At 41.8% G+C, this 115,343-nt stretch carries 89 protein-coding genes (1 of these 89 running past the window's edge); 38 read left to right on the top strand and 51 right to left on the bottom strand.

Annotation, left to right across the window (positions count from 1 at the left end):
- Both P2W73_RS15630 and P2W73_RS15625 read right to left on the bottom strand, forming a co-directional pair.
- Positions 1 to 2,250 carry the 5' portion of a SusC/RagA family TonB-linked outer membrane protein gene (locus P2W73_RS15630; protein WP_276503007.1) on the bottom strand. The gene continues 1,122 nt to the left of window position 1, outside the view, so only the first 2,250 of its 3,372 coding nucleotides appear in the window; the start codon lies at positions 2,248 to 2,250; its stop codon lies off the left edge, out of view.
- Positions 2,251 to 2,609: 359 nt separating this feature from the next.
- Positions 2,610 to 4,937 (bottom strand): efflux RND transporter permease subunit, encoded by a 2,328-nt coding sequence (locus P2W73_RS15625; RefSeq protein ID WP_276503006.1) that lies wholly within the window; start codon positions 4,935 to 4,937, stop codon positions 2,610 to 2,612.
- A gap of 153 nt (positions 4,938 to 5,090) precedes the next feature.
- On the opposite strand from P2W73_RS15625, the gene porZ reads away from it, so the two are divergent.
- Together porZ and recO are read left to right on the top strand one after the other, a co-directional pair.
- Positions 5,091 to 7,394 carry a type IX secretion system anionic LPS delivery protein PorZ gene (gene porZ / locus P2W73_RS15620; RefSeq protein WP_276503005.1) on the top strand — a complete coding sequence of 768 codons (2,304 nt, stop codon included), beginning with the start codon at positions 5,091 to 5,093 and terminating at the stop codon, positions 7,392 to 7,394.
- A 2-nt stretch (positions 7,395 to 7,396) separates the two neighbouring features.
- Positions 7,397 to 8,143 (top strand): DNA repair protein RecO, encoded by a 747-nt coding sequence (gene recO / locus P2W73_RS15615; protein ID WP_276503004.1) that lies wholly within the window; start codon positions 7,397 to 7,399, stop codon positions 8,141 to 8,143.
- A gap of 11 nt (positions 8,144 to 8,154) precedes the next feature.
- Here recO and P2W73_RS15610 read toward each other — a convergent pair whose 3' ends face one another.
- A complete protein-coding gene (locus P2W73_RS15610) occupies positions 8,155 to 9,321 on the bottom strand; it encodes an amidohydrolase family protein (protein ID WP_276503003.1) in 1,167 nt (388 codons plus the stop codon).
- A gap of 88 nt (positions 9,322 to 9,409) precedes the next feature.
- Here P2W73_RS15610 and prfA point away from each other — a divergent pair, with 88 nt between their 5' ends.
- Complete coding sequence (prfA, locus tag P2W73_RS15605; RefSeq protein WP_276503002.1) at positions 9,410 to 10,477, top strand: peptide chain release factor 1; 1,068 nt, start codon at positions 9,410 to 9,412, stop codon at positions 10,475 to 10,477.
- 64 nt (positions 10,478 to 10,541) lie between these two features.
- On the top strand, positions 10,542 to 11,177 hold the full coding sequence (locus P2W73_RS15600; protein WP_276503001.1) for a hypothetical protein: 636 nt from the start codon (positions 10,542 to 10,544) through the stop codon (positions 11,175 to 11,177).
- 411 nt (positions 11,178 to 11,588) lie between these two features.
- On the opposite strand, the gene P2W73_RS15595 is transcribed toward P2W73_RS15600, so the two are convergent.
- From P2W73_RS15595 to gcvH, 4 genes are all read right to left on the bottom strand, one after another.
- Complete coding sequence (locus P2W73_RS15595) at positions 11,589 to 11,975, bottom strand: VanZ family protein (RefSeq protein ID WP_276503000.1); 387 nt, start codon at positions 11,973 to 11,975, stop codon at positions 11,589 to 11,591.
- A gap of 165 nt (positions 11,976 to 12,140) precedes the next feature.
- Positions 12,141 to 12,923: an anti-sigma factor gene (locus P2W73_RS15590; RefSeq protein WP_276502999.1), complete on the bottom strand. Its 783-nt coding sequence runs from the start codon at positions 12,921 to 12,923 to the stop codon at positions 12,141 to 12,143.
- 1 nt (position 12,924) lies between these two features.
- On the bottom strand, positions 12,925 to 13,470 hold the full coding sequence (locus tag P2W73_RS15585; protein WP_276502998.1) for an RNA polymerase sigma factor: 546 nt from the start codon (positions 13,468 to 13,470) through the stop codon (positions 12,925 to 12,927).
- Positions 13,471 to 13,546: 76 nt separating this feature from the next.
- Positions 13,547 to 13,924, bottom strand: coding sequence for a glycine cleavage system protein GcvH (gene gcvH, locus P2W73_RS15580; RefSeq protein WP_276502997.1), 378 nt, complete (start codon positions 13,922 to 13,924; stop codon positions 13,547 to 13,549).
- 187 nt (positions 13,925 to 14,111) lie between these two features.
- Here gcvH and P2W73_RS15575 point away from each other — a divergent pair, with 187 nt between their 5' ends.
- Complete coding sequence (locus tag P2W73_RS15575; RefSeq protein WP_276502996.1) at positions 14,112 to 16,571, top strand: TonB-dependent receptor; 2,460 nt, start codon at positions 14,112 to 14,114, stop codon at positions 16,569 to 16,571.
- A 186-nt stretch (positions 16,572 to 16,757) separates the two neighbouring features.
- Here P2W73_RS15575 and P2W73_RS15570 read toward each other — a convergent pair whose 3' ends face one another.
- Both P2W73_RS15570 and P2W73_RS15565 read right to left on the bottom strand, forming a co-directional pair.
- On the bottom strand, positions 16,758 to 17,465 hold the full coding sequence (locus tag P2W73_RS15570) for a peptidylprolyl isomerase (protein WP_276502995.1): 708 nt from the start codon (positions 17,463 to 17,465) through the stop codon (positions 16,758 to 16,760).
- 52 nt (positions 17,466 to 17,517) lie between these two features.
- On the bottom strand, positions 17,518 to 17,862 hold the full coding sequence (locus P2W73_RS15565; RefSeq protein ID WP_276502994.1) for a PHD finger domain-containing protein: 345 nt from the start codon (positions 17,860 to 17,862) through the stop codon (positions 17,518 to 17,520).
- Positions 17,863 to 17,951: 89 nt separating this feature from the next.
- On the opposite strand from P2W73_RS15565, the gene serS reads away from it, so the two are divergent.
- The 4 genes from serS to P2W73_RS15545 all read left to right on the top strand — a co-directional run bounded on the left by serS (position 17,952) and on the right by P2W73_RS15545 (position 23,068).
- On the top strand, positions 17,952 to 19,223 hold the full coding sequence (serS, locus tag P2W73_RS15560; protein WP_276502993.1) for a serine--tRNA ligase: 1,272 nt from the start codon (positions 17,952 to 17,954) through the stop codon (positions 19,221 to 19,223).
- Between the two features lie 132 nt (positions 19,224 to 19,355).
- Positions 19,356 to 19,976: a hypothetical protein gene (locus P2W73_RS15555; RefSeq protein ID WP_276502992.1), complete on the top strand. Its 621-nt coding sequence runs from the start codon at positions 19,356 to 19,358 to the stop codon at positions 19,974 to 19,976.
- Positions 19,977 to 20,208: 232 nt separating this feature from the next.
- On the top strand, positions 20,209 to 21,690 hold the full coding sequence (locus P2W73_RS15550; protein WP_276502991.1) for a DUF1800 domain-containing protein: 1,482 nt from the start codon (positions 20,209 to 20,211) through the stop codon (positions 21,688 to 21,690).
- Between the two features lie 235 nt (positions 21,691 to 21,925).
- On the top strand, positions 21,926 to 23,068 hold the full coding sequence (locus tag P2W73_RS15545) for a DUF1501 domain-containing protein (RefSeq protein ID WP_276502990.1): 1,143 nt from the start codon (positions 21,926 to 21,928) through the stop codon (positions 23,066 to 23,068).
- Between the two features lie 141 nt (positions 23,069 to 23,209).
- On the opposite strand, the gene P2W73_RS15540 is transcribed toward P2W73_RS15545, so the two are convergent.
- Complete coding sequence (locus P2W73_RS15540; RefSeq protein ID WP_276502989.1) at positions 23,210 to 25,285, bottom strand: OPT family oligopeptide transporter; 2,076 nt, start codon at positions 25,283 to 25,285, stop codon at positions 23,210 to 23,212.
- 187 nt (positions 25,286 to 25,472) lie between these two features.
- Here P2W73_RS15540 and P2W73_RS15535 point away from each other — a divergent pair, with 187 nt between their 5' ends.
- On the top strand, positions 25,473 to 26,276 hold the full coding sequence (locus P2W73_RS15535) for a TIGR00266 family protein (RefSeq protein WP_276502988.1): 804 nt from the start codon (positions 25,473 to 25,475) through the stop codon (positions 26,274 to 26,276).
- Between the two features lie 59 nt (positions 26,277 to 26,335).
- Here the strand turns inward: P2W73_RS15535 and P2W73_RS15530 are convergent, their stop codons facing one another.
- A complete protein-coding gene (locus tag P2W73_RS15530) occupies positions 26,336 to 26,779 on the bottom strand; it encodes a nucleotidyltransferase (RefSeq protein ID WP_276502987.1) in 444 nt (147 codons plus the stop codon).
- Between the two features lie 212 nt (positions 26,780 to 26,991).
- Positions 26,992 to 29,844, bottom strand: a complete 2,853-nt coding sequence (locus tag P2W73_RS15525; RefSeq protein WP_276502986.1) for a M16 family metallopeptidase — start codon at positions 29,842 to 29,844, stop codon at positions 26,992 to 26,994.
- Between the two features lie 218 nt (positions 29,845 to 30,062).
- On the opposite strand from P2W73_RS15525, the gene P2W73_RS15520 reads away from it, so the two are divergent.
- Complete coding sequence (locus P2W73_RS15520; protein ID WP_276502985.1) at positions 30,063 to 31,907, top strand: 2-oxoacid:acceptor oxidoreductase subunit alpha; 1,845 nt, start codon at positions 30,063 to 30,065, stop codon at positions 31,905 to 31,907.
- Positions 31,908 to 31,960: 53 nt separating this feature from the next.
- Here P2W73_RS15520 and P2W73_RS15515 read toward each other — a convergent pair whose 3' ends face one another.
- From P2W73_RS15515 to P2W73_RS15500, 4 genes are read right to left on the bottom strand one after another with little or no spacing between them, the layout of a single operon-like run.
- Positions 31,961 to 32,656, bottom strand: coding sequence for a LytR/AlgR family response regulator transcription factor (locus P2W73_RS15515; RefSeq protein ID WP_276502984.1), 696 nt, complete (start codon positions 32,654 to 32,656; stop codon positions 31,961 to 31,963).
- Positions 32,649 to 33,929, bottom strand: a complete 1,281-nt coding sequence (locus P2W73_RS15510) for a sensor histidine kinase (protein ID WP_276502983.1) — start codon at positions 33,927 to 33,929, stop codon at positions 32,649 to 32,651. Before P2W73_RS15510 ends, P2W73_RS15515 begins: the two co-directional genes overlap by 8 nt.
- Positions 33,904 to 34,230, bottom strand: coding sequence for a DUF4907 domain-containing protein (locus tag P2W73_RS15505; RefSeq protein WP_276502982.1), 327 nt, complete (start codon positions 34,228 to 34,230; stop codon positions 33,904 to 33,906). Before P2W73_RS15505 ends, P2W73_RS15510 begins: the two co-directional genes overlap by 26 nt.
- Before the next feature lie 31 nt (positions 34,231 to 34,261).
- A complete protein-coding gene (locus P2W73_RS15500) occupies positions 34,262 to 35,281 on the bottom strand; it encodes a Kelch repeat-containing protein (protein ID WP_276502981.1) in 1,020 nt (339 codons plus the stop codon).
- A 312-nt stretch (positions 35,282 to 35,593) separates the two neighbouring features.
- Between P2W73_RS15500 and P2W73_RS15495 the strand changes: the two genes are divergently transcribed.
- The 4 genes from P2W73_RS15495 to P2W73_RS15480 all read left to right on the top strand — a co-directional run bounded on the left by P2W73_RS15495 (position 35,594) and on the right by P2W73_RS15480 (position 39,469).
- The gene (locus tag P2W73_RS15495) at positions 35,594 to 36,886 is read left to right on the top strand and encodes a DUF4270 family protein (RefSeq protein WP_276502980.1); all 1,293 of its coding nucleotides are present in this window, start codon (positions 35,594 to 35,596) and stop codon (positions 36,884 to 36,886) included.
- A 3-nt stretch (positions 36,887 to 36,889) separates the two neighbouring features.
- The gene (gene bamG, locus P2W73_RS15490; protein WP_500691738.1) at positions 36,890 to 38,149 is read left to right on the top strand and encodes a BamG family beta-barrel-assembly machinery protein; all 1,260 of its coding nucleotides are present in this window, start codon (positions 36,890 to 36,892) and stop codon (positions 38,147 to 38,149) included.
- 21 nt (positions 38,150 to 38,170) lie between these two features.
- Entirely contained in the window at positions 38,171 to 38,938 is a 768-nt protein-coding gene (locus P2W73_RS15485) for a hypothetical protein (RefSeq protein ID WP_276502978.1), read from the top strand.
- A gap of 105 nt (positions 38,939 to 39,043) precedes the next feature.
- On the top strand, positions 39,044 to 39,469 hold the full coding sequence (locus P2W73_RS15480) for a RidA family protein (protein WP_276502977.1): 426 nt from the start codon (positions 39,044 to 39,046) through the stop codon (positions 39,467 to 39,469).
- A gap of 216 nt (positions 39,470 to 39,685) precedes the next feature.
- On the opposite strand, the gene nth is transcribed toward P2W73_RS15480, so the two are convergent.
- From nth to P2W73_RS15440, 8 genes are all read right to left on the bottom strand, one after another.
- Complete coding sequence (gene nth / locus P2W73_RS15475) at positions 39,686 to 40,492, bottom strand: endonuclease III (protein WP_276503073.1); 807 nt, start codon at positions 40,490 to 40,492, stop codon at positions 39,686 to 39,688.
- Positions 40,493 to 40,534: 42 nt separating this feature from the next.
- The gene (locus P2W73_RS15470) at positions 40,535 to 40,765 is read right to left on the bottom strand and encodes a hypothetical protein (RefSeq protein ID WP_276502976.1); all 231 of its coding nucleotides are present in this window, start codon (positions 40,763 to 40,765) and stop codon (positions 40,535 to 40,537) included.
- An 88-nt stretch (positions 40,766 to 40,853) separates the two neighbouring features.
- Positions 40,854 to 41,168 carry an FtsB family cell division protein gene (locus P2W73_RS15465; RefSeq protein ID WP_276502975.1) on the bottom strand — a complete coding sequence of 105 codons (315 nt, stop codon included), beginning with the start codon at positions 41,166 to 41,168 and terminating at the stop codon, positions 40,854 to 40,856.
- An 86-nt stretch (positions 41,169 to 41,254) separates the two neighbouring features.
- Positions 41,255 to 42,544 (bottom strand): phosphopyruvate hydratase, encoded by a 1,290-nt coding sequence (eno, locus tag P2W73_RS15460; protein WP_276502974.1) that lies wholly within the window; start codon positions 42,542 to 42,544, stop codon positions 41,255 to 41,257.
- 120 nt (positions 42,545 to 42,664) lie between these two features.
- On the bottom strand, positions 42,665 to 44,200 hold the full coding sequence (locus P2W73_RS15455; RefSeq protein WP_276502973.1) for a DUF4874 domain-containing protein: 1,536 nt from the start codon (positions 44,198 to 44,200) through the stop codon (positions 42,665 to 42,667).
- 163 nt (positions 44,201 to 44,363) lie between these two features.
- The gene (gldA, locus tag P2W73_RS15450; RefSeq protein ID WP_276502972.1) at positions 44,364 to 45,284 is read right to left on the bottom strand and encodes a gliding motility-associated ABC transporter ATP-binding subunit GldA; all 921 of its coding nucleotides are present in this window, start codon (positions 45,282 to 45,284) and stop codon (positions 44,364 to 44,366) included.
- A 77-nt stretch (positions 45,285 to 45,361) separates the two neighbouring features.
- Positions 45,362 to 46,465 carry a glycoside hydrolase family 130 protein gene (locus P2W73_RS15445; protein ID WP_276502971.1) on the bottom strand — a complete coding sequence of 368 codons (1,104 nt, stop codon included), beginning with the start codon at positions 46,463 to 46,465 and terminating at the stop codon, positions 45,362 to 45,364.
- 65 nt (positions 46,466 to 46,530) lie between these two features.
- The gene (locus tag P2W73_RS15440) at positions 46,531 to 47,166 is read right to left on the bottom strand and encodes a carbonic anhydrase (RefSeq protein WP_276502970.1); all 636 of its coding nucleotides are present in this window, start codon (positions 47,164 to 47,166) and stop codon (positions 46,531 to 46,533) included.
- Positions 47,167 to 47,483: 317 nt separating this feature from the next.
- Between P2W73_RS15440 and P2W73_RS15435 the strand changes: the two genes are divergently transcribed.
- From P2W73_RS15435 to P2W73_RS15415, 5 genes are all read left to right on the top strand, one after another.
- Positions 47,484 to 47,810: a hypothetical protein gene (locus tag P2W73_RS15435; protein ID WP_276502969.1), complete on the top strand. Its 327-nt coding sequence runs from the start codon at positions 47,484 to 47,486 to the stop codon at positions 47,808 to 47,810.
- Positions 47,811 to 47,933: 123 nt separating this feature from the next.
- Positions 47,934 to 48,620, top strand: a complete 687-nt coding sequence (locus P2W73_RS15430) for a carbonic anhydrase (protein WP_276502968.1) — start codon at positions 47,934 to 47,936, stop codon at positions 48,618 to 48,620.
- Positions 48,607 to 50,214 carry a SulP family inorganic anion transporter gene (locus P2W73_RS15425; RefSeq protein WP_276502967.1) on the top strand — a complete coding sequence of 536 codons (1,608 nt, stop codon included), beginning with the start codon at positions 48,607 to 48,609 and terminating at the stop codon, positions 50,212 to 50,214. The genes P2W73_RS15430 and P2W73_RS15425 overlap by 14 nt, the downstream gene beginning before the upstream one ends.
- A gap of 14 nt (positions 50,215 to 50,228) precedes the next feature.
- Positions 50,229 to 52,823 (top strand): YbcC family protein, encoded by a 2,595-nt coding sequence (locus P2W73_RS15420; RefSeq protein ID WP_276502966.1) that lies wholly within the window; start codon positions 50,229 to 50,231, stop codon positions 52,821 to 52,823.
- Between the two features lie 77 nt (positions 52,824 to 52,900).
- On the top strand, positions 52,901 to 54,760 hold the full coding sequence (locus P2W73_RS15415) for a proton-conducting transporter transmembrane domain-containing protein (RefSeq protein ID WP_276502965.1): 1,860 nt from the start codon (positions 52,901 to 52,903) through the stop codon (positions 54,758 to 54,760).
- A gap of 20 nt (positions 54,761 to 54,780) precedes the next feature.
- Here the strand turns inward: P2W73_RS15415 and P2W73_RS15410 are convergent, their stop codons facing one another.
- Positions 54,781 to 55,026 carry a DUF6814 family protein gene (locus P2W73_RS15410; RefSeq protein ID WP_276502964.1) on the bottom strand — a complete coding sequence of 82 codons (246 nt, stop codon included), beginning with the start codon at positions 55,024 to 55,026 and terminating at the stop codon, positions 54,781 to 54,783.
- A gap of 86 nt (positions 55,027 to 55,112) precedes the next feature.
- Positions 55,113 to 56,642, bottom strand: a complete 1,530-nt coding sequence (locus P2W73_RS15405; protein WP_276502963.1) for an MFS transporter — start codon at positions 56,640 to 56,642, stop codon at positions 55,113 to 55,115.
- A gap of 138 nt (positions 56,643 to 56,780) precedes the next feature.
- Between P2W73_RS15405 and acs the strand changes: the two genes are divergently transcribed.
- Both acs and P2W73_RS15395 read left to right on the top strand, forming a co-directional pair.
- A complete protein-coding gene (acs, locus tag P2W73_RS15400; protein WP_276502962.1) occupies positions 56,781 to 58,730 on the top strand; it encodes an acetate--CoA ligase in 1,950 nt (649 codons plus the stop codon).
- 493 nt (positions 58,731 to 59,223) lie between these two features.
- Positions 59,224 to 60,480, top strand: coding sequence for a C1 family peptidase (locus P2W73_RS15395; protein ID WP_276502961.1), 1,257 nt, complete (start codon positions 59,224 to 59,226; stop codon positions 60,478 to 60,480).
- Positions 60,481 to 60,580: 100 nt separating this feature from the next.
- Here P2W73_RS15395 and P2W73_RS15390 read toward each other — a convergent pair whose 3' ends face one another.
- From P2W73_RS15390 to P2W73_RS15360, 7 genes are all read right to left on the bottom strand, one after another.
- Positions 60,581 to 64,531 (bottom strand): PKD-like domain-containing protein, encoded by a 3,951-nt coding sequence (locus tag P2W73_RS15390; protein ID WP_276502960.1) that lies wholly within the window; start codon positions 64,529 to 64,531, stop codon positions 60,581 to 60,583.
- Positions 64,532 to 64,762: 231 nt separating this feature from the next.
- Complete coding sequence (locus tag P2W73_RS15385) at positions 64,763 to 67,369, bottom strand: hypothetical protein (protein WP_276502959.1); 2,607 nt, start codon at positions 67,367 to 67,369, stop codon at positions 64,763 to 64,765.
- A gap of 636 nt (positions 67,370 to 68,005) precedes the next feature.
- The gene (locus P2W73_RS15380; RefSeq protein WP_276502958.1) at positions 68,006 to 68,572 is read right to left on the bottom strand and encodes a L,D-transpeptidase family protein; all 567 of its coding nucleotides are present in this window, start codon (positions 68,570 to 68,572) and stop codon (positions 68,006 to 68,008) included.
- A 324-nt stretch (positions 68,573 to 68,896) separates the two neighbouring features.
- On the bottom strand, positions 68,897 to 69,733 hold the full coding sequence (locus tag P2W73_RS15375; protein ID WP_276502957.1) for an outer membrane beta-barrel protein: 837 nt from the start codon (positions 69,731 to 69,733) through the stop codon (positions 68,897 to 68,899).
- 27 nt (positions 69,734 to 69,760) lie between these two features.
- The gene (locus tag P2W73_RS15370) at positions 69,761 to 70,894 is read right to left on the bottom strand and encodes an anti-sigma factor family protein (RefSeq protein WP_276502956.1); all 1,134 of its coding nucleotides are present in this window, start codon (positions 70,892 to 70,894) and stop codon (positions 69,761 to 69,763) included.
- 73 nt (positions 70,895 to 70,967) lie between these two features.
- The gene (locus P2W73_RS15365) at positions 70,968 to 71,453 is read right to left on the bottom strand and encodes an RNA polymerase sigma factor (protein WP_276502955.1); all 486 of its coding nucleotides are present in this window, start codon (positions 71,451 to 71,453) and stop codon (positions 70,968 to 70,970) included.
- A 111-nt stretch (positions 71,454 to 71,564) separates the two neighbouring features.
- Positions 71,565 to 71,762 carry a hypothetical protein gene (locus P2W73_RS15360; protein ID WP_276502954.1) on the bottom strand — a complete coding sequence of 66 codons (198 nt, stop codon included), beginning with the start codon at positions 71,760 to 71,762 and terminating at the stop codon, positions 71,565 to 71,567.
- 388 nt (positions 71,763 to 72,150) lie between these two features.
- Here P2W73_RS15360 and kbl point away from each other — a divergent pair, with 388 nt between their 5' ends.
- Positions 72,151 to 73,338, top strand: a complete 1,188-nt coding sequence (kbl, locus tag P2W73_RS15355) for a glycine C-acetyltransferase (RefSeq protein WP_276502953.1) — start codon at positions 72,151 to 72,153, stop codon at positions 73,336 to 73,338.
- Positions 73,339 to 73,392: 54 nt separating this feature from the next.
- On the opposite strand, the gene P2W73_RS15350 is transcribed toward kbl, so the two are convergent.
- The gene (locus tag P2W73_RS15350) at positions 73,393 to 74,694 is read right to left on the bottom strand and encodes a Gfo/Idh/MocA family protein (protein WP_276502952.1); all 1,302 of its coding nucleotides are present in this window, start codon (positions 74,692 to 74,694) and stop codon (positions 73,393 to 73,395) included.
- A 185-nt stretch (positions 74,695 to 74,879) separates the two neighbouring features.
- On the bottom strand, positions 74,880 to 75,476 hold the full coding sequence (locus P2W73_RS15345; RefSeq protein ID WP_276502951.1) for a hypothetical protein: 597 nt from the start codon (positions 75,474 to 75,476) through the stop codon (positions 74,880 to 74,882).
- A 211-nt stretch (positions 75,477 to 75,687) separates the two neighbouring features.
- Here P2W73_RS15345 and P2W73_RS15340 point away from each other — a divergent pair, with 211 nt between their 5' ends.
- From P2W73_RS15340 to P2W73_RS15315, 6 genes are all read left to right on the top strand, one after another.
- The gene (locus P2W73_RS15340; protein WP_276502950.1) at positions 75,688 to 75,816 is read left to right on the top strand and encodes a hypothetical protein; all 129 of its coding nucleotides are present in this window, start codon (positions 75,688 to 75,690) and stop codon (positions 75,814 to 75,816) included.
- 116 nt (positions 75,817 to 75,932) lie between these two features.
- Positions 75,933 to 76,748 carry a class D beta-lactamase gene (gene blaOXA, locus P2W73_RS15335; protein WP_276502949.1) on the top strand — a complete coding sequence of 272 codons (816 nt, stop codon included), beginning with the start codon at positions 75,933 to 75,935 and terminating at the stop codon, positions 76,746 to 76,748.
- 134 nt (positions 76,749 to 76,882) lie between these two features.
- A complete protein-coding gene (locus P2W73_RS15330) occupies positions 76,883 to 77,887 on the top strand; it encodes a VWA domain-containing protein (protein ID WP_276502948.1) in 1,005 nt (334 codons plus the stop codon).
- Positions 77,884 to 78,522 carry a tetratricopeptide repeat protein gene (locus P2W73_RS15325; protein WP_276502947.1) on the top strand — a complete coding sequence of 213 codons (639 nt, stop codon included), beginning with the start codon at positions 77,884 to 77,886 and terminating at the stop codon, positions 78,520 to 78,522. The genes P2W73_RS15330 and P2W73_RS15325 overlap by 4 nt, the downstream gene beginning before the upstream one ends.
- Before the next feature lie 96 nt (positions 78,523 to 78,618).
- Positions 78,619 to 80,724, top strand: coding sequence for a (E)-4-hydroxy-3-methylbut-2-enyl-diphosphate synthase (gene ispG, locus P2W73_RS15320; protein WP_276502946.1), 2,106 nt, complete (start codon positions 78,619 to 78,621; stop codon positions 80,722 to 80,724).
- Positions 80,725 to 80,797: 73 nt separating this feature from the next.
- Complete coding sequence (locus P2W73_RS15315; RefSeq protein ID WP_276502945.1) at positions 80,798 to 81,472, top strand: lysoplasmalogenase; 675 nt, start codon at positions 80,798 to 80,800, stop codon at positions 81,470 to 81,472.
- A gap of 14 nt (positions 81,473 to 81,486) precedes the next feature.
- Here P2W73_RS15315 and P2W73_RS15310 read toward each other — a convergent pair whose 3' ends face one another.
- The 4 genes from P2W73_RS15310 to P2W73_RS15295 form a co-directional block, all read right to left on the bottom strand.
- Complete coding sequence (locus P2W73_RS15310) at positions 81,487 to 81,744, bottom strand: hypothetical protein (protein WP_276502944.1); 258 nt, start codon at positions 81,742 to 81,744, stop codon at positions 81,487 to 81,489.
- Positions 81,745 to 81,755: 11 nt separating this feature from the next.
- Positions 81,756 to 82,058, bottom strand: a complete 303-nt coding sequence (locus P2W73_RS15305; protein ID WP_276502943.1) for a DUF1360 domain-containing protein — start codon at positions 82,056 to 82,058, stop codon at positions 81,756 to 81,758.
- A 4-nt stretch (positions 82,059 to 82,062) separates the two neighbouring features.
- Positions 82,063 to 84,363: a hypothetical protein gene (locus P2W73_RS15300; protein ID WP_276502942.1), complete on the bottom strand. Its 2,301-nt coding sequence runs from the start codon at positions 84,361 to 84,363 to the stop codon at positions 82,063 to 82,065.
- Between the two features lie 142 nt (positions 84,364 to 84,505).
- Entirely contained in the window at positions 84,506 to 85,825 is a 1,320-nt protein-coding gene (locus tag P2W73_RS15295; protein ID WP_276502941.1) for a hypothetical protein, read from the bottom strand.
- 367 nt (positions 85,826 to 86,192) lie between these two features.
- On the opposite strand from P2W73_RS15295, the gene nadB reads away from it, so the two are divergent.
- Both nadB and P2W73_RS15285 read left to right on the top strand, forming a co-directional pair.
- On the top strand, positions 86,193 to 87,794 hold the full coding sequence (nadB, locus tag P2W73_RS15290; RefSeq protein WP_276502940.1) for an L-aspartate oxidase: 1,602 nt from the start codon (positions 86,193 to 86,195) through the stop codon (positions 87,792 to 87,794).
- Positions 87,795 to 87,944: 150 nt separating this feature from the next.
- Positions 87,945 to 88,829 (top strand): lysophospholipid acyltransferase family protein, encoded by an 885-nt coding sequence (locus P2W73_RS15285; RefSeq protein ID WP_276502939.1) that lies wholly within the window; start codon positions 87,945 to 87,947, stop codon positions 88,827 to 88,829.
- A gap of 47 nt (positions 88,830 to 88,876) precedes the next feature.
- Here the strand turns inward: P2W73_RS15285 and P2W73_RS15280 are convergent, their stop codons facing one another.
- From P2W73_RS15280 to P2W73_RS15265, 4 genes are all read right to left on the bottom strand, one after another.
- Positions 88,877 to 90,286 carry an MBL fold metallo-hydrolase gene (locus tag P2W73_RS15280; protein WP_276502938.1) on the bottom strand — a complete coding sequence of 470 codons (1,410 nt, stop codon included), beginning with the start codon at positions 90,284 to 90,286 and terminating at the stop codon, positions 88,877 to 88,879.
- An 85-nt stretch (positions 90,287 to 90,371) separates the two neighbouring features.
- Positions 90,372 to 90,710 (bottom strand): ArsR/SmtB family transcription factor, encoded by a 339-nt coding sequence (locus P2W73_RS15275; RefSeq protein WP_276502937.1) that lies wholly within the window; start codon positions 90,708 to 90,710, stop codon positions 90,372 to 90,374.
- A 102-nt stretch (positions 90,711 to 90,812) separates the two neighbouring features.
- A complete protein-coding gene (gene tsaB, locus P2W73_RS15270; RefSeq protein WP_276502936.1) occupies positions 90,813 to 91,475 on the bottom strand; it encodes a tRNA (adenosine(37)-N6)-threonylcarbamoyltransferase complex dimerization subunit type 1 TsaB in 663 nt (220 codons plus the stop codon).
- Positions 91,476 to 91,477: 2 nt separating this feature from the next.
- Positions 91,478 to 92,104, bottom strand: coding sequence for a 3-hydroxyacyl-CoA dehydrogenase family protein (locus P2W73_RS15265; protein WP_276502935.1), 627 nt, complete (start codon positions 92,102 to 92,104; stop codon positions 91,478 to 91,480).
- Between the two features lie 65 nt (positions 92,105 to 92,169).
- On the opposite strand from P2W73_RS15265, the gene P2W73_RS15260 reads away from it, so the two are divergent.
- Both P2W73_RS15260 and P2W73_RS15255 read left to right on the top strand, forming a co-directional pair.
- Positions 92,170 to 92,553, top strand: a complete 384-nt coding sequence (locus P2W73_RS15260) for a RidA family protein (protein ID WP_276502934.1) — start codon at positions 92,170 to 92,172, stop codon at positions 92,551 to 92,553.
- A gap of 30 nt (positions 92,554 to 92,583) precedes the next feature.
- Positions 92,584 to 93,678 (top strand): metallophosphoesterase, encoded by a 1,095-nt coding sequence (locus P2W73_RS15255; RefSeq protein ID WP_276502933.1) that lies wholly within the window; start codon positions 92,584 to 92,586, stop codon positions 93,676 to 93,678.
- Between the two features lie 37 nt (positions 93,679 to 93,715).
- Here the strand turns inward: P2W73_RS15255 and P2W73_RS15250 are convergent, their stop codons facing one another.
- The 4 genes from P2W73_RS15250 to P2W73_RS15235 all read right to left on the bottom strand — a co-directional run bounded on the left by P2W73_RS15250 (position 93,716) and on the right by P2W73_RS15235 (position 99,027).
- Entirely contained in the window at positions 93,716 to 95,677 is a 1,962-nt protein-coding gene (locus P2W73_RS15250; RefSeq protein WP_276502932.1) for a M1 family metallopeptidase, read from the bottom strand.
- A gap of 260 nt (positions 95,678 to 95,937) precedes the next feature.
- Entirely contained in the window at positions 95,938 to 96,684 is a 747-nt protein-coding gene (locus tag P2W73_RS15245; RefSeq protein ID WP_276502931.1) for a nucleotidyltransferase family protein, read from the bottom strand.
- Position 96,685: 1 nt separating this feature from the next.
- Positions 96,686 to 97,507: a hypothetical protein gene (locus P2W73_RS15240; RefSeq protein WP_276502930.1), complete on the bottom strand. Its 822-nt coding sequence runs from the start codon at positions 97,505 to 97,507 to the stop codon at positions 96,686 to 96,688.
- A complete protein-coding gene (locus tag P2W73_RS15235; RefSeq protein WP_276502929.1) occupies positions 97,507 to 99,027 on the bottom strand; it encodes a RapZ C-terminal domain-containing protein in 1,521 nt (506 codons plus the stop codon). The genes P2W73_RS15240 and P2W73_RS15235 overlap by 1 nt, the downstream gene beginning before the upstream one ends.
- 193 nt (positions 99,028 to 99,220) lie before the next feature.
- Between P2W73_RS15235 and P2W73_RS15230 the strand changes: the two genes are divergently transcribed.
- The 3 genes from P2W73_RS15230 (at position 99,221) to P2W73_RS15220 (ending at position 107,626) form a co-directional block, all read left to right on the top strand.
- Entirely contained in the window at positions 99,221 to 102,634 is a 3,414-nt protein-coding gene (locus P2W73_RS15230) for a methylmalonyl-CoA mutase family protein (protein ID WP_276502928.1), read from the top strand.
- Between the two features lie 247 nt (positions 102,635 to 102,881).
- Positions 102,882 to 106,154: a SusC/RagA family TonB-linked outer membrane protein gene (locus P2W73_RS15225; protein ID WP_276502927.1), complete on the top strand. Its 3,273-nt coding sequence runs from the start codon at positions 102,882 to 102,884 to the stop codon at positions 106,152 to 106,154.
- A 38-nt stretch (positions 106,155 to 106,192) separates the two neighbouring features.
- Positions 106,193 to 107,626: a SusD/RagB family nutrient-binding outer membrane lipoprotein gene (locus tag P2W73_RS15220; RefSeq protein WP_276502926.1), complete on the top strand. Its 1,434-nt coding sequence runs from the start codon at positions 106,193 to 106,195 to the stop codon at positions 107,624 to 107,626.
- 185 nt (positions 107,627 to 107,811) lie between these two features.
- Here P2W73_RS15220 and P2W73_RS15215 read toward each other — a convergent pair whose 3' ends face one another.
- Positions 107,812 to 108,666 (bottom strand): outer membrane beta-barrel protein, encoded by an 855-nt coding sequence (locus tag P2W73_RS15215; protein WP_276502925.1) that lies wholly within the window; start codon positions 108,664 to 108,666, stop codon positions 107,812 to 107,814.
- Between the two features lie 161 nt (positions 108,667 to 108,827).
- Here P2W73_RS15215 and P2W73_RS15210 point away from each other — a divergent pair, with 161 nt between their 5' ends.
- Both P2W73_RS15210 and P2W73_RS15205 read left to right on the top strand, forming a co-directional pair.
- A complete protein-coding gene (locus tag P2W73_RS15210; RefSeq protein WP_276502924.1) occupies positions 108,828 to 110,111 on the top strand; it encodes an NfeD family protein in 1,284 nt (427 codons plus the stop codon).
- Positions 110,112 to 110,121: 10 nt separating this feature from the next.
- Positions 110,122 to 110,886 carry a slipin family protein gene (locus P2W73_RS15205; protein ID WP_276502923.1) on the top strand — a complete coding sequence of 255 codons (765 nt, stop codon included), beginning with the start codon at positions 110,122 to 110,124 and terminating at the stop codon, positions 110,884 to 110,886.
- An 18-nt stretch (positions 110,887 to 110,904) separates the two neighbouring features.
- On the opposite strand, the gene P2W73_RS15200 is transcribed toward P2W73_RS15205, so the two are convergent.
- The 3 genes from P2W73_RS15200 to P2W73_RS15190 form a co-directional block, all read right to left on the bottom strand.
- A complete protein-coding gene (locus P2W73_RS15200) occupies positions 110,905 to 112,059 on the bottom strand; it encodes a right-handed parallel beta-helix repeat-containing protein (protein ID WP_276502922.1) in 1,155 nt (384 codons plus the stop codon).
- A 380-nt stretch (positions 112,060 to 112,439) separates the two neighbouring features.
- Positions 112,440 to 114,884, bottom strand: coding sequence for an outer membrane beta-barrel protein (locus P2W73_RS15195; protein WP_276502921.1), 2,445 nt, complete (start codon positions 114,882 to 114,884; stop codon positions 112,440 to 112,442).
- A 271-nt stretch (positions 114,885 to 115,155) separates the two neighbouring features.
- Positions 115,156 to 115,343, bottom strand: a 188-nt coding sequence (locus P2W73_RS15190; protein WP_276502920.1) for a hypothetical protein, incomplete at its 5' end; no start/stop codon positions are given.

The raw sequence follows: 115,343 nt of genomic DNA, 5'->3' as shown, positions 1-115,343 counted from the left end.
GCCAAGGCTGGCAGTGATACCATAGCTGGCCCGCAGTTTCATATAGTCAATGAAGTCGATGTCTTCCATAAACGCTTCCTGCTCCAAATTCCATGAGCCACCAAAACTCCAGGTTGGTAACCATCTCGCACTTGGCGAAGAACCCAACAGGTTGGAGCCATCATAACGCACCGTCCCATAAAAATTATATTTCTTATCCAGGGTATATTGCGCATTTAGATAAAAGGCAGCGAAGCGATCATAATATTTCGTCATGCCATAGTAAGGGAAGTTGGCTTCGATTGTTTGCTTGAGTATCCGGTAGTCAATAAACGGAATACCTCCGTTGTCATATTGATAGCCGTAGCCGGTGCTGCTAAAATTTTGCCTGTCTGCATATTTTACCTGCTGACCTACCAACACGTTTATATCATGCCTGTCGGCAATTGTGTTGGAATAGTTAAGACTATTGCGTACATCAAAGTTCAACAACTGATCTTCCGTCCGGTTATAGAACCCGCCATAAGGCAATACCACCACTCTTGGGTCATCGGGATGATCGGGGTCGCTATATAAAAATTTATTATTCCGGTTCATCGTCGCATTTTCATTAGCCCGGTATGCATTGGCCATGTTGGCGTTTTCGGTTATCTGGTGCTCTCTTGATGACTTAACATAGCGCAATGCTCCAATAAATTCATAGCGCAAGTTTTTGGTGATCTTATATCCCAACTCGCCTTGTAATTTCAGGTCAATAATATTCAGGTCGATATAATTATTGTCCAGTTCATTGATAATATTGAACGGGGCGAAATTTCTTCTGAAATATTCTAAATTCCCATTCTGATCATACGCCGTAAGAGCCCGGTTTGTATTCAGGGCATAACTAAATGGATTGATATCGAACTCCCGGTCAAACTGTCCCGATACGGGGTTGCTTGTCCGGTTCAATGTGCCTGGAGCCCGTTGCTGACGCACTGAGCCAACCGTTAAAAAGCCGGCGCTTAATCGATCATTGAAATTATAGTTATTTCGGAAGTTGAGTGTGTATCGTTTTACATTATCCGCAATAGTCCAGCCATTGTCGTGATAAAAACTGGTTGAAAAAAAGGATTGTGATTTTTCTGTACCTGCTGAAATACTTAAAGAATGTTCCTGCGTAAGTGAATTGCGGAAAAGAAGATCAAACCAATCGGTGTTGGCCCTGGCATAGCGAAGTAAAAATTCCTTTCTTGCCTCGGGTGTATTTTCTAAAGGAAAGTTTCCATTGGCATCAGCATTCAGGCTGTTTAGCATCTGACCGTACACTCCATAATTGGCCCGGCTTAAAATGTCAGAATTTAGATATCCTTTTCTTTCCAATTCACCCAACACAGACATCTGCTGTGCCGAATTCATGATATTATATTCTGGATAGCGGGGTTTCAGTTGGGTACTGAAGTTGCCTGTATAAGAAATAGCAAGTTTGCCCGAACGGCCTTTTTTGGTTGTAATCACAACCACGCCATTCATGGCCCTGGCACCGTATAAGGCCGTCGCTGCCGCATCTTTCAAAATGTCGAAGGTCTCAATATCATTCGCATTAATGCCGGCTACTGACGATCCCAGTAACGTAGTAGGGTCGCCACTTGATAATTGGTCATTTGAAATGTTGATGATGTCCTCAAGTACCACTCCATCTACCACCCACAACGGTTTGTTATCTCCATTAATAGAAGTGGCGCCGCGAACCCGGACTTTAGGCGCACTTCCGAACGTGCTGGATACATTCTGAACAGATACCCCGGCAGCCCGGCCTTCGAGCATGCGGCTTACATCCACCAACCCATCAATTTTTATATCCTGGGCTTTCAACGTGATGGCGGCACCTGTGAATTTCTTTTTATCGATTCGCTGGAAGCCAGTTACGATCACATCCTGCATACTGGTCACATCTACTTTCATGACGAGGTTCAGTGAAGTTTGCCCGGTGGTAAGTTGTATCTCCTGCGTCTCCAAACCTACATTGCTCACCACGATTGTTGAACGGGACGGAACACCATTTAATGTGAAGTCGCCGGCGGAATTGGTGCTTGTTCCATTGGTGGTGTTTTTTACTGTTACGGACACACCCTGCAATGGGACTCCCAAGGTATCAGTTATTTTGCCCCTTAATGTACCGCCTTGTGCAATTGCTGAAGACTCAAAAAGAAGTAGGAAGGTTATAAAACTAAGAAAGCAGATAGTTTTGACGGATTTAACATTGGATCGTCCCAACGCTTTTATACTCATATTTTAATTTTAAATAGGTTTTCAGATCATATGTTTAAAAATAACCAACTAAAATAGGAAGTACAGATTGCTATAAAACTACAAAGAGTTTATCAAAAACATTGAAATCCAACAGACGTTGATTAATATCTCTTTACTTTTTCATGACAGTTCAAAACTCACCAGGATATATTCCTGTAAATGTTTATTTGTTCTGTAAGATTCTTAAGAAAGGGAATATAACTGCCAAATGCTGGTTTATGGCCATTGCCGTAACCTAAAAATGAGAGTATTTACAGGCAAAACGCTGCATGAGGGCGGCCTTTTTGCTTGGATAGGAAAGCCCCTAACCGGTCCCATTTATGAAATAGCGGTAATAGCTATTTTCTTTTTTTGTTCTTTATTAAATTAATAAGAAGCGCAGGTAATAATACGAGGTTGGTGAACGTAGCTGTTACCAATGTTAATGAAGTAAGCCATCCCAATGCCTGCGTTCCGCCAAAACCACTAAAACTAAAAATAATGAACCCGGCTATTAATACAAGCGAAGTATAAATAATACTGATGCCTGTACTATGAATGGTTTCAATAACCGTGTCTTTTACATCAAACTGTTGGTGCGGAAGTTCCTGTTTATAGTTTACGAGGAAACGAATGGTGATATCAATAGCAATTCCTAACGCAACACTAAAAACAAGCACGGTGGATGGTTTCAGCGGAATACCGGCCCATCCCATCACTCCCGCTGTAATGATCAATGGAATAATATTAGGAATAAGCGAACACAACAAAATCCGAACCGACTTAAACAGGTAAAGCATGCAAAGAGCGATCAGCAGGAATGCCCAGAAAACACTTTCCTTTAGTCCATTGATGATAAAACTGCTGCCTTCTAAAAAGGTGATGCTTGTACCTGTTAATTGTACAGTATATTTTTCTTTAGGAAATAACTGGTCCACTTTTTTATTGACGCTGTCCAGGATTTCGGGAAGATGAGCACTACCCACGTCGGCCATTGAAATGCTGATACGGGCCTCTTGTCTCGCAGTATCCATGAAAGTGGACACCAGCTTTGAAAAAGAATTTTTTGCAGTGCCGGTATCACTTTTAAAGCTAAGATATTGTGCCAATGCCGGAAGGTCATATTCAGCAGGCATGGAATAATTGGCGCTGTCGCCCTCAAAAAAAGCCTGTTTGGCAAATTTCAACCCCTCAGCGATACTCAATGGCCTTGCAATTTCAGGCATTGTAGCAAGATATTGGGATAAGGAGTCGATCTTGAGCAGGTTAGTTAAATTTCTGCTGACACCATATTTCTTTTTGGTATCAACTAATATCTCCAAAGGCATCACTCCCTTAAAATTCTTTTCAAAAAATTTGAGGTCTGTATAGATCTTATCTGTTTTTGGAAGATCATCGACAATATAACCAACACTTTTTAGTCGGAAAATACCAGCTATTGAGAATGCGATAATGATTAACGTGACTATATATATCAGCTTGCGGTGATTCAAGCTCCACCGTTCCAACCGGTCAAGCCAGCGATTAAGCCTTGGATTATGCAGGTACTTGGTATGTCTTGACTTTGGAGCAGGTAAATAACTTAAAGTAACAGGGATCAGGACAAGGGAGATGAAAAACAAAGCCATGATGTTTATCCCCGCTACCACTCCGAACTCCTGTAATATTTCACTTCTGGTCAGGGCAAATACCGCAAAGCCGATAGCCGCTGCCAGGTTACAAAACAGTGTTACGATCCCCATCCGGCTTACCATTGTGATCAGTGCCTCTTTACGATCGCCGGTATCATTATAAGCCGTGTGGTATTTATTAAGAAAATAAATGCAGTTGGGAATACCAATTACAACAATTAGCGGCGGAATGAGAGCTGTGAGTAGTGTGATCTTGTAACCACAGAGATGAATGGTTGCCATACTCCATACCACTCCGATTATCACAACTCCCAATGACAGCAGCATCGCACTGAACGAACGGAAGAATAACAAAAGAATTAATGCCGATAAAACAACACTGGCAAACAAAAACCATTTCATTTCGTCGGCAATGCGGGTAGCTATTTCTGTGCGGATCAACGGGAGGCCGCTCAAATAAACTTCCTGGTTATTATTTTTTCCAAAGCTTTCCGCCAAATTGCGGATAGCAGCTACAACACCGTTCCTTTTTTTGGAATTCATGATCACTTTATCAATACTTACTCCCATCATCCAAGCATTTGTCTGTGGATTGTATAAAAGGTGCTGATAAAAAGGAAGGCTTCGAAAGACGGCAGCGCTGCTATCAATCTCTGGCTGACTGAGTGTTTTTTCAGGAAAAATATTTACAGCATTTAGCTTCTCAGTTTCCGGCTGTTTTACCAGGTTAACAGCGGACGGAACAGAAATAACGTCTATTACGCCGCTTACTTTTTTCAGTTGGCGATGCAGGTTAGCATAATCATTAAATATTTTTTCCTTAAAGAGATCAGGAGTTTGGATACCAATCACGAGCAGGTTGCCATCCTGCCCATATTTTTGTTTAAAGGCCTGGTATGTTTTGTTGGCTGGATGGTTAACGGGAATAGCACGGCTGAATTCATAACTCAGTTCCACCTTCGATGCCCAATAGCCCATCAACGCTGTTGCCGCTATAAGAATAAGTAAAAGAGGGAAACGATAAGCAAGGATGAATTGACCGGTTTTTCGCCACATAGTATTGATATTTTACCAGCCTGATTAAAAAATAGAGGATATAGGTGGATGCTGGTAAGGCTGCAAAGAAACATAAAAATGTCTCATCTTGGCTTTATTCCCTGACATTAAGCTATAAAAATGGTATTCACCTGTTTGCAATATTTTTGACGGGTGAGAACTCTACTACTTATAACCCTTTTAGTTTCATCTTTTTCATTGGAAGCGCAACAACCGCTCACCGCTATTGGCCTGTGGAGAGATCATTTGCCGTACCGGAGTGTCATCGACATCACCACTGACGGCGAGAATATTATTACCGCAACTCCCTATAGTTTATTTGTTATTCAAAAAAGGGAAAATGCAATAGAACGCTTTAGCCGAACCACAGGACTGAATGAAACAGGAATTAGTGCAATTAGCTACGACGCCCGGAATGAAAAACTGGTAATAGCCTATAATACCAGTAATATCGATATTCTGTACCGGAATGATGTCATTAACATACCTGATATCAAAAGGGATAATATTGTCGGGGATAAAACGATTTATAACGTCTATTCAAAGGAGAAGAATTACTACCTGTCAACAGGCTTGGGTATTATCGTTATTGATGGCGAAAAATATGAGATACAAGACACCTGGCTTATTGGTAATACAGGAAGCCAGTTAAAGGTCAATGCTATTACCAGTGATGCAAATTTCTTTTACGCTGCTACACGGGAAGGATTAAAAAGAGCTCCATTAGCAGGCAATAACCTTGCAGATCATAACAACTGGATTTTGTTGCACCATACCAACGGTTTAACTACTGGCGCATTTCAAAATGTCTTTATAATCGACAACAAGGTAATAGCGGAAAAAAATGACTCCCTCTTTATATCCCCTGATGGAAACACCTGGAGCTTTTTTTACACCGATGACTGGAATATTACAAACTCTTTTGCTTCTGAAAATAAGATCACTCTTTGCCAGCGAAAAATAAATGGTGACACCAGGGTCGTAGTTCTAAACAGTACCGGGTCAATACTCACTACCCTCCAGCAACCAGCGGGATCTTCCAACCCAGCGAAAGCGCTATTCTTAAATGATGAATTATGGGTAGCTGACCAGCTAAAAGGACTTTTGCAATTCCGGGGAACGTCGTTGGAAGAACAATACCAGCCCAACTCGCCCGACTCAATTGCAACCGGTGAGATGGTTGTTTATAATAACACATTGTATGCAGCCGCGGGTAGTGTTACAACAAATTGGACCAATGAGAACAATCAAAATGGTATTTACCAATTAAAGGAAGGGAAATGGACAAATTTAAATGGCTCACACTTTTTGCAAATGGATTCGTTGCGGGATTTCATCAGCGTTGCGGTGGATCCAAAGGATGAAACTATTTGGGCAGGTTCTTTTGGTGATGGGTTGTTACATGCAGCACCAGGTTCTGTATTTGAAATTTTTAAGGAAAATTATTTAGGTCCATTTATCAATGACCCGAAAAGTTACCGGGTGTCGGGTTTAGCTTTTGATCGGGAAAATAATTTATGGATTTCCAATTACGGCGCCTCCCAGCCTTTGTTGCTGAAAAAGACGGATGGCAGTTTAATTCGGTTTTCCATTCCCTTTTCGATCACCGAAAATTCATTGACACAAATTGTAATTGACGATAATAATTATAAATGGATCGTAATTGCAAAAGGTGGCGGCTTGCTGTGCCTCGATCACGGATCGTCGATTGAAAATAGCGGCGATGACAGATGGAAGAAATTCAGCACTGGAACAGGCGGCGGCAATTTGCCCGGCGATATGGTTTTTTGCGCAGCTAAAGATAAAAATGGTTTTCTCTGGTTCGGCACCAACAATGGCATTGGCGTTGTTCAATGTACGCAGGATGTTTTTGGTGGCCAGGGTTGTGATGCGATATGGCCCGTGGTACAGCAGGGAAATTTTGCCGGTTATTTGTTTAAGGGCGAAGAAGTGCGAAGCATCGCAGTGGATGGAGCCAATAGAAAATGGGTGGCAACCGAAAAAGGAGTTTGGCTCATCAGTGCAACAGGCGAACAAGTCATTTATCAATTTACAGAAGAGAATAGTTTATTATTGAGTAACGATGTGAAACGAGTTGCGATCGACGGAAAAACGGGAGAAGTTTTCTTTGCGACAGCAAAGGGCATTTGTTCGTTCAGAAGTACCGCAACCGAAGGAAGTGAAAAAAATGAAGAAGTAACGGTGTTTCCAAATCCTGTCCCTCCGGCGTATTCAGGTAGCATTGGTATAAAAGGATTAGTAAATAATGCCATCGTAAAAATCACAGAACTTGATGGCCGGTTAGTATATCAAACAAGAGCACAGGGTGGCCAGGCCGTTTGGAATGGACGTGATTACAGGGGAAGAAAAATCTCTACAGGTGTTTATCTTGTGTTAGTCAGCAACGATGAGAGAACAGAAAAGAAGGTAGCAAAAATTGTTTTTATAAATAAATAATCGTGTCGGATAAGCTGCATCATACAAATGGTATTGTGCTTCGTACGGTGAAGTATGGCGAAACCAGTGTGATCGTTTCCATATTTACCGAATTGTTTGGAGTGCAATCATACCTGGTGAATGGCGTTAGAGTGTCTTCAAAGAAAGGAAGTGGAAGAGCCAATCTTTTTCAACCATCGGCCATCCTGGACATGATTGTCTACCATAATGAACTGAAGCAACTGCAACGGATCAAAGAATTTAAATGGGCGCATATCTATCAGCACATTTTATCGGATGTGCGAAAGAACGCCGTTGCCTTATACATGATTGAACTTCTCACGAAATGCCTTAAACAGCCTGAAAGCAACCCGGATCTTTTCCATTTTGCAGAAGATGCGTTCTTACACCTGGATGAAGCCAACAATACCGTAACGGCAAACCTCCCGTTGTTTTTTACATTGCACCTGCCGGTTTTCTTTGGCTTCCGGGTTAATGATAACTATTCTGCTTCACATCAATGGCTGGATCTGCAGGAAGGAGAATTTGTTGATCAGCAACCAACGCACCCGCATTTTTTGGATGATAAACAGGCATATGTTACTTCGCAACTATTGAAGGTGCAACAGCCGGGTGAATTAAATGATATAAAACTTAATCATGATTTCAGGCGAAATCTTTTATATCGTTATGAAGTGTTTTATGCGTTGCACCTGCAGGATTTTGGGACTTTGAAAACGTTGCCTGTTCTGAGAGAGATTCTGGGTTGATATTTCAAAGACTACAGCAGCCTTTTTGATTCAGTTATCTTTGAATCACACAAAACTAAGCCTGGTTTTTTCCCTTTTTCAAAGCTGCCCAATACCCTATCCATTTGTAATGCCTTTGCGCCGTTTATGGTAGCCCACTTCAACAGCAGTTCTACGGATATAGAAGGAAAATGCTGAAGTATGGTTTGCATTTCAGCAGCGATACTTAACTGGTGATTTGATGCTAGACTGTCTGTTCCCAGCACCATTGAAGCTTCGTTTCTAATAAATGATTCAATGTTTGGTAATTGTCGGGTGATATACCAATTTGCATTTGGACAAAGACAAAAATAAAGTTGACCGATGACAGGTAAGCTTTTTGCAAAGGCAAGGTCGTTTTCATCCGTGTGAACATTGTGTACGAGAATTACCTGCTGATTCGGTAAAAATTTTGACAAATAAGTTTGCAGGCTGGTTTTTCCCGGAGGATTAAAAAAGGAAATATCAGTGTTCAACATTTCATACAAGCTCAGAAAGTCACCTTTTTTCCGCAGGAAGAATTCGTTTTCAGCTGTCGTCTCCTGGTTGTGAATAGTCATCAATTGATTACCGGGAAAACGAATGATCCTTTTCCATAATTCCTCCGATACCGAATAAGGAGCATGCGGAACGATCGAATTAGAACCAACAGGCAGTGCATATTTTTCAGCGTAGGAAGTAAAAATGTCAACTGCTCTTTTGAAACGCAGATCGGCCATTTCAGGTACAAAACCACTTGCTTCAATAAAATTGTGATACAAAAGCCTTCCCTTTTGTTTTTGTGGCAGGGTGAACTTGTTATTGCAGATATCGCCGACAGCCACGATGCCATTGGCCAGCATTTCATCTTCAGCCGCCGCAATAGCCTCGTAAATTTCAGCATCTGTTGAATGCCGGTCCTTCATCACCTGCGACACAAATTTTACCAGGCCCGTGCCCTGGGAAATTTGACCTTTCATGTGGCTCAGCTCCAGGTGACAATGACAATTCACAAAGCCCGGTGTCAGGATACCCGTAAAATGTTCAATATCGTCGCCAGCTTCACCTAACGGAAGAATGTTTTCTATAACACCTTCGGTTGTAGTGATTAGCACTAATTTTTCATCTGACAATTTGTAGCCGTCAAATAATTGCGTAGCCGAAAATTTTCTGAAACCCATATTGTAAAAGTCGAATAAAATTAGGCAGAAAGCCGTTAGCTGATTTACTGCGTCAAAATGCTAAATTTGCCGCCCACAAACCATAATTATGTTAGATAAGCTTGAAGCGATAAAGGGTAGATTTGACCAGTTGGGCATTGCGTTGACCAATCCGGAAATAGTGGGCAATAATAAACGTTTTGCTGAAACAAGCAAGGAATATCGAAGCCTGGAGAAAATTGTGGTTGCATATAACGATTACAGAAAAATACTGGAGGATATTGATTTTAACCGCGAGGCGTTGAATGGTGGTGACGAGGAATTAAGAGAGTTGGCAAAAGAAGAAGCTCCGGAGCTGGAAGAAAGAAAGGAGAAAGCGGAAGCTTTTATTCGTCAATTACTGATTCCGAAAGATCCCCAGGACGAAAAGAATGCCATCCTCGAAATAAGAGCAGGAACAGGTGGTGACGAGGCTAGCCTCTTTGCCGGTGATTTGCTTCGCATGTATATCCGTTATTGTGAAAGACGAGGCTACAAGACGGCGATCTTAAGCGAAAGCGAAGGAACTGTCGGCGGTTACAAAGAGGTACAGCTGGAAGTAACAGGCGATGAAGTATATGGCACCTTGAAATTTGAAAGTGGTGTGCACCGGGTGCAGCGGGTACCCGATACGGAAACTAGCGGACGTGTGCATACTTCTGCTGCAACGGTTGCGGTAATGCCAGAAGCCGAGGAAGTGGATTTTGAACTAAATCCCGCGGACGTAAAAATGGAGACTGCCCGAAGTGGCGGAGCTGGTGGTCAGAATGTAAACAAGGTAGAAACAAAAGTGATGCTTACCCATATCCCAACAGGTACGGTGGTGGTTTGCCAAACAGAACGTTCACAGCTAGGTAATAGGGAAAAAGCTATGCAGATGATGCGAACCAAATTGTACGAAGAGCAGGTAAGAAAACAAGAGGAAGAAATTTCAAGACACCGAAAAAGCCTGGTGAGTACAGGCGACCGGAGTGCAAAGATCAGAACCTATAATTTTCCCCAGGGTCGGGTTACCGATCACCGTATTGGTCTCACCGTTTATAATTTGGACGATGTTTTAAATGGCAATATCCAGGAGTTTATTGATGCATTACAGTTTGCGGAAAACTCTGAGAAAATGGCCAACCAAAACAATTAAATAATTTTTCCCCGGAGCATCTTGTTTAGAAATTGAAGTAACTTTCTATCTAAACCATACTACGATGCTTGAACAGATTTCAGAACTCGTAAAACAATTTGGCCGGGAAGCAGTTGTCAATAATCCCGATGTTCCAAATGAAGAGAATAATGCAGTTTTAGCGGAAGCAACAAAGACAATAACCAACGGCATGCAAAATATGTTGGCTGGCGGCGGTTTACAGGACATCATTTCAATGTTTACAGGCGGCAGGGGCGGCAGCCAGCCATCTTCCCAGAGTGGTATTGCAGGATTACTAAAAAATCCCATGGTGGCGATGATGATAGGACACCTGATCAGTAAGTTGGTGAGTAAGTTCAATATGAGCCCGTCGCAAGCCAGCAAGATTTCAAATAATCTTATTCCAAATGTGTTAAATGGTTTAATTACACGAACCAACAGTAATAACCCTGCTGACGACTCTTTTGACTTCAACGATCTTATCGGCTCTCTTACTGGTGGAAATACCCCTACTGCAGAATCAGGTGGTGGGTTTAATTTCCAGGGGTTGTTGGAACAATTAACGAAAGGCAGTGGCAATGGAGGCTTTAATTTACAGGATATTGTTAACCAGGTGACCCGTGGCGCCCAGCAAAACCAGGAGCAGCAGGCAAGAAGCGGAGGAGGCTTCGCCGATCTGATTAAGGGTTTTTTCAGCTAATGTTTTATACTTACTTCATCGTAGTTCTTCTATCGATCATAATAATTTTTAAATGAAGTACAAGTTTTTCATTTCACCTGGCGTCATATTGTGTAATTGGTCTGATTTCTGCGTTCCGTATAGAGACCAGGAAGTTTAGTTATAATAGTTCTTTAACAAACAACTCGTCATTCCAGGCGTTATTAGAATAGTAGGGTCACCCTGAGAGGAAAAAACTCCACAGTTGAGGCTTTGAAATGGAAGATATGTGGTGAATTTCGGTCGATGTAGCTTTTAGAATTTCGTTAACAGCATCGATCCGCAGAATGGCAGTAAATTTGTACTATAGATAATAAGTTATTGCAAATATAAAAGCAGACAATTTTCTCATAAGCAGTTAGTTTTGGTTGCGACCCCTGTTTCTACAGGGGTCTATTTTTTTGCATATCTTCTAAAGCTAAATATTCCGCCGAAGGCCGATCCGATTCCGTCAGCCACGATATCTCCTGCATCAAATGAACGATTGGGTACCCAGAATTTTTGCACAAACTCCATGACGATTCCATAGAGAAGACAGAGCGCAGCTGCCACAATGAAATATGCGTACAGCTTGCGGCTTGTTTCTTTCTTTTTTTTATATATCCCCCAGCATAATAGAAAAGTTATTAACCCAAACATGGCAACATGCACCCACTTATCAAACCAAATTTTGTCGAGCCAGTTTTCTTTCGGAAAAGCAGAACCGGGAAGTGTAAGTAAAACTGTAGAAACCACCAGCCAACCAACAGCAGGAAGAAAAAAACGAACTTGATTTTTCAAGGGCAAAAATTTGCTGCAATAATAGAAGTATTTTTTATTCTGGTAAACAAAAAAGAAGAGACCTTAAAAGATCTCTTCTTAACCAACTATAGAATCCAAAATCACTCATGGCAATTATGGTTCCCGTATCAAATACGACAAAATAAGAATTGCGGATTGAAGGAATCAAAGGTTTCCCATCACGTACATCGAACCTTGCGGTGTGGGGTTGCCACCTTTCTTCTCCAGTGTAATGGCGAAAGCCTGTGCGCCGGCTACGTTCTTCATCCGGAGTAAAAGTTTCCTTTCGCCAATGAAAGAGTCATTGTCTATCATTCCAACGTCGATTGGTTTGCCATCGAGTAAGGCCCACAGTTGGTACTGTTTATCACTTGCCGGTTTTGGCAGATTATTTACCACCAGGTACACATCTTTGGAAGTAGTATCCCAATATACCGTTGCGAATGAAGCTGGAGAAGCTTCCATACCTTTCATAGCAGCCATTTTTACATTGGGATTAAGGCTGATCATGGCAATTTCATCTTCCAATTCACCCAGTCGAATGGCGGTGCTGTCATAATCTTTTACAACCTCATCATAACTTGCCTGGAGTTTTTTGTTGCGATTGTATTGAGAAATATTCCAGAACAAGCTACCGGCGAGTAAAATAGCGCAGGCCGCTGCAGCATATTTAAGCCAGTTAGTTTTTGTTGCTGAAGGCATCGCTATAACTTTTGCTTCATCTCTATACAGCGCAGCATCCATCACCCGCTGTTTCATGCCGGCGGGTGGTGTCACTGCATTTTGCATAGCCTGTTGTTCAAGTACAAGTTCAAATTCATTGCGGGCCCGGAGCACTTCAGGATATTGCCGGCACATGCTTTCAAACTCGGCCTGCTCCTCTGCAGAAGCGAGTCCCAGCACAAAGCTTTCAACAATGCCACTTGATATGTATTCCTGTACGTTCACTTTATTTGATCATTGTTCTTAAATGAATTAAAGCACTTCGAATTCTTGTTTTGACGGTCCCCAATGGAATATTGAGAATTTTTGCTATTTCTTCGTGAGTGTAGCCCTGGAAATAGGAAAGGTCGATGAGTACCCTCGATTCTTCTTTTAACTTACCCAACACCTTTTTTAATCCCACATCATCCACTTGTGTAAAAGTGGCGTTTCCAATATTGGTTGTATCTACGTTTTCAGAAATCGGGTAGTTTTTTAAGGAATCCTTATATCCCTTGGATCGCATCTTATCAATAGCGGCATTCCTCGCCACGTTCATCATCCACGTAAATAATCTTCCTTTGGCCGGATCATATGATTCTATCTTCCGCCAGATATTGACAAAAGTTTCCTGCAAAACATCCCTGGCCGTTTCCGGGTCAGTAATAATTGCACTTATCACACCGAACAAAGCTCCTGAATAATTATCGTAGAGATAACCAAACGAGTCATTATTGCGCTGTTGAAGCAAAGCAACAAGCTCCTGTTCCCCATATGTGATCTTAGAATTCAAATAGTTGGTTAGCTATAAGGAATTGATCTGCATGCTTAACATGCATAAAATATACGTTCAAAACAGGTTCCCGGTTTTAACCTACAATGGCTTCGTACCCTTTGGCATCCAGTAAACCCTCTACATCAGCAGGGTTGTCTACGGTCATTTTGATCATCCAGCCTTCACCATAAGGGTCATTGTTTACCAATTCAGGTGCATTTGCCAAAGCAGGGTTTAGTTCATTGATTGTTCCGCTAACAGGGAGAAAAAGATCTGAGACGGTTTTTACAGCTTCTACAGTTCCAAAAACTGCCCCGGTCGCCAGCGCCTTACCTACAGTTTCTACTTCTACATATACAATGTCGCCCAGTTCACGTTGCGCAAAATCTGTAATTCCAATCGTTGCAATGTTGCCCTCAAGGCTGATCCATTCGTGGTCTTTTGTATACCGAAGATTATCAGGATAACTCATAATGAATGATTTAGACCGCAAATATGAGTAAAACCGGTTATAAAATCTCCGGGTCGATATTTTTTTTCGCAATTCACCGAAAAATTGACACCGTTCATGCCAGTTTTTACACCATTGGTCGGCAATGACTTTACAGTTCTATGACACGCAGGTATCTTTGGCGACCCTTATCTAAAAAGGAACAATTATGAGAAAACTAGTTACATTTTTTTTAGTTGCCGTTATTCTGAATTCGGCAGTTTTTGCACAAACAATTTCAGGTATAGTAAAAGATCAGGATGGAAAAGCAGTAGATAAAACCACTGTTTCCCTGCTCAAAATAAAGGACTCTTCGGTTGTAAAATTATCAGTTACCGATAACCAGGGAAAGTTTAGTATCCGGACAGATACTGCTGGTCAATACCTTATTAGTACTTCACACATTGCTTATGCGCCGGTTTATTCCAGGCCAATTGAAGTATCCGGTTCCGGTGATGTATCGGTGGGAGAACTAAGTATGATTAAAAAGGAAGGCTCTTTGCAGGGAGTTACTGTTACTTCTCAAAAACCAATGATAGAAGTAAGAGCAGATAAAATGATCGTGAATGTAGAAGGAACAATGAATGCAGTTGGCAATGACGCTCTTGAATTATTGCGTAAGTCACCAGGAGTAACAGTTGATAAAGATGATAACATAAGCCTTGCCGGTAAGAATGGCGTACAGGTTTATATTGATGGCAAGCCAAGTCCATTGAGCGGAACTGACCTTGCTAGCTATTTGAAAAGTATGCAGTCTGCCCAGATCGAATCCATAGAGATTATTTCCAATCCTTCGGCGAAATATGAAGCAGCGGGTAATGCAGGTATTATCAATATAAGGTTAAAGAAAAATAAAGCGTTTGGAACAAACGGGTCTGTTAATCTTGGTTATGTACAGGGACATTATGCTAAGTATAACGGGGGCGTAAACCTCAATCACCGCAATGGGAAAATAAATGTATTTGGTAACTACAACTATAATAAAGGCGACTACCTGATGAAAATCAATTTGCGGAAAGAGCAATTTGATACATTGTTTGCTCAAAGCAATAGAATGGTTTTTAAAAATAATACGCATGGCTTCAAGGCGGGAGTTGATTATTTTATGGATAAGAAAAATACATTGGGCGCTGTAGTAAGCGGCAACCTTGCTGATAATGATTTTAATACGTCGGGTCCGATGAATTTTATCTATATGCCGACAGGTGAGCTTGATCGTATTTTGAAAGCTACAAATCACAATGATATGAAGCGGGACAATGTGAATACGAATATCAACTTCAAGCATACAGAAGCCAATGGAAAAGATCTGAACATTGATGCTGACTATGGATTCTTCAAAATACGATCAATCCAGTATCAACCAAACCATTATTTTGAAGAAGATGGCGTGACCCCGATTAGTCATACAATTTCTGATATTATTGCACCCACCAATATTGATTTATACTCTTTAAAAGTCGATTATGAGCAAAATTTTAAAGGTGGTAAACTGGGTATTGGTGGAAAAATTGGCGTTGTTAATACAGATAATACTTTTGACCGTAGGGATGAAAAGTCTGCTTCTGATGATGTGATCATAAACAATCTGTTTGACTACAAAGAAAATATCAATGCCCTGTATGTTAACTATAACAAACAATTGAAGGGCCTGATGATTCAATTTGGAGTGAGGGCTGAAAACACGCATTCAAAGGGAATATCGTCAGGATTTGAAACGCAAAATGGTAACACCAAAAATTTGGATTCTACTTTTAAAAGAGATTATACAGACTTTTTCCCAAGTGCGTCATTATCATTCAATAAAAATCCAATGAATCAATGGACAGTATCTTATAGCCGCAGGATAGATCGTCCGGCTTACCAGGATCTTAATCCATTTGAATTTAAGCTCAATGAATATACTTACATGAAAGGGAATACCGAGCTGAGACCACAGTACACCAATAGCATTGGATTGACAAATATCTTTAAGTATAAACTGACCACTGTACTTAACTACAGTCATGTGCAAGACGTTTTTGCCCAGCTACCGGATACAATTAATAAAACACAAGGATTTTTGATGAAGAAAAACCTGGCTACACAGGATGTAATGAGCCTGAACATCAGTTATCCTTTCCAATACAAATGGTATAGTTTTTTTGCTACAGCGAACTCTTCTTACTCCATTTACAAAGCCGATTTTGGCGGTGGTGACAGAAAAGTAAACCAGAAGGTATTTGCATTGACCTATTTTATGCAAAATAGTTTTGATCTTGGTAAGGGATGGAAAGGCGAAATAAGCGGATTGTATATCTCACCATCGGTATGGCAGGGAGTTATTAAATCTGAAGCGATGGGCTATATTGATTTAGGTTTTCAAAAAACGGTGTTCAAAGGTAAAGGAACGGTAAGAGGCGTACTAAGCGATGTTTTCAAAACGATGAAATGGGGCGGCAGTACCAATTTTGCAGGAGTAAACAGCAGGTTTAATGGTCATGGTGAAATGCAGCAGGTAAAATTAAACTTTAGTTATCGCTTTGGAAGTAATACGGTAAAAGCAGCACGCCAGCGCAATACGGGTATTGAAGATGAAAGCAAGAGAGCCAATAGTAGTGGTGGTACCGGAACGCCGGCTGGACAATAAACAAAGAAGTCAGTTAAATAATAAAAAAGCGGCGATCTTACAGGAACGCCGCTTTTTTAATGCTCAAAATCAAACTTAATTTTCAGTGTTCCCTGAACCACTTCAATCCCTGTTTAATTGAATATTGAAAATTGACCCCGATAGCTATCGGGAGAACATTAAACATTTTTAAAGCTACATTGGAGGTTACTTTTTCTTTCGCTTAACCAGGCTTGCCTTTACAATCATCACATTTTCCAATGGTCTGTCACGGTCAGCACCTTTACTGGTGGGAACGGCTGCGATTTTATCGATCACATCCAGGCCATCGACAACCTCACCAAATACCGTATACCCCTGGTCGAGATGCGGTGTACCGCCAACGGTTTTATATGCTTCTCTTTGATCGGCCGGAATTTTTCTTCCGTTCCGGCGATATGTTTCCAAAGTATCAAGAGCCCCATCGGTAAATTTTTTTCCCTGCGTAATATAAAACTGGCTGCCATTACTGGCTTTTTCCGGATTTACATTATCACCTTGCCGGGCGGCGGCTATCACGCCTTTCTTATGAAATAACCCGGGCCTGAATTCGGCGGGAACGGTAAAGCTGGGACCGCCTTCGCCTAAAGGTTTTCCCGCAGGAGCATTCTTGCTGTCCGGATCACCACCCTGTATCATAAAGTTGTTGATCACCCGGTGAAACAATGAGCTGTCGTAGTAATGTTGTTTTACCAGTTTCAAAAAATTGTCACGATGTAAAGGCGTGGAATCAGAAAGCCGGATCAACATATCGCCCATGCTGGTTTGCAGCAGCACATCTTTTTTACGGTCTTTCTTTTTTAAAATGATTTCCTTTTGAGCAACGCTGATCTGCGCCATGAATGCGCCAATCAACAGAACAATTCCCTTTTTCATTTGCCAAACTATTGTTTAATGGATTTCATCAAATGTTTCATTGCCAAGTAAACTACAATCCATTTTCTTCAAAATACAACAACACATGGTCTTTCAAAAAATTTTCCTGTTCAAAAGGATTCATCTCGGGCATGGGTTTTAGCTGCCTGAAATGCGGCCATCCCTCTTCGTCAGTCCGCTCGAGTTCATAGTACCCGCTTGGCATCAATAAAGTGCAAACCGCTACATGCATCAGGTCCTGCTTTTGTTCCTTGGTTATTTTTTCTTTGATGATGCCGGTTTCCTGCATGCCAATCAGGAAAAGAATGGTTTCCAGGTCGGGCTTTTTACCAAACCGCTCAACCAGTTTCGCCTCCAGGGCCCACCATCTGGTTTGTAAATCATCTTGTATTTGCATAATCGCAAAGATAGTCACGGATTAAAAGCGTTTTGATTGATTTCCCGGATGCGTCAACGGCTGCTATCTTTGCAAAAATTTTTTACAAGATGTTGCAGTTACAGGTACTTCGTCAAAATCCCGATTGGGTAAAGGAAAGATTGGCTATAAAACATTTTAAAGACTTAACGCTGGTGGATGAAATCATCGTCCTGGATGATCAGCGCAAAAAGTCACAACTGGAATTTGATAACACTCAATCAAAAATAAATGCAACATCTAAAGAGATCGGCCAATTGATGGCGAAAGGCCAGAAAGAAGAGGCTGAAGCAAAAAAGGCGGAAGTGGCATCGCTAAAATTGTTGTTGCAGCCCATCACTGACAAACTTGCTCAAGCTGAAAAGCAGTTGCAGGACACCCTTGTAACATTGCCAAATTTGCCTTCGGAAAAAGTGCCGCCGGGTAAAACACCTGAGGATAATGTGGTGGTGAGAGAGGGCGGAAACAAACCGCAACTTGCTGCTGGTTCGGCACCGCATTGGGATCTGATTAAAAAATATGATATCGTTGACTTTGAAACCGGCGCTAAAATTACCGGCAGCGGTTTCCCCTTGTATAAAGGCAAAGGAGCGAAACTGCAGCGGGCATTGATTCAATATTTTTTAGATTATAATACAGCTGCAGGATATACAGAGTACTTACCTCCCTTTATGGTAAATGAGGCTTCAGCCTATGGCACTGGTCAATTGCCGGATAAGGAAGGGCAGATGTATTATATGCAGGAAGATAATTTTTATCTCATACCCACTTCCGAAGTACCGGTCACGAATATTTACCGCGATGAGATTTTGAAAGAGGCCGATCTTCCAATCAGGATGACAGCTTACTCACCCTGCTTCAGAAGAGAAGCGGGAAGTTTTGGTAAAGATGTTCGCGGTTTAAATCGTGTTCACCAGTTTGAAAAAGTGGAAATCGTTCAACTGACGCAACCCGGCAAAAGTTATGAGGTGCATGAAGAAATGGTAACGCATATTGAAAAATTGTTACAGACACTGGAGTTACCGTACCGGATTTTAAACTTATGCGGTGGTGATATGAGTTTTACTTCAGCGCTTACTTACGATTTTGAAGTATACAGTGCCGCACAGGAGAGGTGGTTGGAAGTAAGTTCTGTTTCAAACTTCGAAGCATACCAGACCAACCGGATGAAGATCCGTTTTAAAGATGCCAATGGAAAAACACAATTAGCGCATTCATTAAATGGAAGTTCACTAGCATTACCAAGGATAATGGCCTGTTTGTTGGAAAATAACCAGTCAGCAGATGGAATAAAACTTCCCACAGTATTACATAGCTATTTTGGCAGCGGGATGATTTCATAATGCTGCACGGGTTCCGGAATTTTTATTTTGTTTAGGATAATTGTTCGTTAAACGAAGCAATACGTATAATCGCTTCGTTTTTTGTTTTATTACTTGCGTTGAAAATATTTTTTAAACAAAAAAATCACCGGAATGAAAAAACAAATTTTACTTTTTAGTATTGCGGCCCTATCTGTTGTTATCGGAAAGGCTCAAATTGACAAGAATGATATTTTGTTGGGCGGCACTTTTGGTTATGGTACTTATGATTATTCAGGTAATATCAAAAGTGCTAATTCTAATGCCAATCTCAGCCCGCGGATAGGTTATGCAATTGGTAAAAATTCGGTACTTAGCGCCAGACTTGGGTATAGCCATGGTAAATCGGAGGATGCCAATGGGAATGAGGATTATAAAAGCATCGGTTTTAGCACTGGGTTATCCTGGGAAAAATTTTTTCCAATAAAAGAAAAGTTAGGCTGGTATACCGATTTAAGTGGAACGTTTAGTAACGGAACTACGAGACAGGAATACACTCCCGGTAATAATTACAAGCGTAAGTCAACAGGTTATTCTGCAGGAGTTAGTCCCGGTATTTATTTTATACCAACGTCCGGGTTATTATTGAGCGCAAATGCAGGAGGAGTCAGTTATTGGTATTCTAAATCCAGGTCCGGTGGTCAACCAGCAGATAAAATTTCTAATTTTAATATCAACCTTCTAAACTCTTTTAATTTTGGAATTGATTTTATTATCAATAGAAAGAAAGGTTAGTACTCATTCTTTTCGGGTTAACGATAAGGGAAAAGAAACTTAGATAAATAAAAATGCTTTCAAATAAAAAAGCTACGGTTACATTCAAACCGCAGCTTTTTATTCAATGAATGTGCAATGCAGCCTGCCTGACCGTTTTTAATTCAAAAAATAATTAGCCTGTTTTGTCGTTAAAAGCGGGGTACTATTAAACCTTTAAGGATAAACATAGTCGTAAAACAAATCATGATTCATGCCGCTGAGTAACCAGTTAAAGAACCAGCATCTTTTATGGCGGGCCGGCTTCGGTCCCGCAGCGGAACAACTCGGTGACCTTTCTCAATACACTCCTGAACAATTTTATAAGGCCCTCGTAAAAGCATCTGCTCAAAAGCCCGACTATATTAATGTGGCTGACAATTACCTGCAGGGATTGATGATGGGAATAGACCAGGTTGGACGGGTTCAGCAAAAAGAATTGACAGCGGAAGAAAAAAAGCTACGGCAGCAAAAAAGCAGGGAGGGTGTTCGCAACCTGAATTTATATTGGCTAAATCAAATGGTAAACAGCCGTGCCCAATTGCGGGAGAAAATGGCTTTCTTCTGGCATGGACATTTTGCCTGTCGCAACCTGAATGTTTTTTACCAACAGGATTTACTGGATATTATCCGCAGAAATGCAACCGGCAATTTCGGCACTCTATTAAAAGAAGTTTCCCGTTCAGCGGCCATGCTCAACTTCTTAAACAATCAACAAAACAGGAAAGGGCATCCCAACGAAAACTTTGCCCGTGAAGTGATGGAGCTGTTTACACTGGGCAGGGGCAATTATACCGAGCAGGATGTCAAAGAAGCAGCACGGGCATTCACCGGTTGGTCGGCTAATCTTAAAGGCGAATTTATTTTCCGCAAGGGTCAGCATGATTATGCTGATAAGACTGTTTTAGGACAGTCTGGTAATCTTGATGGCGATGATGTACTGGACATTTTACTCGAACAAAAACAAACGGCCCATTTTATCGCAAAAAAATTCTACCAGTTTTTTGTCAATGACCAGCCGGATGTACAAAAGATAGAATGGCTTGCAGAAAGATTCTATAAGAGTAAGTATGACATCAGCAAATTGATGGAGGATGTTTTCACCAGCGATTGGTTCTATGAGGAAAAAAATATCGGGAACCGGATCAAAGCCCCTGTAGAATTATTAGCAGGTATGCAACGAATGTTACCTATGTCGATCGCAAACCAGGAATCGATAATTGTGTTGCAACGGTTGTTGGGGCAGGTATTATTTTACCCACCCAATGTGGCAGGCTGGCCGGGTGGAAAATCATGGATCGACAGCAGCACCCTGATGATGAGAATGCGAATTCCGCAACTCATCAATGATGAAGATGAAATGAATGTAACACCAAAGGATGATGATGACCAAATGATGGGAAGACCCATGGCTGACCAAGCCGGAGATGCAGTAATGAAAACAAAGGCGGTAAAAAAATATGGCAAGTCGCTAAAGCCGATCGAGGCCAATACTGACTGGAAATTGTACCTGGCTCATTTTGAAAAAACACAACGGGATAAACTGATTAATGGAATGGCAGCAGTTTTATTGCAAACAAAAACAGCAGTGGATGCTAGCATCCTGAAGCAATATTCAGATGAGTCCGACAGGAATAGTTTTATCCGTTCAGTGACGATACAGATCATGAGTACACCGGAGTATCAGTTGTGTTAACCCCCTGTCCCCCTAAAGGGGGAACTTAGGTTGAAGATATTTTATCTATTACAGGGATCATGTAGAAAAATGGGTGATTGAATTCAGTTCTTGGTAAATGTTTAAATGAAAAGTTCGCTTACTGCTCTCAGGGCTGTGAGTGGAGGCCTCCTTTTAGGGAGGTTTGGAGGGTTTTTTTATGCAAATCAAACGAAAAGAATTTATCCAAATCGGTTCACTGGCAACAGCCTCACTGATGCTTCCAAAATTTTTGAAAGCATTTGAAGGACCGGCCATAGTACCAGCGGGCAACAAAGTAATAGTAGTGTTGCAATTAAGCGGCGGCAATGATGGTTTGAATACGGTGATACCGGTTCGAAATGATTTGTATTATAAGGCAAGACCGGGCTTGGGTATTAATAAACAAAAAGCGTTGTCTATTACTGATGAGGTGGGGATACATCCCGCCTTGAATGCATTCAAAGACTTATACGATGACGGAAGCCTGGGCATCATCAACAGCGTAGGTTATCCTAATCCTGATCGTTCGCATTTCAGGAGTATGGATATTTGGCAAACTGCCAGCCAAAGTACAGAGTATTGGAACTCGGGTTGGATCGGTCGTTATCTTGATGCACAATGCAATGGCTGCGATAAGCCCACACAGGCTATAGAAATCGATGATGTGTTGAGCCTTTCGATGAAGGGCAATACAATGAACGGTATAGCGGTAAAAGATCCCAAACGCTTATACGGAACAGCCAATGAAAAATTTTTCCGTGATGTGAGCCGGAGCCGCCAGCAGGAATCAGGTGAACAGTCAGTAGACTATCTGTACAAGACAATGGCGCAAACACTTTCATCTGCTGATTATATTTTTAAACAAAGCAGATTGCATCCAACTGCGGCAGATTATCCAAAGACTCAATTAGGTAATAGTCTTAAAACAATTGCATCGCTCATTTTCTCTGACATTAATACTAAGGTATATTATGTTTCGCTGGGTAGTTTTGATACACATATTAACCAGGGAGCGCAGCAGCAGCGTTTATTTACAGAAATGAATGAGGCTGTAAAAGCATTTGTAAAAGATCTGAAAGCAAATAATCGTTTCAACGATGTATTGCTGTTTAGCTTTTCAGAATTTGGAAGAAGAGTTTCGCAAAATGCAAGTGGCGGAACTGACCATGGCACTGCCAATAACATGTTTTTGGTTAGCGGCGGATTAAAGCAAAAAGGCTTGATCAACGGCATGCCTGATCTCAGTGATTTGCAGGATGGTGATCTGAAATATAAAATTGATTTTAAAAATGTGTATGCTACCGTGCTGAATAAATGGTTAAGTGCAGACGATAAAAAAATACTCGGGCAGCAATATGAGCACCTGGGCTTTATTTAAAATGATTTGTTAACAGCAAAAAATAGCTGTTGAAATAAAGTACTATTGATACCAGTTGGTTTAGTGCATTATTTTAATCCGTACCCGTCAACAAAAAGTCCTGCTTCCTGCAGGACTTTTACATATCTATTGGATAGATCGTTAGATCGATTTATTTTTCCCAATCGCAATCCGGTACAATGCTATACCCATTAAAGCAAAGAAAGCAACGCCCAGCCACTTGTAACCTTCACCTCCCAAAGCAGATTGTAATCCATGCTCAGCACTCAGTTTGGCCAGTCCTGCACTTACTTTATCGCTTGCAAAAAGAAATGCAACGAGAACACCTGCTAATGCGCCGCCGGCGACGAGTCCCGTTGCAAATAGATTTCCTTTACCAAGGTCTTCTTCTTCGGGTGCAACATGAATATTTCTCTTTTTATTTCTCCATTCAATAATGCCACGGATAGCGCCGCCGATAAAGATGGGCAATGTAGTAGATAAAGGAAGATAGATTCCAATGGCAAAACTCAATGCTTTGATACCACAAAGTTCTACTACAATTGCAATAAATACACCCACCAATACAAATTGCCAGTCAAGATTGAAAGATAAAATGCCTTTGATCAGTGTAGCCATTAACGTGCCCTGCGGTGCGGGAAATTTATCCGTGCCTATTGCATGCTGAATTCCTTGTGCCGCCATTTCAGCAGTGGGCTGATCCAATATTTTAATAGTAGCGCCAATAGCCAGTGATGAAACAATAGCACCAACAAACAAAGAGATCTGCTGGTATTTGGGTGTGGCGCCAACAAGATACCCGGTTTTTAAATCCTGTGATGTAGCGCCTGCATTCGCAGCCGCAATACAGATCATACTACCTACCACTAGTGCCATCGGTTCATAAATATGACCCGTCCATTTTACCATGATAAAGATGAGACAGGTTCCCATCAAGGTGGCAATGGTCATACCACTAATTGGACTGTTAGATGAACCGATCAAACCTACTATACGGGAGGCAACGGTAACAAAGAAAGCTCCAAAGATGATGACCAATAAGCCCAATAATAATTTGCTGCCGATGTTTGTGCCGGGAATAAGTGTGTTTGGCAATAGTGCAATAACGAGTAATAAAATAAGGCTGCCTATCCCCACTACTTTTATCGAAAGATCTCTTTCTGTTCTTGGAACGTTCGCTTCAGCGGTTACTCCGGCCGCGTCACTCTTTAATGAACCAATACTGCCTTTAAAAGAGGATATAATGGTAGGAATTGTTTTGACCAGGGTGATGAAACCGCCTGCTGCTACAGCGCCGGCGCCAATCTGTCTTATGTAAGCACGATATATTGCCTGTGACCAATCACCAAAACTTTGTGTGGCAGGATCCCATCCTCCGGGCCCGCCGGCTGTATTAACATCTTTCAGATAACCCAGTTTTGCTAATTGAGCAGCTATGATACTTCCATTATCATTTAACAGGCTTGCCAATAACGGTGTAAATACAAACCAGCTTAATACACCGCCAGCCACTAATACTCCTGCGATCTTTGGCCCGATTATATAACCCACACCCATATATTCAGGAGTGATCTCACCACTTACTCTTGCAGATGGAAATACTTTATTGGTTTGTTTGGTAAAAAATGCGGGAACCTCAGCTATTACATGAAATATCTTTTGCAATACCGCATATACAAAAGCAAATCCCAGACCCATAAAAGCTGTTTTGGCGAACTCGCCTCCCTTTTCACCGGCTTTTAATACAGAGGCGCAGGCTGTTCCTTCCGGGTAAGGCAGAGTTCCATGCTCCTTTACGATCAATGAACGTCGAAGCGGTATCATCATTAATGTACCGAGTATACCTCCAAAGATGGCAAGTATGAGTATGGTGAAATAATTAAAGAAGCTGGCGCTTCCCGGTTCACTTAAAAATAAAAAGCCGGGTAAGGTGAATACAACACCGGCAGCAATACTTTCACCGGCAGATCCTGTTGTTTGGATGATGTTGTTTTCGAGAATAGTGGTTTTTAAAAATCTTCTTCCCAAGGTTATAGCCAATACAGCGATAGGTATGGAAGCGGAAACTGTCAAACCCGCTTTTAATGCGAGATATACTGTTGACGCACCGAAAATAATTCCAAAAGCTGCACCCGTCAGGATTGACTTAATCGTTAGTTCGGCCATTTGCGTTTCAGGTGATACAAACGGCTTGAATTGGTTGGTTTGTTCGGCCATAAATTGGTTTTATTACAGGAAGATAAGGAAAAACTTATGACCGTTAGCTTTCCTGGCTCGCAGCTCAAAGCTCATGGCTCGCAGCTTTTTTACCTACCGGTCCAAAGGGTTCGTTTACCGTTTTTATATAATTGGTAATACTTGTACGGATATTGCTTCATTAACTTTGGCGAAAATTATTTTTATTATGAACGGCAGAACACGGATAAACCATGAGATCGACTACAAAATTCATGGTGAAGAATTACAATTTGTAGAAATTGAATTGGATCCTAATGAAACAGCCATAGCGGAAAGTGGCGCTATGATGATGATGGAGGAGGGTATTCAGATGCAAACCATTTTTGGTGACGGATCAGCTCAACAACCTACCGGTTTTTTTGGTAAACTGATGAGTGCCGGCAAACGGATACTCACCGGTGAAAGTTTATTCATGACTGCATTCACCAATATCGGCCAGGGAAAAAGAAAAGTAAGCTTTGGCGCTCCTTATACCGGGAAGATCATTGCCATGGACCTGCAAGAACTAGGTGGAACGATCATTGCTCAAAAAGATGCTTTTCTCTGCGCAGCCAAAGGTGTTAGTGTGGGCATCCATTTTCAACGCAGGTTGGGTACCGGCATATTCGGTGGTGAAGGTTTTATCATGGAAAAACTGGAAGGTGATGGCTTCGCATTTATGCATGCGGGTGGATATGTGATCGAAAAGGAATTGAAACATGGTGAAGTTTTAAAAGTAGATACAGGTTGTGTAGTGGCGTATACACCCGGAATTGACTTTGATATTGAATTTGTGCGGGGTGTAAAAAACCTGGTGTTTGGTGGCGAAGGATTATTTTTCGCCAGGTTAACAGGCCCCGGAAAAGTATGGATACAATCATTGCCGATTAGCCGATTGGCAAGCCGCATCATGGCTTATGGTACCTATAACCGTAAAGAAGAAGGTAGTATATTGGGAGGATTGGGTAATATACTGGATGGCCGAGAATAGAAAAATAACCAGGGAGCTAATACCTTATGGTGTTGGCTCCTAAACAAAAACCGGTTGGATTATTCTTTTTGCAGATTTTCAATATCTCCCAAATCCTGGTAACGGCCGCTTGCTTTTTTATTTTTGATTAAATCTTCGTAACTAATAAAGTTAATAAGCAGGCCGTCGATCTCTGTTGTTTTTCGATTGGGATAGCATTCGTTAAAAGTCACACCGTCAATCGAAGTAAGCAGATCAATGCGTAATGGCGGATAGCCTAATTGGATAATAATCCCTTCAGTGCAGAGATCTTTTTCACTAATACCGAGCGCACCGAAACCAAATGTGTTTATGGCCTGTACAATTCTGGATGCATTTTCTTTCTCTGGTAGCAGCCAAATATCAAGATCACCAGTATAACGGGGGTGCCCATGAAAGCCGACGGCATAACCACCTACGATCATATACAAAACCTCATTTTTGTTTAATAATTCGACAAACTCTCTGAAGTCCGGGCTGAACATTTTTGTATTTGAATTTGATATATTGCTGACGAAGGATTTCGATAGCTGCTAATCTTTCATTCACTGGTTTTGATAACCAATATTCCAGGTTGGAATTTTTATCCTTTAATTTTTTTTTGATTACCACTTTGTCCATCGAATAAATTTACAACAATAAAAAGAAACGCCACCCGGGAAAGAGTGGCGTTTTTCAATCAAAGCAAAACTTATCACTAGAATGCTTTCTTTTCTGCTGGTTTTCCGTCTGCATCTAACTCGATAATCTCATAGCCGAGTTTTTGTAAGCCGGGTACTATTTTAGCTTTATCACCCACTACCAGGATATTCATTTTATCGGTATTGATCCATTTTTTTGCCAATGCATCAATTTCCGCTTTGGTTATAGTTTTTACAATATTATTTTGCTGATCTACATAATCAGCTGGCAGGTTATTGTCTAAGATATTACCGATAAAACCTGCTTTTTGGAATCCGGTTTCATAGCGCAACGCATCCCGCTGGCCGATAGCACTTTTCATAAAACTTAATTCCTGTTCAGTGATTCCTTTTTCCGCATAATCCTTCAGTTCCCGGATAATTTCAATAGCGGCGCTATCAGTAGCATTGCCCCTGATGCCTGAACTGAATCCATAGTCGCCGGTTTGTTTGCCGCCGTTAAAACTGCTTCTGGCTCCATAGGTCCAGCCTTTGTCTTCACGCAGGTTCATATTTAAACGACTATTGAAAGCTCCACCCAAAGCATAATTCATTAAACCAGACTTGTAATATTCACCAGTGGCATCGTATTTAAGACCTGTAACATAACCAACACGAAATTCAGTCTGTGCCGATTTCGGCACATCCACCAAAAAGATCTTTGTTTTTTCAACAACAGGAGCTGCTGCAATCGTTGGGATGGCCACTTTCTTATTGGGTAGATTATTCAGGAATGAAAGTTTAGGCAAAATTTCATCCTCTTTGATGTCGCCAACGATCACCACTTCTGCATCCTGCGATGTCATATAGTTGTCGTAATAAGACTGAATATCGGCAATGGTAAAGGATTTCACAGTTTCTTCATCGCCATCACCTGAAATACCCAGGATATGGTTGGCGCCATAATTCAATTTTGCAAAAACATTGTCTGCCACTGCGGCGGGTTGCGTTTTCTGCTGTTTGAAACTTTCCAGGTTTTGTTTTTTAATCCGGTCAAAAGCTGATTGGGTGAACTTTGGATTAAATATTCTTTCTTCCAACAGTTTCAATGTTGCATCCAGGTTTTTCTTTTGCGACTGTACCTGGAAGGTAATATCATCGTTACCGCTAAATACATTGATCGAGCTACCCAACTTTTGGAGTTCCTTGCTCATTTCTTCAGCCGTATAATTTTTGGTATCATCATTCATCATATCAGTGAAGAATGATGCCTGTCCTGCTTTTGAAAGATCATTGGCATTCAGCAAATGTCCTCCTGGTATTTTAACTGATAAGGTAACGGTTGGTAACTCTGAATTTTCAGATCCAATGAACTTGATTCCATTTTCCCAATCCTTTCTCCAGAATGCGGGCACTTTTACAACCGGGTTAGGGCCATTGGGTGGCATCACGGCTCGGTCAAAATTATCTTTGGCTTTTACATATTTTAATCCTGCATAGCCATAATCAGGAGCGGTATAATTACTGTTATCAATTTTAAAATTGTTTTCACCCACGATCATTTTTTCTTGGCTTTTTGGTAATATGCTTACCACTACCGGATGTTTGTGTTTGATGTATTTGTTATAAACACGCATTACATCCTCTTTGGTAACAGCGAGGTATGTTTTCAATTGTTCGCCGATCATATTTGGATTGCCGGTATAAGTTTGAAAGGCGGCCAACTGCGATACCTTACCAGCTACACTTTGCAATCCATTTATTAATTGCGATTCATAACCACCTTTAAATTTTGCAATATCATCATCGGTTACGCCTCTAGCTTCAAAACTATCCAGTGCATTATCCAATTGGTAATACATGTTTGAAAGCGGTTTACCGGGATAAGGAATTACCTGGAAAGCAAAAAAGCCCGACAGCTCGAACAATACGCTAAAACATCCGGCCTGTAGCGCCTGTTGTTTTTTTGTCAGCTGCTGGTACATAAACGAGTTATTTCCCTGCCCCAATATTTGGGCAAGGCAAGCTAGTGCTGCACGGTCAGGATGATATTCAGGCACGGTTGGATAAGCCTTCACCAGCATCGGCAGGCGGGCATAATTGTCTACGTAAGAAACAAAGCGATGTTTGTCCAGCGTAGGAACCATGGCCGGCATTTTCTCCACCTTTGGCCCGGCAGGAATGGGCCCGAAATATTTTTCAACCAGTTTTATTACCTGCTCTGAGGTTACGTCGCCACCGACGGTAATAGTTGCATTGTTGGGGCCATACCAGCGTAAAAAGAAATTTTTCAGATCATCTACATTCACCCGGTTCAGGTCCTCTACATAGCCAATGGTTAGCCAGGAGTAAGGATGTCCGTAGGGGTAAAGGTTTTTTGATATTTCTTCAAAAAGCAAACCGTAAGGAACATTGTCAACCCTTTCACCTCTTTCATTTTTTACAGTTTCCCGCTGGTTCTCAAATTTTTTTTGCGTTACCGCATCCAGCAAAAAGCCCATACGATCGGCCTCCAGCCACAACATTTTTTCCAGTTGGTTGGAGGGAACCGTTTGAAAATAGTTAGTACGGTCCGTATTCGTAGAGCCATTTAAACTTCCTCCCGATTCAGTCACGATTTTGAAATGCTGATCATCGCCAACGTGGTCACTGCCCTGGAACATCATGTGCTCAAAAAAGTGTGCAAAGCCGGATTTTCCTATCTCTTCACGGGCAGAACCAACATGGTACGTCACGTCAACATGAGCCACCGGGTCGCTATGGTCTTCGTGAATGATAAGAGTAAGACCGTTTGGCAAAACATATTTCTCATAGGGAATTACCAGCTCATCTCCTTTGCGGGTGACCTTTTCCACCAGTTTTGCCTGGGCATTTACCACAACTGTTGTAAATAGTGCCAATGCCTGTAGCAGTAATAGTTTTTGTTTCATCTGTAGATTTTTTGTTTTTAAATTAGCCAGATGCGATTCGTCCCGACTGTAAACGTGGGGACTCATTTCATGCGTTGTTAATTAGTTTTTGATTAAGAGAATTAGCAAAATAGTGCAATTGGGCTTTCAAACCGCACCATTTATCAATTTTAAAGTCTACCAATTTAGGTGGTTAAACAAGCATAAACTACCCTAATTTTGCAAAACAATTTTTTACAATGATTCGCAAACAAGAAGTATTACAGGATGTAGTTATAAAGTTTGCCGGTGATAGTGGCGATGGGATGCAATTAACAGGTACTCAATTCACTAATAATACGGCCCTGTTAGGTATTGATTTGTCTACCTTCCCGGATTTCCCGGCCGAGATCAGGGCACCGCAGGGCACTTTGCCCGGCGTGAGTGGTTACCAGCTTCGGTTTTCCAGTGACAGGGTCTTTACTCCCGGCGATGCTTGTGATGTGCTGGTGGCTATGAATGCGGCTGCTCTAAAAGCAAATCTTACGGCTTTGAAAAAGGGGGGAAAGATTATTGTCAATACCGACGGCTTTGATTCAAAAAATCTCCGCCTCGCTAATTATCCCGAGGGTGAAAACCCGCTGGAAAACGGCAGCCTTGATAGCTACGAAGTGATCAAAATGGATGTCACCAAAATGACCCGTGAAGCGCTGAAGGATTTTACCATGGGTATGAAGGAAAAGGACCGGGCCAAAAATATGTTCGTACTCGGATTTCTTTACTGGATGTATGACCGGGATATGGACAATACCACCAGCTTCCTGAAAGAGAAGTTTGGTAAAAAGGCGGATATCCTGGAGAGTAACCTCCGGGTGTTGCAGGCTGGCTATAATTTCGGCGATACCACCGAAACATTTACTACCACTTATAAAGTTGAGAAAGCTAAGATGGAACCTGGTTCCTATCGATCCATCATGGGTAACCAGGCGCTGGCTTACGGTCTTATTGCCGCTTCACAGGTAAGTGGATTACCGATGTTTTTGGGCTCTTATCCCATTACCCCGGCCTCAGATATATTACATGAGCTGGCAAGACATAAGAATTTCGGCGTACGTACTTTCCAGGCAGAGGATGAAATTGCGGCGATTACCAGCGCTATCGGCGCAGCTTACGGGGGGGCGTTAGGAGTAACTACTACTTCCGGTCCTGGTATGGCATTGAAAGCGGAAGCAATGGGACTAGCCGTAATGCTTGAAATTCCCCTGCTGATCGTGGATGTGCAACGCGGCGGGCCATCCACCGGTTTGCCCACTAAAACTGAGCAGAGTGATCTGCTGCAGGCTTACTATGGAAGAAATGGAGAATGCCCGATGCCGGTTATCGCTTCGGCTACTCCTGCAGATTGTTTTGATGCCGTATATGAGGCAGTTCGCATTTCTGTACAACACATGACCCCTGTTATCTTTTTAAGTGATGGTTATATTGCCAACGGTGCCGAGCCGTGGAAATTTCCAACTACGGATCAATTGCCTCCCATTCATGTCAAATTCAAAACGGAATTAGGACACGGCGAGGAAAAGCTGCAACCCTATTTGCGGGATGAAAAGCTGGCCCGTCCATGGGCTGTGCCCGGAACACCGGGTTTAGAACACCGGATTGGTGGTTTGGAAAAACAAAACATCACCGGTAACATCAGCTATGATCCCGAGAATCACCAGCTGATGGTGAAAATAAGACAGGAGAAAGTTGATAAGATCGCGGAATATATTCCCGAACAAAAAATAGATAGCGGCGCTGATAAAGGGAAAGTGCTGGTTTTGGGATGGGGTTCTACATTTGGTGCTATTAAATCGGCTGTCGCTGAATTGCAATCAAAGGGTCATGCTGTAAGCCATGCGCATCTCAGGTACTTAAGACCTTTTCCAAAAAACCTGGGTGAAATCTTACACAACTTCGATACTATCCTGGTTCCCGAGATCAACAACGGACAACTGATCAAAATTATCCGCGACGTTTATTTTGTAGATGCCAAAGGATATCACAAGATCATGGGTGTGCCGATCACGAAGACGGAGTTGGTGGAAGAGATAAAGAAGTATTTATAAAAATAAATTGGAATGAAATTTTCGAAATCCATCAGTATATACTGGTGGATTTTTTAATGCTGCTCAATCAACGAAAAAAAGCTATCCCTGTAGTTATCACTAACCGGCAACGAGTTATTGTTAATCGTCACCGATTTCCTGGATGCTGTATTTATTTTTCGCAGTGATACCATATACGAACGATGAATGCGGATAAATTGTTTTTTATCCAGCAGGTCTTCAAAATATTTCAGGTTGTGTAAGATGAGCAAAGGATTATTTGAACTGATCAGGTGCACTTTGGTATAATCCTTATATCCTTCGAGGTATAAAATATCATCGTAAAAGATCTTGTGTAACTTATGTGATACATTGATAAAGAAAAACTCTTTGGCTTTATCTTTTTGATTTTTTATTTCGATGAACTCTTTTACCCTGTTGCAGGCAGTAATAAATTTTTCAAACGAAATAGGTTTTACCAGGTAATCCATTGCTTTCAACTCAAAGCCGTCAATGGCATATTCACTGTAAGCCGTTGTAAAGATCACTTCAGGTTTATTCACCAATGACCGGTAGAAGTCTATGCCCGATATATCCGGCATCTTGATATCCAGAAAAAGCAAATCAATTTTTTGGGATTCTAACACGGATAGAGCTTGCAAGGGTTCTTCAAATTTGCCTGCCAGTTTCAGGTAAGGTGTTTTATTGACAAAGTCTTCCAGCAATTGCAGGGCCAGTGGTTCATCATCAATGATCAGGCAGTTAAGCATTGGTTAAATCAATTTTTAGATTAACGATGTGCAGGCTTTCGTTACAAAAAATATCGAGCTGGTGACCGGGATATAGTAGTTCAAGTCTTCTCCTTACATTCTTTAAGCCAAGGCCACCGGTTTCAAAGCTATCTTTTTCCAAAATGGGATTGACTACTGATAACGTTAATGTTTTTTCAAAAATCACGATGCTGATGTCGATACAGGATGCAAGCGAATAACTGATGCCATGTTTAAACGCATTTTCGATAAACGTGATCAGTAAAAGTGGGGCTATCTTTTTTCCCTGCATATTGCCGGTAACGGAATAATTGATCTTTATCTTTTGGGAAAGGCGAAGACGCTGCAGGTCGATATAGTTATTGATATATTGAATGTCTTTGGATAGTTCTACCTGGTTATCACCGGAATCGTATAATACATAGCGAAGAAGCTCCGATAATTTTAAAATAGAATGTTCCGTATTGACCGATCGTGAATGAGCCTGCGAATAAATACTGTTTAGGGTATTAAATAAAAAATGCGGGTTGATCTGCGACTTTAGAAAATTTACTTCCGCATTCAGGTTGGCGTTTTCCAAAGCCTTCTTTTCATTTTGATTACGGATAAAAGAATAGCTGAGCCGGATGAAACCGCCGATCAGTAATAGCAGGGTGAACGAACTGATAGCATTGTTTAACGTCATTAACCAGGCGCCTCTCGGTATACCAAATAAAAATGGTTCAGGAAAAGGCGGTCGTCCATCTGTTCGGATGAGTGAATCCGTGGAAGACGCTGGTCCTTCAAAGGAAGTGACAAAACCTGCTGAATCTCTTATTACATGCACACCCAAGCCTTGAACGCTGTTATTTACAACGAATGCTGAACCTCCTTTTTCAGCATTTATTGCACCGGCTCGCACCATTTGCATAAAAGGTCTTCCTTCGCCACGGAAGTAAAATAACCGCAGGTTAACATGCAATGAAAAATATAGCATGAAAGCAAGGAAGATCAAAGAAAAATAGATAGCATATTTTTTCTTCTCAAAAAAACGGGGAATAAGCCAATAGTAGTTCAAATAAAATAAGATAACCAGTACGGCTTTATCAATCAATTCCCGGGTGATAAAACCATTGTTGATACGAACAGGGTATAATAAAACCGGTAGTAAGAACAGCAGGCACCAGCCAGCGGCATGAATCAAAACGGTCAGTAAAATATGCGCTTTGTTTTTTGTTTTTTGAAATCCAAAAAGCGTATGCAGAAAGTTATTTGGCTGTTCCCGGCTGATCATGCTGCGTCTTGTTTAAAGAAAGTATCGGCTCAAGCTCAAATGTAGTAACTGTGGGAAGTTGACCTCCTTTCATTTTGTTAATTATTAGCCGGGCGGTCTGTTCTGCCTGTATTTTGGTTTGAAACCCTGTCTGACCCTGTAAAGCGGGGATCAGCTCCTGGTGAATAAACAGTTCGTCATTCACCAGGATATCATATCCCCAGCCATGGGTACCTTCAAACACGGTTGCGCTGATATGGTTTTTCTTTTTGTTGGTCGATTGGTTGATTGTGACTACAAAAATGATTACAGCAAGCAACATTGATATACCTATGATAAGAGTATTGTGCCTGTTAGTCATTATCAACCTGTTCATCATTAGGTAAGAGCTCATACATATTGTCCATCATCAATGATCCGCTTCGGCCTGTCAATACAAACCCTCTGTTACTTAACATAAAAGCTACCGCACCTGTTCTTCCTGTTCCTTCAAATTGTGTTTTTTCTGACCAGCTGTCATTGGCCGGATCATACTGCCAGGTATACGAAGTGATAGAGCTATTTTCCCCGGACGTGATATATATGTAATTACCCATAGCAAAAGCAACTCCATTTTGACGGGCTATTGTGCCGTAATCATCATCATAGGTTTCATCCGAGTAGTTATAGATCTTCTTTTTTTCTGTCCACTCATTTGCTGCCGGATCATACATCCATAGATCTTTTAATATTTCGCCATTATTATTGCCGGCGCAGATATATCCTTTATCATTTGCGACAAAAGCTATAGCCGCCGAACGTTTTGATCCGCCCACGCTTGCTTTTTGTGTCCATTGATCAGACGCAGGATCATACTCCCACATATCTTTCAGGTAGTTGCCGTCATAGCCGCAGGCGATGTATCCCTTAGCACCAATAGCAAAGCCTACTGCATCATACCGGCCATTGCCTGCAAAGTTTGCTTTCTGTGTCCATTGATTAGTGGCCGGGTCATATTCCCAAAAATCATTCAGTTTGGTTACCCCATCATAACCGGTACCTACATAAGCCTTGGTCCCGACAGTGAAAGCAACAGCCGAATTTCTTGCTGCGCCGGGCAGGTCAGCTTTCTGTATCCAATAGCGGCGTGAAAGGTTGTATTCCCACAGGTCTTTAAAACGATCCGTATTTGTTGAGCCGGTACTGACATATGCATTGTCGCCGATAGTAAAACTTACTGCCTCGCTGCGTGCATTGCCTTCAAAATCATCGTAACGTTTCCAGTTGCCTACCAGTTCTTCGTCTTCATCTGTTGATTTACTACAACTCTGCGAAATAATGGCAGATGATAAAATAAGCAGTCCCCCGATCCAATATGCCTTTGTTTTAGTCATAAAAAAATTTTCATAAAAGTATTGGCGGATGAATGCAACACTATCTTAAAATAGATGAACAGACCAAACATATAGATGAATCCGGACTTGCAAACTATTATGAAGATTTTGACCATACCTGTTTATTTCCAGGCCTTCTAAGGGAAACGTTTTAGACTTGTCGGTGAAGTCATCGGATTGGCAGATTTAAAGTGATCATTGATATAGTATAACAAATCATGCGCAGAGTGGCTGAATAAATTGCAGCCAATTGCACTAAATAAATTTATTATGCATGATTTGATAAAGAGATTTAAAATCACACTACCCGCAATGCTTATTCTTTTTTTGTATGCCTGCGAAAGAAAGGATATTGCTTTTGGGACTATTCCGGAGAATAATTACACCAGTCTTGTTTTTACCGATACGATCAATGTCAATATCTCAACTGTTCTCACGGACTCATTTGCGACCAGTGGTGATTCTGTTTTTCTGATGGGCCGCTATAAAGATCCTTACCTGGGTGCTGTTAATGCACGTTCTTTTTTTCAAATGACTATTCCTTCGTCCCTACCTGAAATACCTGCTACTGCAAAGTTTGATTCGCTCAGCCTTATAGTCAGGCTTAATCATTATTACTATGGTGATACCAGCAAGACTCAAACAATACATGTTAATGAATTGGCGAATGCCATAAGTTATAGTTACAATAATAAGCTCTATAATACCAGTGATGTTGCCGTAAAGCCATCACTCCTTGGATCAAGAACATTAAAGATCAGCCCCAATGCGTTTGATTCGATTGTCATTCGCCTGGATGATAACAAGGGCTTGGAATTGTTTTCAAAACTGCGGCAATCGGCTGCTGATATTACCACCGAAAATGATTTCCTGAATTATTTCCGCGGCATTTCGATAGCAATAGATAATAATGACACCAGTGCCGTATATGGTTTGGCCGGGTCGGCAGGCAGCGTGGTGATGCGGGTTCATTATCATAACACAATCCCTTATCCCGAGAATCAGTACACCGATTTTACATCACTGGCAAATGATTATGCGTTTAATCAAATTCTTGCTACCCGCCAGGGCACCGGTCTTGTATCCGGTACAACTGGGACAACTGAAATTGCTTCTGATAAAACAAATGGACTTTCTTTTGCTCAACCCGGAACCGGTTTGTTGTTAAAGATGACTTTTCCAACCTTGAGCTCTGTACTGAACAATGAAAACATTGTAAAGCTGCTGAAAGCGGAATTACTGATACGGCCAACCTATCTTTCATTTGATAAGAATAAATACAAGTTGCCTTCACAACTTTACCTGGCGCAAACGGATGCTACTAATAGCGCCGGGAACACTATCATGGATTCGACTGGTTATTCAATTCAGTATGCCAATCCTGTTACAGATGATATCTATGGAGAAAACAATTACTACCGTTTTAATGTAACCAGTTATATCAATGAATTGCTGTATACAACCGGCAGCAGCAACAGGGGTGTTTTTGTAATAAACAATTCAGCCACTTCCTTAGTGAATGTAGACAGGCTGATAGTTAACAATTTTTCAAAGGCGAGTCAACAATCGCAGTTGTTATTATCATTTATGATCATCAATCAGTAAATCATGCGCCACGCTACAACATGTTTTTCTTTTCTTTTCTGCCTTGTTATAATTATATCGGAAAAATCATTTTCGCAGAATATGAATAGTCCTTATTCAATCTATGGGATTGGCGATATTGACACAAAGGCTTACAATCGTACCAGTGGTATGGGGAGTGCCGGTTTGGCTCTGCGATCTTCTTATTTTATGATTGATAACAATCCTGCTGCTATTGCCGGTCTTACCCGTAGCTTTTATATCGTGGATGCGTCCGTGACGGGTAAATCCATTATGTACAAAGGCGATCCCATCGATGCGACAAATAGTAACAACAAGGATTTTTGGATAAAGCGATTGTCATTGGGTATAAAGCTGAATAATTATTGGGCGAGTAGTGTCGGCTTTGGGCAATACAGTAACGTCAATTATAAACTCTATGGAACGCAAACAGTAGAAGGTTCTACTGCCAAATATCCAGCTTCCTGGGAAGGTGATGGCGGCTTAAATGAATACTACTGGACTAATGCTGTATCACTGGGCAAACATTGGTCATTCGGAATAAAATCTTCTATTATCGCCGGCGCTATTAATCAAACAGAAACAGTGGCGGATGAGAACCTAAGCTCCGCTATTTCTACAAAAGTGCAGGACTATTATGGGAAACCGCGATTCCAGTTTGGTACTATTTACTCTGCCCCGATTACTAAAAAGCTTGAGCTTTCTGTTGGTGGAAAGTATATTCCCAAAACTAAAATGACTTCAGAACGTTACCTGACGGTTACACAGGATAATACAACTCTACTGGAAAATGAGTCATTGAAATATAGCAAGTTTAGCCTGCCCGAAACATACGGAGTAGGTTTGGCGATAATGCATAATCAAAAAACAACGTTTGCGGCTGACTATGTCTATGAAGACTGGTCATCCTTAAAGATCAGGGAACAGGGCTGGCAAATGATCAGTAATAACCGGCTTTCCGCTGGTGTTGAATTTTCGCGGCAAGCGAGGGTAAAGAATATGCTAATGGAAAAAAGATTTTTCCAGTTAGGTGGTTTTTACAACAGTTCCTATTTGCAGGTAAGAAATCAACCGGTTCAAGAATTTGGCGTTACAGCAGGCATGGGCGGTATTATCGGCAATGGTCTTTTATATACGCTTGCATTGGAAGCTGGCAGGCGGGGTACGACACAACAAAAACTTATCAAGGAAAATTATGTGCAGCTAACGTTTAGTTTTTCCTACAGGGATTTCCTGGCGAGTAAGGGAAGAAAATATGATTGAGCTATTTTAAAACCACCGCTGATGTTGAGTTGTCAAAAAATAAAATGGTTAGGCTTGCTGATGACCATGGCTATCGTACAGGAAACACTTGCACAGGAAAAAGACGCAATGAGAAGCCATTCTTTTACAACAGGTATCTCTTCTCTGCTTGTCGGCGATGATTACCTTGGCGTGTATGAAAGGAAACTAAAGGTTGCAGGAATAGGATATCGTTTCCAGGTCCTTTCTCCATACAGAAAAAAAGCAATCAATGTTAATTGGAATAAGGGTACATCCCGGGGAATCGGCCTTTCTGAATTTGAGATTAGTTATTCGGACGCTTTTTCCATCGTCAAAAACAAAAAAAGTTTTTTCAATAGTTATGTGGGCTATTCAGTTGGTACCAATCCTGTTTTTTTGAAAACAAATACAAGAGAAACAGCAAGATATAGTTGGGCCGCTTCAACGTCATTGTCTCTCTACAATACCACGACTTATACATGGAAAAATAATAGCCTTTACCTGGAACTGTTCCTGCCGGTTATCGGGTTTGCCTCAAGACCGGTTCGAAATAACGTATACAAGGAAAGTATAAATGGTATTTTATACGATAGTTATAGCAACATTTCTTTTACTTCATGGCATAACCTGCGGGCAGTGACCGCTTCGTTGAAATATGCAAAACAGTTGAGCAAGAGCTGGGGCGTATCGGTTGCGTACAGTTACAACTATAAGCAGATGAAAAAAAGTTATGACTTTTTGGAAAAGGGAAGCGGTATACAGGCAGCCATTTCCTGGCATTTAAGATAAAAGAGTTTTGGGGTTTCGTGGTTTATGTTCATCCGTCCGCCGCAGGCGGATGGATTTTTTATTGCAGTACGGAGTAAAGAATTAATTTCAAGGAAAAGCTATTCTATGTATAAGATAACTTGCCTGTTTATGGTGATCTTTTTGGCAACTCAATCAGGTGCGCAAACCATTCAGAAACAAAAATGGCATTGGCGGAATGACCAGGATACATCGGCAGGCTACGCACAGGTAGTGAAAGTGGATAATGTCTTGTATATCTCCGGAACAGTGTCGAGGGATATCACGCCGGAAGGCATCACCAATGTGTACAAAGCGCTGGAAAGATCATTGCAACAATTTGGCGCTACATTTCAAAACGTGGTGAAGGAAAACTTATACACCACCGATATTGAAGCGATGAAGAAATACAATGATGCCCGAAAGGTTTTTTATAAAGGTGATTTTCCTGCCGCCACCTGGGTGCAGATCAGCCGGTTATTTATGGCTGATGCCAAACTGGAAGTAGAATTGATTGCGCATTTGCCGAAATGATTTTTAGCAGAGCTAAATTTTTTTGCCATAGCCAGTTGAGAACATACAATTTAATAAATCAAATGAACTCATAAGACAGAAAATAGAAATGAAAGCTGACGTTAAGGTTTGGTTGGAGGGTTTTCAGAAAGTGAAAAGATTTGGCTTGCGGTTATTAGCTGGGATAAATTAAGTTAGGCTAGCGGCTAATTATAAATTTTATCGAACTAAATAGGATTACAAATTCACTTCCCGCTGAAAATAATTACAAGCCTGCTGCAAGCCACATTCCCTGCATTTCGGATTTCGGGCAATGCAGATATAACGTCCATGGAGGATGAGCCAATGATGAGCTTTATGTATTAACTCTTCGGGAATATTTTTCACCAATTCTTTTTCTACTGCTAAGGGAGTGGTAGCCGTTTGTGGTACCAATCCTATCCGTTTGCTTACCCTGTTTACATGTGTATCCACGGCCATATTGGGTTGCTGATCCACTACCGATGTGATTACATTAGCTGTCTTTCTCCCAACCCCCGGTAATTGCACCAGTTCATCGACAGTCATCGGAATCTTTCCCGCATATTTTTCCTCTACCATCTTCGCCATCCCAATCAGGTGTTTGGTTTTGTTGTTGGGATAGGAGATGCTTTTGATCAAAGGAAAAAGTTCATCAAAGTTTGTTTGGCTTAATGTCTTAACATCCGGATATTTTTCAAAAATAGCAGGAGTGGTCAGATTCACTCTTTTGTCGGTGCATTGCGCAGAAAGAATAACAGCCACCAGCAACTGGTAGGGATTGTCATAGATCAGCTCTGTTTCAGCCTCAGGAACGTTTTTCTCAAAGTAATCGATTAAGAAATCGTAACGCTGTTTTCTTGTCATGGGAAGCAAAGCTAAGCTAAGAGGTAAAAGGGAAAAAGAGCTTAACGAGATAAACCTTGAAATAAGCTGTCTCCCCAAACGTGAAGAGCTCCATCCCTGCAGGCACTCCTCTTTCACCTCTTTCACTCCTTTGAGCTCATAGATAAAAAAAGCATCCACCAATTGGCAGATGCTAAATTTTTAAATCAGAACCGGAAAGGTTTACACCATTTCCTTTGATTTCTCACGGGCGTAGTTCAGGATGTTTAAAATCACTTCGGTGCGTGGGGATTGTTGGATTTGGTCAAGCCTTAGCATGGAGGTTTTTAATACATTGAATTTTTCCCGTAGTGTCCAGTCCAACCTGAGTGCATGCGCAATGGCTGCAGTCTGTTGGGGAGTGCTTTCTTTGTATAAATACATTAAAAGATCCTCCGGGGTAAATTTTGTCATTCGCAAACCATTAATGTCCTTAAATGTGAGATCCAGAAAAATTGTCCAGTTTTAATAACGAAGAATTAACGGCGTTATTGCCTTAAAACTACTTATTATCCCCGGCAGGTGCATCAGGAATGATAAACAGGTCTTCATTATCCCGTTTCATAAGGTATTTTTCCCTCGCATATTTTTCCAGGGTGCCGGGATTTGACTTAAGTTGCTCTAACTCTTTACGTTCGGTAGCGATACGGTCAGTGTAATATTGCTTGCTTTCCTGCAGGTCTTTCAACTGCCTGTTCCGGGCGGATTGAGTGAAAACATCGTTTTTATCAAAAAAAAGCATGATAGCGGCAAATACACCCAAGGCGATAATGTATTTGTTTTTGAGCCAGGCGGGAATATGGGTTAGTAGTTTCATATGTCAGTTGTTGGTAAACAGATGACAGTTGACAGGTCTAAACCAAAGTTAGGTGAAACTGTCATCTGTCATCTGCCCCCTGTCATCTATTTTCCAAACTTTATCTTTCCCTTTGGATAAAATGCACTGCTGCCTAATTGTTCTTCGATACGGATCAGCTGGTTGTATTTGGCGATCCGGTCAGTCCGGGAAGCAGAACCTGTTTTGATTTGGCCGCAATTCAATGCAACAGCCAAATCAGCGATAGTAGTATCTTCTGTTTCACCACTTCTATGGCTCATGATGGTATTGTATCCGTTATGTTGCGCTAATGTCACGGCATTGATAGTTTCAGTGATAGTGCCAATCTGGTTTACTTTCACCAGCAAGCCATTGGCAATGCTCTTGTCAATACCCGTCTGCAGGCGGGTAACATTGGTTACAAAAAGATCATCACCTACCAGCTGGCATTTACTGCCTACCGCTTGTGTCAGAGCAGCCCAGCCATTCCAATCGTCTTCGGCCATTCCATCTTCAATGGATACAATAGGGTATTGTTTCACCCAACCTTCCCAGAATTTCACCAACTGGTCACTGCTCAGCTGTTTGCCATCGCTTTTATGGAAAACATATTTTTTCTTTTTGGCATCCCACAGTTCACTGTTTGCAGCATCCATTGCAACCACGATCTGTGAACCTGCTTTATAACCGGAAGCCTGGATAGCCTGCATTACGGTGTCGATAGCTTCTTCATTGCTTTGAATATTGGGTGCAAAACCACCTTCGTCGCCAACATTGGTACTAAAGCCTTTTTTCTTCAACACTGATTTAAGGGCATGGAAAATTTCAACTCCCCAGCGAAGACCTTCGCTAAAGCTGGGAGCCCCAATCGGCATAATCATGAATTCCTGGAAATCTATTTTGTTATCCGCATGAGCGCCGCCATTCAGGATGTTCATCATGGGGATGGGAAGCGTTTTGGCATTGGTACCACCGATATAACGATATAGTGGTAAAGAAGCTTCTTCAGCCGCCGCTTTGGCAACCGCCATACTTACTGCCAATAATGCATTTGCGCCAAGTTTTCCTTTATTGTCTGTTCCATCCAACTCTATCATTATTTCATCGATGCCCGTTTGATCAGCCACATCATAACCCAGCAATGCCGGGGCAATCACGGTGTTTACATTCTTTACGGCTTTCAAAACGCCTTTGCCGAGGTATTTTTTCTTGTCATCATCTCTCAATTCCACTGCTTCATGGATACCTGTACTTGCACCACTTGGTACAGCCGCACGGCCAACGGCGCCTTCATCGGTGATAACATCTACTTCCACGGTGGGGTTACCCCTGGAATCTAAAATTTGCCTGGCAAAAATCTCGGAAATGTAACTCATAGCTTTGATTGGTTTTTTAATACGATAAATAAATGACGTTGGCAAGCGGTTGCAAATGTAATCAACTTTAGTATTGTGAGAATGCCGGAGTTTTTTGTACTAACAGTTATCAGCTAAAAGTTAATTGACCTGGAAACTTCCAATGATATTGATGAGATATTTATTTCCGGCGTCCTGCCACCATTCGATATTCCCATTTGCCAGGTAGATGGCATATCTGGCATCATATTTTAATTCAGGTGAGCTATCAGGCATCCAGATTCCAACCCGGTATTTGCCCGGGTTAAATGAACTGTCGAAATAAATTGCCTGGTTGATCGTGTGGTTATTATTCCCGGAGACATGTGCCGGCATCCATGTTGTTGGGTCCGCTTTGGTTAAAACTTCCTTGATATTATCTTGTTCATCCACCAATACAAAATAAACAGGACGGCTGTTAATAAGCGGGGCGAAGCCAAAGTTTTTTAACTGTATGGAGAAATTGGCGGAATCTCCCCAGTTGACAAAAGAAGGCATCGCAGCCTCTGTAGCCTGGAACCGATAACCGAGATGATCCCTGATATAATCATATGCACTTCTGTTTACCTCTTGTCCTTGTTGATTTAAAAAATAGTCATCCGATACGGTAATCCTTTGCTGCCTGAATTCACGTATGGAATAAAACCGATTTTTCCAGGCAGCGATATTCGTTGCATAATTATGGACTACACTGAAGCTGCTGTGGGCATGTGTTTGCATTCGTTTGATCGCCTGTAGTCCACCGCTGTTGCCCAATGCAATCATGTTAAATGCAAGCGGGTCATTTCCATCGTATGGCATTTCGCCATCTACAATGGAAGAAATGGCTTCTTTTTCTACCAACTTATAGTCGTCATCGCCATAGCGATAATCCCACCGGGCATATGGCCCCTGGTCCAATACGAAATAGGCGTTTTGAAAACCGATACGATTGTATTCCTCGGGGGTTAGCGGGTAATAAATGACAGGGCTGCTATTGCTTAAACGGATGTAGCCGGCAGCATTTGTTTTGTAGATTGTTTCCCGCACTTGTATTTTCCTGGTCTTGGGAAAAGCGGACATCATGTCACGTATTACCAGTTTTTTATTCAACTCTTCTTTGTCAAGCCCTGAATGATGCCACTCACCCCACAATCCTAAAAAGCCCGCCTGGAAAGCAAAGATCATCGGTTCATTTTTTTGCAGAAACTTTTTTAACTGGATAAGATGTGTTTGAATGTCACTGTAGGTTTCATATTTGATATTATCATTATAGCGGTAGGCAAAAATAAGAATGACCTTATACCCTGATTTTTTTAGCTGGTCAAAAATTGACTGCATATTATTGAGTGCGTTGTCAGGAATCTTTTTGCCTAGATAATCCGTGAGATAAAAATAAAGTTGGGTGAGCTTTGTTTTTTCATTGTAGGTCTTTTCATGGGTTTCAAGGATAACGGACATATTGTTTCTGTGATAAAGGCCATTGTATGGATTTATGAGGGTGCTGGCCTGCATCATATGTTCCAGTCTCAGTCCTCTTTCGGGATTAGCCAATGGCTGACTGGCGTTCGCATCGTCGGCACGAATGCCCCGGTAATAAATAGTTTGTGTCTGACAGGTATTACAAAAAGCGAAGGAAGAAAAAGCATTTGCTGACATCCTGGTTTGAGTGTCAGGCTGCAAAGGCTGCTCAATTTCTTTTTTGCACGAGAAAAAAAACAGCAAGCAGATCAAGATGGATGCTACCCTGGTGATGGTGGTTGTGCCTTAAATGGTGGTTGCCTTAATACCACAACTAATTTAGGCAAAAAAGAATACGAAGTCAACTCAAATTGCCGGCATTTGTCAACGACCTGAAAATTTCTTCCAGGCTTTGATTTTCACTTTGCAGGGAAACGATGTTGAGATTGTTCGCAAGTGCCAATTCAAGTATCTGCTTGCGAACCACTTCAGGGTTTTGTGTGTGCAATTTGTAGTGTGATGACTGAACTTGCTCTACTCCGCTTACCTCAGCTAATTGGGCAAGTAGTTCTTTGTCGACCGGCTCCTTGAATTGAACGGCGACAATGTGAGTTTCTTTATTTCCTGCCTGCAAATGGCTAAGTTTATCGTCAGCTACCAATTCTCCCCGGTTGATGATGATGACCCGGTCGCAAATGGCTTCCACTTCCTGCAGGATATGCGAGGAGAATAAAACCGTTTTATTCAAGCCCTGTTGTTTGATCACTTCCCGTATTTCAATGATCTGGTTAGGGTCGAGGCCGCTGGTGGGCTCGTCCAGTATCAATACTTCGGGTTGATGAATAAGTGCCGCTGCCAAACCTACTCTTTGTTTATAGCCCTTGGAAAGCTGGCCAATTTTCTTTTTTCTTTCAACTGTTAAACCCACTGTTTTGATCGCCTCATCTATGGCAGTTTGTTTATCCTTCACGCCGTGCAGCGCTGCTATAAAGCCTAAATACTCCTTCACATACATATCATAGTAAAGAGCATTTAACTCCGGTAAATAACCAATCTTCTTTTTTATTTCTAATGGATTTTCCGCAACATTTATCCCGCATACATAGGCTTCACCACCGGTTTGTTGCAGGTAGCCGGTGATGATCTTCATAGTTGTTGATTTGCCTGCACCATTAGGGCCAAGGAAGCCAACGATTTCACCATTATTTACTTTAAATGAAATATTATTGACAGCCTTCTGTTCGCCGTAAACTTTAAGAAGATTTCTTACTTCAATTGACATGGGCAGCTTTGCAACTTGTTGATTTGCGAATTTAGATCATTTCGTTCCATTCTTGCAATTAGACCGATCATCAGCTTTTACTTTACTGCAGCAGCAATTTTTGAATCAGCAGTGCCATAGTATAAAAACCATTGGCTTTTATAATTCACCAATCCTTCTGCAAAGCATACCTGGTTGACCTGGCCGCTTATTTCATAGGGTTTATCGGGTTTCATAAAATAGGTTTGCATCCGGTGAATTACTTTAGACGGATCATTTTTATCTAATAAAATTTGTGCTACGGTATAAGTTCCTTCATCCAGAGATGTGTCACCTTTTGCAGGTACATTCCGGCTGTTATAAATAAGTAATACGCCGTTATCGGTTAGCATGGCGGCGGGTCCTGGTTCTACCAAATCACTGTCAAACATTCCCTTTCTTGGACCAAAGACACTTAGAAGTTTTCCTTCATTACTTTCTACAGGCGTCCAGTTGATAAGGTCATCTGATGAGGCGAGGAAGATATCCGTATCTCCCCAATACATCCAATACTTACCATTAATCCTGGTAGCTATAGCCTTTCCATTTTTGTATTCACAAATAATAGAACCCGACTTGCTCCATGCATTTACATATTTTTCATTAAAAGCTTTTTGAAATACATGACCATGCTTTGCCCAGCGATATAAATCAGTTGAAGTGGCTACCAGCAATCTGGCCTTATCTCCGTCATAGGCGGTATAGGTTAAATAATAGATGCCCTTTTTATCTTCCACAATGCGGGGATCTTCGCATCCACCTTCCCATTCCCATTTTTTCAATGAATCATTATCGGGGAAAAAAACCGGGACAGGGTGTTTGGTAAAATGTAATCCATCAAGGCTCCAGGCCAGGCCTATTCTTGAAGTGCCCGCAAACTTTCCAATTTTGTCTTCAGCCCGATACAATAGAAAAACTGTATCATGCCTTACAACCGCAGCGGGATTGAACACATCTTTTTCCTCCCACTTAACTATTGTGTTCCTTATGGGACAACGAAATGCTGAAGCTGAGTCGGGGAACAGGATGGGGTTTGTTTCAGTTGATTTTACAAAAGGACCGATTGTCCAGTCATCAAGTTTTCCGTCCTGTTTTTTGGACGAAGGGGTATTGTTACAGCCTGCAACTAATATAGTCGCAATAAGCATAGCAAGTAATCGCATAGAAGGCAGTTATTTTTAAAGATAAAAAAAGCCGTCACAGGACAGCTTTTTTATTTATTAAGATTTTAAAGATCGGTAAACTCATACAGCGGATCAATCGGCGACCCGGCTTTCATTTCAAGCACCGGTTTAATGAGCCCATCCTTTAATCCATACACCCAGCCATGCAGATCAGGGCGTTGTTCATTCTTCCATGCCTTTTGAATAATGGATGTTTTTGCCAGGCGCTGTGTCTGCTCCATTACGTTCAATTCTGTCAGCCGGTCAGCCCTTTGTTCATCATCTTTGATAGCGTCCAGTTCTTCCCGGTTATGCCGGTATACATCTTTAATAGTACGGAGCCACATGTTCAGCACCTGTTTATAATCTTTATTGTCCATAGCAGCTTTGATGCCACCACAGCCATAGTGACCACAAACGATCACATGCTTTACTTTAAGATGCACTACCGCATATTCCAAAACACTTAAAAGATTTACATCGGTATGAATGACCAGGTTGGCAATATTGCGATGAACAAATATTTCACCCGGATCGGTGCCGGTGATTTCATTGGCCGGAACACGGCTGTCGCTACAGCCTATCCAAAGAAACTCTGGCGTCTGAATATGAGCAAGCCGGTCAAAAAAGCCCGGATCCTGTGCAAGTTTTCCTGCCGCCCATAATTTATTTTCATGTAATAAAACCTCGTATGATTTCATAATGATTAAGTCAATTGCCAAATTTAGTTTTAATTTAAAGATTACTGGTTCTAATATCAGTGAACAGAAAAGGTTGAAATAATTTCCATGCCAGCCAACAATTGTGTTGCTCTGCTGTTACAGTTAATCTATCTGGTATCGTATTTGTTTTACAGGATAAATGCCATGAATAATAATTGAACAAGTGTTAGTGTTGGTTAAGGGTTGTTAATAATAATATTACAAGGCTTATCCATTAATGGTTTGGTTCAAAACTGGTAATTGACTATTTTGCAGTGCTTCTGATGAGTGTAAAAAAGACATATAATGCTTTGCAAATGGCTTCGGCCGTTTTTATGATCCTGGCATTGCTATGGCTCACTATCAGTGCTCCCTTTGTATATGCGGGTCAGCAGGAAATAGCTAAGCAGTCGAAAGTGACAGCTACCACGGCAGATGATGACAATTCTGCCAACCCTTTTGGCAATAATACCGAGGAAAAATCTCCTGGTAACGGCAGCTCTTTTTCTGAAGAATACCTGCATGATCATCATCACGCCGAACATTTCTTTTCTATTATTTCACGCTATCATAAATGTGAGAATGCAGATACCTATCATGCATTCCATGGCGAATTATTAGTACCTCCACCCAACGCAGCATAATCTGCAAGACTGCATTTTGTAACGTTTGGCTGTATTCAGCCAGAATTTTCTGATGTAATAATTTTTTTCTACTGTCATAGTGTTGCCAGCTGCAATAGCTATTTACTTAAACATATATATATTATGAGAAAGCATTCTAAAGAATACTTAGAGAATCTTACGCCCTATAAGGGATATGAATTACTTGTTGAAGGCAATAAGCGCTTTATAAATAATCTGCAGACGGATCATGATCACCTTGAGATGATCAATGAAACACGGGAAGGTCAATATCCCTTCGCAGTCATTTTAAGTTGCATGGATTCCCGTACTTCCACCGAGCTCATTTTTGACCAGGGGCTTGGGGACATCTTTAGCATCAGGGTTGCCGGCAATATCGTTAACAATGATATACTGGCGAGTATTGAATACGCAATTAAATATGTGGGCTCAAAAGTGTTGATGGTGCTGGGCCACACCGAATGTGGCGCCATCAAGAGTGCCAAACAGGGAGTAGAAGATGGACATATTACCGCCTTGCTAAACCGCATTCAGCCTTCGATCAGCAAAGCTTTATTACAGGATAGCAGCAACCATCTGTTTAACGATGAGGTTGCCTACGCAAATGTGGAGAACAGCCTCGAAGAAATACTGAACAGGAGTGATATAGTGAAAGAAATGTTTAAAAAAGGCGAGATCGGTATTGTGGGCGGCATTTATAATGTTGAAAATGGAAGCGTAGATTTTTTTAAAAACCTTACCAAAAAAGAAAACGGAAATAAAAAATCTGCTAACAATCTAAAAACTGTAATTACAAATGAAGTTCAATAGTTCTATGCTTAAATCAGACCTGCCATCAGGGCTGGTTGTTTTCCTGGTTGCCCTTCCGCTTTGTTTAGGTATCGCACTTGCCAGTGGTGCTCCGCTTTTTAGCGGTATTATTTCTGGTATCGTTGGAGGTATTGTCATCGGGACATTAAGCAATTCCTCATTGAGTGTAAGCGGCCCTGCTGCCGGCTTGGCTGCACTCGTATTGGGGGCCATAAGCACTATCGGCAATTTTCAGTTGTTTTTATGTGCGGTGTTTATAGCCGGCATCTTTCAGATCATTTTGGGAGCAGCCAAACTGGGTGGTATTGCAAACTATATTCCCAGCAGTGTAATCAAAGGTATGCTCACCAGTATCGGTATTTTGATCATTGCAAAACAAATTCCTCATGCCTTTGGCTATGATAAAGATGAAAAGGGTAATATGACTGAACTGTTACCCTATGGTAGCGAGGATATGCATGAACTGCTGCAACCGCTTCATCACATCGAAATTGGTGTAACCATTTTATGCGTGGTATCGATCCTCATCATGTTACTATGGGAGCGGCCTTTCATTAAAAAAAGACTGCCCTTTATTCCCGGTGCATTGGTCGCTGTGATCGCAGCCTTACTTATTAATACAATATGGGTTCAAACCGGCAGCGCATTGGCTGCAGAAAACGAACATCTTGTTCAGATACCGGTTGCTGGTAATGCCAGTGAGTTTTTTAGTTTTTTTACACTGCCTGATTTTAATGGCTTTTTGGATGGCCGGGTAATTATGTATGGTGTTTTTATAGCCATTATTGCTTCATTGGAAACGCTGTTAAGTATTGAGGCAATCGATAACATAGATCCTGAAAGACGGGTGACCAATACCAATAAGGAATTGTTTGCCCAGGGAGTGGGTAATGCAGTAGCGGGGCTTATTGGCGGATTGCCCGTGACAAGTGTAATCGTGCGAAGCAGCGCCAATGTAAATGCAGGAGCTAAATCAAAGTTGTCCGCGATTATTCACGGCATCCTGTTGCTTTTTTGTATTATCGCCATTCCTTTTTTGCTCAATAAAATTCCACTGTCTGCACTCGCAGCTGTTTTATTGCTGACCGGGTATAAACTTGCTAAACCATCTTTCTTCAGGTTGATGTTCGAGAATGGGAAATACCAGTTTATACCATTTATTGTAACCGTTATCATAATACTGGCTATAGATCTGTTTAATATTTATCCGGCTTTAAGCGGCAAAGGTTTAATAGTTGGTGTTTTTGCCGGCATCATTGCGGCAACAGGAGCTATACTTCACGGTAACCTGAAGAATTCTTATTTCTTCCACGAGGAAAAACACACAGAAGGAGAAACGATTAATATCCGTTTGTCAGAAGAAGTATCCTTTTTGAATAAGGCGGCGATCCGCGAAACGCTCGATCATATGCCGGCTCAGTCTTCGGTAAGAATTGATGCTTCCAATACCCAATATATCGATTTTGACGTGCTTGAATTGATCAAAGAGTTCAGGGATATCAAAGCACCGTTGAAAAATATAAAACTTCAGTTGGTCGGCTTTAAAGATGCTTATCAAATTGAAAACGAGCTGCATGTTCAATCTGCTCACTAATCAATAAAAAAAGCATGACAACAAACCATTTTGATGAAAACCATGTGCTGCATAAATTAAAGCATTTTCTGCCTTCACAGCAGGCACTAAAGGATTTTATTCATCATAATTCATTGCATGTTTTTCAGCACATGAAGTTTTATGACGCTATTTTTAAAGCGTCTAAAATTTTTGGATTCCAGGTGCATCTGCAGTTGGGTGAATACCGGGAGCTTTATAAGACGGGCAGGATACGGCAGGACGTGTTGCAGATGGTAGTCGCCAACAAAAAAGAAAATGTTGCGGAGTGGAAAACCAAACTACTCCACCAGCAGTATGACACTATTAATCAGCCGCGGATCGGACAACTGAGAAAACTTTGGAAAAGCGTTTATCATATCGACCTCGATAATAAAGTACATCCGCTTTTGTTTCGTATCCTTTGCGCTTTTTTGGACCAGGGTATCGCAGTGGAAAATTTCCCGGTAAGCAACAAAAGTTTTACTGATAGCATAAGAGAACTGGAGAAAAATAGCTCGGTCAGCTTTTTTAAGACCCGGTCTGTTAAGCAGAAATTTTTATCCGGTGATTATTCAATTACCGGGTTATTGCAAACCATCGTGGATGACGAAGCTTACTTTGAGCAATATCTTTTTGACCAGCAGTTTGCACATCATGGCTGGAGTGGTTTTGTGAGTGCAGTAGAAGATAATCCTCAAACATTATTGGACAGGAAAATTATTACGCTAAGGGAGCTGGTTGAGTTTGAATTATTGCTGGAACTGGATGCATTGAACGCACATTTCAAAAATAATTGGGAACGACTGATTATTCACATAGATGCTCCTCCAATGGATCTGTTGGCAGATATAGAAAAAACTGAATTGGCCCAAGTGATCGAACTATGGCAAGATGCATTTGAATGGAGCTACTACGATTCGGTATTGAAGGGTATTCAACTGGCCTCCCCAAACCCCGTCAACGGAAAGGCTTTAGAACCGGCAATTGTAAAAGACTTTTCGGTGTCAAATGGCCATATGGTTCCCCCTTTAGGGGGCGGAGGGGGTTTCCAGGCTATCTTTTGTATAGATGAAAGAGAATGTTCTTTACGACGACATATAGAAGCTGTTGACAAAAACTGTGAAACATTCGGAGCTCCCGGCTTTTTTGGTGTTGAATTTTATTTTCAGCAAGAGGGGAGTAAGTTTTATGATAAACTTTGCCCTGCACCGGTAACCCCAAAGTATTTGATCAAAGAATTTGAAGCGAAAACAGCACGAAAAGGAGAAGCCCTGTATACGAAACATACACACGGATTTTTGACAGGCTTTGCACTTAGTATAAGCCTTGGCTTTTGGGCTTTTATAAAAACGGTGCTCAGTCTTTTTAAACCTACAATGAGCCCGGCTATTTCAAATGCTTATGGGCACATGGATCGTCAGTCAGTGCTTACCATTGAAAATAAAAATGCCGATGATATAGAAAATGGATTACAGGTAGGTTATACAATAGATGAAATGGTGACAAGAGCAGAAGGATTTTTGAAAAGTATAGGCCTGGTCAAAAATTTTGCTCCCATCATTTATATCGTCGCACATGGCAGCAGTAGTGCCAATAATCCACATCACGGCGCCCATGACTGTGGCGCCTGTAGCGGCAGACCCGGCGCTGCCAATGCAAGAGTGCAGGCTTTTATTTTAAATCATCAAAAAGTCAGGGAGATCCTGCAGACGAAAGGCATTATAATTCCTGGAACGACACAGTTTATAGGCAGCATGCATGATACTGCGGCGGACGTGATAGGGTATTACGATGAACAACCGCTGACTGAAGAAAATCTAAAGAGGCATTTTATCAATAAACAAAATTTTGAAACAGCATTGAACTTAAATGCCAAAGAAAGAAGCCGGAGATTTGCCTCTATTGACACCCGGCAAAGATTAGAACATGTTCGCAAAGCCATCCATAACCGCAGTGTTTCTTTATTTGAACCGCGGCCGGAATTAGGTCATGGAACAAATACACTGGCTATCATCGGCAGGAGACAGACTACAAAGGGATTGTTCCTGGATCGCCGAGCTTTTCTAAATAGTTATGACTATACAACTGACCCGGATGGGGCGATACTTACAGGTGTAATGAGACCCATTGGTTTGGTATGCGGCGGCATTAATCTTGAATATTATTTTTCAAGAGTTGATAATATAAAAATGGGTGCCGGTACTAAACTACCTCACAATGTCATGGGCCTGTTTGGTGTTGCCAACAGCAGTGATGGTGATTTGCGCCCCGGCCTTCCCTGGCAAATGATCGAAGTGCATGACCCCGTCAGGTTGCTGGTAATTGTTGAACATAGACCCGAAATTGTTTTGAAAGCCATTCAATCTTCCCCTGAAGTATTTGAGTGGTATAAAAACGAGTGGGTGCATATCGTGTCGTTTCACCCGGAAGAAAAACAGTTTTATTATTTCCGTAATGGTTCGTTTTTAAAGTATGAACCGATTACTGATGCAGCAGAAATCAAAACGATCAGGAACATGGAAGAATTTATAGAGAAGGCTAAAGAAATGGAAACAAATCATATTGTACATGCTACGGAGGAAAATCTTCCGGTATACCTGTTGGATTGACTGTTAAATAAAAGAAATTATTCTTCGGACTGATTATTACTTGCCATAAAAATTAAATAGTGAATCAATTCAATCAAATGCTGCTTCAACTCATAAGCCTTTTTGTATTTATTCCCCTGGTAGCTTTTTTAGCGTCCTTGTTTTGGCAAAACAAACAGGAAAAACCTATTGCCCTGATCGTACAATTTACCAAGGCTTTTTATATGGTTGCGGCAGTTGTATACTGTGCATTGTGGATAATTAACGGCGGAACCCCCTTCAGCCAATACTTCGCTACGCTTTATAAAACTGATCATTTTGTTTTTGCGATCCAGTTCTATTACGATCATATCACTGCGGTTTACAGTATTGTCGGCGCCATTTTATTTTTCCTGGTATCTACCTTTAGCCGTTACTATATGCACCGGGATGAAGGATATAAACGCTTCTTCAATACCATCCTTTTTTTTGCCTTAGGTTATAACCTGATCATTTTTTCAGGCAATTTCGAAACCTTATTTATTGGCTGGGAAATCATCGGTCTTTCTTCATTCCTGTTAATCGCCTTTTATCGTAATCGTTATTTGCCGGTAAAAAATGCTTTTAAAACAATTTCCAACTATCGAATAAGTGACCTGGCGTTGATCCTTGCTATGTGGATGATGCATCATCTCACTCACCAGAATATCATATTTACCCGGCTAAACGAAGCAAGGGAGATCGCATTACAGCAGGATCATGGCGGGATGGCCTTATTTATTGCAATCATGATAGCGCTGGCAGCCATTATTAAATCCGCTCAATTTCCATTTACCTCCTGGCTTCCCCGTGCAATGGAAGGTCCAACTTCTTCTTCAGCCATTTTTTACGGTTCATTAAGTGTTCATATCGGTGTGTTTATCTTACTCCGAACCTGGCCCTTCTGGCAGGATATGACGGCAATTAAAATAATTATCATCGCGGTTGGTGCAGTGACAGGAATAATTGCAACATTGATAGCCAGGGTGCAGCCAACTGTGAAAACCCAGATTGCTTATTCATCGGCTGCTCAAATCGGTATCATATTTATTGAAGTGGCACTGGGTTTTCATATTCTCGCTTTAATCCATTTTGCAGGAAATGCTTTTTTACGAACCTATCAGTTATTGGTTTCACCATCAGTTTTAAATTACCTGGTGCATCATCAATATTTTCATTATCATCCGCAAAAGCAACAACCGGTGCAGGGTGCAAGGGCCGGATTATACATGCTCGGGATTAAAGAATGGAACCTTGATACTATGCTGTACAAGTATTTGTGGAATCCATTTAAATGGATAGGCAAGCAATTCCAGTTTTTGAACTCTAAAATTTTCCTGGTCGCAGTTGGTTTAATCGCATTGACTGCGATGATTGGCCCGATCTATAACCCAAAATTCTTCGTGTCGCAAAGGACAGGTATTGCTGTTACTTTTCTATCTATTTCTTTAGCGATTATTCTTTTTGCATTTTCCCACCGTGGCTCAGCCCTGGTGACCTGGCAATATTTATTGCTGGCCCATATTTTTATTATTGCCGGCGTAGTCATCAACACAGATCATGTTAACACTATTGAAATTATTTTTTATGCAAGTGGAGTAGTAATTGCGTTTGTACTAGGTTATTATTGTTTGCAAAAAATTAAGGCAATTGACGGCGATATCACTCTCAATAATTATCATGGTTATGTTTACGAGGAAAAAACCATTGCATTTTTATTCCTGCTGGCAGCCATTGGCATGCTGGGCTTTCCTATTACAGCGGCCTTTATCGGGATTGATGTATTGTTTACTTATGTCGAACACACTCAGGGTTTTCTCATAACGCTGCTGGCTTTGTGTCTTATTTTTATAGAATTGGCTGCCATCCGGATTTTCCTGCGGATCTTTTTGGGCCAGCATAAAAAGCTCAATCATCCGGTTGCTTTCAGATCATCCTGACAATTTGCAGTGTTATCATCTCACAATTCACCCGAATCTTCAGGCAGGTGATCATATTCTCCTTTGAAGGCGTACCAGCCAAAAATCATCAGACCGATAGCAATAGGCGTGAAGATGGCAATGATGATGATCCAGATAACAGGATTGTTGATGTCCTTTTTGCCGGCAGGATCGATGTTACTGATAGCACCACTTATTAAAAAGTAGATGACTATCGGTCCCAGCAATAGCCAGACAATACCTAAATATTTTTTTATTGTATTCATGAGTCTTCGGGTTTATAATGTTTTTCAAATAAGTCAGGGCTGTGCTTAGATGGTCCCGACATTTCGTCGGGATGGGGAGGAGGCCCTTAATCTGTCACGTCCTTGTCAATCTTATTTCGCAGGTACATAAGGCCAATGATAAAGCATAGGGCGGCGATCCCAATCGGGTACCACAGCCCAACCAACGGATCTTTTGGATGGGTTGTTGTTAATAACAGGCCGATAAAGGGAACTAATCCGCCAAACACACCATTGCCGATATGATAAGGAAGTGACATGGATGTGTAACGGATTCTTGTAGGAAACAGTTCAACCAGGAAAGCAGCGATCGGGCCGTAGACCATGGTGACATACAGTATCAGTAGAAAAACAAGCCCGACGAACTTCCAGTAGGTTGAAGTCGCAAGCTGTTTGTCTTTGTATTCTTTTTTAGTAGAACCAATGATTTTATCGGCTTCCGCAGACAATGTATCTTTCTTTATTTCAGTAAAACGGCTTCCATCCGACAGAGAAAATGTTGTCGTAGTAATCCATAGAGAGTCTGCACTTTCTTTGATGCCTTCTGTCTTTATAAGCGGAACCGCAATAGCAGATTTTTCAAGATTATTTTTTTCAATACTTGCTTCCTCAAGAAAAGTATTGAATATCGGCCTGTACGTTAAAATCCCCAGCAACATTCCCGCCAGCATAATCCACTTCCTTCCAATCTTATCACTTAACCAACCAAAGAATAAAAAGAAAGGTGTAGCAAAAGCAATAGCCCAAAGCATAATTGTACGGCTTTGTTCAAACTCTATCTTGCAAACATTTTCCAAAAAACTTTGCACATAAAACTGGCCGGTGTACCAGATCACACCCTGCCCCATCACCGCGCCAAACAATGCCAGCAATACCATTTTAAAGTTGGCTTTGTGACTGAAGCTTTCTTTTAATGGATTGGAGGAAGTCTTGCCTTCTGATTTTAGTTTGGAAAACAAAGGAGACTCCGACATTTTTAATCGTATATACACTGATACCGCAACCAACAAGATCGATATCCAGAATGGATAACGCCAGCCACCCCACTGCGCATTGAATTGCCCATCAGTCATATTTAGTTTCACCAACATGATCACACCGAGTGCAACAAATAAGCCCAGTGTTGCCGTTGTTTGAATCCAGCTGGTATAATAGCCTCTTTTATCGGCAGGGGAATGTTCGGCCACATAAGTAGCGGCGCCACCATACTCACCGCCGAGTGCAAGTCCCTGTACAAGTCTTAATAGCAGAACTAGTAAAGGTGCAGCAATGCCAATAGAAGAATAGGAGGGCACAAGGCCAATCAAAAAAGTAGAGCCACCCATCAGAACAAGTGTTAGCAAAAAAGTGTACTTGCGGCCAATCAGATCACCTAATCTTCCAAACACCAAAGCTCCAAACGGCCGAACAATGAAACCTGCTGCAAAAATGGCGAGTGTGCTTAACAGGGCCGCAGTAGCATTGCCTTCCGGAAAAAATTGAGTGGAGATAGTTTTGGCCAGCATGCCAAAAATGTAGAAGTCGTACCATTCGATCATGGTGCCAACTGACGAAGCTGAAATAACTTTTACAATTCCATTCGGTGCATTGTTTTTCATCTGGCAATTTTCATTTTGAATACAAATATTTATTGCGATCCTTTTATTTCAAGGGTTTAAAATACGAATTGATATTTATCAGCGAAATAAAAAAAATTGTCTTCGTACATTTAAGGCCCCAAAAAAAGCAGATTGTTTATGTCATATCCTTACCAGATAAAATCGTACGATGAATACAAAGCAGCCTATAAAAAAAGCGTTGACGAGCCGGAGGCATTCTGGGCTGATATAGCCGGGCATTTTCAATGGAGGAAAAAATGGGATAAAGTACTCAACTGGAATTTTAAAGAACCAAAAATAGAATGGTTTGCCGGTGGTAAATTAAATATCACAGAAAACTGTATAGACCGCCATCTCGAAACATTAAAGGATAAGCCAGCTATCATTTGGGAGCCCAATAATCCCGAAGAACGAACAAGAGTTGTTACATATGAACGTTTGCACAAAAGGGTTTGCCAGTTTGCCCAGGTGCTAAAAAATAATGGGGTAAAAAAAGGTGACCGGGTTTGTATTTATATGGGTATGGTGCCGGAGCTGGCTTACGCCGTATTAGCCTGTGCCCGTATCGGCGCTATTCACAGTGTGATCTTTGGCGGATTTTCAGCGCAAAGCATTGCTGACAGGCTGGAAGATGCCAAGGCTGAGTTTATCGTAACCTGTGATGGTGCTTACCGGGGCGGCAAAGATATTCCGTTAAAGAGTGTGATAGATGATGCACTGATCGGCAACAAGCTGGTGAAAAGAGTAATTGTTTATACCCGCACCAGGACTCCGGTGAGTATGATCAAAGGACGTGATGTATGGTGGGAAGATGAAATGGAATATGCCGAATCGCAGGTAGAGAAGGATGGCGTCGTATCGTTTCCCGCAGAAGAAATGGATGCCGAAGATCCCTTATTTATATTATATACTTCTGGAAGTACGGGTAAGCCAAAAGGCGTTGTGCATACAATTGGCGGTTATATGGTTTGGACGAATTATACATTCGTCAATGTATTTCAATACCAGCCTGGCCAAATACATTTTTGCACCGCCGATATCGGTTGGATAACGGGGCACAGTTATATCGTGTATGGTCCATTAAGTGCAGGCGCCACCTCCCTGATGTTTGAAGGCATACCAACCTGGCCCGATGCCGGCAGGTTCTGGGATATAGTAGATAAATACAAGGTGAATATTTTATATACGGCCCCGACAGCTATCCGCAGTTTGATGGGCTTTGGCCTGGAGCCGCTGAAAGGAAAAGACCTTTCATCATTGAAAGTGCTGGGCACCGTGGGTGAACCTATCAATGAAGAGGCCTGGCACTGGTACGATGAACATATCGGGAAAAAGAAATGTCCGATTGTAGATACCTGGTGGCAAACCGAAACAGGTGGTGCATTAATCAGTAATATGGCGGGAGTTACACCGGCCAAGCCATCGTGGGCCACTTTGCCAATGCCGGGTGTACAACCACTGTTGGTAGACGAAAATGGGAACGAAGCGGCCCCGAATCCCTCCGAAGGTGGGGCTTTAGTAACCTCTGGTAATTTATGTATTAAAGCGCCGTGGCCAGGCATTTTAAGAACTACCTGGGGCGATCATGATCGTTGCCGTACTAATTATTTTGCTACTTATGAAGATTTGTATTTCACCGGTGACGGTGCGTTGAAAAATGAGGAAGGTTTTTATCGTATCACCGGCAGGGTCGATGATGTATTAAATGTAAGCGGTCACCGGATCGGAACCGCCGAAGTAGAAAATGCTATAAACATGCATGCCGGTGTTGTTGAAAGTGCAGTAGTAGGTTATCCCCATGACATAAAAGGGCAAGGCATTTACGCCTATGTAATTTTCGGTGCTACAAAACACGGGGACCAGGAGCTGACGAGAAGGGATATTTTGCAAACTGTTTCCCGCATCATCGGGCCCATTGCCAAACCGGATAAGATCCAGTTTGTAAGTGGTCTGCCCAAAACAAGAAGTGGAAAGATCATGCGACGCATCCTGCGAAAGATCGCCGAAGGAGAAACTTCCAATTTGGGAGACACTACTACTTTGCTTGATCCTGCAGTGGTCGATGAAATAAAGAATGGAAAACTTTAATGTAAAACCGGCTGCTACAAAATAATAAAGCAGCCGGATATGCTGCTTTAAAAGGTTTTTCCAATATGGTCTGAATATTTTCCACTCACAAAACCAAAAACCATACCTTTTAGATTATCTCCACTCAAAAAAAATATTTTGGGGAAAAGTTCGCAATAGTTCTTAATAAGTAACGTAAAATTACTAAGTGTTATTTCGACATTTATTTTGATGCTTTCGAAGTCATATTGCTATACATGATGATTTCTTTCCTCAGATCAATGTTTTTGGGCCTGTCTGGTACGTTTGTTGTTTAAATAGGCATTGGCATTATTGTTAATATGGTGATGATTTTGGGAAGGAGGAGGTAATGTTGATTCAATACCCTGATGAAAACAGTCCTATCTTTTTTATTCCCACACACTATCAATGGCTTTTTGTAGACGCACCGGTTTAGCCTTATAGCTGACCGGGGATCCAATATTTTATTTTTTAATCTGTAAATGAAAAACCCATGAAAACACCAATCGCACGACTATGGCTATTTGTGTGTGCTGTAGCGATTTTGTTTGCTGCTTGTCAGAAAGAAGTCTCCCATAACACAGAAAGCACTGAGGTAGGACAATCTCGGCTACGTACCTCCGGAGTTGTTCCCGATGATCCCGGCGCCATTGCCAAAGTTCCCATGATAGTATCTGAGGAGTTTTACAATTCAATGAATGATGTAATAGGCGCAAGAGGTGGCACAACAACAACATCAAAGAAAGACAGCGATCGTGATGGAATTCCGGACGCAAGTGATGGCTGTCCCAACCAAAAGGAGACGGTCAACGGATACCAGGATACAGATGGTTGCCCGGACACCCCGCCAACTACTGCCACTGATTCAGATGGTGATGGAATTGCCGATGCCAATGATGCCTGTCCCACACAAGCAGAAACGGTCAATGGGTACCAGGATACAGATGGTTGTCCGGATACAGTGCCCGATACAGATGGTGATGGCATTATCGATACACAAGATCTTTGTCCTTCTGAAGCGGAGACGGTCAATGGGTTCGAAGATACGGATGGATGTCCCGATACACCACCAGTTGTTGTACCACCAACGCCACTCCCCTCAAGTTTTCAGCTAGTAATGCCTCCGGTAGGAAATCAGGGTGGAGAGTTTTCATGCGTAGCATTTGCTGCCGGATATGCGGCGAGGTCTGCTGAATACTATTACCAGACCAACGCTTCAAGTTATGATTACGTAAGCAACATTTTTAGTCCTGAGTTTTTATATAACCAAACAAAGATTGGAGATTGTGGATCAGGAGCATCAACCATAAGAACACTTGAATTCCTAAAAAACACAGGTGTTTCCACCTGGCAGTCTATGCCTTACAGTAATACAAATGGTTGCTCACTTTTGCCGACCAGTTCGCAATTAAATGAGGCCGCTAATTATAAGATTATTTCTTATTCATCAGTGTATAAAAGTGATATAACAGCTATAAAAAATCTGCTGGTCCAAAACCACCCGCTTATAATAAGTGTTGTTCTTGATCAAAGTTTTCCGATGGCAGGACCAGGATTTATTTGGAAATCTTTTTCCGGATCAGGCGGTTTAGGCCATTCTTTGACAATTTGTGGCTATGATGATGCAAAGCATGCGTATAAAGTGATGAACTCCTGGGGAACATCATGGGGAGATGCCGGGTATTCATGGATTGATTATGATTTCTTGCCCCAAACGGGAGATGTCGCAGCGTATGTGATCAATCCATAGTTTTTTAAAATAAACTGTAACAGATACAGAAGATTTGTTCTGAAAAAATAAAATAGGCGCTTTTATGCGCCTATTTTATTTGCGAGTCAATTATAAAAAACTATTTCACTCCGATCAATTTTCCAGTCACTTTTTGATCGCCTACTTTGAAAACATAAATCATCGTGCCGCTGCTTCCTTTTGAAACAGAATATTCACGGTAAAGTGGTCTGCCTGCCTGGATATAGCCCTGGTAAACAACGCCTATCTTTTGGCCCAATACATTGTACAATTCAAGCGAACCATAACCGGATACTCCTGATACAAGATCAAATCTCACCTTATCAGTATAAGGATTAGGAACTGCTTTCACTTTTGTTGGAGATTCCAGAACGATCTTATAAGTTTCCAGCGTTTTCGTTGATGGATTGGTTACAGTTTTTTCTGTAATGCCGGCCACATTGGCACTGTTGGTAGGCGTTCTTGTTAAAACTGCTTCATTGTCTGTACAACTATTCGTATTGTTGCTGCCTTCGCATTCAGAAGTAGCTGTGCAACCTGCTAAGCTGGTAGTTACAGTGACAATAAAACCATCACCAGCTATAAGACCGGTAAAATGAACATTGGGGTTTTGAATAGTTGGTGTTTGATTCTGTCCGGAAAAATCTTCATCATTACCTGGCTGATCGATGCTGTAAGTATATCCAAGCGTTGGAGAAGTTACATCAACCGTAAAGGTTTTGTCATTACAGCCCGGAGGATTATAAACTGTCGCAATGGTTGGAATCGGATCTACGGTTACAGTTTTACTGCAAGAGTTGATACATCCGTTCCTGGAGATATTGTCGGTTACAGTATAAGAGCCGGAAGCTCCTGCTGTCACTTCGATAGAAGCGCCTGTCAGATCAGCACTGGTAATGGTTCCATCGCCGGTGATTGACCAGCTATGGGTTACCGTACCGCCTGCAGGGTCAACGGTTGAAGTATAGACATTACCTGTAGAACCACCGCAAACAGGATCTGGTCCTTCGATGCTGCAAGTTGGAACAGGATTTACTGTCACAGTTTTACTGCAAGAGTTGATACATCCATTCCTGCTGATATTGTCAGTTACAGTATAAGAGCCGGATGCACCTGCTGTTACTTCGATAGAAGCCCCTGTAAGATCAGCGCTGGTAATAGTTCCATCGCCGGTGATTGACCAGCTATGGGTTACCGTACCGCCTGCAGGGTCAACGGTTGAAGTATAGACATTGCCTGTTGAGCCACCGCATACCGGATCAGGACCCTCGATGCTGCAGGTTGGAACTGGATTGACGGTTACAGTTTTACTGCAAGAGTTGGTACATCCATTCCTGCTGATATTGTCGGTTACAGTATAAGAGCCGGAAGCCCCTGCTGTTACTTCGATAGAAGCCCCTGTAAGATCAGCGCTGGTAATAGTTCCATCGCCGGTGATTGACCAGCTATGGGTTACCGTACCGCCTGCAGGGTCAACAGTTGAAGTATAGACATTGCCTGTTGAGCCACCGCAAACAGGATCTGGTCCTTCGATGCTGCAAGTTGGAACAGGATTTACTGTCACAGTCTTACTGCAAGAGTTGGTACATCCATTCCTGCTGATATTGTCAGTTACCGTATAAGAGCCGGATGCACCTGCTGTTACTTCGATAGAAGCCCCTGTTAGATCAGCACTGGTAATAGTTCCATCGCCGGTGATTGACCAGCTATGAGTTACCGTACCGCCTGCAGGGTCAACAGTTGAAGTATAGACATTGCCTATTGAGCCACCGCATACCGGATCAGGACCCTCGATGCTGCAGGTTGGAACTGGATTGACGGTTACAGTTTTACTGCAAGAGCTGGTACATCCATTCCTGCTGATATTGTCGGTTACAGTATAAGAGCCGGAGGTACCTGCTGTTACTTCGATAGAAGCCCCTGTTAGATCAGCGCTGGTAATAGTTCCATCGCCGGTGATTGACCAGCTATGAGTTACCGTACCGCCCGCAGGGTCAACGGTTGAAGTATAGGTATTGCCTGTTGAGCCACCGCAAACAGGATCAGGTCCTTCGATGCTGCAACTTGGAATTGGGTTTACCGTTACCGGGTAATGGCAATTGGCGAAGTCATATACGGTTCCGTTTGCTGCTCTAATTTTCAGAATGACAGTAAAGTCTCCTGTTCCTGCATCAACGGTGATAGAAGAAACGCCTTCATTAGCTCCGTCAATAGTAGCGCCATTGGCTGGGTCAAGCGACCATACATAGGTTAAGAAATCACCTGGGCTGGGCAGACCTGCAGAATAAACGAGATCCTGGGAATTAGCGCAAACCGGTGTTGGTCCACTGACACCTGGGCAGCTAGCGCCACCTGTCACATCGATATAGACCCTGGCAGTAGCCACGCAACTGTTGGCAGTTGAAGTTGCTGTTACTTCAAAAATATAAAGACCAGTCACAAAGCCACCACCACCAGCGGCAGTAGGAGTAAAGGTGACGCTGGCACCGCTTGTAGAGCTGAGGTTTGAATTGGTGGCATTATTTCCGGATACAGCCGCCCATGTGAAGCTGCTGAACAGCGAATTATCCTGTGTACCATTCAAAGTACCTTCGGCGGTCAAAGCAGCTGAAGGATTTGCCTGGTTTGAATTGAGTGTAGCCGGAGCCTGGGCTGTTGTTACATTGCCATCTACTTTGGCTACTACCGATGCTTCATCTATAACGGTAGCGGTTGCTTGTTCACAAGTAGTAGTGCCACTGCCCGTTGTTACGCAAGCACCAATCTTAAAGCTGCCGGCTGTAAAGTTGGTTCCCGAAGGAGTAATTGAAACACTGGCATTTCCATCAACATCGGCTGTAACGGAATAATTATTACCGGCACAACTACCGACTGCCGTAACATTATTGGGTAGTTTGGCGCCAGCCGTATTGCTGAGGAAATAGAATTTAACCGCTGCACCCGCTGCATCTGTGCTGGAATAGGTAACAGTAAAGCTGGTAGCAGTGTTGGTACAACCTGATGAACCTGGAGTAAGTCCGCAGGTAGGAGCTGGGATCTGAATAGCATTAGACATGATCTGGTTATCCTGGCTACCGAGTGAAACGCCGGGTTCAGGCGCATTATCACTTGGGTCATTTACATCATCCAGTCTTTCCAGTGTAACGTGGTAAGGTCCGCCACTGATGCTCCCTGCACCCTGGCCGGAGCCATAACCACATGTTCCATTTCCGGCAGCAAGGCGGGTGGCAAAACGGATCATCACCATATCGGAAGAAGAAGTCCATTCAAGAAGATATTCTGCCAGGTCTTTACCACTACCCTGGTAGGCAATAAAGGATACTGTAACATTGCTGATGGCTGCATTACCCCTTATTTCCAGTGTTCTGTCTCCATACCTGATAACGCCTCCTGTATTAGGTTTGATATAGCTTTCAAAGCAAGCTATATTGGCGTCAACATTCGGAGCGCCAAGCGTTGGTTTTCCGGGATTGCCGATTACATCAGGAAAAGATGCTGTTTGAACAAAATCGTTAACACCATCGGTCAGCGCATTACAGGCAGCAGTTCCCGCTGCACTAAATGCCGGATCACATTTTTGGTTAAACAGGTTGATCAGTTCATTGACAGTACCATTGCCGATATCTTCAGCGGTTTTAAAAGCCTGGTCCCAGGAGATGGGGAAATCATAAGCATGCTTTTTATCTTTTTCGGCCAAAACCCGGAATCGTAAAGAGTGCTTATTGGGATTAGTGTTAGCGGCATTGGCTAGAATACCGGTGAGTACAATTCTTTGCGGCACCCCGATGCCTTCAAAATAATCGGTATGCGTAGCGTTCAAAATACCATTGACCCAGTCAATGACATAGGTTCCTGCTCCGCCCCTGTCATTTTGTGCCTGGTGAAAATCAACTGTAGTATACCCCTGCGAAAAAGTTTGTAATGAAAAAAATAGAAATGGTATCAACAAAAGTGCTGAGACACGTTTAATAAAACCCGGAAAACCGGACTTCGATTTCCCCGGAATTATACTGCAATTTTCTGGTTGCTTGTGGGTGAAAATAGATCTCATATTTTATTGTTTTAAAAAGTACAAGTAGCTAATACAGTTCCTCTCGATTGGATTTTGGAATAGAATCAAAGGATATTTAGTCTAACTAAAGGGGTGTTGAAAAATTCGAAAGGGTGAGAACAGGTTCTTGTAGAAAAAATGATAATAGGTACTACCGATAGCACCTATTATCATTTTATTTTTTTGAAATGTGAGTGCTCCTGCATTTCAAAAAGGGATCATGCTTTCAACCTATTTTATTCCAATCAATCTTCCGGTCACTTTTTGATCACCCACCTTGAAAACATAAATCATCGTACTGCTACTTCCCTTGGAAACAGAATATTCACGGTATAATGGTCTGCCTGCCTGGATGTAGCCCTGGTAAACAACTCCTATCTTTTGACCCAACAGATTGTACAGTTCAAGTGTGCCATAGCCCGATACCCCGGAGACGAGATCAAATCTTATCTTATCGGTGTAAGGATTAGGAACAGCTTTCACTTTTGTTGGCGATTCCAGAACGATCTTATAAGTTTCCAGCGTTTTCGTTGATGGATTGATTACAGTTTTTTCTGTAATGCCGGCCACATTGGTACTATTGGTAGGCGTTCTGGTAAGTGTTTCATTAGCTGTACAACTATTGGTGTTGGTGCTGCCTTCGCATTCTGAAGTAGCAGTGCAACCTGCCTGGTCGGTAGTTACAGTGACAATAAAACCATCACCAGCAATAAGTCCTGTAAAATGAACATCAGGATTTTGAGCAGTTGGTATTTGATCCTGGGAAGAAAAATCTTCATCATTACCTGGCTGGTCGATGCTGTAAGTATATCCAAGAGTTGGAGAAGTTACATCAACCGTAAAGGTTTTATCATTACAACCAGGAGGATTATAAACTGTCGCAATGGTTGGAATGTCTATTACATCTACCGGGTAATGGCAATTGGCGAAGTCATATACGGTTCCGTTTGCTGCTCTAATTTTCAGAATGACAGTAAAGTCTCCTGTTCCTGCATCAACGGTGATAGAAGAAACGCCTTCGGTGCTACCGATAATAGAAGCGCCGTTGGCCGGATCAAGTGACCATACATAGGTTAAGAAATCACCGGGGCTGGCAAGTCCGGCTGTATATACGAGGCCTGTGGAGTTTGCACAAACCGGTGTCGGTCCACTGACACCTGGGCAGCTAGCGCCACCTGTCACATCGATATAGACCCTGGCAGTAGCCACGCAACTGTTGGCAGTTGAAGTTGCTGTTACTTCAAAAATATAAAGACCAGTCACAAAGCCACCACCACCAGCGGCAGTAGGAGTAAAGGTGACGCTGGCACCGCTTGTAGAGCTGAGGTTTGAATTGGTGGCATTATTTCCGGATACAGCCGCCCATGTGAAGCTGCTGAACAGCGAATTATCCTGTGTACCATTCAAAGTACCTTCGGCGGTCAAAGCAGCTGAAGGATTTGCCTGGTTTGAATTGAGTGTAGCCGGAGCCTGGGCTGTTGTTACATTGCCATCTACTTTGGCTACTACCGATGCTTCATCTATAACGGTAGCGGTTGCTTGTTCACAAGTAGTAGTGCCACTGCCCGTTGTTACGCAAGCACCAATCTTAAAGCTGCCGGCTGTAAAGTTGGTTCCCGAAGGAGTAATTGAAACACTGGCATTTCCGTCAGCATCAGCTGTAACGGAATAATTATTACCGGCACAACTACCGACCGCCGTAACATTATTGGGTAGTTTGGCGCCAGCCGTATTGCTGAGGAAATAGAATTTAACCGCTGCACCCGCTGCATCTGTGCTGGAATAGGTAACAGTAAAGCTGGTAGCAGTGTTGGTACAACCTGATGAACCTGGAGTAAGTCCGCAGGTAGGAGCTGGGATCTGAATAGCATTAGACATGATCTGGTTATCCTGGCTACCGAGTGAAACGCCGGGTTCAGGCGCATTATCACTTGGGTCATTTACATCATCCAGTCTTTCCAGTGTAACGTGGTAAGGTCCGCCACTGATGCTCCCTGCACCCTGGCCGGAGCCATAACCACATGTTCCATTTCCGGCAGCAAGGCGGGTGGCAAAACGGATCATCACCATATCGGAAGAAGAAGTCCATTCAAGAAGATATTCTGCCAGGTCTTTACCACTACCCTGGTAGGCAATAAAGGATACTGTAACATTGCTGATGGCTGCATTACCCCTTATTTCCAGTGTTCTGTCTCCATACCTGATAACGCCTCCTGTATTAGGTTTGATATAGCTTTCAAAGCAAGCTATATTGGCGTCAACATTCGGAGCGCCAAGCGTTGGTTTTCCGGGATTGCCGATTACATCAGGAAAAGATGCTGTTTGAACAAAATCGTTAACACCATCGGTCAGCGCATTACAGGCAGCAGTTCCCGCTGCACTAAATGCCGGATCACATTTTTGGTTAAACAGGTTGATCAGTTCATTGACAGTACCATTGCCGATATCTTCAGCGGTTTTAAAAGCCTGGTCCCAGGAGATGGGAAAATCATAAGCATGCTTTTTATCTTTTTCGGCCAAAACCCGGAATCGTAAAGAGTGCTTATTGGGATTAGTGTTGGCGGCATTGGCTAGAATACCGGTGAGTACAATTCTTTGCGGCACCCCGATGCCTTCAAAATAATCGGTATGCGTAGCGTTCAGGATACCATTGACCCAGTCAATGACATAGGTTCCTGCTCCGCCCCTGTCATTTTGTGCCTGGTGAAAATCAACTGTAGTATACCCCTGGGAAAAAGTTTGTAATGAAAAAATAAACAAAAAAGGAAGCAGTAGAATTTTTAGATTAAGTAAGCATTTTGAAACGGTATTTATTCGGTGTTTAATTGTGCACGTCATAAAAACAAGGTTTAGAAGTGAAAGAAATTGTTTCTATCCTTGTTTCTCAGAGGATGTAGTAATGATGGATTTTCATTCAGGGTATTGATGTTGTAGCAGGGATTCAAAAAAAGCTATAATCCTGGCGGGTTAGTGAAGTAGAATTTGTTAATAGCTGTGAATGTTATTAAGGATTATGAATGGCTTTGGATAAATTATTTTGCTGGCAAGCAATTAAGAAAATAGGGAGTAGCTAAGGAGGAGAGTGGTCTAATAGTAACACTTCCGTATGGAAGTATTCCCTTGACCTGACACAGCAAGGCCTGCAGTATAGTGTTAGCATATATGGCAAGTTTCCCCGTTATACAGGCACGTTTCGCCACGCCTGTAAATGATTTTGAAAACACGTCATCATAGATACCAATATCATTGGTACAATCAGAACTTGAAAACCGATTCAAAAACTCGGGCAGAAAATTTAGATAAAGTGCGGGTTGCAGGGCTTAGAAGAGTCGGACAGTAAACGTTCCCTTTGTTAAAACAAAACTAAGGGTTTTTTATTATGACTAACAAATTAAATTGAGACAATTTTTTTATATTCTGCAGATTTTCTTTCGGGGAGAATATTTCGATCATTTTGCCGGATCAATCAACTGTTTATTTGCGGATAACAACCTTTGTTCCAATAGGTGTATAGGCATATATTTCCAGTACATCATCTTTTTTCATGGAAATGCACCCCATGGTCCAGTTTTTATATTTGTCGATGACAAAATCTTCATGGGGCCAGGTGCCGTGAATGCCGATGGAGCCGCCAATAGAAGCATTAGCCGGAATTTCCCCTCTTCTTTTACGGGCATTGAATTTTTCCCAGCTTTCCCTGGTTGGATAATCGATGGCCAGAAACCGGTACCACTTCTCGTGCACCCTTTTACTTACGATCTTAAAACTGCCTTCCGGAGTTTTGTTGTCGCCTTCCATTTTTTTATCATCGAGACTATTGTTGCCAAATACGACAGGGTAAGTAGCATACCAACCTTTTTCATCATAGACGCTCAATTCATAATCCGACTTGTCAATCAGAATTGAAATAGTACCCACCGGACCAGCGCCGGCTGACCGCTTATTTAATTTTTTTGAAACAATATTTTTTGATGAAGGAGAATTGAATAGCAACAGGCCGCTTCCTAATAATACGGAACTGAATAAAAGAATACTTTTCATAGTCTATCCTTTACCGTCTCTTATCAAACGGCGGTACAGATTTATTTATTTTTCGATGTGGATTTCTTTAACGAATACTTTACACCGAACGCTTAAAGTTAACTATAGCGTTTGGTGTAATAGCAACTAAGCTACCAGCCCGCGCCTCACATCCTGTGAACTGATAGCAAGTTGGTATTACAAGGATACGCAATTAGCAAAAATGATGCAAAGAAAAATCCCGCTGAAAATTTTCAGCGGGATGTGTATAAATAAAGAATGCAGTTGTGAAAAATGATCGTTGATTTTATTAACGTTCAGCGACTCTTACGTGGTAATTTTTCTTTACCAGTTGCTAAAGCGGAAACCAACGTTATAAGGGGTGAGGTCAACTCCTTTTTCAAACATGCTTTTAAAAGCATAAGAACCATATAATTTAACGGGTCCCAGGGCTATTTCACCAACATAAGAAAGCTTCCATTTGCGCAGGTCGAAATCGCTTTTTGTTTTATCAACATCACCGTCTTTCTTAATTTTTTGGCGTGCACTGTATAACCAACCGGCACTTACACCAGCACTGATGCCAAAGTTTTGCCGCTTTTGAGGAGTAAAGTTGAAGTTCAGCATCAGGGGTACTGTAAGATAATCTGCCGCTAACTTGTTTTTAGAAACATCGGTATGGCCCAGGTCTATCCTTGGGAGGGTTTCATTAAACCGGATGTTTTTATTTTCAAAATGATAGTTATTTAATTCTATTCCCAATCCATATTTTAAGTTTACAATATGTTTGATCATATTGATCCGCTGCATAAACACCCAGATGTTTACATTTCTTGATTTACCGGCCCTTGCTTTCAGATCTTCTTCACCAATACCTGGTGCAACGAAGCCGGAAGTAACGGCAAAAGTGTAGTTCGTGTTGTCCACATAGTTAGAAAAGCCGATATCAAAGATCCACCAGTTGGTACTGATGTTGGCTGGCTTGTCATTGTTACGGCGGTTATTAATGCGGAATATTTTATTACGATTCTTCGTGCTGTCATAAGTGCCTCCTGCCTCACGAATGATCACCATGCCGCCAATTTTAATTGTATCAGGAGCTTGTTTGGGTAATGTATCTGTCTGCGCAAAGCCGGTCATAATAGTACACAATGCGATGCAAAGGGTAAAAAACCTTTTCATATAAATCTGTTTTTAAAAAAAGTGAAATTATAATTTAATTGCCAGCCCGCCTACCAGTAAGCGATCTTCATCTGTCGCCTTGATATTGGTGGTTTTTTCAAACGTCCGGGTGACTTTCCGGAAAAATCCGCGGAGTTTGTTTTTCTTGCCTGGCTGCTCATCATCAATCGGATCCAACGATTCTTTTGACGATGCCGCTATTACATTGTCTAACGGACGTGAGCTATTAGGAGTTACAATGTATGGTTGATTTGTTTCTTTAGGATTTGTTAACGATTCTTTGACGGGAATTTCAACCTGTGCAATAGAGTTTTGATTCAGCTCTTTGTTTACATTCGGATTATAAACAGGTTGTGGCAGAGCATTTGTTTTTTTCTTCTCTTCCTTTGTCTTTGTCACCACTGCATCATTTTGCTTTATTTCAACGGGCAATTGTTGTTTCGTTTTTTCTTTTCTTTCAATCTTTTCTTCTTTTATCACAACAGCATTGTTACCAGCGTCAGTATTTTCTTTGATGGGATCAGTATTGGCAAGCTCGTTATTTTCGTTTGCCTGCTTTTTTTCAGTTGCTGGTTGCTCAATCACATTGGCAGGAACATTTTCTTTCACTCCAGGTTTGATCCCTGTGATACTGGTTTCTTTGTTCCCTTTTTTATTAAATACTATAAGTGCTGTTGAACTTACTAATAATAAGGCAGCAGCTACAGCAATGCGTCTCCAATGAATGGCAACAACTCTTACTTTCTCTTCTTTTCGGTATAATGATTCTTTATCGGGGAAAATGATTGTTTCAGGTTGCAGTTTTGTTTTTTGCAAATTCTCCAATTGCAATTGGATGGCCGGATGAGCTGCAATAAACTCTTCAACAGCTATTTTTTGAGCAGGGGTCAACTCATTGTCTATATAAAGGACTAACCATTCTTCGTAGTTGGAATCATTTATGATACTGGCAGCACCGGATGTACGCATCAGTTCTTCTTTGTTAGAAAAAACAATCGACGTGTCCGGTATCAACTGGCTTTGGCGCAGCAGATCCAGTTCTGTTTTCAGGTCGGGATTATCTTGTACAAAAAGTTCTACCTCCCTGCGATCTTCACTGCTCAACTCATTATCCAGGTAGAGGACAAAATACTCTTCGTAATTATGACGGGTAATTTTCATGATGTTTGATGTCCGATGTCTGACGCCTGGGAAAGGATTGATATCCTTCTGACTTCAGGCCTCTGACCTCTGTTTAAATCACATTTTCAATTTTTACCAAATATTCCTTCAATTGCACCCTGGCCCTGTGCAGGTACACTTTTACCTGGCTTTCACTAAGGCCCGTTATCTGTCCTATTTCATCATAACTATATCCTTCGTAGTCTTTTAATAAAACCAATGACCGCTGTGTTTCGCTCAACCGGTTCAGCGCTTCTTCCAATACTTTTTTCAGGTTATTAGCTGGCCTGTCCTGCACCTTCGAGCCTTCGGTAAACTCCTCTTTCAGTTGAATCCTTTTCACTTTCCGGATATGGTCGATCATTTGGTGATAAGCCACCGTAAAGAGATAGGATTTTGACCGTTGTACATCTACTTCTTCGCGGTTGCGCCACATTTTTTCAAAAGCGGTTTGTACCACATCCCTTGCATCTTCTTCATGGCGAAGGTTTTTCACAATGAAGCGATACACATTGTCTGCGTAAGTAGTAACACATTCGTTATATTCCCTTTCAGTCATAAACAGCCTGTAACCGGTTAGCTCAAAATTACTATATGAGCCCGGATTCTTAATTTATACGGTTAACAATAGAAAAAGTTACAATCGGGAGAAAAATTTACCCTTCCAGGCTTATAATGTGGAGAAAAACTGTTGTGAAAGGTTTTCCCAGATCATTTTGTCGCTGGTTGTCTTCTTTTTGCAGCAGTCATTCATTGACTCATTGGAAGAATCGTCCTTAGAAACCGGCGTGGAAGATTGGAATACCAGGAAAATACCCAAAATGGCAAGCATAGTCAGCAGGAATTGTATGGTTGGTTTCAATCTCATGTTGGGTGGTTTCTAACATTTGACGGCACAAACCGCCAAAATGTTACAGTAAAGGTAAAACCTTGTAAAAGTCATAAAAGACAATAATTGACGGGAAGCGGAATTTTGCCAATGAAATGCGGAAAATGGGGGGTGAAATACCCGGACCGGATAGTGAAAATTGAAAATATCCGCCTTATCTATCCGGAGAACTGTAAACAGAAATGCTCAATATCCAATCCTGAGCTTATCGAAGGATCAATGCTCAATATTCAACTGGGGAAGGTATAGCCAACTGGGGCGGGCAATAATGAGTTAGCATGGCTTTCTCCTCTTTAGGGGATGGGGGCAAACGGTTGTTCATATTGAGCTGAAAACTTTACGTAGGTTTGCGGCTCAAATTTCAACTATGAATCAAAAGTTCGCCCAACGCATAGCTAAAGAAACAGAGGAAATAAAAGCGGCCGGTCTTTATAAAACGGAACGGATAATTACCAGCCCGCAGGGGGCCGAGATAAAAGTGGGAGGTAAGACGGTTTTGAATTTTTGCGCCAATAATTATTTGGGCCTTTCTTCTCATCCAAAAGTGATTGCCGCTGCTCATGCTGCCATCGATTCGCATGGTTATGGAATGAGCAGCGTCCGTTTTATCTGCGGTACGCAGGATATACACAAAGAACTGGAAGAAAAAATTTCCGAATTCCTGGGCACAGAAGATACGATCTTATATGCGGCGGCTTTTGATGCCAACGGAGGCGTATTTGAACCGCTGTTCAATGAGGAGGATGCCATCATTTCGGATGCGCTGAACCATGCATCTATTATTGACGGTGTTCGCCTGTGCAAAGCGCAACGCTTCCGTTATGAGCACAACAATATGGATGACCTGGAAGCAAAACTGAAAGAATCTTCAACATGCCGTAGCCGCATTATCGTAACAGATGGTTCGTTCAGTATGGATGGCACCATTGCGCAGCTGGATAAGATTGTGGAACTCGCCGAAAAGTATGATGCTATCATTATGATCGATGAGTGTCACTCCTCCGGTTTTCTTGGAAAAACAGGACGGGGAACTCATGAGTATCGTGGTGTGATGGGTAAGATCGATATCATTACCGGTACACTGGGCAAGGCGTTGGGTGGTGCTTCAGGAGGTTTTACCTCGGGTAAAAAAGAAGTGATCGATATGCTTCGTCAGAAATCGAGGCCTTATTTATTCAGTAACACGCTGGCCCCTTCTATTGTGGGTGCATCAATCGCTGTGCTGGATATGCTTACGGAAACGACTGAGTTACGGGACAAACTGGAATACAACACGAAATATTTCCGTACCAAAATGACGGAAGCGGGATTTGATATTAAACCCGGTGATCACCCCATCGTTCCGATTATGCTATACGATGCAGTGCTGGCGCAAAATTTTGCTGCCAAGTTGCTTGAAGAAGGAATCTATGTGATTGGATTCTTTTTCCCGGTTGTTGCCAAAGGCCAGGCAAGGATCAGGGTGCAGTTAAGCGCTGCACATGAGCAAAAACATCTGGATAAAGCGATTGCTGCGTTTACCAAAATTGGAAAAGAATTGGGAGTGCTAAAGTAAATGCATTCACGTTTGATAAAACGAAGCGGACCGATAAGTCCGCTTCGTTTTTTTTTACACTTTCGGTATCTTATATCCATTATGATACTCTGCCGCTAAAAATTTATTCGCATCATTGTCGGTAAACTTATTCTTTCCCGCATTCCAATAAATCTTCTTGCCTGTTTTGTAAGCAATATTGCCCATTTGGCAAACGGTGGCAACATGGCTGCCTGCCTGGATCGGCGCTTTCAGATCATCTAATTTTCGTGATTGGATGACGTCGAGGAAATTTTTAGTGTGCAATAGCAGACCATCGTCTGATTTTTTCTGTAATGGCACAGCTTCCATTTTTTGATCCTCCGGAATTACTTCCCAGCCGTTGCGATCTACGACCAATGTTCCGTTATTGCCGATGAACGCAACACCATGATTTCTTCCATAAGGTCCTCCATCGATACCGGTAGCATGCTCCCACTGCAAATTGAAACCTTCAAATTCAAAGACGGTAGTCAAGGTATCGGGTGTTTCGGAAGCATCATCAGGATAAGCAAATTTTCCCCCTGCCGCAATAATAGCTTTTGGTGTCGAGGCTTTCATGCCCAACAAGGCATAGTCGATCATATGCACGCCCCAGTCAGTCATCAATCCGCCGGCATAGTCCCAGAACCAGCGAAAATTAAAATGAAAGCGGTTTTCATTAAAAGGCCTTTTTTGTGCGGGGCCCAGCCATTTTTCATAATCTACACCAGGGGGCGGGGCGCCATCGGGTTTAACCGTTACCGGCTTCATCCATCCCTGGTAAGCCCAGGCTTTTACCAGGCGCACATTGCCCAATTTACCCGAGTGAACAAATGCCATCGCATCGGCATAATGTTTATTGCTGCGCTGCCATTGACCCACCTGCACCACCCGATTGTATTTTTTTTGAGCCGCTGCCATAACGCTGCACTCCACGATGGAGTTGCCGACAGGTTTTTCAACATATACATCTTTACCTGCCGCACAGGCTTCAATCATCATATTGCAATGCCAGTGATCAGGTGTACCGATGATGATGGCATCGATATCTTTATTCTCCAGCAATTTCCTGTAATCATTTTCTGCTTTTACCTTACTATTTTTTTGAGCGAATTCGCCAACCCTTTTGTCCAATACATTTTTATCAACATCACACAAGGCGACACATTCCGCACGGGGATCTTTTAATAGGCTCATCAAATCTGCCCAACCCATGCCATTAATGCCGATAGCTCCGATTCGGACCTTATCAGCTGTACTAACTCTGCTGCCCAATAAATCATAAGGTAAGATACTGGCAATACCCAAACCTGCTAGATAAGTAGAGGAGGAATGAATAAACTCTCTGCGTTTCATATAGCTAGTTGTTGTTTGCTTAAAAATAAACAATATCAAAACGGAAAAATCAACCAAAGACAGATGGTTAAAATAGTATTATTAAATGCAGAAAACCATGTATTCAAATTGACTGGCATAAACTGCCGTCAAAACAAAAGCACCCCTATTCACAGGAGTGCTTTTCCTCCATTCAGATTATGAATTTATTTCAAACTTAATTCGCCAGCTATTTTTTTCAGCAGGTCTACATCCATGTTTTGCCCTTCAAGTGTTACCAGTAAGCGGTCGCCGGACAGGTAAGTAAGTGTAGCACGGTTATTTCTTTTATTGAGATGCTCTATCGCTTTTCCGCCTTTGAAGTCAACGGATTTGGTGTATTCATCATCACTTTCTGACTCAAAGTTCATCATACCCAGGTACTGCATGCTATAAATACCGGCGCCTGCCTGCCCGGCGCAATCAAAAATTTTCAATTCAAGATCGGTTGAGTCGTTGATTTTATAGTCAGCCTCGGCAAAAGCTGCACCCATGGCACTATTGGCGGAAAATTTTGAACGTTTAGCGCCGGCTAATTCCTCCGGCAGCATAGCTTTCATCTGGTCGAGTGTATAAGGCGATAATTTTTGTAATTCTTCTGCTTTCTTTTGAAAGGCATCAGCGGTTTTTGACAGCTCATTGGTATTAATCGTAGCCGTTGTTTTCCCATCTTCGCTGGTGACTGTGACACCCGGTTTTTTATTGTTATTACAAGCCAGCAGAAAGGTTAGTGCGAACCCGATAAAGAGAGGTAAATGTTTCATGATTAAAGGTTTTGGTTTTTGAGTCTATAAATGTAGAGAAAATCGGGGTTCACGGTCGCCAGGAAATTTTTGGCTGGTTCAGAAACAAATCATTTCTATTTTCCGTTAAATAGGAAAGAAATAGTATTTTTAGTATCTCCACGATGAAGCAACTCTACCGAAAATTAATTTGATTTCTCATTATTGTTTTCTCTATTCTTAAAACGTTGGTATGAAGAGGGTGCTTCTTTTTATTGTAGTTGTTGCATTATCCATTTTTCTGCTGGCATCTTGTGCTGCGGCCAAAAGGGATTGCCATGGCGTAAAGCATTATAAACATAAAGGCGGCTTTTATATCTGATCATCCCGTCGGGTATGGCTATATGCGAATAAATATAATTCCAACTTTCACATTTTAGCATTTGCTGCTTGTCACCCCATTCATTGCGCCTAACTTTGCCAAAATTTTTTTTACCGATGAAAATTGTTGGGTATTGCTTTTTGATTGCTATAGTTATCGGGGCCTGCTCTCCTAATAATGTAAAAGTGGATGACAGCCTTGGAAAATATTTCGATGAAAATAAAGCGACAGGTTGTTTTGCCCTGATGGATAACGGCACAGGTAAATTCACTGTATATAATTTATCCCGCTATCGTGATAGCAGCTACCTGCCTGCTTCAACGTTTAAGATCGTCAATTCGTTGATTGGATTGCAAACAGGTGTGATCACTAATGATAGCATGGTGATAAAATGGGATGGAATTAAAAGACCGTTTGATACCTGGAATAAGGATCTTACCATGTATGAAGCGTTTCGGGTTTCAGCCGTTCCCTACTACCAGGAAGTTGCACGTAGGATAGGAAAGGACACTATGCAGCGTTGGCTTGATACGTTAAGTTATGGTACCAAAAAGATCACTTCAGCTATTGATACTTTCTGGCTTGACAATTCGTTGAAGATAACACCGGACGAAGAGCTTGGCCTGGTGAAAAGATTGTATTTTGATCAATTGCCTTTTTTTAAAACCTACCAGGAAACCGTAAAACGGGCGATGTTATTTGAAAACAACGCTAATTACCGGCTGGCCTATAAAACAGGCTGGGCATTTTGGAATGAAAAAACAAAAAAACACCTGGGTTGGATAGTCGGTTGGGTCGAAGAGAATAAACATCCTTATTTTTTTGTATTGAATGTAGAATCACCGGATCCCAATTTCGATATGCCCAACGTGAGAATGAAAATGCTGAAAGATATTTTAAAACAGCTGGGATTCCTGGAAGGGAAAATGTAGACAGGCACAACAGGCACAACGTAAAACCGCCCGTTCTTTTCCGTTTCAAATCAGGCAAAAATGCATTTTGTTTGGTGTGATCTTTGTTTACCTTGAGCTGCAAACTTTTAAATTACCATTATACATTTCACCCTTTGGGATTTCAATTTTTTCATAAAGAGTTTATCTGGCTTTTTGCAGGTGTTATTTTATTCCTGTTGCTTTTTATTTTCTTAGTAAGATGGAAAAAGAAGGTGCAAAAAAGGATAGGGGATGCAATGCTGGTCAAAGTGTTGATGGGAAGTTATTCTCCGGGGCTCTTCGCATTAAAATTTGGAATGATCAGTATTGCATTTGCAGCGGGGGTAATTATGGCCATGGATTTGCGCAAGCCCGGTGGCCCGGAAGGCATGAACCGTAAAGGTATTGATGTAGTAATTGCATTGGATGTAAGCAAAAGCATGCTGGCGACAGACCTTGCGCCCAACAGGCTGGAAAGAGCAAAGCAACTCATCGGCAAACTAATGAACACGATGCCGAATGACCGCATTGGCCTTGTATTGTTTGCCGGTAAGGCTTATTTGCAAATGCCATTAACAACGGACCATGGGGCTGCCCGGATGTTTGTTTCATCTGCTTCGCCGGAGGCCGTGCCACAACAGGGAACAGTGATCAGCGAGGCCATACGCCGAAGCAGTTTCGCTTTTAATACAAACGAAAGAAGATTCAAGGCCGTAATATTAATTTCGGATGGTGAAGACCATGACCCCGAAGCATTAAAAACAGCCCAGGAATATGCTAAACAGGGAATGATGATCAATACGGTGGGCGTTGGTTCTCCGGACGGTTCCTATATTCCTGACCCTGTGACTGGAGAAAACAAGGTTGATCCCGCCACAGGTGCTACCGTTATCTCCAAATTGAATGAAACAGAGTTAAAGCAGATTGCTGAAGCCACTAACGGTATTTATATCCGACTGCAGGAAAGCGATGAAGCAGTTCGGTTATTACACCAGCAGTTGTCGGAAATAGAAACAAAGGCTTTTACGGATGTATCCCTGATCAATTTTAAAGCATATTATTGGTTATTTGCAGCAGCCATGTTGTTATTGCTGCTAGGTGAGTATTTTATTCCTGAAATAAAGAAAGTGAAGGCATGAAGAGCTTTTGGACGATAACGGCGCTATGTATAATTTCTGCAACAAATCTGCAGGCACAGGAAAGCACGGCACAGGAACAGGAAATTGAAAGAGAAATTCAAAAAGCCAACGAGTTATATAAACAGCAACAATACCAACAGGCTGAAACGGCATATAATGAAGTACTGAAAAAAGATCCTGATAATAGTACTGCCAAATATAACCGGGCATTGGCTTTGCAAAAACAGGGCAAATCAGGGGAGGCAATTAAGGTATTTAACGATGTTGCTTTCAAGACCGATGACCACCAGTTGAAGTCAAAAGCTTATTATAACAAAGGAGCCATTCTTTCCGGTCAGCAAAACCTGGAAGAAAGCATTGAGGCCTATAAAAATGCTTTGCGCCAAAACCCGGATGATAAAGAAGCAAGAGAAAATTTGCAAAAGGCATTATTAGAACTTAAAAAGAAGACCCCCAAAAAAAACGATAAACAAAACAAGCAACAGCAAAAACAACAACAGAAGCCCCAGCCAAGAATGAACCAGAAAGAGGCTGAGCAAAGGCTTAAATTGCTGGAGCAAAAAGAAAGAGAAGTCCAGGAAAGATTACAGAAGGAAAAATCAAAATCCGGAGGTGGTCAGCCAAAGGATTGGTAATAATCCGGATAATCACATCACAATTGCCGGTGTCAGCCTTCCCTACAAGGCAGTTTGCTTAACTTTGCTTGATTTTCTTCAATCAGCAAATTTTCTATGCAATTATATTGTAATTCTTTAACTGAATATAAACGACTTGCGACCAAAGAGGTAAAAATCGGCGATCTGTTGCTGGGCAATCCCGATGGTTATCGGGGTCATCCTATCCGCATTCAAACGATGACCACAACTGATACAATGGATACGATGGCAACGGTGGAACAGTCTATCCGTTGCATTGAGGCCGGAGCCGAACTGGTGCGTATTACGGCGCCATCTAAAAAGGAAGCAGAGAATTTGCTGAACATAAAAAATGAATTGCGAAAAAGAGGTTATACCACTCCGTTGGTAGCTGATATCCATTTTACACCCAATGCTGCAGAAATTGCGGCACGAATCGTAGAGAAGGTGAGAGTGAACCCGGGTAATTATGTTGATAAGAAAAAATTTGAGCTGATCGAATATAGCGATGCCGACTATGCGGAAGAGATAGATCGTATCCGCGACAGGTTTACTCCATTGATAAAAATTTGTAAAGAGTATGGAACGGCTATGCGGATCGGTACCAATCATGGTTCGCTGAGTGACCGCATCATGAGCCGCTATGGTGATACGCCAATGGGTATGGTGGAAAGCGCCATGGAATTTTTGCGGATAGCAAGGGCGGAAACTTATCACAACATTGTATTGAGCATGAAAGCCAGCAATCCCCAGGTAATGGTGCAAGCTTATCGTTTGCTGGTGAAAACAATGTTTGATGAATTCGGCGAATGTTATCCATTGCATTTGGGTGTAACCGAAGCCGGCGATGGAGAAGATGGCAGGGTGAAAAGTGCCATTGGCATTGGTACACTGCTCGAGGACGGACTGGGCGATACGATCAGGGTTTCATTGACAGAAGATCCCGAACTGGAGATCCCGGTTTGCAGGGATTTGGTGAAGAGATATGAAACCGGAAGCCGGAACTCTGTTCCGGCAAAGGAGCCAGCGGTAAAGGACCTCGCTATGATTCCGCCAATTAACGAGAACTCCGTTACTGCAATTGACCGGAACGGAGTTCCAGATTCCAGGCTTCCCTATGATCCATTTCACTATCAACGAAGAGAAACATTTCAAATTGATAACATTGGTGGTAAGCATGTGCCGGTTGTTATTGCCGATATGAGTAAGATACCGGCAATCACTCCTTCACACTTGCAAAGTGTGGGCTACACGTATGACGAAGCCACCGATAAATGGAATATTAGTGACTCCGCAGCGGATTATATTTTTACGGGCAAGGCTGAACTAAACTTTGCTTTACCCGGTATGTTGAAGGTCATTACATGGCCGGGTCACTGGGATAGCGCTGCTGATAAGACAAAATATTTTCCCATTTATGAAGCAAAAGGATACCTGGAAGCGGAAACAAAAAGTGACACCTTAAATTTTGTGATGCTGGATTGTTTTAGTGAAGCCACTCCTTTAAATGGGTTTACTTATTTGGATGAACTCGCCAACGATAAAACGGTGGTATTATGCCTGAGCAGCAAACATCCGCATATCATACCCGCCGTTCGTCGCATGTTGACCGAGCTGATGGAAAGAAAAATTAATAACCCTGTCGTGTTGATAACAGATAGCAACTGGCAAACTGCAGATGAACACCTGATTCATTTTGCTACAGAAACAGGGGCTTTGTTGCTGGATGGTTTTGGGGATGGGATTTGTTTGGGCATGGCAGCGAAAAGCTATGAGCATTTAGCTGTGAGCTTCGGCGAGGTAAATTCATCGGGAAGAAATTATCTTAGCAATCAAACTATCGAACAGTTTGTCAATAACACCGCTTTTAGCATATTACAGGCTACGAGAACAAGGATTTCCAAAACGGAATATATTTCCTGTCCCAGTTGTGGCCGCACATTATTTGACCTGCAGGAGACGACCGCTAAAATCCGTTCAAGGACAAATCATCTCAAAGGTGTAAAAATTGCCATCATGGGTTGTATTGTTAATGGCCCGGGAGAAATGGCCGATGCTGATTTTGGCTATGTGGGCAGCGGTCCCGGCAAGATTACTTTGTACAAAGGCAAAGAAGTAATGAAGCGAAATGTCAACAGCGAAGTAGCAGTAGAAGAGCTCATCAACCTGTTGAAAGAACATGATGCCTGGGTAGCGCCATAACACCATTCAAATAAAATTTATTTTAGCGGCAAATAATCCTGAACATTATTTACAGCCGGCCAGGCATGCCATCATGAAAAAAAAATACCGGATCATAGTTTTTGCCTTCATTCTGCTCGGCGATCTTATAGCAGTACAACTAAACTATAAAATTGCCGAGTGGGTTTTTAAGCCACTAATTGTAATCTGGCTATTGGCTTATTTCATATTGCAAACCCGTCATGTAAAAAGTGATTTAAAAAAATGGGTCATCATCGCACTGTTATTCTCCTGGCTGGGTGATGTGTTGCTGATGTTAACAGGCGATAACTCCATTTTTTTCTTATTGGGTCTTTCAGCTTTCCTGCTGGCGCATATCTTTTATATATTATTTTTTCATTTTGTCCGCATAAGAGAGAATGTAAAAAGCAGGTGGTATTTGTTGTTGATGGTTGTCATCTATTACACTTTCCTGGTTTCCATTTTATCGCCCTGGTTGGGAACGATGAAGTTGCCCGTCAGGATATATGGCATAGTGATCAGCTTTATGTTTATGTTGGCGATGCATATGCTATTTATAAAAAACAAAAGGGCAGGATTGCGGATGATGATCGGGGCCTTGCTGTTTGTAATTTCAGACTCGGTGCTGGCCATCAATAAATTTTATCAATCTGTCCCTGAAGCGGCAATTATAATCATGCTCACATACGGAATGGCTCAATTTTTTATTATTGAAGGAGCTAATCGTTATATCCGGCAGGATGAATGATCATCTAAACAGGCTTATTCTTTGCCTTTTACTTTTTTGAGCACAGGTACGGCCATCATAGCTGATGCGTCCCGGTAATCAATCAACTGTATGTCTCCATGATGATGGAAACGGTATTTTTTTCCGGTTATATAACCGGTAACAGATAAAGCAGTTTCGCCGGTATACTCGAAACTCACATCCGGCCATAGTTGTGATCGAACTCTTTCATCATTTACAGCTCCGATTAACGATTGTGTAAATTCATTTCTTTTATTGCCACAATTGCACATAGTTGTATTTTTTAATCTTCTTTGTAATCAGGTTTATTTGATTGTAAATGGGATGTTGTTAATTGTTCCAGCAAACATGCGCCACCTGACAATGCCCACCAATACAAAATTTTTTCCCACCAGTTGTTTCCAAGCCAAATACCAAATGGCAAAGCTATCCAGACGCTCAAACAATAAAAGCAGTCGAGCAGGTTTCCGAAGAAACCTGCTCCGGCTGCTTTGCGGATATGATAGATCATATTCCAGGGACCGTCTTCCTTAGAAAATAAATGCGTTAACCGCCAGGTGGCCAGTATTGATAAAACAAAAAACAAGGTTTTATTTTTTGATTATATAAAATGCTGCTGAAGCCAGGTAAAGTCCTTCAATACCGGAATTATACCCATTCGTTGATCTTCTTGATGCTTCTAAGTGAACACTGAATACACCAAATTCTTCTGTCGATTTCAGCCAACCGCCTTCTGTGCTGTCGGGTTGCAATTCCACATTTACAAAACCGGTGGTTGCAAAATCAGCAATGGTGCCGGTATTACCAGGGCAGTCGTTGCCATCGGTATTATTAGCGTTTACGCCATTTACCAATATTCCTGATATATTGGGATTTTCAGGTAATGCCGGGCTCAGAATATCTAACTTAATAGCCGAAGGACATTTACTGAATGTCAGCTTATAATGATTGACAAATCCATACGGATCATTTGCTTTGAATAGAATCCGCAAAGCTGTGTTTAATTCTGATGCAGCCATTTTATACAGGCCACAAGGTATTTTTTCAATCGGGCTTACAAAATCAACAGCGCCTAATCCAAAATCAAGCGTTTTATTGCTGATGAATAACGCAATAAGATCTGTGGCGCCTGGCACTAATTTGCCATTGCTATCCCATCCGTCCACACGAAAATAAATTTTACCCGGTAAATGTGAGTTGCTGGCATTATCCCAATCATAAATATTTGTGTTGAGTTGCATATAGCGATCCAGGTGGCTGGCTTCCCAGTCAACACCATCCACATTTACTTCTGCCTGTATGTTGATATAGGCGGGCACCGTTACTTTAGGATTGCCATTTCCATTAATATGCAGTGGTGTTAAGAAGGGGCCTACCTGGTCACCATTATAATTAGGCAAATTCCGTTTTGAAAATTTTGGATGCAGATAAGTTTGGTTTACAAATTCCCAATTGGATGTACCAGCCCTCCTGTACCTTATTGTGTAATTGCGAATGATGGGGTCTGATTTTTTCCGGAGAATATTAAACATACAGCCAAACATATCAATGGTACCTCCCCAACAGGCGCAATCAATATTGAATAATGCCTGGGTATTATGCACCGTGACTTTTCCGTCGGCACGAAGATGATTGTTGTACCCGTTTCTGTCTAAGCTGGCAGGTAATGTGCTTGCCGTTGTATTTTGATTGCCACCTACAAAAACATTACCAAGACTACCGACCAAATTGCCATTGAAACAAATGGAAGATGAAGGAAGCTTGCTGTCGGGTAAGCAAAGATCAACTCGTTTCAGCGAAGGGATATTGAAATAAGGCGCACTTTCAAACAGCGTAGTAAAGAAGGGAGCCAGTTGGTTTACTTTTACGATCACATCAGGTAATATCTGGAAAGCTTCTGTTTCGCCGCTTGCAATATCTTCAGTTACTTCATCAGCCAGTTCAGAAAGGCTCTGACGAAAGCGGAAAATATAATTTCCAAACATATCGGTAATAGAACTACCCAATACAGTCCGGTTGCCTGTACCTGTATAAGGACCACCCGCCAGCTCGGCTGCTGTTCGATCATATTCTTCAAAGTTTAAAGTGATGTTGGCAGCAGGTCCGGTAGTACATACAAACTTCAATGAATCTTTGATAGCTCCCAATGCCACCTTATCATATGCAAAACGATTGGCCATAGAGGCTGCAGCTCCGCCAACAACGGCTGTTCTTGAAAAACTAAGGCGTGAAGTATTAGTTTCGGCTTTTACTTTTTTTGGAGCAGTCTTTTGATCAGTGTCTGTGCTATCTGTTCTGCGAAATACATTAGCCAATTTTGGCGGTAACTGCGCTTCATCCTGCAGGTTTATCATCAACGGTGTAAAATAGGGAGGAGGGTCAGGTGGTATTGGAACAACCGGAACTCTTTCAGGATATAATTTTTCAATCACTTCGCGGAGCTTCGGATATTTCAATGCTTCTAATAATCCTTTGTAAGTATCCACCACCACCCATCGCCTGATGCAGGGATTGATAATGCAGCCTGAATAGCGGGTAACATTTCCATAGATTAAAAAATCACTTTCACTGAATACAGTACTGCAGGTAAGAATGAGATCGTTGAAATCCGCATCGGCTCCCGCATCGTTTGATTCAATATCGAAACTTACATTGTTGCCGATTTTAACCGGGAATTTGATACGGGTATCCGATAGTTGAAAACCACTTCCATCATCATTTTGTATGGCAATAGTCCATTGGTCGCCAATAACACTGACAGCAGGAGTTGCAGTGACTCCGTTATAAGTGCCATTGCCTGCAACAGCTCCAGCAATGATGAATCGCTGGGGAAAAGCAGCAGATTTTGATTTTACGGCAACTGTCCAGTTGCCTTGCATTGTAATTAACATAGCTGACAAGGTTTAATGGCTGAACATTTCTGCATTAGCAGCGTAGTTCAGCGGGTTAAAGAAAAATAAGGGCACGGATAAGGAATACTCTGGAAAAATTTGAAATTGAAAAAATGTGATCGCCGATTATTCAGAACGTTTCTTAATCACTGATCACCGGCGCAGGCGGACAGCATCTGTACTCCTGTGATTTTTCCAGTAGTTCTATTTGTTTGCGGAGCAGATCATTTTCCAATTGCATTCTTTCTTTCAGCTGTGGTTCACATACATCACAATCATCCAGACATCCTTTTACAATAATGCCGGGTGTGGGTAATGAAAATTCTGATTCAAATTCAATGGCCTGTTTTGTTTCTTTGGTTACATTACCGGCTTTATCAATCAGGTTTTTGGCCATGAGTTGCTCATCTACTTCTTTCAGCGCCTGGCTGCGGGTTTCACCTTCTATCGGTATTCCAAAATTTTGGGCAGATGTAAAAACGGGCTTTGTTAATAACGGGGACGGGGCTGCAGCGAAAGATGCGAATTCAACATTGGCGCTTCGTGCACTGACGCCGGCAGCAGTCGCCATTTCAGCTGCTCTTTTAATTGTTACTGTGGCCGGAATATCCTGCGGTACTAATGCGATGGGGACCTTTCTTGCCCCCGGTTGTAATACACCACCAACAGGTGCATTATCATCCAATACCCTTCTTTCAATAGCAACGAGTTCAAATTTTATTTTTTGTTTTTTATTCAGCCGGTAAAAAATATAAGTTACCGCATGGCATTTGTTATAATTGGTGAACTCTCTTGATGATGCTTCAAAGTGATCCTCCGATTCACCTTCGATATGCGTACGGCTGCTCACTTCGCCAATGGAAACGGAGTGGGCTTTACGGGTAGCGCTTACTGCCTGTGATGCGGAACTTTGTACATGCGACTTCTGCTGGTTGAGGTAATCCGCTACGGAATGATTGTTATGATTTCCACTGGCACTGGTGCTGGCGCTGGCACTTAAACTAAAAGGATTTACACTGCCTTCCGCATCACCGTGAAAATCCCAGTGACCTTCTGATGAGCTTTCAGCATGGCCGGATTGGGCGGCAGAAGCATCGGCCATATACTTTTGTACGGCTGTCATGTAATACTGCTCTTCAGAAATTTGCTCACTTCGATAGCTCACTTTGGTCTCACTGTCATAACTAAACCGGCTGCGCCTGTCGGTAGTGCTCAGTCTTACTTTTTCTCCTGGTAATAATGTGGTACTGTACGCCGGGTCACCAAGCGTAAGCCCCAATGTACATCGTGAAAATTTAAAATGAAGGATCACTTCTACTGAAACCCTTCTGCGCCCGGCAGCATTTACAGTAGTAGGATAGGTGAGTACCCTGCTGAAGTTGATCACATCACAATGATCATCCTTGATTAAGTCGGGACAACAGGGAAGACTTGTTTCCCGTGTTTTCATTTCATTTGCCATAAAATAAAAGTTTAATGGTTAATAGTTGCATTCATCTTCAGATGATGCAAAAGATTTCTATCCGGGTTTGCTTACCGGTTTTTACTGCGATAATTTTTTAAGGACTTTGTTGATCAGAACCACAACTCCATTGCTGCTACCTGCAATAAGTAATAAATCAGCTCTGTGTGGTGAAGAAATTGACTTGTAAAGTAAAAGTGGACCGCTAAGGTAGCTTACGAAGTAATTTAAAACAATACCACTTTATGGTTAGGAAGGTTACGAACGCAGATCGTAAAAGATGAAGCACCGGATTTTTTATTGTAATGAATAAAATATCAGGGAAATGCACATAATAGTAACTTAGCTCCCCACAAATATTAATTAAATGCGGCAAACTGATTTTTTAGTAATAGGTACGGGCATTGCGGGTTTGACATACGCTTTGAAAGTAGCCCAAAAATTTCCTGAAAAAAAAGTATTGGTAATGACAAAAGCTGCTGCTGATGAAACCAATACCAAGTATGCGCAGGGCGGTGTAGCTGTAGTGAATGACCTGGAGAAGGACAGTTTCGAAAAGCATATTGAAGATACACTCATAGCAGGCGATGGGTTGTGCAATGAAGAAGTTGTTGAAATCGTAGTGAAGGAAGGCCCGGACAGGGTGAGAGAGTTGATTGAATGGGGAGCCAGGTTTGACAAGGAAAAAGACGGCGATTATAAATTAGGCAAAGAAGGCGGTCATTCGGAATTTCGCATCATTCATCACAAAGACATCACAGGTTGGGAAATGGAACGGGCTTTATTGGAAGCTGTTTCTCTTCAAAAAAATATTGAGATCATCAAACATTGTTTTGTAGTCGATATTATCACGCAGCACCATTTGGGCTATCTTGTTACCAAATCAGCTCCGGATATTGAATGTTATGGAGTGTATGTGCTCAATCTTGAAACCAATCGTATTGAAAAAATATTAACAAAATTCACTTTGCTGGCTACAGGTGGTAATGGCCAGGTGTATCGCACGACAACAAATCCCTCTATTGCAACAGGCGACGGTGTAGCGATGGTGTACCGGGCAAAAGGGCGGATAGAAAACATGGAGTTTATCCAGTTTCATCCTACAGCATTGTATGAACCGGGTTTGCGGGGACAGGCCTTCCTTATAACTGAAGCAGTAAGGGGCGATGGCGGCATTCTTCGTAATAAGGAGGGCGAAGCTTTTATGGAGCGATATGATCCAAGAAAGGACCTGGCGCCAAGGGATATTGTAGCGAGGGCGATCGATAGTGAAATGAAACGGACCGGTACAGAACACGTTTGGCTTGATTGCCGGCATTTTGGTAAAGAAAAATTTATTGAACATTTTCCCAATATTTATCAAAAATGCCTGAGCGTCGGTATTGACATTACAGAGCATATGATACCGGTAGCGCCTGCTGCACATTATAGCTGTGGTGGCATTAAAACAGATGAATGGGGCAGAACATCTATCCGGAATTTATATGTGTGTGGCGAGTGCTCGAGTACCGGTTTGCATGGCGCCAATCGGTTGGCCAGTAATTCACTGCTGGAAGCCATGGTGTTTGCCCATCGTTGCTACCTGGATGTGGTGGAGAAGGCGGAGGATATTTCCCTCAAAGAGGATGTGCCTGACTGGAATGCAAAGGGTACCAGTGAGCCCAAAGAAATGATCCTGATAACGCAAAGCTTGAAAGAGCTACAACAGGTAATGAGTGACTATGTTGGCATTGTAAGAAACACTATTCGTTTGCAAAGAGCCATGCGCCGCCTCGATTTGTTGTGGGAAGAAACGGAGAAATTATACGAGGAAGCGACCCTCTCACCACAATTGCTGGAACTTCGCAATCTTATCACCGTTGGATACCTGATTGTAAAAGGCGCCAGTTTCCGCAAGGAGAGCAGGGGATTGCACTACAATACGGACTACCCGGATAAGAGTGAACTTGTTCAGAATATTGTACTATGACAGAACCACGGTTTATCGGATTAAAAAGTGGATTTAGGGGATGTTAAAGGAGTTTTCAAAAGTGGCCATTTTATTTTCGTAAAATCCATATAAATCAAAAAAATTCGTGGTTCTTTGCGTTCCGCAAAATCCATATAAATCAAAAGAATCGTGGTTCTGTACTATATCGTTTACGGGGTTCTATATACTATTTCGCTGTTGCCTTTAAGAGTGTTGTATCTTCTTTCTGATTTTGCTTTTTTCATTCTTTTCAGGATCATGAAATACAGGCAGGATGTGGTGCTAAACAATCTTGCTATTGCTTTTCCGGAAAAGTCCTTGCAGGAAAGGCAAAAAATTGCCAAAGAGTTTTACCTCAATTTTACGGATACATTTATTGAGTCCATCAAAATGATCTCAATAAGTAGGAAAGAAGTGGAGAAGCGAAGCCATTGTGAGTTTGGTTATATCAACGAGTTGATTGCAAAGGGCCGAAACATTCACATTATGGCGGGGCATCAGTTTAACTGGGAATTTGCAAACCTGGTATATGCGATGTATGTGAAAATCCCATTTGTAGGGATATACGCCCCGGTAAATAATAAAATAATAGATAAAATTTTTTTTAAAGTAAGATCGAGGTATGGCACTATCATGATTTCGACCAGGGACTTTAGAAATAAAATGCACAATGTCTTTACCAATCAATATATACTTGCCTTAGCAGCAGATCAAAACCCCAGTAATCCTGCTAATGCTTTTTGGTTAAAATTTTTTAGCCAGCCAGCACCTTTTGTAACAGGCCCGGGTAAAGGCGCCGTAAAAAATAATACAGCCGTTGTATTTGTAGGATTTGAGAAAGTGAAACGGGGCTATTATAAATTCCGCATTGTGCCTATCACGGAAAATGGAACAGATCATACGGCTGAACAGTTAACGCTTATGTATAAAAAAGTGTTGGAAGATACCATTCGGAAAAATCCTTCTAACTATTTATGGAGTCACAGACGATGGAGACACGAATGGAAAGAAGGATATCCGGCAATAATCCAATAAACAACCTTAGGCGGATCATTCAACATCCCAGGCCTGATCTGTACTTGCTAGTTCAGCACACTCGCATCTTTCACGATCGCCACTTTTTCCTGCTCTTTGATTGCATTCCAGCCGCCAACAACATTACGAACGTTGTGAATGCCCTGGCGCTTCAAAAGCGATGCTGCTATAATGCTGCGATAGCCGCTGGCGCAATGAACATATAAATTATGACGGTCCTCGATATTTGCCATACTCGCCGGATCGGTCATTTCGTTCAGCGGAATATTGATAGCATCTGCAAGATGACCCTCGGCATACTCCACCGGTTTACGAACATCAACTACGACGAGATTTTTATCAAAAGGGATATCCATCATCAGTTCATCCGCTTCTACTTCAATGATCATGTCCGCAGGTTCGCCACTATTTTTCCAGGCAGCGAAACCGCCTTCCAGGTATCCCTGCACCTGGTCGAGCCCGACTCTTGCCAAACGGATAATGCTTTCTTTTTCCTTACCGGGATCACTTACCAGCAATAGCGGAACATCAAAAGGCAACAGGCTACCAGCCCACTCGGCAAATCTGCCATTGAGGCCAATGCTTACCGAACCCGGCACAAATCCTTGTGTGAATTCAGCAGAGTTTCTTGTATCGAGGACGATTGTATCAGCATCCATCCTTTTCTTAAATTCAGCCACCGATAATGGCTTCATACCCTGTTCCAATACATCATCAAGACTTTCATACCCTTCTTTGTTGATGCGTGCATTGATGGGGAAATATTGAGGCGGTGGTGGAATACCATCCGTTACCACTTTTATGAACTCTTCCCTGCTTGTTGCCTTTAATGCATAATTGAATTGCTTTTCTTCACCGATAGTGCTGTCTGTATCGGGCCCAAGGTTTTTGCCGCAGGAGCTGCCAGGGCCATGCGCAGGATAGACAATTACATCATCAGCCAGGGGAACAATTTTTTGCTGCAGACTATCATATAGCATTCCCGCCAGCTCGTTAGTAGTTATTGTTGAATCTTTTTGCGCAAGGTCGGGACGACCCACGTCGCCTACGAACAGGGTATCGCCGGTAAATATGCAATGATCTTTACCATTTTCATCTTTCAATAAATAGCAGGTTGATTCCAGCGTATGGCCCGGTGTATGCAATACTTCCAATGTCAGATCCCCGATCTTAAATTGTTCACCATCTTTGGCTATATGGGCTTTAAATTTTGTAACAGTTTCGGGGCCATATATAATTGGCGCATCGGTCACTTTGGCAAGATCAAGATGCCCACTTACAAAATCAGCATGGAAATGCGTTTCAAAAATATATTTAATGGTAGCCTTTCTTTCATTGGCCAGGTCGAGATAAACATCAATATCACGAAGCGGATCAATAATGGCCGCTTCACCTTTGCTTTCAATATAATAGGCCGCTTCGCTGATGCAGCCGGTGTATAATTGTTTAATGAACATAGTTAAAGATTAACAGGCAAAATTACCTGATTTGGAAACAAAAAAGGAAGCCATTGGCTTCCCTGACAGAATTAGCAGAACCGATTTAGTTCAACAACGATTCAACAAATTTGTTCATTTCTTCAATCCGGCTTGCATTGATGGTATAGTAAATGAATTTGCCATCCCTTTCAGTTTTTACAAACCCCGCTTTGCGGAGGATAGCCAGGTGTTGGGATGCTACAGACTGCTCAAGTCTCAGCTTCACATAGATCTCAGTTACAGTGATCTTACCTTGTTCATCAATCAACTTCAGTATCTGCTGACGAAGTTTGTGATTGATGGCTCTTAAAATCAAAGAAGCCTTTTTCACATTCAACAAATCCACTTTTAAGGATAAACCATTATCAGGGGCCGCATTCAATGTTAACGTGTAGTTGTTCATAGTTATAACTGATTAAATAACTGATAAATCTAAGTTGCAAAAATAACTATACATGATTGCTTTTTGAAATTAAAATTGTTAAGATGTGTAATAATTTATGCGTTATAGCTTCATTGTGGTATGGAACTCTTTGATATAAAAGGGTTCAACGTAAGCGAGGTTGGCGAAGTTTTTTTCAACATATTTTTTCTCCGCAATGGCTACCATGTCTTTTGCTGTTGCTATACTATTGCTAAAAATCGCATGGGGGTGAGCAAAGATCTTTTTCAATTTTTCCCTCCCATTTCCTGTAAAGGCGATCACATTTTTTTCAACCAAATCGCTAAAGCTGTTCGAATCCAATATCATAGCACTTGGTTTTGCCACTTCCTGCAGGTTTTTATCGTACAGGGCTGTAAATACTTCCATCCTTCTTGCATCAATCATTGGGCATATAAGATCAGCTTCTTCAGGAACCGCATGGGCCATCATTTCCAAAGTATTGACCGTGATCAATGGAATGTCCAGTGCAAAAGAAAAACCCTTAGCTGCTGATAAACCCACCCGTAATCCTGTATAGGAGCCGGGGCCAATGGATATAGCGATGGCGTCCAGATCTTTCATTGTAAGCCCTGTAGCAGCAATCCCTTTTTGAATAGCTGTGTGAAGCCAGGCCGCATGATCTTTTTGATTGTTATTGATATCAAACAGAAGCGGCTCACCATCTTTCATCAAACAAAAAGAAGCAGTATCGACAGCCGTATCTATATGTAAAATATTTCCCATTGTTAGTTTAAAACGGTTTGTTTTAATAAATCAGCCGGAAAATATCTTTTATTGCTCCTGGATAATTCAGTTAATAATGCATAGATATTCTCCAATCCAATTTTTTCACTCCATTCAAAAGGGCCAAACGGATAATTGGTGCCCAATTTCATAGCGATATCGATTTCTTCCCGTGTGCTGACGTTTTCCTGCAATGCAAAAAAAGCTTCGTTAACAATCGCGGCTACTACCCGTGGTGTAATTAGTCCCGTGATGTCAGGTACCCATTGTGTTTTCTTACCAAAGAGCAGGAACAACTCCTCTGCAATTAGCTTATTGTTTTCGCTGATAGTTGCAGCTTCAATAATGGGTCTTTGCAAAAAAGTATTCCAGCCATTGATGCGGATAAAATTGGTTTGAATTTGCTGCAAAGGCGTGATCACCGAATTGATAACCACCAATGGTGACTGCAACCGAGTTAACCAGTCAATTCGTGCAGGGGTGTTATCAAAATTTAAATCGATGCAGGTGTCATATTTAGTGTTGTCTTCTTCACCGGGCTGCGTTATCCACGTAATTGCAGGCAGGATGGTAGTATTATTCAGCAACTCATCTTTCAATGACTCACTTGCTACTAGTAATACCTGCATAGACAATTTTTTGCAAAGAAAACGCATAAAGCTATATTCGCCAGAGCAAATTTTAAAACAACACTATGGATAAAATAGTCATCAGGACCAGCAATGCCCCGGCACCAATTGGTCCGTATAACCAGGCAATATTAGCTGATAACACCTTATATATTTCCGGCCAGATATGCATCGATCCAGTAAGTGGCGAGTTGAAGAAAAAGGACGTGCAGGAAGAGACTCACCAGGTCATGCAAAACCTTAAAGCTATTTTATCAGCAGCGAATACTGGTTTTAATAATGTGGTGAAGACAACCATTTTCATTACTGACATGAACCAATTTAGTGATATCAATGAAGTATATGGTCAATACTTTAATGGTGATTTTCCCGCCCGGGAAACCGTGCAGGTAGCGGCGCTGCCTAAGTTTGTCAATGTTGAGATAAGTATGATAGCTATAATCGGATAGTGATCTCATACTTCAAATATTTTTTCCTGCATGCGAAAATTTCTGCGATATCTTTTGTTAAGACCCGTTCGGTGGGCAACGCAGAAATTTTCTTCGCGGCCAGAACGTGAACGGGTATTTAAAGCTCTTGACAAATTATATGCAGACATCGCAACGCATCCTGGTAGAAAAGGACCGGGCATTTCTTTCAATCAATTTGACGGAAAGGTTATCATTTTCTCCGATCAGCACAAAGGCGGCAGGGATGGAGCGGATGATTTTGTATTAGCAGAGAAAAATTACCTCGCAGCGTTAGACTATTATAACCAAGAGGGATTTTTCTTTGTTACGCTGGGAGATAGCGAAGAGCTTTGGGAAAATATGCTGGGTAAAGTAAAAGACAGCTATCCCGAAACGTTTGAGGCGGAGAAAAAATTTGTTGCAAGAAAATCTTTCGTAAAAGTGTTTGGCAACCATGATTTATACTGGGAAAATGACCCTTTTGCCTGGTGGCAATTGAAGAAGATCTATAATGAAGAAGTAAAAATTTATGAAGGTTTAGTACTGGAAGTAAAGATTGGTGAAACGCCTTTTCATATCTTTTGTACACGCGGTCACCAGGGCGATGCCCAAAGCGATGGTAACTGGTTCAGTAAATTTTTTGTAGCGAGAATTTGGGCTCCATTCCAGGCTTACCTGCGCATTAACCCTAACACGGCTGCTTATAATAATGAAACGAAAACCCTGCACAATGAGATCATGTATGAATGGTCAGCGAGGCAGAAAGATCTTTTGCTGATAACAGGACATACGCATCAGCCGGTTTTTTTATCCCTTACACATATCGAACGTTTATATAAGCAATTGCAATATGCGTTAAAACAAAATGATACAACCAGGATAAGCGAACTGCAAAGTGAAATAAAGAAAAGAGAATTGGAGTTCTCCGCTGTATCGGTTGATTACCTGCAAATGAAGCCCTCTTATTTCAACAGCGGCTGTTGTTGTTTTATTGATGGCGATATCACGGGCATTGAAATTGAAAGCGGGTATATCCGGCTGATCAAATGGAAGAAGCATAATGATAGCCCACAGCGAGAGGTGTTGGAAGAAATTTCGTTGCAAGAATTGGCGACGGCTTTATGATATTAAAAACCCCGGCTTCTGACCGGGGTTTCATTTATTAAAATGCTTTCTTCCATTTATTATTATCTCTATTCCAATCCGGTAATTTTTTATCGGGATCTAAAACCACTTCTTTTATTTCGCTGGTTGTAGGAACGCCAAATGTCCATTGCGGTCCACGTTGCCAAACTTCTACCGGTAAATCAAGTTTATGTTCTTTACCATTCGCTTCCTTGACCAACACTGTTACCGGCATAGGCATTTTCTCAAGATTCTCCAATGTTATGGTTGCTCCGTTCTCCGGGATGTTTTTTACGTACTTCACTTCTTTTACAGATTGGTCCAGCTTCCAGGTGTTCAGCACCCAGGCCCGCCAAAACCAGCCCAGGTCTTCTCCTGCTACATTTTCCATAGTATGAAAGAAATCCCAGGGTGTTGGATGTTTGAAGGCCCAACGGCTTACGTATTCTCTAAATGCCGCATCAAAGCGTTCAGGAGTTAATACCACTTCACGCAATGCATGCAACATCATGGAGGGTTTCATATAGGCTGCCACGCCGAGGTTTTCCTGTTGTATCACATCGGGAGTTGTATACAAGCCATCCATTTTATCACCAAATGTATACTTGATCATAAAGGATGAGGAGGGGTCTTCAAAAAAACTTTGTTGCTTAAACTCTCCTTTGTTGAACGCTTCCGTTGACAGGTCATTGATAAACGTATTAAAGCCTTCATCCATCCAGGCATATTTTCTTTCATTGCTACCCACGATCATCGGGAACCAGGTATGACCAAACTCGTGATCGGTAACACCCCATAATCCCGTGCCTGTTGAAGTATAGCTACAAAAAACAATACCCGGGTATTCCATGCCTCCTACAATGCCAGCTACATTGGTTGCGGCCGGGTAAGGAAACTCAAACCATTTATTCGAATAATGTTCAATAGAGCCTTTTACCATTTCAGTCGACCTGCGCCAGTCATTTCCTTTTTTATCCTTTGTACTTTCAACCGGGTAGGCACTGATCGCTAAACATTTTTTCCCGCTTGGCAGGTTGATCTTTGCCGCATCCAAAATAAATGCTTTGGATGCACCCCAGGCCACGTCTCTTGCATTTTGAATTTTAAACTTCCAGGTTATATTTCCTTTTTTTGCCGGTGCTTTTTTATCAGTAATATCTTTTTCGCTGCGAACGGTAACTGTTTTGTCACTTGTCTTTGCTTCGTTGTATTTTTTTAATTGGTCGGCCGCAAAGCAATCCTGGGGATTCAGTAATTCACCGGAACCAACCACTATCAGGTCGGATGGCGCGGTGATATAGTATTCAAAATCGCCATACTCCAGATAAAACTCTCCCGCACCAAGATAGGGCAGCACATTCCAGCCTTGTATATCATCATAGACCGCAAGCCGGGGAAACCATTGCGCTACTTCATATACCCAGCCATATTTTGTGTTCAATCTTCCCATGCGGTCCGTTCCATATTCAGGCACTGTAAAATTAAATTTGATGTTGAGTTTTGTTTTTCCTCCTGATGCCTTTAATGGCTCCTGCAGCCAAACCTGCATTCGGGTATCAGTGACCATATATTTTGCTGCATAGGATTTGCCGCCTGTTTCTACGCCTACTGATTTAATTACATCTCCTTCGGTGAAAGCACCGTTGGCCCAGCGGCCGCCCGCTTCCGTAGTAGTAGCGGAGCCACGTGAATCTTTCTTGTAGATATTTTGATCCAGTTGCAACCATAAAAATTTCAGGTTGTCCGGGCTATTATTGATGTAGGTAATTTCTACCTCACCACTGACGCCGTGAGTGGCTGTATCCAATGTGCAATTGATCTTATAATCAGCACGGTTTTGCCAATACTTAGGGCCCGGTTCACCGCTGGCACTACGAAAATCATTGCCGGGGTAAGGATAAAATTGGGGATTGAAAGCCTCTTTTGCATTATAATTTGATTGTGCAAAAGAGCTGATCGTTGTCATCAGCACAACGATACAAATAGCAAGTTTCTTCATTTCAAAAATTTTTATACAAGGGCGAAAGATAGAAAAAATGGTTGCACACGGGTGAATGTTAACCAGCTATTTAGGAATATTTATAGGAAAAATGATAAACGGCTGATTTTACGATGCCTGCTGTCGCAAAATTCTGAACTATTGGTATCACGGCAGCCTAAAATTGCCGGTTTATAATTTGCCACGGATGCACGGATTTGAAATATATTTTCCGTGAATCCGTGGCCATTAAAATTCGCAAAAATAAAATTGGCTTATCACTAGGGAAATAAGGACTCTGCTTTGGCGATACTGTCCGTTTTACCAACATCTACAAATTTGTCGCCGGTGTGATCATAGCCGAGTATGGTATGTTCTTTTGCCAGTTCAAGATATACATCAGTCAGTGAAAATTTTCCGGTGAACGGCATCAGCCTGAAAACATCGTATTCAAAAACGACTACGCAGCTATAAGCTTTTTGAACCAGGTTGGGTTTGTCAATAGAAATGCGTCGCTCACCAGTGGTATTGTTAATCCAACCACAAAGCCGACCGGTTTCATCAAATAAAAAATTGCGGGAGGTTTTTCTGTCGGTTACTCCAAATGAGATCAGGGGTTGATGTTTTTCATGAAATGCAATTAAATCATGCAGGTTGAGATCTGTAAGAATATCAGCATTGCAGGTAATAAATTTTTCACCGGGGGTAAACAAGTCTTTTGCTTTTAATAAACCGCCGCCTGTTTCTAATACTTCGCTGGTTTCATCACTGATAATGATATTGCTACCCCAGCCATCATTTGTTTGAATGGCGTCAATGATCTGGTCAGCAAAATGATGAACGTTTACAATAACATTGGTAATGCCGTATTTCGCCAAATACTCAATATTATGTTGCAATAACGGTTTGCCATTTATCGGGGCCAATGCTTTAGGATGGCTGTCTGTCCAGGGTTTGAATCGGGTGCCGAGGCCTGCGCTAAAAATCATGGCACCCCCAAGCACATTGCTATTTTTTGTATTACGCATTCTATAGTTTATCCAGTTTTGCCAGCCAGGCGGGAACTGGTACTCTTGTTTTAGATATGGTTATCCTGTCAATTCCCTTTTTTATTTTTTCTACAGATAACTTTAACCGGTTCTTTTTTCCTTTCAATACCAATTCCATGTTAGCCTTTGGTTTCGTCCGAATCTCTTTATTAGTAACCGTGATATTAAAAAACCACCAGTAAGCCTCAAGCGAAGAAAGCCTTCCAAATCTCCATTTGTATTCCTTCTGCTCGGCTTTATCCAGAAGTGAAAAATAAATATCTGAACCTGTTTTGTTTTTTATCGGAAGATTGGTGATCCGGAACTGATATTTACTATTTTGTCTCTGATTAATAGTTGTCTCCTGTAAAACTCCTCTTTTTTTTGCATGTGTTATTGCGGCTCGAATCGTTGATATTTCAAGACCATCCCGTTTCACCACATCCAGCAAGCCATCAGCAATTGCTTTTAAAAAAAGTTGTTCCTTTTCTTCTTCAGATGCACCAAGCAATTTTTTGAGTGGTAATACTGCAATGCCAAAGCGATACCATTTTTCTAGTTCAAATGCCCGTTTAAGAGCTTCTCGCTTTGTTTCACCAATTGAAATATAAATATGAGAGTAACCGGGGCAGTGGAATCTTTTTTTCTGAAGAAATTCCAAAACAATGTCGGAAAACGATAGAAGATACCAAAGTGGTTTGGGTAAATCATAAGTGAAATACAAACGAAGATCTAACAAAGGCTTGCCTGTATTCTTCTTTTTAAAATCCTCTTTTCTCTTTTCGAGGGTTATCTTACGAATTTTGTTATTGCTACCACCCATCAGGATTTTGTTTCAGGTAAAGGGTTTTGCCAGTTTTTTGCTTCCTGTTCTCTATGAATAAGTTCAATCTTTACTTTAAATTTATTTCTTAGGTGCCTTGCCAATGCATCGGCGGCATACACACTGCGGTGTTGACCACCGGTACAACCAAAGCTTACCGAAAGACTTTCGAAATCACGTTTGATATAATCTGCCACCGAGATATCTACAATATCAAAGACACTATTGAGAAACTCCGTCATTTTTGTTTGCTGTTCCAGGTAGTCTTTTACTGCTTTGTCTCGTCCGGTCTGTACTTTCATACTTTCAATACGGCCCGGATTCAGGATGCCACGGCAATCAAAAACAAAGCCTCCGCCATTACCACTGTCATCTGGTGGAACGCCATTGCGGTAAGAAAAACTTTTTATTTTAACAACCAACGGCGTTTTTTCCGTTGCCTGTACGGGAGTGAATTGTTCAATGATCTCATCCGCCACACATAGATTCAACACCTTGCTGAACTCTGGTACCACAATGCCCAGGCTTTGATGCTGAAAAAATTCTTTCAAATTTTTCAAGGCCAGAGGAATGCTGGTAAGAAATTGCGCCTTGCGTTCGAATAAGCCGCGGAAGCCATATGCTCCCAACACCTGCAATAACCGGATTAACACATAGCCGTTATACTGGTTTTGAAAAATATTCCGGTTTACACTTTGACCGATCGTGTCTTCAAAAGCATCAATATAGTCTTCCAGCAAATTATACTTCCACTCATCCGGTAAATTGGCCCTTGCCTGCCAAAGCATACTGGCCACATCATATTGCGGCGCACCTTTCATACCACCCTGGTAGTCGATAAAATGGACGGAGGCGCCGCGGTTAGTGTCACCACTATTGCCGATGTTCGTGTCTTCACGAACATCATCTTTCACCATGATGTTCCGGCTTTGAAAATCACGGAACATAAAATATTTATATTCTGTATGTGTCAGGTAATTACTTAAAGCTTCAAAATCATCGATGAGTTTTTGTTTATCATAAGGCTTTCGCAAAGCATCCAAAAAATAATATTTGAAATACAAAAGGTCAGCCATGATAGCCTGCTTGCCAAACTCCTTGTTGGTAAGGCATTGATCGTAGTCCAGTCCCTGGTCTCCCTTTACCTGCAACCTGGCCAGCTCTTCCAGGCTTTTTTTAAACAGATCATATACTGGCGGAGTAAAACCACCGGCTTCCAGCTTGTTTAGTAAAGACACATCGCCAAAATCTTCCTGCAGGTAAAATTGTTTGTCATCGCTGATAGCTAATATCTCCGGGGTTGCCAGTTTTTGTTCGCCAAACTTTTCGGAGAAATAAAAAAAGGTTTCGTTTTCCTTAATATTAGCGCCATAGGTACCAATTACGGAAAATCCATCTTTATCATAGAGCCGAAAATACCGGCGTTCACTTCCAGACTGTGGCAGTACGTCTAAGGAAACAGGAGCTGTTCCTTTCCATTTTATATAGAGGTCGCGGATGGCTTCAGTAAGATTTTGCATGGGGACAAATGTAAGTATAGTTGACAGATGACAGATGATGATTGATAGGAGAAAAGGAAGCCGTGAGCAATGATCCTGTAATAAGAGTTGGTTGAGTCTGTCATCACTAAGCTGTAAACTGTCATCTTTTTCCTGACACTAACGGTCATTAGCTTTTTACAATTACATTTGCAACGAGTAACGTTGCCTATCTATGAGTTATACGCCTGTAAATAAAGTTCGTATCGTCACTGCCGCTTCCCTTTTTGATGGTCATGATGCTGCTATTAATATCATGCGGCGAATTATGCAAAGCAAGGGTGTGGAGATCATTCACCTGGGTCATAATCGTAGTGTAAAGGAAATCGTAGAAACGGCGATTGAAGAAGATGTTCAGGGTATTGCCGTCACCAGCTACCAGGGCGGCCACGTGGAGTTTTTTAAATACATGAAAGACCTGCTTGAAGAAAGTGGTTGCGGTCATATCAAAATATTTGGCGGTGGTGGCGGAACCATTTTACCGGCTGAAATACAAGAGCTGCATAACTATGGTATTGCAAAAATTTATAGTCCAGATGATGGCAGAAAGATGGGGTTGGAAGGAATGATAGAGGATGTGATTGCCTCCCTAAATCCCTCCGGAGGAGGGACTTTAGAAACCTCAAAGTACAATGGTTCGTTACCGTTAGATGAAGTAAAGGATGTTCGCAGAATAGCAAGAGCAATAACATTGGCAGAAGCCAACTGCAATTATTCTTCGATAATTAAAGAACTCCAACAACAGTCGGAGTCTAAGAACCCCCCTTCGGGGGGCAGGGGGGCTGTCCTCGGCATCACCGGTACTGGCGGCGCCGGCAAATCTTCCGTAACCGATGAAATCGTTCGCCGATTTCTTCAAAATTTCACCACTAAAACTATCGCTGTCATTTCTGTAGATCCATCCAAGAAAAAAACAGGGGGTGCATTGCTGGGCGACAGGATAAGAATGAATGCTATTTCTCATCCAAGGGCCTATATGCGCAGTCTTGCTACAAGGGATGATAATACTGCTTTAAGTGGTGCAGTGCAGGATGCAATAGATATATGCAAAGACGCAGGATTTGATTTTATTATACTGGAGTCTGCAGGTGTAGGGCAAAGCGATGCTTCTATTTTAGATTATTGTGATGTTAGTATGTATGTGATGACACCGGAATATGGCGCCGCATCGCAACTGGAAAAAATCAACATGCTCGATTATGCCGATCTTGTTTGCTTAAACAAATTTGATAAAGCCGGTGCATTGGATGCATTGGCAGATGTGAAAAAACAATACAAGCGCAATCATGGTTTATGGACGGCAAAGGATGAGGAATTACCAATCATCGGTACGATGGCCAGCAAGTTCAATGATGATGGCGTAAATCATTTGTTTGAATTATTACTGAAAAAAATTGAAGCCAAAACTGGCGTCACCTTTGGTGAATTTCATTTTTCGGAGACGGCAAAAGTTTCGCAGGCTATTATTCCATCCAACAGGACAAGATACCTGAGTGAGATCAGTGAGAACAACCGCAACTACGATCAATTAGTAAAAGACCAGGCTGCTATTGCTACTAAACTTTATCAACTTCAGGGTGCTTTAGAGATTTTGCGACAATCGGGCTCTAAAGCCCTCTCCTTTGGAGAGGGTTTGGGTGAGGTCCTTCAACAGCAAATCGATTTCTACACCGATCTATTGACACCGGTAAGTCGCAAGCTTCTTTTTAACTGGCCGGAGAAAGTAAAAGAATACCAGAAAGATTTTTATGAATACACAGTGCGGGATAAAGTGATCAAACAGGCGATGACTACCCAAAGTCTTAGTGGCACGAGAATTCCCAAAGTAGTTCTTCCTAAATACAAAGATTGGGGCGACCTGCTTCGCTGGCAGGCCCAGGAAAATGTACCCGGTCACTTTCCTTTTACAGCCGGTGTATTTCCATTGAAAAGAGAAGGTGAGGATCCGACAAGAATGTTTGCCGGCGAAGGTGGTCCCGAAAGAACCAATCGACGTTTTCATTACGTTTCCGTGGATCAGCCCGCCAAACGGTTATCAACAGCGTTTGATAGTGTGACCTTGTATGGCGAAGACCCTGACCATCGCCCTGATATTTATGGAAAAGTGGGTAACAGCGGAGTAAGTATTGCAACTGTTGACGATGCAAAAAAATTATACAGTGGTTTTGACCTGTGCGACCCTAAGACTTCAGTTAGTATGACCATTAATGGTCCTGCGCCTATGTTATTGGCTTTCTTTTTAAATGCAGCGATAGATCAGCAGTGCGAAAAAAAGATCGTTGAGTTGGGTTTGGAAAAAGATTTGGAAAGAATCATAAACGAGAAATATAAAGCTCAGCCCGCGCCTGTTTATAATAATCCATCATTCCCGGGTGAATTGCCAAATGGTAACAACGGGCTTGGCTTAAAATTGTTAGGATTATCGGGTGATGAAGTTTTGCCCGCTGAGATTTATGAGCAATGCAAACAGGTTGCATTGCAGCAGGTAAGGGGAACAGTGCAAGCTGATATTCTGAAAGAAGACCAGGCACAAAACACCTGTATATTCTCAACGGAGTTTGCGTTGAAACTAATGGGTGATGTACAGGAATATTTTATCGAAAATAAAGTGAGAAATTTCTACAGCGTTAGTATCTCTGGCTATCATATTGCTGAAGCCGGCGCCAATCCTATTACCCAACTGGCATTTACACTGGCCAATGGTTTTACGTATGTAGAATATTACCTGAGCAGGGGTATGAATATCGATGACTTCGCACCCAATCTATCTTTCTTTTTCAGCAACGGCATGGATCCCGAGTACAGTGTTATTGGCAGAGTTGCACGACGTATCTGGGCAAAGGCAATGAAATATAAATACAAGGCAAACAAGCGCAGCCAGATGTTGAAATATCATATTCAGACATCCGGCAGAAGCTTACATGCGCAGGAAATTGATTTCAACGATATCAGAACGACCCTGCAGGCATTATATGCCATTTATGATAACTGTAATTCACTTCACACGAATGCTTACGATGAAGCGATCACAACACCCACGGAAGAAAGTGTGCGACGTGCAATGGCGATACAATTAATCATTAATCGTGAATTGGGAACCGCCAAAAATGAAAACCCCACCCAGGGATCTTTTCTGATCGAGGAATTAACTGATTTGGTGGAAGAAGCTGTCTTGACAGAATTTGACAGGCTTACTGAAAGAGGTGGCGTATTAGGAGCGATGGAAAGAATGTATCAACGCAATAAGATCCAGGAAGAGAGCCTTCATTACGAGCATCAAAAACACACCGGCGAATTACCCCTGATCGGTGTGAATACCTTTCTCAATAAAAAAGGCAGCCCCACTATTATACCGGGAGAAGTAATACGAAGCACTACGGAAGAGAAGGAGCAACAGATAAAAGCCCTGAAGGCATTTTGGAAGCGAAATGAGGCTAAGAGTGAAAATGAGTTAAAACGATTAAAAGAGACCGCGATTAATAATGGCAATCTTTTTGCTCAACTAATGGAAACAGTGAAGTATTGCTCGTTAGGACAAATAACTCATGCTCTTTACGAAGTAGGCGGGCAGTATCGCAGAAATATGTAAAAAATAACCTGATTTTATTACGTATCTGATATTCCGATCGGTTGGTTGCGGGATTTTGCGGCCAAAAACCTTGCAAAAATTATTCTTTTGAGGGCCATCAATAAGACTAGGTTATTGATGACAGTCAACTTTTTTTTACAATTTGTTAATGAACAGTTAACTTAAGTTGGTTTAGGTTAAGGATTACCTTTTCCTAAAACCAACTGTTTAACTAAAAATTTTTCATTAAACAATCACTAACATGCACATGAGAAAACTTCTTACGATGTTTCCTTTGCTACTGCTTTGCTGCAACCTTTTGCTGGCACAACAGAAGCAATTCACAGGAAAAATTACAGACAAGAATGGTCAGCCCATTCCCAATGCTTCCATTCGAATTAAGGGAACCAACCAGGGTACCACAGCCGGCGCAGACGGATCATTTATTATCAATGCCAATCCCGGTGATGTAATAGAAATTTCCGGCGTTGGACTAGGCGTCATAAGCCAAAAACTAGGAACGACTACTGACTTGGGTGCACTGACCATGGATCTCAAAGAAACTGCCCTTGACGAGGTTGTCGTTACCGCATTCGGTATTAAGAGAGAGAAAAAAGCTTTAGGTTACGCTGTTCAGGAAGTAAAAGGTGACGACCTGACTATCGCAAAAGCCACTGACGTGAGTTCATCACTGGCCGGTAAAGTTGCTGGTGTAAAACTTATAGGCTCACCAAGTTCAACCTTTGATAATGCAGATGTAATTATAAGGGGTGTAACAGGATTGGGTTTGAACCCGCCAATATTTGTGGTCGATGGAACCGTCACAGATCAATCAGCGGTTATTATGGATAACGTGGAAAGTTTATCCGTATTGAAAGGACCGGCAGCTACCGCTTTATATGGTCAAAGAGCCGCTAATGGTGTTGTAGTGATCACTACAAAGAAAGGAAGCCGCAGGAAAAGCAGTAGCATCGAGGTAAATCTTGGTGTTACAACCGAATCACTTTCTATAATCCCACCGTATCAAAACGAGTATGCTGGTGGGTATACTTCCGCAGCTGCTACAAAGGGAAGTATCTATGATGACCAGGGCTATTATTTATTTAAATACAACGATACAAGACATCCAATTGAATGGAAGGCTTTCGACGGACAAAGAATGCTGGAGTATGGGGCCGATGAAAGTTGGGGTCCAAAAATCGACGGCTCAATGTATCGCCCCTATTATAGCTGGTATCCAGGCGCTGATTGGGCAAAGCTTGTTCCATTAACACCTCAACCCGATAACGTAAAAGATTTTTTCCAGGCCGGTAGAAATTTGAACAATTCAGTGGCTCTTTCGAGTGGTGCTGAAAATTATAATTTCCGCTTGACCTATGCTAATCAAAACAGAACGCTGATAATTCCGGGAGCGAAAAGAGATCAACATCAATTAGGTATCAATGGATCATTTGATATCAGCAATAGGATTACAATATCATCCGACGTGTCCTATACCACACGTTACACGAAAGGTCAGCCGTTGGAAGGATATCGCTTGGATGGATTAAACGTTACCCAGAATTTTAACCAATGGTTCCAGCGTCAGTTAGACATGAAGAAAATGAAACAATACCGTAACGAAGATGGCAGCCTGAATTCCTGGAATATTGGCGATCCTAATGGATCAAGTGACTTATCTGTATACGGCCAACCTCAGTATTGGGACAATCCTTATTTTGTTATCAAAGAGAATTTTGGAACACAAAAACACAGCCGAATTGTAGGAAATGTTGGTTTGACGATAAAGATTACTAAAAATCTGAGTCTGCAATCCTATGCTCGAATGAACCAGTACAGTAATGAAAATGACTACCGAATTGCTACCGGGGGGTTGCAACAAGATGGTTATGAGATTACCCAAAATCAATTCAAAGAAATGAACTATGAAACCAACCTATTGTACAAAAATAGGTTTGGAGACTTTAGTGTTGATGGTATGGTAGGAGCTAATCGACGCCAGGATTTTTTTAGTCAGTTATATATGGCTACGCAAGGTGGCTTAAGTTCCCCAAATTATTTTGATATTTCGGCTTCTGTTGCCCGTCCCATTACCACTCACCCTACCATTCCTGGTTATCAAAAGAAGAGGGTAAACAGTGTTTATGGAAAAGCGTCTTTTGGATTCAGGGATATGATTTTTGTTGAAGGTACTTTGCGTAATGACTGGTCTTCAGCATTGCCAGCTTCTAAAAACTCTTACATCTATCCTTCTATAAGCACCAGCTTTATTTTTACAGAGTTATTAAAAAGTAGCTCAACTTCATCCTGGTTGACTTATGGAAAAGTTAGAGCTTCTTACGCCTCAGTAGGATCTGACATTGCTCCTCATAGCCTTGATATTGCGCTTAACAATGGATCATTTTATGGATCTAACTCGTCTGTTGCTGTTGGCAACCAATTCAGGGATGCTGAAAATTTACGTCCTGCTCTGACAAAGGCGTGGGAGGTTGGTACAGAATTAAGGCTCTTCAACAGGGTGGGAATAGATGTTGCCCTTTATGAAAATAACAACACAGACCAGATTATTCCGCTGGATGTGTCGTCTGCCAGCGGATTTAGCACAGCATTGGTTAATGCCGGAAATATTGTAAGTAAAGGTGTTGAAATTACTCTTTCCGGAACACCAATAAAGGGAGGCAGTTTTACATGGGACATTACAGCAAACTGGTCAAAGAACAGTAACAAAGTAAAAGAACTGGTACCTGGGCTGAATACATATTTGTATGCTACCAACAGGTATGATACAAGATTAGAACACCAGGTTGGTGGTGAATGGGGTACCTATGTCGGCCGTAAATGGAGAACCGATGACCAAGGACGTGTTTTAATTAATTATGCAAAAAATGCAACTACAGGAATCGAAAGTTCTACTGGTTTACCAGAGTATGATATCAATCAAAAAATTGGACAAGTGCTACCTGAGTGGACCGGAGGTTTATTTAATACCTTACGCTATAAGGCATTTGACCTGGCGTTTTCAATAGATTTCCAAAAAGGAGGCCTGTTTTATTCTGAGACAAGAAACTTTAATAGCGGTACAGGCTTATCAGAAGAAACCGTTGGTGTTAATGACAAAGGTCATGATTGGAGAGATTATCCCGGAACTTACACATTTGCAGGTGGCAATACGGGTAACGGTGGTATTCGTATAGATGGAGTATTTAATGATGGTAAAGGAACACCTAATAACCGTTATTTACCTGCAAGAAGTTTTTGGTACACCGCCCGTCAGCGTGATGCCCGCGAGGTATTGTTGGACGCTTCGTATGTGAAATTAAGAGAAGTTCGTCTTGGTTACACTTTTCCTCAATCATTTGTTGCTAAAACAAAAATTGCAAAGTCGGCCAACTTTGGAATCATGGTGCAAAATGCCTGGCTTATTTGGGCTACAACCAAGAAGTACGGTGTAGATCCATCAGAGCTGGAAGTATTTTATCGTGAAGGTGGCCAGTTGTCTGCAACAAGGCAGATAGGCGCCAACCTCCGTGTTACATTTTAATTAAAGGAAAGACTATTGTGTTAAAAAACTAATTAGATATGAAAAAAATATTCATCATAGTAGCGGCTTGCGGTTTGTTGCTGAGTTGTAATAAATTCAAGGATATAAATGTTTCGCCAACCCAGTTAACCTCTGCTTCTACAAAAGGGCTATTGACAAACTCCTTACAGCAAATCCCAATTTTAACCATGGGTAATGATGCGGCAGGCAGATTAGGGGCATTATATGTTCAACACCTTTCCGAAGGTCCTTACCCTGCCTCTTCATTGTATTCAGACAGAAATTTAAATTTTGCTGCCTGGTATACCGGACCCCTGTACAATTTGCAAACCATTATTAATTACAATAATGATGATAAGGCTGAAGCAGCAAATAATGGAAGCAAGGATAACCAGATAGCCGTAGCCAGAATTTTAAAAGCGTATTACTATTTGTTGATGACTGATAAGTGGGGAGATATTCCTTATAGCGAAGCTTTGCAGGGTAATCAGGCTTTTTCGCCTAAATATGATAAACAGCAGGACATTTATACAGCTTTGTTTAAAGAGTTAACAGAAGCTGTGGCTCAAATCAAAGAAAATGAAGCAGCAGTGGTAGGGGATATATTGTTAAATGGGGATATGGCTGCCTGGAAACGGTTTGCTAATACTCAGCGTATGATTATGGCTTTGCGTTTGTCTGAGGTTGATCCTACAAAGGGCAAGGCAGAATATGCTGCAGCAATAGCCGCTGGGGTAATCAGCTCAAATGCACAAAATATCTCGTACAAATTTTTATCGTCAGATCCTAACAATTATAATCCCTGGTATAACAACTATACGGTTAGTTTACGGAATGATTATGCAATCAGCAAAACGTTGACTGATTACATGTCGCCAAAAAACGATCCGCGTTTACCAGTTTATGGGGAAGTGTTAGCGGGGTCCGTGGTAGGACTACAGTATGGACGTAACCAGGCAGTGAATATCCCTGCCGTTTATAGCAGGATCGGCAATTATTTCCGCGGGGCAGGTTCAAGCATGCCAATATTCAACTACGCCCAGGTTTTATTTGGCCAGGCGGAGGCGGCAAAAATTGGGTATACGGCTGGCGGCGATGTAGAAGCAGAATTAAAATACCTGGAGGCAATCAAGGCATCCTGGGAACAACATGGCGTTTTTGATGCAGCGAAGTATGCTACCTACGTAGCATTGCCTGAAGTTGCATACACACCTGCTGATGGACTTAAAAAGATAATTACTGAAAAATGGGTTCATGGCTATTTAAATAGCTGGGAGGTTTGGAGTGATTGGAGAAGGACCGGCTTTCCTGTTCTAACTCCTGCTGTGGACGCTACTGATGCACGGGGTATACCCTTGCGTATCGGTTATCCGGCAAATGAATCTGCGTTGAATGGTGATCATTATAAAGAAGCGGTTACCAATCTCGGTGGCAAGGATGATAATTATGCTAAAATGTGGTGGGTGAAATAATTTGAAGAAGCTTTATAAGAAAAGGGTCGTCATCGTTGACGGCCCTTTTCTTTGCTTTAGGATGGCAAACAAAAGGGCAATCTTTTGGAGCAGGATAAATGAATTCCTTTGACGATGGAACATGCATTTTTTACAAGCAAAAATTTGATTGGAAAGACTTATTACTCGTCTATAAACGATAATAGTTAATACCTTGTCGCCGGGCAACCCACTTTTTTTGATCGTTTGCCACCGGGCAAACCTGCAATCTGTTTATACTTATCAAAAAAGTAACGCACTGTATAGGTAACAGCAACATAATAATAACCATCCTTATTTTTAGGTTTACCTCTTAACAAATCTGGCGAAGGATAAGGGCCTGCACCTACTTCATCACCCCGGTAAGCCAGGTCCACGGCTTGCTGCCCTTTTGCTGTGAGTAATTTGCTTTGATCCACATAGTTTCCGCTTACATCATCCAGGTGATCGGTAAAAAGTTTGCGATAGCCCAATTCAAGACCCAGTCGCATATCTTCATTCAACGAGTATTCTGCGCCAACTCCAAACGGCAGATTGAATTGCCATAGTTTATATTCTTTAACTCCCGGCAGGAAACCTTGCCCTTCTGTGCTTAGTGGTTTTAAAAAGGCCTTGCTTCCGTTGGTATCTTTTGTATAAGGGTTAAAATGAAAAAGCCCAATGCCGGCAAATACATAGGGTGTCCACCATTTGTCATTAAGGCTAAAAAAACTATACTGGCCGGTTAGTTCCCAATCAAAAATTTTGGATTTGAAATTGAGATTGCGTTGCTGCATGGTGGCCGTTCCTTTTTTATCGTCAGCCTGCAAGCCAGTAAGACTAAGGTAGCTGCGGACCATCACATGCTCTGAAAGATCATAACGGGCGCCTAATGAAAAAAACAATTTTGCCTGGGAGAGAGAAACTGAGCTTTTTTTGAGATCGCCCTGGTAATTGGCAATACCCAGTCGTCCTGAAAAATGGAAATTTTGAGCAGCAGACAAAAGTGGCAGAAAAACAAAAGCAAGTAGTAGTTTTTTCATTGGTATAGAGTTAACAGACAATTCCGCTTCATCAACGTTTTTTTATCCTTTTTATTTTTCCATCGATTCAATTAAATCGCTAATGATCAGATGTCTGGGGAATTGAGTAAATTACAGTAGATCTTTTCAGCCGGATCGTCATTTCATTGACCAGGATTTGTATGAAGCCTATTCTACGATATGGTTTGTTTTTGTTGCTTTTTCCCACTGCAACTTTTTCGCAAAAGGTTATTTCCCTTAAAATTGACGGTTCTATCAATCCGGTAACCGCTGCTTTTATTCATGATGGCATTGAAAAAGCAAAGGCGGAAAAAGCCGAATGCCTGGTTATTCACCTGAATACACCGGGTGGTTTGTTAAAATCCACCCGGGTGATCGTCCAGGATATGCTTGATTCTCCGGTACCGGTAATAGTTTATGTTTCACCTGCCGGTGCACATGCGGGTTCGGCAGGTGTGTTCATAACCCTGGCAGCACATGTTGCAGCTATGACGCCGGGAACTAATATTGGGGCTGCCCACCCGGTAGCCCTGCAGGCGGTCATGGACAGTACAATGAATGAAAAGGCTACTAATGATGCCGCAGCCTTTATTCGAACTATAGCGGAAAAAAGAAAACGCAACCTGCAATGGGCGGAAGAAGCAGTGCGTAATAGTGTTTCCATTACAGAAACAGAGGCCATTAAAAACCAGGTGATCGATATTATTGCCGTAGATGAAAAAGATCTGCTGCAACAGGTTGATGGAAAAACAGTGCAGCTGAATACAGGGACTCATGTGTTAAACACGAAGAATGCAACAACCGAGTCGTACAAAATGAGTTTTATCGAAAAGCTGTTGGATATTATCAGTGATCCAAATATTGCTTATATCCTTTTATTGGTGGGTATGTACGGGATTATGTTTGAACTGTACAATCCCGGCGCTGTTCTGCCGGGAATCGTTGGTGTTATCAGCATTATTCTTGCTTTCTATTCCATGCACTCACTTCCGGTAAACTATGCGGGAGTGGCGTTGATCATTTTTGCTGTTATTCTTTTTCTCCTGGAGATTAAAATAGTAAGTCATGGCTTGTTGGCCATTGGTGGCGTTATTTCGTTGCTGCTTGGCTCCATGATGCTGATCCGGTCAGGATCACCTTTGGAGATTGCGAGGATATCCCGCGGCCTGATCATTGCAGCCACCACGGTTTCGGCTGCCTTCTTTTTATTTATTGTAGGTGCAGGAATTAGAGCCCAGCGACAAAAAACAACAACCGGAAAAGAAGCAATGGTTGGGTATGTCGGGGAAGTAATTGAATTGCTTAATCCCACAGGAACTATATTGGTACAAGGAGAAATATGGAATGCTGAATCACTTTCGGGTGAAATCGCTAAGGGGGAAAAAGTAAAGGTGAAGGAACTAAAGAATCTCAAGCTGTATGTAGAGCCGATCGCAAAAACTTAAATTAATTTATATGCAACAATTCCCTGTAGCAACAGTCGCTATCATTTTGTTTGTGGTTTTTATTCTTGCCAGTGCCATACGGATATTAAGAGAGTATGAGCGGGGCGTTATTTTCAGGTTGGGTCGTTTAATTAGCGGTGGAGGTGTAAAAGGTCCGGGATTGATTTTATTGATACCGGTGATTGATAAAATGGTGAAAGTTAGTTTACGAACTGTAGTACTGGATGTGCCGCCGCAGGATGTGATCACGCAGGATAATGTTTCCATCAAAGTAAATGCGGTTGTTTATTTCCGGGTGATAGAACCGCAAAAAGCGATTGTACAGGTCGAAAATTTTTTAGCCGCCACTTCCCAAATATCTCAAACCACATTAAGAAGTGTGTTGGGCCAATCAGAATTGGATGACCTGCTTTCACAACGGGAAAAAATAAATCATAAACTGCAGCAAATCATTGACACCAATACAGAACCCTGGGGTGTAAAAGTGACGAACGTAGAAGTGAAACAAATCGATTTGCCACAGGAAATGCAAAGAGCAATGGCCAAGCAAGCCGAAGCAGAACGGGAACGACGGTCAAAGGTTATTGCAGCCGAAGGTGAGTTCCAGGCTTCACAAAGGTTGGCTGATGCCGCAAAAGTGCTGGCTGACCAACCCAGTGCTTTAACATTACGTTACCTGCAAACACTGAGAGAAATTGCGACAGAAAATAATTCTACTACCATCTTTCCCATTCCGATCGATTTGTTGAGGCCCTTTTTGAAAACGGGTCAATAAGCCCTGTAAAAATGATCTTTATTTTTTGCCCCTGATAAGTAACAATTCTTCGGCGCTGACAAAATCAATGAGCCTTGCAGGCAGTTGTAACTCCTCCAGCGACAGCGTAAACCTGTTACTTTCAACGCCCCTGACTGTGCCGCAATTCTTTTCAATAAAGAGGTTGTTTATTTCCACCTCACCATTTTTGCCCGACGTGTAATTAATGTTGTTATTAGCAATTTCAATATCATTACAATCTGCGCCTGCCTGCGCCCAGGCATAGATCCCAACATTGGTGAATTTTTGTGGCCGGGCAAATATTTTATTATTACGGATGATGATATTGCTTCCGCCTGAAGCAGCTATACCATATTGCCCCGGATCTACCAATATGTTGTTTTCAACAATGATATTTCCACCTCCGTTATCACCCGTCATGATGCCACCGCCCGATTCGGATGGGCCACCACCCCTGAAGATATTATTGCGTATAAGAATAGGACTTTCCGGTGTTCCTTTCGATTTGAAAATGCTGATGAGATCTTCGGGATTGGATTCCCCCGGCCAGCATTCCCCTTTATTATTTTCAATCACATTGCCGCCGCCGGTGCAGGAATTAAATTGAACATACTGAGCCCTCGGGTGAGGCCCTTTGACATTGATGAATTGATTGTTGCGGATGACAATGCCGCCTGTGGTATTGTAAGAATACACACAGGATTTGTTATTGGCAAACAGGTTCTTTTCTATCGTTATGTTGCTGCCTTTTTCAATGCTGATGGCCTCTTCTTTACTTTTTCCGAAGTAGCAATTGCGAATGATGACATTCGTACAATTTATCAATACAAGATTGTTACCGGATGGATTAGTGAACTGAACATTTTCAATAATAAGATTTGAAACGTTCTTGTAGGTTGTAGGAGTCGAATGTGGTAAAGACAGGTAGGCTGTTTTTTCCGAAACTTGTATTGTTGGTTCAGCCTGCTGCGCGGCCTTTTTATACGAATGAATTTCTTCAACGATAGTTTGTTGATGAAGGGAATCGGTTTTGATTACCCGGATTTGCGTGTCCTTGTTCTCCCCAATCGTAATAAACTTATCTGTTGTCGCCGATGAGTCATTTGCCTGATCTGTAGCAGAACCACAGGCAAACGCAAATGCCATACCTAAGAATAATGGAATATATCGCATGAAGATGTCTTACCCCGATGATTAATGATAATGTGTGCCAAATTACCGTTTTAATTCTTACATACAATACCCAGGTAAATGTTCAGATGTTAAGAGTTAATGTGCATTAAATCAGCATATTCATTCTTTATCATTGTTGTCTGGCTAACTTAGTTAACTCTTTGCGTGTCAAAACCTCACCCCCAACCATAAAGAGTTTCAAAGGAATCGATAAAATTTATTCGGACAATAAAATAATCGTTCCGTCAGGAACGACTCGTGGGTTGAAAAAATGCGAGACAAAGAATAACGTTCCATCGGAACGTTTGGTGCTTTCAGGTAGTTACACACGATGCCCCCGGTGGGCAAAAAAAATCGGTGCATTACATAAAAACAAAAACTTAGTTCACATTGCCTACACGTTGCATTTCATCGCTTGCACCCCCGGAAGATCTTTTGTTCGATTTGAAACTTTTGCCAAAACGGTAAACAAAACCCAACGTGCAAACCCGGCTGTCACGTTGTAGTTTAAAATACTCATCAGCCCGTTCAAAATGTGTGAGACCTTCCATCGCCTGTGTATAGAAAATATCTCTCACCGTTAAACGAATGGTACCCTTATTTTTCCAAACCTGCTTCGCTATGCCTGCCGCTACCTGTCCGGTCGGTTCTAAAATTTCCTGGATATCATTTTGATTTTTGGTGATATAAAAACCGGAAAGTTCTGCAGACCAGTTTTTCTTAAAACGAAACTGGTTATTGATATTAAAATTCATTTGGCCGATGGAAGCGACGTAGTCATTCCATAACACACCTTCAATCCGCTTGTGATTGAACAGGGCCATAGCCGTAAATGACCACCAGTTAAGTGGAGAAAAATTGGCACTGACAGAGGCACTGATATTTCTCATCCGGTTAAAATTGCCTTCTGTGTAAATAACCGTGCCGTTACTGTTGGCGATAAATAGCTGCGAGAAATAATCATTGGTTATGCTATAGCCAACAGTTGTAGTCAGCATATTTTTATAAACATGAGAGAGCTCGGTGTTCCAGGTATACTGTGGCCTTATCAATGAATTGCCCCGCTGGTAAGTGTATTTATTGATGATAAAGAGAAAAGGATTTAATTTTTGAAAAGCCGGCCGGTCTATTCTTCTTCCCACACTTAGCATAAACTGGTTCGACGAATCGGCGTCAACATTGATGGAAGCAGAAGGGAAAAGACTATTATAATTCCTGGAAAAAGCTGAATCTTTTTGCTGGCTGTTGCCTAGTTGGTTGGCTTTATAATTGGTGAGCTCATACCGAAGCCCTGCCTGCAACGTCCAACGGTCTGTCTTTTTTTCGGCATTGCTGTATACGGCATGAATATTTTCGGTGTAGAGAAAATGATTTGTTTTACCCAGGTCCTCTTTCCACTGCGTACCATCTTTGTAAAAATAAGCTGCCGTATTATCCGTCGAAATATGAGAAGTCTTTATACCTGTTTGCAATTTTAGGCTGTTGGGTAGTTGTGCAGTGTGATCAGCTTTGAACGAAACAATATCAATCAGCGAGGGGAGATCTCCTTTGAAAGCTTCTTCATAACCACCCGGTTCATCCAAATTGTTTTGAAATGCCTGGTGAGTGTTAATATCATATTTCAGCAAATCAATATCCGCCGTCAATTCTTGTTTAGCCGAAAATGAATGCCGGAAATTAAAATTGCCCGCCAGGTTTTTCCAACTGTTTTTACTGGAATTAGTGGTCTGTATTACGGAATCAGTTGTTCCCTGTGCATCTTTCCAGATGGCCGTGTTATTGCCTCTCCCATTCCGCCAAGATTTGATACCGGTAAGCGATAAACCAATGGCTGTTTTGTTGTTTACAGCATAATCTATACCGGTACGAACGGTGTGATTCCGGCTTTCATTTGTAAACCAGGATGGCTGATCCAATAGTGCTTCTATCGTTTTCCCGTCTGGCTTATAATAGCTGCGAAGGGCATACATGTCAGTGAATCCCTTGTTCGCATTCATGCTATAAGTAAGAAAAAAATTCCATTTGCCATTTCGATAGTTCATCAAAGCGCTGTTATTACTTTTATAATAACGTCCCTGGCCGTAGGCAAGACTGACATTCCCGTTAAATCCCTTTTGCCTATTCTTTTTTGTGCGGATATTGATGATGCCGGCATTGCCTGCGGCATCATATTGCGCCGATGGATTGGTAATTAATTCAATCGTCTCCACCTGGTTTGAGCTCATGCTGTTCAGCATGTTCACCAGGTCAGTACCGGACAAATAGGCCGGTTTATTATCGATCATGATCAATATGCCCGATCTTCCTTTGAGGCTGATATTACCATCTTTGTCGACCGTCACACCCGGAGATTTTTCCAGCACTTCCATGGCCGTTGTGCCTGCATTGGTGATAGCCGCTTCTACGTTGATAATTGTTTTACCGGGTAATTGCTGGATAAAAGGTTTTTTGGACAAAACTGTTACTCCCTGCAGGTGAGTGTTTGCCGGGTAAAGCACAATCGCCGCCAATCGTTCATTTGATTCATCGGCAGATACCTGAACCGGTGATGAATAGTGTGTTCCGTAATTCACCGAGCTTACACGCAATAAATAAACACCTGCAGCTACTTGTTGAAATGAGGCAAGTCCTGATGTGTCGGTAATGGCGGCTTTTATCAAAACAGAATCCTTACTGCGCAAAAGCTCAACCGTTGCATCAGCAACAGGCAGCTGTTTGTCGTTAACAACCGGAACTAATAATTTATCAATGCCAGGCTGTGCAGGCTGAGCAAGCAAGACGGTTGATAAGCTGAATACTAAAAAAAATAAAAGGACTTTTTGCATGTATCGTTTATAAACCGGAAAAGATAATGGAAGCGGCGGAGCGGGAAATATTTTTTCTTTCAACGGTTTAATAAGCAGATGAAGAGTGATCTTTTATTGAGGTCATTCTTTTTTTTACATCGGCGGAGCAATGCGTCTCCGCCATAGCAGGAGGTTTAATCAGCAAGGGCTTAATGAAGCTCCTCCGAACAAACCCATTAAAGGTTTCTGCCATTATTGAATGGAACTTCATTTAAGCCAGCCCGGCTGTGTGTTGCCGGGTAAACCTATTTCAGGACGAGACAATATGCAGCCGATTGTTCATCCGTCGCCCCGCCATATTGCCAATGCAATGTTGTACTAAACCTTCGGTAGTTTGTGAAGCCTCTGATAAAGTCAGAGGCTTTTGTTTTGCAAGATTATTCATTGTAAAAATATTCAAATGCAAAACAAACAAACTACCGGCCTGCGTTGCAAGGC

It is taken from the genome of Terrimonas pollutisoli (genome assembly GCF_029360765.1).
Classification (GTDB): domain Bacteria; phylum Bacteroidota; class Bacteroidia; order Chitinophagales; family Chitinophagaceae; genus Terrimonas_B; species Terrimonas_B pollutisoli.
Note: the sequence above shows the minus strand (reverse complement) of the source record. Positions and strands in the feature narration are given on the sequence as shown.

Coding starts and splice junctions, on each gene's coding strand:
- P2W73_RS15625 (WP_276503006.1), bottom strand. CDS start 4,937: ATGTGGCGAAAAACCGGTCAATTCATCCTTGCTTATCGTTTCCCTCTT.
- P2W73_RS15610 (WP_276503003.1), bottom strand. CDS start 9,321: ATGGGTTTCAGAAAATTTTCGGCTACGCAATTATTTGACGGCTACAAA.
- prfA (WP_276503002.1), top strand. CDS start 9,410: ATGTTAGATAAGCTTGAAGCGATAAAGGGTAGATTTGACCAGTTGGGC.
- P2W73_RS15600 (WP_276503001.1), top strand. CDS start 10,542: ATGCTTGAACAGATTTCAGAACTCGTAAAACAATTTGGCCGGGAAGCA.
- gcvH (WP_276502997.1), bottom strand. CDS start 13,924: ATGAGTTATCCTGATAATCTTCGGTATACAAAAGACCACGAATGGATC.
- P2W73_RS15575 (WP_276502996.1), top strand. CDS start 14,112: ATGAGAAAACTAGTTACATTTTTTTTAGTTGCCGTTATTCTGAATTCG.
- P2W73_RS15570 (WP_276502995.1), bottom strand. CDS start 17,465: ATGAAAAAGGGAATTGTTCTGTTGATTGGCGCATTCATGGCGCAGATC.
- P2W73_RS15565 (WP_276502994.1), bottom strand. CDS start 17,862: ATGCAAATACAAGATGATTTACAAACCAGATGGTGGGCCCTGGAGGCG.
- serS (WP_276502993.1), top strand. CDS start 17,952: ATGTTGCAGTTACAGGTACTTCGTCAAAATCCCGATTGGGTAAAGGAA.
- P2W73_RS15555 (WP_276502992.1), top strand. CDS start 19,356: ATGAAAAAACAAATTTTACTTTTTAGTATTGCGGCCCTATCTGTTGTT.
- P2W73_RS15550 (WP_276502991.1), top strand. CDS start 20,209: ATGCCGCTGAGTAACCAGTTAAAGAACCAGCATCTTTTATGGCGGGCC.
- P2W73_RS15545 (WP_276502990.1), top strand. CDS start 21,926: ATGCTTCCAAAATTTTTGAAAGCATTTGAAGGACCGGCCATAGTACCA.
- P2W73_RS15540 (WP_276502989.1), bottom strand. CDS start 25,285: ATGGCCGAACAAACCAACCAATTCAAGCCGTTTGTATCACCTGAAACG.
- P2W73_RS15535 (WP_276502988.1), top strand. CDS start 25,473: ATGAACGGCAGAACACGGATAAACCATGAGATCGACTACAAAATTCAT.
- P2W73_RS15530 (WP_276502987.1), bottom strand. CDS start 26,779: ATGTTCAGCCCGGACTTCAGAGAGTTTGTCGAATTATTAAACAAAAAT.
- P2W73_RS15525 (WP_276502986.1), bottom strand. CDS start 29,844: ATGAAACAAAAACTATTACTGCTACAGGCATTGGCACTATTTACAACA.
- P2W73_RS15520 (WP_276502985.1), top strand. CDS start 30,063: ATGATTCGCAAACAAGAAGTATTACAGGATGTAGTTATAAAGTTTGCC.
- P2W73_RS15515 (WP_276502984.1), bottom strand. CDS start 32,656: ATGCTTAACTGCCTGATCATTGATGATGAACCACTGGCCCTGCAATTG.
- P2W73_RS15510 (WP_276502983.1), bottom strand. CDS start 33,929: ATGATCAGCCGGGAACAGCCAAATAACTTTCTGCATACGCTTTTTGGA.
- P2W73_RS15505 (WP_276502982.1), bottom strand. CDS start 34,230: ATGTTGCTTGCTGTAATCATTTTTGTAGTCACAATCAACCAATCGACC.
- P2W73_RS15500 (WP_276502981.1), bottom strand. CDS start 35,281: ATGACTAAAACAAAGGCATATTGGATCGGGGGACTGCTTATTTTATCA.
- P2W73_RS15495 (WP_276502980.1), top strand. CDS start 35,594: ATGCTTATTCTTTTTTTGTATGCCTGCGAAAGAAAGGATATTGCTTTT.
- bamG (WP_500691738.1), top strand. CDS start 36,890: ATGCGCCACGCTACAACATGTTTTTCTTTTCTTTTCTGCCTTGTTATA.
- P2W73_RS15485 (WP_276502978.1), top strand. CDS start 38,171: ATGTTGAGTTGTCAAAAAATAAAATGGTTAGGCTTGCTGATGACCATG.
- P2W73_RS15480 (WP_276502977.1), top strand. CDS start 39,044: ATGTATAAGATAACTTGCCTGTTTATGGTGATCTTTTTGGCAACTCAA.
- P2W73_RS15470 (WP_276502976.1), bottom strand. CDS start 40,765: ATGACAAAATTTACCCCGGAGGATCTTTTAATGTATTTATACAAAGAA.
- P2W73_RS15465 (WP_276502975.1), bottom strand. CDS start 41,168: ATGAAACTACTAACCCATATTCCCGCCTGGCTCAAAAACAAATACATT.
- eno (WP_276502974.1), bottom strand. CDS start 42,544: ATGAGTTACATTTCCGAGATTTTTGCCAGGCAAATTTTAGATTCCAGG.
- P2W73_RS15455 (WP_276502973.1), bottom strand. CDS start 44,200: ATGTCAGCAAATGCTTTTTCTTCCTTCGCTTTTTGTAATACCTGTCAG.
- gldA (WP_276502972.1), bottom strand. CDS start 45,284: ATGTCAATTGAAGTAAGAAATCTTCTTAAAGTTTACGGCGAACAGAAG.
- P2W73_RS15445 (WP_276502971.1), bottom strand. CDS start 46,465: ATGCGATTACTTGCTATGCTTATTGCGACTATATTAGTTGCAGGCTGT.
- P2W73_RS15440 (WP_276502970.1), bottom strand. CDS start 47,166: ATGAAATCATACGAGGTTTTATTACATGAAAATAAATTATGGGCGGCA.
- P2W73_RS15435 (WP_276502969.1), top strand. CDS start 47,484: ATGGCTTCGGCCGTTTTTATGATCCTGGCATTGCTATGGCTCACTATC.
- P2W73_RS15430 (WP_276502968.1), top strand. CDS start 47,934: ATGAGAAAGCATTCTAAAGAATACTTAGAGAATCTTACGCCCTATAAG.
- P2W73_RS15425 (WP_276502967.1), top strand. CDS start 48,607: ATGAAGTTCAATAGTTCTATGCTTAAATCAGACCTGCCATCAGGGCTG.
- P2W73_RS15420 (WP_276502966.1), top strand. CDS start 50,229: ATGACAACAAACCATTTTGATGAAAACCATGTGCTGCATAAATTAAAG.
- P2W73_RS15415 (WP_276502965.1), top strand. CDS start 52,901: ATGCTGCTTCAACTCATAAGCCTTTTTGTATTTATTCCCCTGGTAGCT.
- P2W73_RS15410 (WP_276502964.1), bottom strand. CDS start 55,026: ATGAATACAATAAAAAAATATTTAGGTATTGTCTGGCTATTGCTGGGA.
- P2W73_RS15405 (WP_276502963.1), bottom strand. CDS start 56,642: ATGAAAAACAATGCACCGAATGGAATTGTAAAAGTTATTTCAGCTTCG.
- acs (WP_276502962.1), top strand. CDS start 56,781: ATGTCATATCCTTACCAGATAAAATCGTACGATGAATACAAAGCAGCC.
- P2W73_RS15395 (WP_276502961.1), top strand. CDS start 59,224: ATGAAAACACCAATCGCACGACTATGGCTATTTGTGTGTGCTGTAGCG.
- P2W73_RS15390 (WP_276502960.1), bottom strand. CDS start 64,531: ATGAGATCTATTTTCACCCACAAGCAACCAGAAAATTGCAGTATAATT.
- P2W73_RS15385 (WP_276502959.1), bottom strand. CDS start 67,369: ATGACGTGCACAATTAAACACCGAATAAATACCGTTTCAAAATGCTTA.
- P2W73_RS15380 (WP_276502958.1), bottom strand. CDS start 68,572: ATGAAAAGTATTCTTTTATTCAGTTCCGTATTATTAGGAAGCGGCCTG.
- P2W73_RS15375 (WP_276502957.1), bottom strand. CDS start 69,733: ATGAAAAGGTTTTTTACCCTTTGCATCGCATTGTGTACTATTATGACC.
- P2W73_RS15370 (WP_276502956.1), bottom strand. CDS start 70,894: ATGAAAATTACCCGTCATAATTACGAAGAGTATTTTGTCCTCTACCTG.
- P2W73_RS15365 (WP_276502955.1), bottom strand. CDS start 71,453: ATGACTGAAAGGGAATATAACGAATGTGTTACTACTTACGCAGACAAT.
- P2W73_RS15360 (WP_276502954.1), bottom strand. CDS start 71,762: ATGAGATTGAAACCAACCATACAATTCCTGCTGACTATGCTTGCCATT.
- kbl (WP_276502953.1), top strand. CDS start 72,151: ATGAATCAAAAGTTCGCCCAACGCATAGCTAAAGAAACAGAGGAAATA.
- P2W73_RS15350 (WP_276502952.1), bottom strand. CDS start 74,694: ATGAAACGCAGAGAGTTTATTCATTCCTCCTCTACTTATCTAGCAGGT.
- P2W73_RS15345 (WP_276502951.1), bottom strand. CDS start 75,476: ATGAAACATTTACCTCTCTTTATCGGGTTCGCACTAACCTTTCTGCTG.
- P2W73_RS15340 (WP_276502950.1), top strand. CDS start 75,688: ATGAAGAGGGTGCTTCTTTTTATTGTAGTTGTTGCATTATCCATTTTT.
- blaOXA (WP_276502949.1), top strand. CDS start 75,933: ATGAAAATTGTTGGGTATTGCTTTTTGATTGCTATAGTTATCGGGGCC.
- P2W73_RS15325 (WP_276502947.1), top strand. CDS start 77,884: ATGAAGAGCTTTTGGACGATAACGGCGCTATGTATAATTTCTGCAACA.
- ispG (WP_276502946.1), top strand. CDS start 78,619: ATGCAATTATATTGTAATTCTTTAACTGAATATAAACGACTTGCGACC.
- P2W73_RS15315 (WP_276502945.1), top strand. CDS start 80,798: ATGAAAAAAAAATACCGGATCATAGTTTTTGCCTTCATTCTGCTCGGC.
- P2W73_RS15310 (WP_276502944.1), bottom strand. CDS start 81,744: ATGTGCAATTGTGGCAATAAAAGAAATGAATTTACACAATCGTTAATC.
- P2W73_RS15300 (WP_276502942.1), bottom strand. CDS start 84,363: ATGTTAATTACAATGCAAGGCAACTGGACAGTTGCCGTAAAATCAAAA.
- P2W73_RS15295 (WP_276502941.1), bottom strand. CDS start 85,825: ATGGCAAATGAAATGAAAACACGGGAAACAAGTCTTCCCTGTTGTCCC.
- nadB (WP_276502940.1), top strand. CDS start 86,193: ATGCGGCAAACTGATTTTTTAGTAATAGGTACGGGCATTGCGGGTTTG.
- P2W73_RS15280 (WP_276502938.1), bottom strand. CDS start 90,286: ATGTTCATTAAACAATTATACACCGGCTGCATCAGCGAAGCGGCCTAT.
- P2W73_RS15275 (WP_276502937.1), bottom strand. CDS start 90,710: ATGAACAACTACACGTTAACATTGAATGCGGCCCCTGATAATGGTTTA.
- tsaB (WP_276502936.1), bottom strand. CDS start 91,475: ATGGGAAATATTTTACATATAGATACGGCTGTCGATACTGCTTCTTTT.
- P2W73_RS15265 (WP_276502935.1), bottom strand. CDS start 92,104: ATGCAGGTATTACTAGTAGCAAGTGAGTCATTGAAAGATGAGTTGCTG.
- P2W73_RS15260 (WP_276502934.1), top strand. CDS start 92,170: ATGGATAAAATAGTCATCAGGACCAGCAATGCCCCGGCACCAATTGGT.
- P2W73_RS15255 (WP_276502933.1), top strand. CDS start 92,584: ATGCGAAAATTTCTGCGATATCTTTTGTTAAGACCCGTTCGGTGGGCA.
- P2W73_RS15250 (WP_276502932.1), bottom strand. CDS start 95,677: ATGAAGAAACTTGCTATTTGTATCGTTGTGCTGATGACAACGATCAGC.
- P2W73_RS15245 (WP_276502931.1), bottom strand. CDS start 96,684: ATGCGTAATACAAAAAATAGCAATGTGCTTGGGGGTGCCATGATTTTT.
- P2W73_RS15240 (WP_276502930.1), bottom strand. CDS start 97,507: ATGGGTGGTAGCAATAACAAAATTCGTAAGATAACCCTCGAAAAGAGA.
- P2W73_RS15235 (WP_276502929.1), bottom strand. CDS start 99,027: ATGCAAAATCTTACTGAAGCCATCCGCGACCTCTATATAAAATGGAAA.
- P2W73_RS15230 (WP_276502928.1), top strand. CDS start 99,221: ATGAGTTATACGCCTGTAAATAAAGTTCGTATCGTCACTGCCGCTTCC.
- P2W73_RS15225 (WP_276502927.1), top strand. CDS start 102,882: ATGAGAAAACTTCTTACGATGTTTCCTTTGCTACTGCTTTGCTGCAAC.
- P2W73_RS15220 (WP_276502926.1), top strand. CDS start 106,193: ATGAAAAAAATATTCATCATAGTAGCGGCTTGCGGTTTGTTGCTGAGT.
- P2W73_RS15215 (WP_276502925.1), bottom strand. CDS start 108,666: ATGAAAAAACTACTACTTGCTTTTGTTTTTCTGCCACTTTTGTCTGCT.
- P2W73_RS15210 (WP_276502924.1), top strand. CDS start 108,828: ATGAAGCCTATTCTACGATATGGTTTGTTTTTGTTGCTTTTTCCCACT.
- P2W73_RS15205 (WP_276502923.1), top strand. CDS start 110,122: ATGCAACAATTCCCTGTAGCAACAGTCGCTATCATTTTGTTTGTGGTT.
- P2W73_RS15200 (WP_276502922.1), bottom strand. CDS start 112,059: ATGCGATATATTCCATTATTCTTAGGTATGGCATTTGCGTTTGCCTGT.
- P2W73_RS15195 (WP_276502921.1), bottom strand. CDS start 114,884: ATGCAAAAAGTCCTTTTATTTTTTTTAGTATTCAGCTTATCAACCGTC.